At 38.6% G+C, this 85176-nt stretch carries 75 protein-coding genes and 4 tRNA genes; 33 read left to right on the top strand and 46 right to left on the bottom strand.

The window, feature by feature from the left end:
* Positions 1-74: 74 nt before the first annotated feature.
* From nrdI to malQ, 5 genes are all read right to left on the bottom strand, one after another.
* Entirely contained in the window at positions 75-530 is a 456-nt protein-coding gene (gene nrdI / locus NFR56_RS04845; protein ID WP_049516115.1) for a class Ib ribonucleoside-diphosphate reductase assembly flavoprotein NrdI, read from the bottom strand.
* A gap of 61 nt (positions 531-591) precedes the next feature.
* Positions 592-1107, bottom strand: a complete 516-nt coding sequence (locus NFR56_RS04850; RefSeq protein ID WP_070587705.1) for an ABC transporter permease — start codon at positions 1105-1107, stop codon at positions 592-594.
* Positions 1108-1534: 427 nt separating this feature from the next.
* Complete coding sequence (locus NFR56_RS04855; RefSeq protein ID WP_251457972.1) at positions 1535-4363, bottom strand: GbpC/Spa domain-containing protein; 2829 nt, start codon at positions 4361-4363, stop codon at positions 1535-1537.
* 485 nt (positions 4364-4848) lie between these two features.
* Positions 4849-7107: a glycogen/starch/alpha-glucan family phosphorylase gene (gene glgP / locus NFR56_RS04860; RefSeq protein WP_049471794.1), complete on the bottom strand. Its 2259-nt coding sequence runs from the start codon at positions 7105-7107 to the stop codon at positions 4849-4851.
* A 44-nt stretch (positions 7108-7151) separates the two neighbouring features.
* Complete coding sequence (gene malQ, locus NFR56_RS04865) at positions 7152-8681, bottom strand: 4-alpha-glucanotransferase (protein ID WP_251457975.1); 1530 nt, start codon at positions 8679-8681, stop codon at positions 7152-7154.
* A 449-nt stretch (positions 8682-9130) separates the two neighbouring features.
* Between malQ and NFR56_RS04870 the strand changes: the two genes are divergently transcribed.
* From NFR56_RS04870 to pulA, 6 genes are all read left to right on the top strand, one after another.
* Positions 9131-10387 carry an extracellular solute-binding protein gene (locus tag NFR56_RS04870; RefSeq protein ID WP_251457978.1) on the top strand — a complete coding sequence of 419 codons (1257 nt, stop codon included), beginning with the start codon at positions 9131-9133 and terminating at the stop codon, positions 10385-10387.
* A 127-nt stretch (positions 10388-10514) separates the two neighbouring features.
* Positions 10515-11810, top strand: coding sequence for a sugar ABC transporter permease (locus tag NFR56_RS04875; RefSeq protein WP_023919930.1), 1296 nt, complete (start codon positions 10515-10517; stop codon positions 11808-11810).
* A gap of 1 nt (position 11811) precedes the next feature.
* Entirely contained in the window at positions 11812-12654 is an 843-nt protein-coding gene (locus NFR56_RS04880) for a sugar ABC transporter permease (protein ID WP_021154117.1), read from the top strand.
* 144 nt (positions 12655-12798) lie between these two features.
* Positions 12799-13611, top strand: coding sequence for a DUF1189 family protein (locus tag NFR56_RS04885; RefSeq protein WP_021154118.1), 813 nt, complete (start codon positions 12799-12801; stop codon positions 13609-13611).
* Positions 13612-13622: 11 nt separating this feature from the next.
* On the top strand, positions 13623-14606 hold the full coding sequence (locus NFR56_RS04890) for a LacI family DNA-binding transcriptional regulator (RefSeq protein ID WP_251457981.1): 984 nt from the start codon (positions 13623-13625) through the stop codon (positions 14604-14606).
* Positions 14607-14614: 8 nt separating this feature from the next.
* Positions 14615-16690 carry a type I pullulanase gene (gene pulA, locus NFR56_RS04895; RefSeq protein WP_251457984.1) on the top strand — a complete coding sequence of 692 codons (2076 nt, stop codon included), beginning with the start codon at positions 14615-14617 and terminating at the stop codon, positions 16688-16690.
* Positions 16691-16718: 28 nt separating this feature from the next.
* Here the strand turns inward: pulA and NFR56_RS04900 are convergent, their stop codons facing one another.
* From NFR56_RS04900 to NFR56_RS04950, 11 genes are all read right to left on the bottom strand, one after another.
* Positions 16719-17660, bottom strand: coding sequence for a YitT family protein (locus tag NFR56_RS04900; RefSeq protein WP_003009152.1), 942 nt, complete (start codon positions 17658-17660; stop codon positions 16719-16721).
* 75 nt (positions 17661-17735) lie between these two features.
* On the bottom strand, positions 17736-19490 hold the full coding sequence (gene aspS, locus NFR56_RS04905) for an aspartate--tRNA ligase (protein ID WP_251457987.1): 1755 nt from the start codon (positions 19488-19490) through the stop codon (positions 17736-17738).
* Positions 19491-19587: 97 nt separating this feature from the next.
* Positions 19588-19812: a hypothetical protein gene (locus NFR56_RS04910; protein WP_021154124.1), complete on the bottom strand. Its 225-nt coding sequence runs from the start codon at positions 19810-19812 to the stop codon at positions 19588-19590.
* A gap of 251 nt (positions 19813-20063) precedes the next feature.
* On the bottom strand, positions 20064-21332 hold the full coding sequence (dltD, locus tag NFR56_RS04915) for a D-alanyl-lipoteichoic acid biosynthesis protein DltD (RefSeq protein WP_251457990.1): 1269 nt from the start codon (positions 21330-21332) through the stop codon (positions 20064-20066).
* Positions 21325-21564, bottom strand: coding sequence for a D-alanine--poly(phosphoribitol) ligase subunit DltC (gene dltC, locus NFR56_RS04920; protein WP_003002265.1), 240 nt, complete (start codon positions 21562-21564; stop codon positions 21325-21327). Before dltC ends, dltD begins: the two co-directional genes overlap by 8 nt.
* A 15-nt stretch (positions 21565-21579) precedes the next feature.
* Complete coding sequence (gene dltB, locus NFR56_RS04925) at positions 21580-22833, bottom strand: D-alanyl-lipoteichoic acid biosynthesis protein DltB (protein WP_031574727.1); 1254 nt, start codon at positions 22831-22833, stop codon at positions 21580-21582.
* Positions 22830-24380: a D-alanine--poly(phosphoribitol) ligase subunit DltA gene (dltA, locus tag NFR56_RS04930; protein WP_251457992.1), complete on the bottom strand. Its 1551-nt coding sequence runs from the start codon at positions 24378-24380 to the stop codon at positions 22830-22832. The genes dltB and dltA overlap by 4 nt, the downstream gene beginning before the upstream one ends.
* A gap of 18 nt (positions 24381-24398) precedes the next feature.
* Positions 24399-24527, bottom strand: a complete 129-nt coding sequence (locus tag NFR56_RS04935; protein ID WP_251457995.1) for a teichoic acid D-Ala incorporation-associated protein DltX — start codon at positions 24525-24527, stop codon at positions 24399-24401.
* 167 nt (positions 24528-24694) lie between these two features.
* Complete coding sequence (locus NFR56_RS04940) at positions 24695-25954, bottom strand: S41 family peptidase (RefSeq protein WP_251457999.1); 1260 nt, start codon at positions 25952-25954, stop codon at positions 24695-24697.
* 92 nt (positions 25955-26046) lie between these two features.
* Entirely contained in the window at positions 26047-26730 is a 684-nt protein-coding gene (locus tag NFR56_RS04945) for a DUF4956 domain-containing protein (RefSeq protein ID WP_251458002.1), read from the bottom strand.
* Positions 26723-27502, bottom strand: coding sequence for a polyphosphate polymerase domain-containing protein (locus NFR56_RS04950; RefSeq protein ID WP_251458005.1), 780 nt, complete (start codon positions 27500-27502; stop codon positions 26723-26725). The genes NFR56_RS04945 and NFR56_RS04950 overlap by 8 nt, the downstream gene beginning before the upstream one ends.
* A gap of 215 nt (positions 27503-27717) precedes the next feature.
* Between NFR56_RS04950 and NFR56_RS04955 the strand changes: the two genes are divergently transcribed.
* The gene (locus NFR56_RS04955) at positions 27718-28965 is read left to right on the top strand and encodes a carbohydrate-binding domain-containing protein (protein WP_251458008.1); all 1248 of its coding nucleotides are present in this window, start codon (positions 27718-27720) and stop codon (positions 28963-28965) included.
* 89 nt (positions 28966-29054) lie between these two features.
* Positions 29055-29738 carry a DUF4947 domain-containing protein gene (locus NFR56_RS04960; RefSeq protein ID WP_049495738.1) on the top strand — a complete coding sequence of 228 codons (684 nt, stop codon included), beginning with the start codon at positions 29055-29057 and terminating at the stop codon, positions 29736-29738.
* An 86-nt stretch (positions 29739-29824) separates the two neighbouring features.
* On the opposite strand, the gene NFR56_RS04965 is transcribed toward NFR56_RS04960, so the two are convergent.
* Positions 29825-32620 carry a YhgE/Pip domain-containing protein gene (locus NFR56_RS04965; protein ID WP_251458011.1) on the bottom strand — a complete coding sequence of 932 codons (2796 nt, stop codon included), beginning with the start codon at positions 32618-32620 and terminating at the stop codon, positions 29825-29827.
* Positions 32621-32754: 134 nt separating this feature from the next.
* On the opposite strand from NFR56_RS04965, the gene NFR56_RS04970 reads away from it, so the two are divergent.
* Positions 32755-33288: a TetR/AcrR family transcriptional regulator gene (locus tag NFR56_RS04970; RefSeq protein WP_003001962.1), complete on the top strand. Its 534-nt coding sequence runs from the start codon at positions 32755-32757 to the stop codon at positions 33286-33288.
* Between the two features lie 189 nt (positions 33289-33477).
* Here the strand turns inward: NFR56_RS04970 and rpsD are convergent, their stop codons facing one another.
* The 12 genes from rpsD to apf form a co-directional block, all read right to left on the bottom strand.
* Positions 33478-34089 carry a 30S ribosomal protein S4 gene (gene rpsD, locus NFR56_RS04975; RefSeq protein WP_003002210.1) on the bottom strand — a complete coding sequence of 204 codons (612 nt, stop codon included), beginning with the start codon at positions 34087-34089 and terminating at the stop codon, positions 33478-33480.
* Positions 34090-34294: 205 nt separating this feature from the next.
* On the bottom strand, positions 34295-35026 hold the full coding sequence (locus NFR56_RS04980; RefSeq protein WP_045760049.1) for an ABC transporter ATP-binding protein: 732 nt from the start codon (positions 35024-35026) through the stop codon (positions 34295-34297).
* Positions 35019-36014, bottom strand: a complete 996-nt coding sequence (locus NFR56_RS04985) for an ABC transporter substrate-binding protein (protein ID WP_045760050.1) — start codon at positions 36012-36014, stop codon at positions 35019-35021. The genes NFR56_RS04980 and NFR56_RS04985 overlap by 8 nt, the downstream gene beginning before the upstream one ends.
* Before the next feature lie 57 nt (positions 36015-36071).
* A complete protein-coding gene (locus NFR56_RS04990; RefSeq protein WP_003009181.1) occupies positions 36072-36830 on the bottom strand; it encodes an ABC transporter permease in 759 nt (252 codons plus the stop codon).
* A gap of 210 nt (positions 36831-37040) precedes the next feature.
* Positions 37041-37313, bottom strand: coding sequence for a Veg family protein (locus tag NFR56_RS04995; protein ID WP_003009183.1), 273 nt, complete (start codon positions 37311-37313; stop codon positions 37041-37043).
* 1 nt (position 37314) lies between these two features.
* Positions 37315-38673 carry a replicative DNA helicase gene (gene dnaB, locus NFR56_RS05000; RefSeq protein ID WP_014714093.1) on the bottom strand — a complete coding sequence of 453 codons (1359 nt, stop codon included), beginning with the start codon at positions 38671-38673 and terminating at the stop codon, positions 37315-37317.
* Between the two features lie 25 nt (positions 38674-38698).
* Positions 38699-39151, bottom strand: coding sequence for a 50S ribosomal protein L9 (gene rplI / locus NFR56_RS05005; RefSeq protein ID WP_003002156.1), 453 nt, complete (start codon positions 39149-39151; stop codon positions 38699-38701).
* Positions 39148-41124, bottom strand: coding sequence for a GGDEF domain-containing protein (locus NFR56_RS05010; protein WP_478444620.1), 1977 nt, complete (start codon positions 41122-41124; stop codon positions 39148-39150). The genes rplI and NFR56_RS05010 overlap by 4 nt, the downstream gene beginning before the upstream one ends.
* A 198-nt stretch (positions 41125-41322) precedes the next feature.
* Positions 41323-43233 carry a tRNA uridine-5-carboxymethylaminomethyl(34) synthesis enzyme MnmG gene (mnmG, locus tag NFR56_RS05015; protein ID WP_134974257.1) on the bottom strand — a complete coding sequence of 637 codons (1911 nt, stop codon included), beginning with the start codon at positions 43231-43233 and terminating at the stop codon, positions 41323-41325.
* Positions 43234-43243: 10 nt separating this feature from the next.
* Positions 43244-43699 carry an NUDIX hydrolase gene (locus tag NFR56_RS05020; RefSeq protein WP_134974256.1) on the bottom strand — a complete coding sequence of 152 codons (456 nt, stop codon included), beginning with the start codon at positions 43697-43699 and terminating at the stop codon, positions 43244-43246.
* A gap of 137 nt (positions 43700-43836) precedes the next feature.
* The gene (mnmA, locus tag NFR56_RS05025; RefSeq protein ID WP_134974255.1) at positions 43837-44958 is read right to left on the bottom strand and encodes a tRNA 2-thiouridine(34) synthase MnmA; all 1122 of its coding nucleotides are present in this window, start codon (positions 44956-44958) and stop codon (positions 43837-43839) included.
* Between the two features lie 204 nt (positions 44959-45162).
* A complete protein-coding gene (gene apf, locus NFR56_RS05030; protein WP_003009194.1) occupies positions 45163-45705 on the bottom strand; it encodes an aggregation-promoting factor in 543 nt (180 codons plus the stop codon).
* Between the two features lie 228 nt (positions 45706-45933).
* On the opposite strand from apf, the gene sdaAB reads away from it, so the two are divergent.
* The 3 genes from sdaAB to NFR56_RS05045 are packed head-to-tail and all read left to right on the top strand — an operon-like array spanning position 45934 to position 48118.
* Positions 45934-46605 (top strand): L-serine ammonia-lyase, iron-sulfur-dependent subunit beta, encoded by a 672-nt coding sequence (sdaAB, locus tag NFR56_RS05035; RefSeq protein WP_003002135.1) that lies wholly within the window; start codon positions 45934-45936, stop codon positions 46603-46605.
* Positions 46606-46614: 9 nt separating this feature from the next.
* Positions 46615-47487, top strand: coding sequence for an L-serine ammonia-lyase, iron-sulfur-dependent, subunit alpha (gene sdaAA / locus NFR56_RS05040; RefSeq protein ID WP_045760056.1), 873 nt, complete (start codon positions 46615-46617; stop codon positions 47485-47487).
* 1 nt (position 47488) lies between these two features.
* On the top strand, positions 47489-48118 hold the full coding sequence (locus NFR56_RS05045) for an HAD hydrolase-like protein (RefSeq protein ID WP_134974254.1): 630 nt from the start codon (positions 47489-47491) through the stop codon (positions 48116-48118).
* Positions 48119-48142: 24 nt separating this feature from the next.
* Here NFR56_RS05045 and NFR56_RS05050 read toward each other — a convergent pair whose 3' ends face one another.
* From NFR56_RS05050 to yfmF, 8 genes are all read right to left on the bottom strand, one after another.
* Complete coding sequence (locus tag NFR56_RS05050) at positions 48143-48793, bottom strand: LysM peptidoglycan-binding domain-containing protein (RefSeq protein WP_134974253.1); 651 nt, start codon at positions 48791-48793, stop codon at positions 48143-48145.
* A gap of 157 nt (positions 48794-48950) precedes the next feature.
* Complete coding sequence (locus NFR56_RS05055) at positions 48951-49748, bottom strand: energy-coupling factor transporter transmembrane component T family protein (RefSeq protein ID WP_134974252.1); 798 nt, start codon at positions 49746-49748, stop codon at positions 48951-48953.
* On the bottom strand, positions 49741-50583 hold the full coding sequence (locus tag NFR56_RS05060) for an energy-coupling factor transporter ATPase (RefSeq protein ID WP_134974251.1): 843 nt from the start codon (positions 50581-50583) through the stop codon (positions 49741-49743). The genes NFR56_RS05055 and NFR56_RS05060 overlap by 8 nt, the downstream gene beginning before the upstream one ends.
* Positions 50568-51392 carry an energy-coupling factor ABC transporter ATP-binding protein gene (locus tag NFR56_RS05065; RefSeq protein ID WP_134974250.1) on the bottom strand — a complete coding sequence of 275 codons (825 nt, stop codon included), beginning with the start codon at positions 51390-51392 and terminating at the stop codon, positions 50568-50570. The genes NFR56_RS05060 and NFR56_RS05065 overlap by 16 nt, the downstream gene beginning before the upstream one ends.
* On the bottom strand, positions 51393-51932 hold the full coding sequence (gene pgsA, locus NFR56_RS05070; RefSeq protein WP_003009208.1) for a CDP-diacylglycerol--glycerol-3-phosphate 3-phosphatidyltransferase: 540 nt from the start codon (positions 51930-51932) through the stop codon (positions 51393-51395).
* 31 nt (positions 51933-51963) lie between these two features.
* Positions 51964-52371: a helix-turn-helix domain-containing protein gene (locus NFR56_RS05075; RefSeq protein WP_023919990.1), complete on the bottom strand. Its 408-nt coding sequence runs from the start codon at positions 52369-52371 to the stop codon at positions 51964-51966.
* Between the two features lie 26 nt (positions 52372-52397).
* Positions 52398-53672, bottom strand: a complete 1275-nt coding sequence (gene yfmH / locus NFR56_RS05080; protein ID WP_134974249.1) for an EF-P 5-aminopentanol modification-associated protein YfmH — start codon at positions 53670-53672, stop codon at positions 52398-52400.
* An 8-nt stretch (positions 53673-53680) separates the two neighbouring features.
* Entirely contained in the window at positions 53681-54928 is a 1248-nt protein-coding gene (gene yfmF / locus NFR56_RS05085) for an EF-P 5-aminopentanol modification-associated protein YfmF (protein ID WP_134974295.1), read from the bottom strand.
* 155 nt (positions 54929-55083) lie between these two features.
* On the opposite strand from yfmF, the gene yaaA reads away from it, so the two are divergent.
* Positions 55084-55446, top strand: a complete 363-nt coding sequence (gene yaaA / locus NFR56_RS05090) for a S4 domain-containing protein YaaA (protein ID WP_134974248.1) — start codon at positions 55084-55086, stop codon at positions 55444-55446.
* Positions 55446-56540 (top strand): DNA replication/repair protein RecF, encoded by a 1095-nt coding sequence (recF, locus tag NFR56_RS05095; protein ID WP_049495794.1) that lies wholly within the window; start codon positions 55446-55448, stop codon positions 56538-56540. The genes yaaA and recF overlap by 1 nt, the downstream gene beginning before the upstream one ends.
* A 45-nt stretch (positions 56541-56585) precedes the next feature.
* Here recF and guaB read toward each other — a convergent pair whose 3' ends face one another.
* Together guaB and trpS are read right to left on the bottom strand one after the other, a co-directional pair.
* Complete coding sequence (gene guaB, locus NFR56_RS05100) at positions 56586-58067, bottom strand: IMP dehydrogenase (RefSeq protein WP_003009220.1); 1482 nt, start codon at positions 58065-58067, stop codon at positions 56586-56588.
* 142 nt (positions 58068-58209) lie between these two features.
* The gene (gene trpS, locus NFR56_RS05105; RefSeq protein WP_049486041.1) at positions 58210-59238 is read right to left on the bottom strand and encodes a tryptophan--tRNA ligase; all 1029 of its coding nucleotides are present in this window, start codon (positions 59236-59238) and stop codon (positions 58210-58212) included.
* A gap of 205 nt (positions 59239-59443) precedes the next feature.
* Here trpS and NFR56_RS05110 point away from each other — a divergent pair, with 205 nt between their 5' ends.
* Positions 59444-61069, top strand: a complete 1626-nt coding sequence (locus tag NFR56_RS05110; RefSeq protein WP_049486042.1) for an ATP-binding cassette domain-containing protein — start codon at positions 59444-59446, stop codon at positions 61067-61069.
* Between the two features lie 49 nt (positions 61070-61118).
* The gene (locus NFR56_RS05115; protein WP_134974247.1) at positions 61119-63686 is read left to right on the top strand and encodes a YfhO family protein; all 2568 of its coding nucleotides are present in this window, start codon (positions 61119-61121) and stop codon (positions 63684-63686) included.
* A 98-nt stretch (positions 63687-63784) separates the two neighbouring features.
* Here NFR56_RS05115 and NFR56_RS05120 read toward each other — a convergent pair.
* From NFR56_RS05120 to rlmH, 6 genes are all read right to left on the bottom strand, one after another.
* Positions 63785-63858: transfer RNA gene (locus NFR56_RS05120), tRNA-Asn, on the bottom strand.
* A gap of 8 nt (positions 63859-63866) precedes the next feature.
* A tRNA-Glu gene (locus NFR56_RS05125) sits at positions 63867-63938 on the bottom strand.
* A gap of 50 nt (positions 63939-63988) precedes the next feature.
* Entirely contained in the window at positions 63989-64747 is a 759-nt protein-coding gene (locus NFR56_RS05130) for a response regulator transcription factor (RefSeq protein WP_003009229.1), read from the bottom strand.
* Positions 64744-66084, bottom strand: coding sequence for a sensor histidine kinase (locus NFR56_RS05135; protein ID WP_049475057.1), 1341 nt, complete (start codon positions 66082-66084; stop codon positions 64744-64746). Before NFR56_RS05135 ends, NFR56_RS05130 begins: the two co-directional genes overlap by 4 nt.
* A 347-nt stretch (positions 66085-66431) precedes the next feature.
* Positions 66432-66505: transfer RNA gene (locus NFR56_RS05140), tRNA-Arg, on the bottom strand.
* 42 nt (positions 66506-66547) lie between these two features.
* Positions 66548-67027, bottom strand: a complete 480-nt coding sequence (gene rlmH, locus NFR56_RS05145; RefSeq protein WP_003009233.1) for a 23S rRNA (pseudouridine(1915)-N(3))-methyltransferase RlmH — start codon at positions 67025-67027, stop codon at positions 66548-66550.
* 204 nt (positions 67028-67231) lie between these two features.
* Between rlmH and htrA the strand changes: the two genes are divergently transcribed.
* The 5 genes from htrA (at position 67232) to NFR56_RS05170 (ending at position 72371) form a co-directional block, all read left to right on the top strand.
* On the top strand, positions 67232-68413 hold the full coding sequence (htrA, locus tag NFR56_RS05150) for a serine protease HtrA (RefSeq protein ID WP_134974857.1): 1182 nt from the start codon (positions 67232-67234) through the stop codon (positions 68411-68413).
* A 71-nt stretch (positions 68414-68484) separates the two neighbouring features.
* Positions 68485-69246, top strand: coding sequence for a ParB/RepB/Spo0J family partition protein (locus NFR56_RS05155; protein ID WP_134974856.1), 762 nt, complete (start codon positions 68485-68487; stop codon positions 69244-69246).
* A 266-nt stretch (positions 69247-69512) separates the two neighbouring features.
* Entirely contained in the window at positions 69513-70871 is a 1359-nt protein-coding gene (gene dnaA, locus NFR56_RS05160) for a chromosomal replication initiator protein DnaA (RefSeq protein ID WP_003009237.1), read from the top strand.
* A 159-nt stretch (positions 70872-71030) separates the two neighbouring features.
* Entirely contained in the window at positions 71031-72167 is a 1137-nt protein-coding gene (gene dnaN / locus NFR56_RS05165; protein WP_021154169.1) for a DNA polymerase III subunit beta, read from the top strand.
* A 12-nt stretch (positions 72168-72179) separates the two neighbouring features.
* Entirely contained in the window at positions 72180-72371 is a 192-nt protein-coding gene (locus NFR56_RS05170; RefSeq protein ID WP_003002008.1) for a DUF951 domain-containing protein, read from the top strand.
* 35 nt (positions 72372-72406) lie between these two features.
* Here NFR56_RS05170 and NFR56_RS05175 read toward each other — a convergent pair whose 3' ends face one another.
* Positions 72407-72904 carry a DUF1307 domain-containing protein gene (locus NFR56_RS05175; RefSeq protein ID WP_031574824.1) on the bottom strand — a complete coding sequence of 166 codons (498 nt, stop codon included), beginning with the start codon at positions 72902-72904 and terminating at the stop codon, positions 72407-72409.
* Between the two features lie 177 nt (positions 72905-73081).
* Between NFR56_RS05175 and ychF the strand changes: the two genes are divergently transcribed.
* The 12 genes from ychF (at position 73082) to NFR56_RS05235 (ending at position 85022) form a co-directional block, all read left to right on the top strand.
* On the top strand, positions 73082-74197 hold the full coding sequence (gene ychF / locus NFR56_RS05180; RefSeq protein ID WP_003010773.1) for a redox-regulated ATPase YchF: 1116 nt from the start codon (positions 73082-73084) through the stop codon (positions 74195-74197).
* A gap of 68 nt (positions 74198-74265) precedes the next feature.
* Positions 74266-74835: an aminoacyl-tRNA hydrolase gene (gene pth, locus NFR56_RS05185; RefSeq protein WP_003009246.1), complete on the top strand. Its 570-nt coding sequence runs from the start codon at positions 74266-74268 to the stop codon at positions 74833-74835.
* A gap of 4 nt (positions 74836-74839) precedes the next feature.
* Complete coding sequence (gene mfd / locus NFR56_RS05190; RefSeq protein WP_134974855.1) at positions 74840-78334, top strand: transcription-repair coupling factor; 3495 nt, start codon at positions 74840-74842, stop codon at positions 78332-78334.
* A gap of 68 nt (positions 78335-78402) precedes the next feature.
* Positions 78403-78669, top strand: a complete 267-nt coding sequence (locus NFR56_RS05195) for an RNA-binding S4 domain-containing protein (protein WP_003002258.1) — start codon at positions 78403-78405, stop codon at positions 78667-78669.
* Positions 78662-79030: an FtsB family cell division protein gene (locus NFR56_RS05200; protein WP_003009251.1), complete on the top strand. Its 369-nt coding sequence runs from the start codon at positions 78662-78664 to the stop codon at positions 79028-79030. Before NFR56_RS05195 ends, NFR56_RS05200 begins: the two co-directional genes overlap by 8 nt.
* A gap of 3 nt (positions 79031-79033) precedes the next feature.
* A complete protein-coding gene (locus tag NFR56_RS05205; protein WP_003009253.1) occupies positions 79034-79162 on the top strand; it encodes an SP_0009 family protein in 129 nt (42 codons plus the stop codon).
* Positions 79134-80420, top strand: a complete 1287-nt coding sequence (locus NFR56_RS05210) for a serine hydrolase (protein WP_031574830.1) — start codon at positions 79134-79136, stop codon at positions 80418-80420. The genes NFR56_RS05205 and NFR56_RS05210 overlap by 29 nt, the downstream gene beginning before the upstream one ends.
* On the top strand, positions 80420-81694 hold the full coding sequence (tilS, locus tag NFR56_RS05215; protein ID WP_134974854.1) for a tRNA lysidine(34) synthetase TilS: 1275 nt from the start codon (positions 80420-80422) through the stop codon (positions 81692-81694). The genes NFR56_RS05210 and tilS overlap by 1 nt, the downstream gene beginning before the upstream one ends.
* 4 nt (positions 81695-81698) lie before the next feature.
* Positions 81699-82241, top strand: coding sequence for a hypoxanthine phosphoribosyltransferase (gene hpt, locus NFR56_RS05220; protein WP_003018402.1), 543 nt, complete (start codon positions 81699-81701; stop codon positions 82239-82241).
* Positions 82242-82251: 10 nt separating this feature from the next.
* The gene (ftsH, locus tag NFR56_RS05225) at positions 82252-84225 is read left to right on the top strand and encodes an ATP-dependent zinc metalloprotease FtsH (protein ID WP_049473251.1); all 1974 of its coding nucleotides are present in this window, start codon (positions 82252-82254) and stop codon (positions 84223-84225) included.
* 91 nt (positions 84226-84316) lie between these two features.
* Positions 84317-84388 (top strand) — tRNA-Glu (locus tag NFR56_RS05230).
* Between the two features lie 154 nt (positions 84389-84542).
* A complete protein-coding gene (locus NFR56_RS05235) occupies positions 84543-85022 on the top strand; it encodes a sigma-70 family RNA polymerase sigma factor (RefSeq protein WP_049473250.1) in 480 nt (159 codons plus the stop codon).
* The last annotated feature ends 154 nt before the right edge of the window (positions 85023-85176 follow it).

The following is an 85176-nucleotide window of genomic DNA, read 5'->3' on the forward strand; positions in this document are numbered from 1 at the left end:
ACTCAACTGTGCGGAGGTGGGACGACGAAATCGAATTCTAACGAATTACCGATTTCTGTCCCACTCTCTTTATTTTAAAGATGATACAAATCTTCTACAATGGCGGCTACTTTTTTAATATCTCCCAACATCCCCCGCATTTCAAAATCGGCTAACATGGGGAAACCAAAGCGTTGGCTGTATTGCTTAGCGGTTAAACAATATTGATTGTTAAAATTCCGATTGCCTGATCCAACCACTCCTAAGCACTTGCTGGCATTGTCTCCATAAGCAATAAAATCCGCAACATCTGTCGTCAAAATTTCCACATCGCCATTGTCAACACCATTTCCACCCTCCAAATAGGTAGGCAAAAAAGTGATAAAAGGATTGGTCATTTCAAAGAAGGACTGGCCCTCTTTGACCATGTCTTTCACATGCACTTTCTCGATTTCAAGTCCGGGATGGGCTTCCAGCAAATAGTCACTTAAGCGGCGGACAAAACTCTCTGTATTCCCACTCAGACTAATATAAACAAAGGATACTTTCATCTTTTTTCTCCAATCAAGAAGCTCTCTTATCCTCTAAGAGAGCTCCATTCAAACTTATCTATTATGCCGTAGCTTGAGCTTTTCTCAAACGCAAGGTTTTATACAAAACAATTCCAAGGAAGAGAAGAGATAAAGCAGTCAAGAGCAACAAAGCAATGGACGAAGATGCTAGATATCGTTGACGAAGGGACGGGGTTGAAAAACTAGCCAATAGCGGACGCCCTGCAAAATAATTATAGCAAGAGAAGGCTTGACTTAATAAAATCTGCCCCATGTAAGTATAATGGGCTGTTAACAGATCCTGCTTCATAAAGAGGAAATAGAAAGTTGCCAGTAAGGCAATCAGAATCAGGGAAACAAATAAAAAGGTTAGTGGAGACTGATTGAGTTGGGCTGATTTCTCATAATATGTCACATAGTCCGCCTTGTCTTGAGCCGTTGTTAAACCAAGTTGTTTCGCAAAATCATCTGTCAGCTCAAAACTCTTTGAAGCTCCAAAGGTTGAGACAGCTGAAGTCAGGGTTCCAACCGTAGAGAAAAATAACAGGATGTAAAGATAGATAGGTTTCTTTTTCATACAAACTCCTTTTCATTTCTTACACCCTATTATATCGCGATACAGATAGAAAGGCAAGCGCCTCAAAACAGTGGAAGCACTTGCCTGATCACTGATACGTTCAAATGAAATTCATTTGGAAAATAATGTGTGCAAAAGATGAAAAAGACATCACAACTGTATCATTGGAATGATTAGAGATATAACGGAGTCCTATAAACTTTCATTCGAACACCACCAGTATACCTCATTCTCTTCTTCTTGTGTCATCCATTTCTATTCTGCTTCATTTCGACACGATTTGGTCTATAAAAGCCATTTCCTCTCCTTATCCAAAAACTATTCTGTTCTATTTCTCAACTATTTGGTCATCACTCCCATCAAAAAAGCCAGAAGGACTTGCCTTCTGACTTTCTTTATTTAGATGAATGGACGAAAGAACGAAGAATTAATCTTCTTTTTTCTTGCGTGCAAGACCCAATCCAAGCAATCCAGCCATCGCACCTGCAAGAACAGCTGCAGTTGAGCTTTCTGTACCTGTATTTGGAAGCGCAGGTGTTTGTGGTTGCGCAGGTTGTACAGGCTGTTCCGGAACTTCAGGAGTTGGTTCGGTTGGAACCTCTGGAGTTGGTGGAACGATTGGTGTAGGTGGAACAATTGGTGTTGGTGGGTTATATGGTGTTGGTGGAGTTGGAGGAACTGGCGTTGGTGGGGTTGGAATATCTGTTTCCGTTACCACTTTATTCTTATGCCATTTCACTTCAGCTTCCGGTTTCACCGGATTCGTATTTGGAACAACTTCAGGAGTCGGTGGGGTTGGCTCTGTTGGTGGAGTTGGTGATTTTGGTTCCTCCACATCGACCGTAATCACAGTGTAGTTAGGTGCTGTTGGCGGAGTTGGTGATTTAGGTTCTTCTGGTTTCGTTGGCTCTGCAGGTAGATTTTCCACTGTAATCGTTGGTGGAGTTGGAGCCTTTGGTTCTGTTGGTTTTGTTGGCTCTTTCGGTTCTTCTCCTGGCTCTTTAGGAAGACCTACATTTGAGTTGATGGCAAACCAATAAACCGTTGGTTGACCAGCCGCATTGGCACCATTAGCCGTAAAGACTAAGTGTCCATCTGACATCTTCAAGCCTGCTCCACCATAATAGAGGTATGGAGAAGATGGATTATCCCAACCTTCAAGAGTTGTTGAAGATTCACCGTTAAAGACAGAGCCATGTTCAATATATTGGTTATCTTTAAAGGAAGTCACTTCTTTAGTAGCAGCATCATAAGAAACACTTGAGTTTGGAATTGGAATAAATTTATTATTTCCAACATTTACAGACTCTTGGTGTTCCACGTTTTCAAATTTCTTCTTAGGCGTGAACGTAATTTGACCTGTAGTTGCATCTACTTTGTATGATCCGATAACATCATCCTTACCTTCAAAGGTAAATTCTTCTGTACCAATAGAATGAACACTTCCTGAACCCGAAGCATTTACAGTTAACGCATCCGTTACTTCTTCCTTCTCAGGTGTCGTACCAGGAACCCATTTACCTGTGTCATCTTTAACATAACCATATTTCTGAGTCACAATTTTGAGAGGGTTGTCTGCTGAAATGGAAACAGTTGCAGTACCAAAGTCTGCTTTTCCTGTTTTAACCTTCACTTCATTGTTTTCAATGCTCATGGATGAACCATCTGCATATGGATCCCAAGTTCCACGAACAGTGTTGCCATTTTTATCTTTGGCTTCTACTGTAAGGGCACGAGGTTTGTCTCCACTATCGACATAGGAAGCACCTGTCCAGTGGTTGAGCGAGTTCAAAGCGACAATGGCATTGCGTTGAGTCAAATCAAATTTATTGCCATCACCATCATAGAATTCAACATCGACAGCAACCTTAACAGGTTTGTCTTGGTCTGTTGAAGCACCCACTGTCATGGTTACCGTTGGATCTGCGTTGACTGCTGCAATCCCTTTGCCATCATTTGATGGAAGACTTAAAATCTCATAACGGTAAATCACACGTTTGATTGGATGCATATCCGTATTTTCACGCATGCTGGACTGATTCAAGTTATCATAAGTAACGACAAATTTATCGCCTTCTTTCACTTGAATGTACTCAGTTTCATTATTGGCCCAAGGACTAGTTGCTACAATATCTGAAGCTTCCAATTTATTAGAATCATATTGATGGACATTGCTTGTATTTAAACGAGCTTGAGCATCACGAGTAAGATAAGTGCTGATGCCGTCAATGGTGTGAGTTGCACCACCTTCACGTTGGAAGGTCAAATCTTGAACAGTTGAAACATTTTTAAGGTCAGCATACGCATTGTCTGTCATATATTTGTCGTATGCTTGTTTCGCGTCCGTATATTGTTTTTTGGCAACTTCGTATTCAGCTAATTTCTTTTGATAAGCAATATAATCATTTTCGTACTGTACTTTTTCTACATTGTATTTTGCAAGATCAGCTTCGTATTGAGCCTTAGCAGCATCTTCTTCTGCCTTCTTCGCTACCAATTGATCATAAGCTGCTTTATCTTTATCGTATTGCGCTTTCTTAGTTTGGTATTCTTGTAAATCTTTATCGTATTGCGCTTTCGCTGTATTGTAAACAGCCATTTCTGCTTCATACTTAGCTTTTGCTTCTGCATTGGCCTTATCTGCTGCTGCTTTTTCTGCTACTTTAGCATCGTAGGCTGCCTTTTTAGCATTGTACTCTTCTAAAGCTTTATCATAAGCTGCTTGTTGGGTTTTGTAGTCTTCTACTTGTTTCTTGTAAGCCGCTTCTGCTTCTGCATTTCTCTTTTCAATCAATGTGATTTCTTGAGATTTTGCTTCATACTCCGCTTTTGCCTTTTTGTAGTTATCAACTACTGTGTTGATTTCAGCTGTTTGAGCTTTATTATCTGCTTCTGCTGCTGCGATAGATGGTTGGACTTTTTCAGCTTCTTCTGTAACGGTCACACCTTCTGTAGCCGCATCAGCTTTTGCTTTTTCAAGTTCTGGTGATTCTACATAAGTCGTCGTAACTGTTTTATTTCCTTCTGTCACAGTTGTAGATGTCAACTTAGAACTTGTTGAAACAGCTGCATCGCTTGTTGCTGTATCCGTAGTAGTCGCTTCAGTTGCAGGCGCTGTTGCTTCATCTGCTTTCACTTCTGCTCCGTAGGTATTAACAGTAGCCAATCCAGCGATGGCCAATGAAACAACACCGACTGATAACTTACGAATTGAAAATTTTTCCTGCTTCGAAACATGTTCACGATAGCTTTTCATTTTCAAAACTCTCCTTTTTTGTTTAAAAAAATCTCACTGTAGAGGCAAAAATATGCTACTTCCAGTTAACTTCATTGTATCACAATCAACCATTTTTATATATTTGTCAATTTAATTTTTTATTTTACTTTAAATATATAACAACTTGAATCCCCAAACTTTCCTTGCCTTCCCCATCTTTAGTTGAAAATATATGCAAACGCCTGTGAAAAAATCCTTTATTTTCAAGGGTTTTTAAGACACTTTCTCTTTTTATAAATTTCACCGAAAGGCTTTTTAAAGGGAAGTATTTTTTTATACCAATAAATTAGATTTGAAGACTGAAATAAAAATTATGTAATTTTTTCCCTTTAGGGGTTGCAAAATTCAAAAAAACAACACTTTTTGCAGAGTGTCCATTCCCTAAACTAGCTCCATTTCTTCTCCCAAATGAGAAGTAATGAAAAAGACCAAGGTCTTATGGACCTTGGTCTAACAACTAATGATTAGTTTAAGTGCCAGATATCTTCATTGTACTGAGCGATCGTACGGTCAGATGAGAAGAATCCTGCTTTAGCAATGTTTACGATAACTTGATCCAACCATGCATCACGGTCTTCGTAATCAGCCAACATGCGTTCTTTGGTTACAATGTAGTCTTCCAAGTCAAGAAGAGTCATGAACCAGTCTTTGTTGATCAATTCCTTGTGAAGACGAGTCAAGCGTTCCTTGTTACCAACTGCAAGAACGGCATCGCTGATAATGAAGTCTACCAATGGTTTGATAGCTTCACGTTCATAGAAGTCCGCTGATTTGTATGCTGATTTCTCATATAGATCGATTACAGTTTCTGAATCTTCACCGAAGATGTAGATGTTGTCACGTCCAACCAATTCAGCGATTTCCACGTTGGCTCCATCCATCGTACCAAGTGTCAATGCACCATTCAACATGAATTTCATGTTACCAGTACCTGAAGCTTCTTTCGAAGCAAGAGAGATTTGCTCAGAAATATCGCTAGCTGGGATCAAGTAGCTTGCAGCAGTTACGTTGTAGTTTTCAACCATCACCACTTGCAAGTGTGGAGCTACTGCTGGATCGTTTGCAATCACTTCAGACAAGCAAAGGATCAAGTGGATGATATCTTGTGCAATGGTGTAGGCAGGAGCTGCTTTACCACCAAAGAGAACAGTGATTGGGCGAGCAGGGATATTTCCAGCTTTGATGTCCAAGTATTTGTGGATCACATACAAAGCGTTCATTTGTTGACGTTTGTATTCGTGGAGACGTTTGATTTGGGTATCAAAGATAGAGTTAGGATTGATTTCCACACCTTGATGGTCTTTCAAGAAACGAGCCAATTTCCGTTTGTTGTGAGACTTGATGTTTTCCAATTTTGCTTTGACTGCATCTTTATCTTCATAAGAAAGAAGGTCTTCCAATTTAGATGCGTCATGGTGCCAGTCACGTCCGAGGATATCATCCAAGTAGTGTGACAAGGTTGGGTTGGCATGCATGAGCCAACGACGGAATGTGATACCGTTTGTTTTGTTGTTGAATTTTTCAGGGTAAATGTCGTAGAAGGCTTTCAACTCAGAATTCTTCAAGATTTCTGTGTGAAGTGCTGCTACCCCGTTTACGCTAAATCCATAGTGGATATCCATGTGCGCCATGTGTACGCGATCATTCTCATCGATGATTTGAACAGCTGGATCTTTGTATTCAGCGCGAACACGGCGGTCCAATTCTTCAATGATTGGAACCAAGTGAGGAACCACTTCTTGCAAGAATTCAAGTGGCCATTTTTCAAGGGCTTCTGCAAGGATTGTGTGGTTAGTGTAAGCCGTCATGCTACGAACGATAGAGATGGCTTCATCCATTCCAATACCACGTTCTGTCAAAAGACGGATCAATTCAGGGATGACCATTGATGGGTGAGTATCGTTGATTTGGACAACAGCATAGTCAGCAAGGTCATGCAAGTTGCTTCCTTTTTCGATGGCTTCGTCGATGATCAATTGTGCACCGTTTGATACCATGAAGTATTGTTGGAAGATACGGAGCAATTCCCCTTGACGGTTACTATCATCTGGGTACAAGAAGAGGGTCAAGTTGCGAGCGATATCTGTCTTGTCAAAGTTAATACCATCTTCAATAATAGATGAATCAACTGAATCCAAGTCGAACAAACGCAAACGGTTCTTGGTTTCAATCTTGTAACCAGGGACATCGATATCATAAAGGGTAGAAGTCAATGTGAAGTGTGCAAATGGCACTTGGTAGCTACGGCTTGAACGAACGAGCCAGCTTTGGTCAGTCAACCATGCATTTGGAATCGTTTCTTGTTGGTTGTTTTTAAGGACTTGTTGGAACAAACCAAAGTGGTAGTTCAAACCAACCCCATCCCCTGTCAAACCAAGGCTTGAGATAGAGTCGATAAAGCAGGCTGCCAAACGTCCCAAACCACCGTTACCAAGTGATGGTTCCAATTCCACTTCTTCGACTTCGATCAAGTCTTTACCAGCATCTGACAATTCTTTTTTAACATCGTCGTAAAGACCCAAGTTGATCAAGTTGTTAGACAAGAGTTTACCGATCAAGAACTCAGCTGAGATGTAGTAAACTTTTTTCTTACCAGTATTTAATTTCTTTTGAGCGCTTGCTTGCTTCGTGTAATTTAGCAAGGCAATGTACAATTCTTCATTTGAACATTCAGCAATTGTTTTTTGATGATGATCAATCACATATTTTTGTAATGATTCCATGTTGGGAGTCTCCTTTGTTTCAACAATTTTAATAGGGGGAAAGATTATTTTTTTGCTTTCTTAACTTCTTTTTTCAAGTCTTTGTTTTCACGACGATAGATCGTAGTGAAATCAAGCAATTCTTGCTCGACAGCTGGAGTCAATTGATCCGCTGTCATTCGCCATGACCAGTTACCACCGAGAGTAGATGGGAAGTTCATCCGAGCTGAGCCATCTAACTCAAGCAAGTCTTGCATCGTAGCAATCGCCATGAAGCTGACGGAAGCAAAGACGGTGCGAAGCATCGCATGCGGTACAGATTCGTACTCTTTCCGGTTGGTATAACGAGCAAGATACTCACGAGTTGGATCGTCGATTTCATTGCGGTACCATCCAAGAACTGTGTTGTTATCATGTGTTCCAGTGTACATCACAGAGTTGTTTGGTGCCAAGTGAGGGCTATCGATACTTTCATCGTCAGGATTGAAGGCGAATTGAAGAATCTTCATTCCTGGGAAGCCAGTACGTTCGCGAAGCTCAATAACTTCATCCGTCATAAAGCCAAGGTCCTCAGCGATGATGTTCAAATCACCGAGCTCTTCCTTCACGGCTGCAAAGAGTTTGTAGCCAGGACCTTTGACCCATTTACCTGGTGCTGCAGTTTCAGAACCAGCAGGGATTTCCCAGTATGATTCGAAACCACGGAAGTGGTCGATCCGAACGATGTCATAGATCTTGAAGCTTTCACGCAAGCGTTCAATCCACCATTGGTAGCCATCTTTGTCCATTGCTTCCCAGTCATAGATTGGGTTCCCCCAAAGTTGACCAGTTGCTGAGAACTCATCTGGCGGGCATCCTGCAATGCAAGTTGCTTTTCCGTTTTCATCTGTTTTGAAGAGATGAGGATTAGCCCACATGTCACTTGAATCTTCCGCTACATAGATTGGCATATCTCCCACAATTTCAATGTGGTGGTCGTTGGCATAAGCTTTCAAGGCCAACCATTGTTGGAAGAAGAAGAATTGAGTTACACGATGGTAAGTCAATTGATCAGCCAATTCTTCACGGTAGTTAGCCAAAGCTTTTGGCTCACGCGCACGAATAGCTGCATCTGGCCACTCTGTCCAAGCTTTCAAATCAAAGTGTTCTTTAATAGCCATGTATTCTGCGAAGAGCTCCAACCAAGAAGCATTGGCTTCGCAAAAGGCTTGGAATTCTTTTTGATCACCTGATTTCAAGAAGTTCGCAACGGCTTTTTCAAGTAGCGGACGACGTTGTTCGAAAACCTTTGCATAATCCACTTGAGTAGGATCTTGACCAAAGTCCACTCCTTTAAGATCTGCTTCTGTCAACAAACCTTGCTCGATCAAAAGATCGAAATCAATAAAATGAGTGTTCCCAGCAAAAGCTGAGAAAGATTGGTATGGAGAATCTCCATAACTAGTTGTACCAAGCGGCAAGATTTGCCAGTAACGTTGCTTGGTCCGAACGAGGAAATCAACAAAATCATATGCTGATTGACCGAATGATCCGATCCCGTATTGTCCAGGAAGGGAAGAAATGTGCATCAAAACACCACTTTGACGTTTTTTCATGGGTTACCACCTTTTTTTATTTCTTTGAAGCCTGCGATTCGGTGCACGGTATGGGTATCGTTGCAGAGTCGTATCCAGCTCTCAAGCGGCTCTACTCTTTGTTAAAAATCGAACAGGCGCAACTCAGTTTACGCAATTTTTGCGAAAACGTTTGCGTACCATGTTATTATAAACTTTTTCCCTATTTTCTGCAAGGGATTTCTTAAAAACTTTTTTAACTTTTTTCAGAATGTCCTCACCCCCTTAGTGTATTCTTTCCTTTGGCTAATGTCAACAAATTTGATGCATTTTATAGAAGAAAGTTCGGAATTAAAATATTTTTAAAAAAATTGTTTAAAACTACTTGCAAACGTTTTCGCCTTGTGATATACTTAAGACGTTTTAGGAAAACGTTTGTCTAAAACGGTTTCTAATTATTATCTTTTTTTATTCTTTAGGAGGAATAAATCATGAAACGTACAATTTTACGTAGTGCTGCTGTACTTGGTACAGTTGGTTTTGCCGGCTTCTTACTTGCTGCTTGTAGCAATAACTCATCAGGTTCTTCTGAGGCAAGTAAAGAAATCAACGTCTATGTAGACAAAGGCTACAAATCTTATGTTGAAGAAGCTGCAAAAGCTTTTGAAAAAGAAAATGGCGTAAAAATTAACATCAAGACTGGTGATGCTCTTGGTGGATTGGATAACCTTTCTCTTGATAACCAATCTAAAAAAGCTCCAGACGTAATGATGGCTCCATACGACCGTGTAGGTGGTCTTGGTAGCGATGGTCAATTGGCTGAAGTGACATTAAACAAAGATAGCCATACAGATAAAACAACTGAAGCTCTTGTAACAAACGGTGGTAAAGTTTACGGTGCACCTGCTGTCATCGAAACATTGGTTCTCTACTATAACAAAGATCTTGTAAGCGAAGCTCCAAAAACATTTGGTGATCTTGAAAATCTTGCAAAAGATAGCAAGTACGACTTCGCTAGCGAACCTGGTAAAACAACTGCCTTCTTAGCTGACTGGACAAACTTCTACTACACTTACGGTTTACTTTCAGGTAACGGCGGTTATGTGTTTGGTAAAGACGGTACAGATCCTAAAGATATTGGATTGAACAACCAAGGTTCTATCGATGGTATCGAATATGCAAAAACTTGGTATGCTAAATGGCCAAAAGGTTTGCAAGATACAAAAGGTGCTGCTAACTTCATCCAAACACAATTCCAAGAAGGTAAAACAGCTGCTATCATCGATGGTCCTTGGAAAGCTGCTTCATTGAAAGAAGCTAAAGTAAACTACGGTGTCGCAACGATTCCAACTCTTCCAAACGGAAAACAATACTCTGCCTTTGGTGGTGGTAAAGCTTGGGTTATCCCTGCAGGTGCGAAAAACCTTGATGGCGCTCAAAAATTCATTGACTTCTTGACAAGTACTGACCAAGAAAAAGCTTTGTTTGACAAGACCAATGAAGTTCCTGCCAACACAGAAGCTCGTAAATATGCGGTTAGCAAAAACGATGAATTGACAACTGCCGTTGTTGATCAATTCAAGAATGCTCAACCAATGCCAAATATCTCAGAAATGAGTGCTGTTTGGGATCCAGCTGCTACTATGCTTTTCGATGCTGTAAGTGGTAAAAAATCTGCAAAAGCATCTGCTGACGATGCAGTGAAATTGATTAAAGAAACCATCGAACAAAAATTCGGTAGCAAATAAGACAGTTTTTAGGTGTGAGTAAGAGGTTGGAGACAAAGTCCCAACCTCTTATGTTCAATTTTCAAGCACAACTTACTGTCTGACTTGTCTTCTTGCTCTCTAGCAAGGACATTATAAGGAGATTTGAATGACTACAGAACAAAACCCTAAAAAGGCTATGTGGCTCTCTTTGATCCCGGGTCTTGGGCAAATTTATAACAAACAAAAAACCAAAGGCTATATTTTTCTTGCCGTAACCATTCTCTTTCTCGCCTATTTCCTAGGAATTGGAGCTGGAGAATTAGCGAAATTGGTTACACTTGGAACCGTCCGTGGACAAGATAATTCTCTCTTTATCTTGATTCGTGGCGCCTTCCACTTGATCATCACTGTTGTTTACTTCCTATTTTATGCCTTAAATATTAAGGATGCTGGAACAGTTGCTAAACGCATCAACAACGGGATTGCCGTTCCAAAAACCTTGAAAGAAATGGTTCAAGCCATCTATGAAAATGGCTTCCCATATTTATTGATTATTCCTTCATACATTGCTATGACATTTGCGATTATCTTCCCAGTTTTAGTAACTTTGATGATCGCCTTTACCAACTACGACTTCAAACATACCGCTCCAACAACCTTGCTTGATTGGATCGGGTTCCAAAACTTCACTAATATGTGGACCTTGAGTACCTTCCGCTCAGCCTTTACATCGGTTCTTGGCTGGACCTTGATTTGGGCCCTCGCAGCTTCTACTCTTCAAATCGTACTCGGTATCTTGACCGCTATTGTTGCAAACCAACCATTCGTAAAAGGAAAACGAATCTTTGGGGTTATCTTCTTGCTTCCTTGGGCTGTTCCAGCCTTCATCACTATCCTAACTTTCTCAAATATGTTTAACGATAGTGTCGGTGCTATCAATGCACAAGTTATCCCATTGTTTGCGAAGATCTTCCCATTCTTAGATGGCGTTTTGATTCCTTGGAAAACAGATCCTACCTGGACAAAAATTGCTTTGATTATGATGCAAGGTTGGCTCGGCTTCCCTTACATCTACGTCTTGACTTTAGGGATTCTTCAATCTATTCCAAACGATCTTTACGAAGCTGCTTATATTGATGGTGCCAACGGTTGGCAAAAATTCCGCAGCATCACTTTCCCAATGATTATGGCTGTTGCAGCTCCAACTTTGATCAGTCAATATACCTTCAACTTTAATAACTTCTCCATCATTTACTTGTTTAACGATGGGGGACCTGGTTCTGTCGGAGGAAACGCCGGATCTACAGATATCTTGATCTCATGGATCTACAAGTTGACAACCAATTCTTCTCCTCAATATTCAATGGCTGCAGCGGTAACCTTGATTATCTCTGTGATTGTGATCTCAATCTCTATGGTTGCCTTCAAGAAACTACATGCATTTGATATGGAGGATGTATAAAATGAAAAATTCAGTTCAATTTAAACGCCGCCTCAATCATTTCTTGACTTACCTGTACATGGTGGTTCTTTCAATCGTTATCATTTATCCATTGTTGATTACGGTTCTATCAGCCTTCAAATCAGGGAATGTCAGTGCCTTTACACTTGATTTTAGTGGCAATCTTAGTTTTGATAACTTCTCAAAACTTTTCTCTGAAACCCATTATGGCACTTGGTATATGAACACCTTGGTTATCGCCATTATCACCATGATTGTACAAACAAGTATCGTTACCTTCGCAGGTTACGCATACAGCCGTTACAATTTCTTGGCGCGTAAACAAAGTTTGGTCTTCTTCTTGATTATTCAAATGGTCCCAACCATGGCAGCCCTCACAGCCTTCTTCGTTATGGCTTTGATGCTGAATGCCTTGAACCAACCTTGGTTCTTGATCTTCCTTTATGTTGGTGGTGGTATTCCAATGAATGCCTGGTTGATGAAGGGATACTTTGATACTGTTCCAATTTCCCTCGATGAATCTGCGAAATTGGATGGAGCTGGACACTTCCGTCGCTTCTGGCAAATCGTCCTTCCTCTTGTTCGTCCAATGATTGCCGTTCAAGCACTTTGGGCTTTCATGGGGCCTTTCGGAGACTATATCTTGTCTAAATTCTTGCTTCGTGACGAAGTGAACTATACGGTAGCCGTTGGTCTTCAAACCTTTATCAGTGACCAAAAAAATCAAAAAATCGCCTTCTTTGCAGCCGGTGCTATTTTGATCGCGGTTCCAATCTGTATCTTATTCTTCTTCCTACAAAAGAACTTTGTTTCAGGCTTGACAGCTGGTGGAGATAAAGGATAAAATAGAATCTTATTTCAAGCACATTTTATTTTTAAGTTGAGGGTAGTATGGTGGATGCTTTACTACCCTTCGTTAAGAATAAAATCAATGCAAAGAGATTTCTCTTTGCATTTCTGATACTCTTATATTTAGAAAGGTCATCTTATGCCCTATCCTTTTAATTATTTCGCAAGTATCTTCAATTTCCGCTCTTCTTTTGCAAACCGCAAAAAACTGAGCTGGTTCCAAATGATTTTTACTTCTTTCTTTCTAATCTCTATCACACTATTACCTGTGGCTCTGCAAAATGCTCAACTCAAAACCTATCCTTTGACAACCTTTGTCAGCGATGTGTTTGATCCTTTATCAACAGACGTTATGAAAGATATCCAAGAACACGTCGTGATCAAAGACCAAGAGCTCACCTATACAGGGACTAACCCTGTACACAAGACTTCAAAAGGACAGGTTATCTTAGGCCAAGAGGCAAAGGCTAGTGAAGGCAAGGAGTTAACACTCCATTTTGATCGCAAACAATTGATTATCTCAAAAGAGAATAAAGAACTCGCTACAGTCTCATACCAGGCTATTAATCAAGAGAGCCTTCGGGATAAAAAAAGCTTCACTCAAGCTATCTCTAGCGATTGGTTTCGCGACAATCGACTCCCTGTCAGTCTCTTTCTCGTGATTTTCTCTGGCTTCTTATCGACAGTCAATTATTTGATTCTCATCGTAGGGGCATCTTTCTTCCTCTACTTGACACGAAAATCTCGACTCTTTTCACTACAAACTTTCAAGGAATGTTTCAATTGTATTCTGAATTGCTTGGGACTCCCTATTTTACTGAGTGTCTTCATCAGTTTACTATTCCATCAAGTATTTACTACGACGATCATGATCCAAAATGTCTTATTTGTACTCTATCTTGCTATGGTATTTTATAAGACCCACTTCCGTGATCCAGACTATCACCGCTAGGAGGTTTTCTCATGCGTGTTACCATCAAAGATGTGGCAAAACTCGCTGGCGTCGCGCCTTCAACTGTCACGCGCGTCATCCAAAACAAATCCACGATTAGTGATGAAACAAAAAAACGTGTCCGTGAGGCCATGGTCGAATTGGACTACCATCCCAATCTTAATGCTCGCAGCCTTGTCAGCCAATCTAGTCAAGTCATTGCTTTGGTCCTACCAATCGACAGTGACGTCTTCTACCAGAATCCTTTCTTCCCAACTGTTTTAAGAGGGATTACCCAGATCGCGTCAGACAATGATTATGCCATCCAAATCTGTACGGGGCAAAATGAAGAACGGCGGCTCGACAACCTCAAACAACTCATCTACGGAAATCGTGTAGATGGTTTGATTTTCCTTTATTCCAACCCGAATGATCCCCTCGTTGAATTTGCGATCAAAGACAAGTTCCCCTTCCTCATTCTCGGAAAGGCAGCTTCACCTTTTGTATCGCTAGTGGATAATGATAATATCAAGGCTGCATTTGATGCGACGGATTATTTCATTCAACAAAACTACCGAAAAATTGCTTTTATCGGGGGAAACAAAGAACTGTTCGTATCTCAAGACCGCTACCAAGGTTATAAAGAAGCCCTCCAAAAAGCAGGGATTCCTCTCGATGAAAAACTGGTTCATTTCTCATTTGGTTTTATGTTGGAAGACAATTCTTATCAAATGATGGAGAGCCTTCCCCTAGCAGAGTTAGATGCCATCATGACAACCGATATTCTCGTTGCTGAAGGGGTGCGCCAATACCTATTAGAACACCAGCTGACAATCCCGATTATTTCCTTTGATTCGATTAAGCCACGACTCGATATTGAAGCCTATATTGACATCAATGCAGTGGAACTCGGACGTGAGTCTGTTCGGACAATTCTACAAATTATCAAGGATCACAAAGAAGGAAAAACCGTTTGCTACCGTCAATTGATTGACCATACCATTACGAAACTCTAGGAGTCTTTATGTCTACATTTACTGCTTATTTAGATGACCAAGACCTCATTCGTATCCAAAAGGGAGAGGAGCATATCCTTCCTTTTTATTTGAAAACGAACCAAGGTCATCTTGCCTTAATCCCTGTCAAAACGTCAAGTGCAGCGACTGACACAGGAGACTATTTCTTAAGCCCTATTCCACTTGAACTCGGAGAAGAGTACACCATCTACGATGCTACTGGAAATTCTTCTATACTCCACTATCGAAACATCGTTCGCAAACCCATTTTCGATCAAACCTTCACCTATACTGGAGAAGATTTAGGAAGTTTTTACACACCAAATCAGACGCAATTTAAATTCTGGGCACCCATTTCGCAAGATGTGACCCTTCATATCGAAGATCAGGTCTATCCGATGAATCGTACAGAAAACGGTGTCTGGGAACTCGTGCTCAAAGGAGATTGGGAAGGAGCTGCCTACCACTATGAGTTTCGTGTCAATGGCCTAGAACGTCGAATTCACGATCCCTATGCTCTATCCTCTTTAGCGAACTCTGGAGATAGCTTGGTCATCGACCGGAAGAAGATCACACGTCCTATCACGCGTGCCACTCGTCAATTAGACCCGACAGAAGCACTCATCTACGAGATGAGTGTTCGTGATTTCTCTGTCCAAAAAGAGGCTGGCTTTAAACACCCGGGTAAGTTTAAAGGTTTGACAGAGTCGCCCCAACTCAATGGCCAGGTTCTTGGATTTGATTACCTTCAAAAACTGGGCATTACCCATGTACAGTTACTTCCTGTCTACGATTTCGGTAGTGTCGATGAAGAGGATCAATGGAAAGCCTACAACTGGGGCTATGATCCTGTTCAATACAATGTTCCAGAAGGAAGCTATGCGAGTGATCCTAACGATCCTTATGCGCGAATCCTAGAGCTCCAAGACACCATTGACACCTATCATCAGGCCAATCTGAGTGTCATCATGGATGTAGTCTACAATCACGTCTACCAGGCAGATGAGTACGCTTTTGAACAGATCGTTCCTGGTTATTTCTACCGCTATAATGCAGAGGGAGAGCGGACCAATGGAACCTTCTGCGGAAATGACGTGGCAAGTGAGCGCTCCATGGTGAGACACTATATCAAACAATCTCTCAAACAATGGGTTTCCCTCTACGGCTTTGATGGTTTCCGCTTTGACTTGATGGGAATCCTAGACATTCCAACTATGACAGAGATTGCAGAAGAACTCCGTGAAATCTATCCTAACATCTATCTCTATGGGGAAGGGTGGAAGATGGATACCGGCTTCTCTGAAGATCAGCTCGCTCACCAGTATAATGCGAAACGATTACCAGTCTTTGGCTTTTTCAGTGATAACTTCCGGGATACGATCAAGAGAACACTTGTAGCCGGTCACCGTCGTGAGAGTCAACATTCTGCGAATGATTTCGCTAACATTCTAACGGCGAATGTCGGGAAGCTAGGGCCTGCTCATTTCACCCAACCTCAACAAGCCATTCAGTACGTCGAATGCCACGACAATGCAACTGTTTTTGATTATTTCCAACTTGAAAAGGAAGAGATTCGTCTAGAAGATCGAAAAGCTCTCTCACGATTAGCTCTTCATTTAGTGTTACTAGCTCAAGGAGTGCCGTTTATCCATGCTGGTCAAGAATTTTATCGCACAAAAGGGCTCGAAGACAACACCTATAACTTGCCAGATAGTCTCAACCAATTGGACTGGACATCCCTTTCAAAATGCCAAGAAGAAATTGCTTTTCTTGAAGAATTGATTGCTTATCGGAAATCACAGTCACTCCTTCGTTTGAAAAAAGGGCAAGAGATTCGCGACTACTGTGATGTCAAATGGTTGTCTGATCATCATTTGATCTACACGATTGAGAAAGATCGTGAAAAAATAACGATTCTTGTCAATATCGGTGAGCAAGAACAGACCTATCAACATCTGAGTGATAGTCAGCTGTTATTTGCCTATCCTCATGCCAACCTAAAAACCCCTATTCCTAAAGGAAAGGAACTTTCTATTCCTGCCCATAGTTGGCTTCTTCTCCACGAAACTGAATCAACAAAATAAAGGTCACCACAATGTGGGACCTTTATTTTTATTCTTCTGTTTCCACAAAGCGTCCAATGATATGAACGTTTTCTGAAATGGTGATAAAAGCCTGAGGATCAGCTTTTTTCATAATATATTTGAATTCATTAAACTCTGCACGCGTAATAACTGTCAGCAGAACCGCTTTTTCCTGATGGTTATAGGTTCCTTCTGCATTGTGGATAATGGTTGCTCCGCGATGCAATTTTTTATGAATTTTTTCAATAATGGCATCTGGTTGGCTCGTTACGATCATTGCCTGCATCCGTTTTTGCTTGGTAAAGACAGCATCCGTTACTCGACTCGATACGAAGATGGTAATCATAGAGTAAAGAGCATACTTCCAACCAAAGGTCAGACCAGCAATCAACATGATGGTCCCATTGACCAAAAAGGAGATACTGCCGACATTCTTTCCTGTCCGTTTTCGAATCGTCAAACTAACAATATCCGTTCCTCCACTGGAAATGTTGTTCCGAAGAGCAAAACCAATCCCTGTTCCCATGACAACCCCACCAAATAGGGCATTCATGATCGGATCGTTGGTCAACGTAATCACTGGCACGAACTGAATAAAGAGGGAACTCATCGAAACAGTAATAAAGGTAAAGATGGTAAATTTATGGCCAATTTGATACCAAGCCACAATCATCAAAGGGATATTGATGGCATAAAAGGTCAAGGAAACGGGAATCGTAAAGCCAATAAAGCGTTGGCTCAGAACAGATAAAATCTGAGCTAGACCTGTTGCACCGCTGGAGTATACATGTCCTGGTTGAAAGAAGAAGTTGACGGCAATCGCTGATAGAAAACCATACAGCAAGGAAGCTGACACTTTTTCATCGTATTTCTCACGGGAGATGCTCTTCAGCACGCGCAATAATTTAATGTTATAAGCTAGTCGCCGCACATGATAGCGAAATAGCTTATGAAAGCGAATTTTTTTCATTTTCAATCCATCGATTAGAAGAAAAGGAAAATCTTAGAGCAACTGATTCCTAGACTCTCCCTTTTCTCTCTTGTCCTATTCTTGCTCTGCTACTTCTACTTGAAGATTTAACTCATCCAATTGCTTTTCAGAAACGACAGAAGGAGCTTGTGTCATTGGATCTGTCGCCTTGTTATTCTTAGGAAAGGCAATGACTTCCCGAATATTATCTTCACCTGCAAGAAGCATCACGAAGCGGTCCAAACCAATTGCCAATCCTCCATGTGGTGGGAAACCATAATCCATTGCTTCCAACAAGAAACCAAATTGTTCATTGGCAGCTTCTTTTGTAAATCCAAGCGCCTTAAACATCCGTTCTTGTAAATCTTTATGATTAATCCGTAGGCTTCCTCCACCTAATTCATAGCCATTTAAGACGATATCATAGGCAATTGCTCGAACTTTTGAAAGATCTCCTTCCAATTCATGCTCTGTTTCAGCTTGTGGGAGTGTAAATGGATGGTGAGCAGACATATAACGGCCTTCTTCTTCAGACCATTCAAACATTGGCCAATCCACTACCCAAAGGAAGTTGTATTGATTGTTGTCAATCAAGTCAAGCTCTTTCGCAAGACGAACACGCAAAGCACCAAGCGTTGCATTGGCTACTTCAAGAGTATCTGCTACAAAAAGAACTAGATCTTTGTCTTCTAACTGTAAAGCAGCTGTCAAGTCACTTGTCAAGTCTGTCAAGAACTTCGCAACAGGACCGTTCAAAGTACCCTCAGCATATTTCACCCAAGCAAGACCTTTTGCACCGTATTGCTTCGCAACTTCTGTCAATTTATCGATGTCTTTACGAGAGTAATGATCCGCTGCACCTTTGACAACAATCGCCTTAACTGCTGGAGCTTCTGAGAAGACTTTGAAGTCTACACCCTTGACAAGCTCTGTCAAGTCTTGGAGCAACATTTCAAAACGTGTATCTGGTTTATCTGAACCATACAAGGCCATAGCGTCATCATAATTCATCCGTGGGAATGGGAGTGTTACTTCAATTCCCTTGGTTTCTTTCATGACACGTGAAATCAAGCCTTCTGTGATATCCTGGATTTCTTGATCACTCAAGAAAGAAGTTTCCAAGTCGACTTGTGTAAACTCAGGTTGACGGTCTCCCCGTAAATCCTCATCACGGAAACACTTCACGATTTGATAATAGCGATCAAATCCAGCATTCATCAACAATTGTTTTGTAATTTGAGGACTTTGAGGAAGGGCATAGAAATGACCCTTATTGACACGGGAAGGAACCAAATAGTCACGTGCTCCTTCTGGAGTTGACTTAGAAAGAAACGGTGTTTCCACATCAATAAATTCTAATTCATCTAAGTAATTGCGAATCGAATGGGTTACTTTTGCACGGAGTTTGAGGTTTTCCAACATCTCAGGACGACGAAGATCTAAGTAGCGGTAACGAAGACGAGTATCATCATTGGCTTCAATACCGTCCTTGATTTCAAATGGTGTTGTTTTGGCAGTATTGAGAACCGTAATAGCTTCTACCTTGAGTTCTACTGCTCCTGTAGGCAAGTTTGGATTAGCTTGTTCACGAGCTTCCACAAGACCTGTCACTTCTACAACATATTCACTACGGATGCTTTCAGCTGTAGCCATCACTTCTGCACTAACTGTTTCTGGATTGATCACCAATTGCATGATCCCTTCGCGGTCGCGTAGATCGATAAAGATCAAACCACCCAAGTCACGACGACGGCTAACCCATCCTTTCAAGGTAATACGAGTTCCAATGTGTTCTTCACGAACACGTCCAGCATACATTGAACGTTTCATTTCTAATTAATCTCCAAACTAATATTCTTCCTTCTATTTTACCATAAAGACCAGCAGAAAGTGGCCTTTAGCTCAACTTTTTCAGTCACCAACTTCTTTAATTATCGTGGCTCTCTTCTTTCTTTTTGGGATCATCGTAGAGAGTGGGTGCTAGCACCTTCATTAAAGTCGCCGTCCCAAATCGCAAGACAGCTGCTGCTAGTCCAAAAATAGGGGATAGGTAGCGGAAAAAGAAATCTCCCCTAAGCACATAGGTCATGCCACCCACAATAAAAAAGATCACAATTCCCTGAACGATTGCGTAAAACCAAATTTTTTTCACACTATTCTCCTTTTCACAAACCAGCTGACTTATCCACTGTTTTTTATCACTTATCCACAAAAATGTGGATAACTTTCACCTTTTGCCCCCTCAAAAGAAGAAGCGTCGTCAGCATCAGGACTTGTTTTCATCCATTTACAAGCAAGTTTCCCACAACCTGTGGATAACTCTCTTGCTTATTTGTGACTTTCTCGTCACTTTCCTCACAAATCAAGGAGCCAGGATTTGATCCTGCCCCCTTTGATCAAGCATTATTTAAATTCGTCTGGTGTCCCTTTATATTGGGCCCAGTCTTTGCTGAAGAAGCGATCATTTAGATGGTAAGTTGGTGCTTTTTCAGCCTTTGTGACAAAGGGATTGACCGCTTTATCAAAGGCTAGCCAACCATTCCATCCCATATGAATCGTATCTTCCATAAAGTAAGGCTGATCACCATCTTTAGAAAAGTCTGCAATATTGGTGAATCCTTGACTTTCCAATTGGTAACGAATCTTTTGAACAGCCTGTTCATACTTTTCTTGGCTCAAGCCTGTGTATTTCATCCATTTGGCATTAACTGGAGGAATGACAAAGATAACATTGGTCCGAGATTTAGCAAACTGGTCTAGAACCAACTGCAAGTCATTGTACTCAGGAGATTGAACATAGGATTCGTTTTTTTGGAAACCTTTTAGTTTCTTCAACTTCATTTTTAAACGAGTATTGTAAAAATGATTGCTGATTCCAAGGTCGTTGTTATTGGTTTTGACTTTTGCTTCAGCCGTTGCAATTTCTTCCAATTTCTCATATGAGAATTGATCTGGTAAATCTTGTAGACGTTTTTTAACCTTCTGATCATAATTCCCATTTGTACGCGTTGCAAGATTACTAAACAAAGCATCTTCGCGTTGGACAAGGTGGGAAACAAACTGGTTCAAAGACTGATCAAATCCGGAAATTTTCTTTCCTTGAGAAATTTTCGTTACAACACTTTGAAAAGCGACGTTTGGATACTGTTGTAACAGACGCTTTGCAGCATACTGGGATGCAGCATCCTGTTTATGATTGGCAATAAAGCTATTTAACTGATCGCTATTAAAGAATTGTTGAAAGGCAGAGGAATCGTATCCCTTTTTGGTGAACCATTGCGGAGAAACTACATAAACAGCTGTATTGTCCTTGAGTTCTGGCAAAATCTGTTGCATCCCAAAATACTGGTTCAAAGAAGCCGCACCACGTTCTCCTAAAAAGTAGGGTCTGTAATTGCGGTCATATTTTTCAGCCAAAACTGCTGGATGCACCACATCAAAACGCAACCATTCACTTGAGCCGAAATAAGGAACAAATCGATGCTGTGGATCAGAAAGTGCTTCTTGCTTCTTTGTACGACTCTTGAAGCCTTCTGCATTCAGACTAACCGCAGCTTTTTTCTCTTCGGTATAGTTGTGCTTATGATTGATTGGATAAAAGAATAATAAAGCTGTTACCATGAGGAGCGCGCAAAATACGGGCCCTAAAATCAGCCACAAACGCTTAAGCATTCTGAAGCTCCGTTACACCTTCTACGATCTTGTTAGCAGTATTCCAATCATCGCGTCCAAATTCAGATACAGGAACACGGATGCCAAAGCGATTTTCCAATTCCACAATCAATTCGACTGTTCCCATACTATCAAGGACACCCGCATCAAAGAGATCCTCATCCATCATGTCTGAGACATCTTCCATAAACAATTCGTCAATAATTTCAATTACTTGTGATTTTACATCCATTTTTCTATTCTCCTTTTATTTCAATTTTGGAAACCATTGTTGATCCAAGAATCCTGAGAAAATCAGGAAGGACAGCATCACTGTGTTAAAGGTGATAAAGATCCCCAAAGCTTTGGTCCAACGATTGTCCGGTATAGGATCCAATCCTTTTGCTTTTCTTTCTTTATTGATGGTCTTTTTCTTACGAATCCAAGCATCATTGATAACCAGTCCAAGCCCATGGAAGAGCCCATAAGCGATGTAGTACCAGGTCACCCCGTGCCAGAAGCCCATGACCAACATATTGATAATATAGGCAACATTTGAGGTGGTAATTCGGCTCTTGAATACTTTATTGCGCATCAATACCATCACGAGACGCATAAAGACAAAATCACGGAACCAGAAAGACAAACTCATATGCCAACGATTCCAGAATTCCTTTAAGTCACGTGATTTAAAGGGACGATCAAAGTTGATTGGACTTTTAATTCCCATCAAATTTGAAGCTGCTAAAGCAAACATCGAATAGCCCGCAAAGTCAAAGAAGAGGTCAAAGCCATAAACATACATGACTCCCAGCGTTCCGATATTGAAGAATCCACCTTGAGACAAGGCATAGGTCTGCACATGTCCTAACAATAAGTGACCAAAAATATGAGCTAGGATAAATTTATAAAGGAAGCCATACATGATATACTTAACAGCTTGCTCCAACATATCCAATAATTCTTCACGCTCAGGAATAGCGTTATAATCCTCATTAAAACGCTTGAAACGATCAATCGGCCCACTTGAGAAGGTCGGCATAAAGAGCATAAAGCGTAAGAATTCCCAGAGTGTGAATTCTTTCAAGACACCATCTCGCATTTCGATGATCATTCCGACAGCCCGGAAGGTTAAATACGAAATCCCTAAAAATCCAAACAAGGATTGGTGCCCATTCTTGATTGCTGGCTCTACCTTCACAAAGATCAGAGGCAAGACAGACAAGAAGGAATGAAGATAGAAAATCCACTTATTGTCCGCTTTCTGACGATAAATCTTGTAGGAATACACAATCAAAATTTGCCAGACTACGTAAAAGAGCAAGGCATAAATTTGCTTGAGATTCGAACCTGTCAGCATCAAAATGATAAAGATCAGACTCACCAGTCCTTCATAGATCGGAAATCTCTTTTTGAAAAAGAGGCCCACAAAGATCGGCAAAAAAGCTAGAATGAGGTAGATAAAATAGATCGGTGTTCCATAGTGTTCTAAATGAGGGAGCTGTTTCAAAAACTCGATCATCGGTTGTTAACCTCGCTAATCAACCCTTTGATGTCGATTTTCCCGTTTGGTGTTAATGGCAGGCTGTCACGATAGAGGAATTTTGAAGGCATCATATAAGACATCATGATGTTTTCTAAATCTTCCTTAATGGCTTTCGTGATATCAATTTCGCGCTCAAATTGTTCTTTGACGCCCTCTTTTAAGATGACATAGGCCAAGAGATTTTGGACCTTGTGATCTTTATTATAACGCGGTACAGCGACTGCTGAGTCAATATACTTCGATTTGTTCAAGTTTTGAGAGACATCCTCTAGCTCGATACGATAACCGTTAAACTTGATTTGGAAGTCCATCCGTCCACCATAGAGAAGGAGACCTTCATCCGTCATGGTTCCGACATCTCCCGTATGGTAGGCTGGAAGGCCTTCAAATTCGAAGAAGGCTTCTGCTGTTTTCTCTGGATTATTCATATAACCTTTTGAAACGGCTGGGCCAGATACGATGATCTCCCCTTGCTCACCATTTGGCAATTTGTTTCCTGCCTCATCAATAATGAAGGTTGGAGAATCTTCTTTGGTATAACCAATTGGTAGACGTTTCAAAGTCGCTAACATCTCATCTGTTACGGCTACAGCCGAAAGAGCTACAGTTGCTTCTGTTGGCCCGTAAGCATTGATGATACGCGTATTTGGGAAACGCTCGCGCAATTTCTGAGCAGTCTTGACTGTCAACTCTTCCCCATCAAAGTAGAAATGGGTGATTCCTGGCATTTTTTCAGCATTGAAATCTTCAGACAACATAGCCATATCTGCGAAAGATGGTGTTGAAGTCCAGATAGCAATCGGAAGAGAAAAGATGGTCGCAAAGAGTTGTTTGAAGTCTTGAGTAATGGCTGATGGAAGAGCAAAAAGCGTTCCTCCAAGAGCCAAGGTCGGTGCCCAGTACATGACAGACAAGTCAAAGGAATAGGGCGGTTGCGCCAACATTTGCGGACGCTCTGGCGTTGCAAATTCCTTGTCCGTAATCATCCAGTTGGTAAAGCTGAGCAAGTTATCGTGCGAAATTTGCACCCCTTTTGGCTTCCCAGTTGTCCCTGAGGTAAAGATGATGTAGTAGTTATCATCCCCTTTGACCGGATGTTTCAAGTCATAGGCATGCTGAGCCGCATAAGCTTCACGCACTTGCTCCAAGGACATGATTGGAGCAGCTGGATTTTCCAATGGAAATTCATTGATAGCAATAATCAAGCTTGGCTCTGCTACTTCAACAATGGCAGACACGCGCTCCAAGGCAGAGTGGCTATCAATTGGGATATAAGCATGGCCAGATTTGGTCAAAGCCACAAAGGTTGCTAACATTTCATATTCTTGTCCACCAAAGACAACAACAGGTGACTTTTCAGGAAGTCCCATTTGGTCAATATGGGCAGCCAAGCTATCTGAATCAGCCTTCAATTGCCCATAGGTATGCTCCTCACCAAGGACATTGTAGACCGGATAGTCTGGTTGTAGTTGCGCATAACGTTCAATTGTCTCGATCATATCGTGAATAGGTTGGTTTGACACGGGTAGGAGTCTCCTTTTCTAAAATTCGTTGTAGATAAAGCCACCCTGACCTTGACCAAGGTAACTAAAGAAATAAAGTAGGGCTAGGAAAATGGCAAAATACAAGACCGTCTGCCCGATAAATTTATAAAGTGTTTGATGTTTCATAAGTTTCACTCTTCATTTTGATTATTACTCTCTATTTTACCATTTTTTATACCAAGTAAGCAATTTTAAACATAGTGAGAACCCTCTGGAAAACGTTATCATTTCAGACATTTATCCCTTCTAACCAAAGAATTTTTCTTCTTTACATTTTCTGATGAGAATTCTTTTTATTTTATGTTGCTCTGACGAATTAACTCCAGACACTTGTCCAGATCCACATCTCTTTCAAAATGGTCAGGACTCCAAGGAATCTCTATATCCGGTTCAACACCTTGATCCGTCATTCCTTTGCCTTGATCCAGGCTTAGACAGCGAGAAGTAGGAAACATCAATCGATAATCACCATAATCAACGGTACAACAATTGGAATAGTCTAAAATTCCGAGAGTTGGTCTACCTACCACCGTTACCTTCTTAAATTGCTTCATCATCTGGACAAAATTATCTCCAGAAGAAGCGCAGTAGATGTCTGATAAGACAAAGATCCGTTCGGGATAGTGGCCTCCTCTAACCTCTGGGAAGAATTCCTCGCTTTCTTGCTGATACGGTACATAGCCTTTCCCCCGATGGCAGAGCAATTCTTCTTTCATCTCTTCAAGCAGTTTAATGGTTTCAGGACTAATTTCTTCCTGTTGCAACCAGTCCTCAAAGTCTTTCAAGCGCAGGTCAACATTGCTCTCCGTATAGAGAATTTCCATGCCATCATCATCCCAGTCAAGCGAATCATAACCCTGATCCTTCTCTAAACCTAGATGTAATAGAGGGAAGTATAAAGAATCTGTCCCTCCGCCGTTCTGTCGGACATCAATGAGAAGGAACTTGACCTCCGTCATCATCGGTAAGCACTCTTGGTATACCCGACTAATAGCTCCCTCATCCATAAAGTTATCCAGACGAAGGTAAAGGATCTCATCGTCTAATCGTTTCCAAAAGATCTGATCTTGGATCGGCTCTCGACTGGGCGCTACTTCAATGATCTTTTCTACCCCTTTCCGGAGAAGAGTGACACTTCTTGACTGAGAGACCAAATCCGCCCATTCTCGGTAATGTCTTTCGGGGGTCTTACTGATAAAATAGTCCTTATGAAGAGACGCTACCTGCTCCAAATCACTTCCATCCAGACCTAGGATCTGGTCCCCTGCTTGGAGACCCGTATCTTCATTAGCTTCCTCAACATACAGTTTCTGTCCATTTATTCTCAAAAGGAACCCTTTTTGACTGGCCTTTTTATCTCGAAAGGAAACATGCCCGATCACCCCAAAACTAGCTAGGTAAGCCTTAACTTGATAGAGAAAGGCATCATCTGTCATATCATCTGTAATGTTTTCTCGAAAAGGCTCTGGATCGCATCCTTTTCGATCCTTGCTGGTAGATGAATCATGGGTCATAATAGAGACGACATCTTCAAAAATAGCAGTCTTTTTCATAAAGGATTCCTTCCATTTTTTAGAAACAGTATACCACTTTTTCTTAAAAAGTTCTTAAACCCCTAAAAAACTATCCTAAAGTAGGATAGCCGTTATAAATTCTTTCTTTTCTTCGCTTTCTTTGTCAGAGCGACATCACAATTTTCAATCTTGCTAATCAATAGATTGGCAAGGGCAAAATCATCGATGTTCGATTCCATATTTACCTCATAGTTCAAGGTCAGTTGTTCTCCAGCTTGGGCCGTTGTGACAGAAATAAAGTCAATTTCTGAACAACTTTTATCTAAAAACTGGCTGATTTGTTCTGCAACAGAATCTTGTTTTAAGACGGTAATGGTCAAATGACGGCGCCGTTGATGATCTGCCTTACTCTGTTTGTTCTCTAATACCAGCCACACTCCTAGTAAAGAAAGGGTTGATAAAATGGCCAATAAAAGATAGCCTGAACCCGCCGCTAGTCCTATAATCATAGCTAAGAAAATGGCAATCAACTCTCTAGAACCACTCGTAGCTGACCGGAAACGGATCAAACTAAAGGTCCCTGCCACTGCAATCGAGGTTCCCAAACTTCCATTGACCAAAAAAATCACTAAGGTCATCATACAAGGAAGCAAGGTCAAACTAATGACAAACTCTCGAGTGTAAAGTGTCCGGTATTTATAGGTCCAAGATAGGGCCATCCCTAGAAAGAGGCTGACCAAAAGGGCCAGCAACAAGCGCAAGGGATCCACCGTTGCTGTGGCATTATTAAAAATAGAATCAAATAGATTAGACATAGGCAGCACCTACCGTTTCTTGAACTGGTCTTGGGGCATAATCCAAGCCTTGTGATTTATGATAAGCACAGCTATATTTTGAAAATTTCTGTTTCACCAAACCATACTTCTCTAAAATATCCTTTAGCCATTTAGGTTCTTGGCCAGGAGCCTTAATTTCCATGATCACGAAGTCATCCTCTAGTAGAGGTTCTCCTTTCTTCCCATCAAAAAGGCTAACAGCCTGGTCTCGAAAGACTAAGTTTTGATCGATTGTCACGCGAATCTTTTGATAAGGATAACCCTGAATGGATTTCTTTTCTTTGAGAGACAAGCGATCGTAATAAATGATCATCCGTGGTTCCAATCGATGACCATAACGTTTGCGCAATCTCTGAATCTCTTGCACTAAGTCTGGATCTTGTATCTGATGATCTACTTTCCCATCTGTCATCAAGTTGATAATGGCTTGCGAAGTGGCGACTAGACGGAATTTATGGCCAATTCCTTCTTCATCTTTTGACTTCACCTCTAGAAATACTGGACTGTCTGCTTGAGGTTTTTCTATATAAGTCCGCATCCGAATTTTTTCACGGCGGTGTTGTTTGGCAAGAGCATCTTGAATGACATCAAAATTTTCCGTATCAAAATAAATGTTTGAAATGGTTGAGGTTGGGTAATCATCTTCTAAGACGTATTCTTTTAAGTCTTTGATCAAGTCCTTCACGTCATCTTTTGTGACGATATATTTTGTTTCGATTCGTTTGAAACTTGTCTCAATTGTTTTTTTCATGTTTCTTCTCCTTTAAGGGGGGATCTATTGTTTCTAAACTTCAGTAAGTATGAATACGACTTACGTGCTTTCTAGTTTAATGGGACTTTCTTAACTGGTCATTAAGCCAAACTTAAAGAAAACTAAAGTTAAGGTTCCTTTCAGAAAAACTTTAGGAAACTTTCAGCTAGCAACTTTAGACTAGGAGCATATCAATTGAACGAGAGGAAAAGCTCATGAAATCAAACAAATGGAAATTTTTATTAACGGGGGCCGTAACCCTCACCTTACTGACAGCTTGCACCCAGGCGTCATCACAATCAGCTACAAAAAGCAATACTGCACAAACAACCGCTACTTCTACTTCAAAAAATAAAACAAACAGTTCCAACTATTTTACAGATAAGGACAAGGACAGCTCTTATGATGAAAGCAAAGCATCTACTGTAAAACTATCTGGTTCGTCTGCAAGTGTATCAGGTGACGGCGTAGCTGTATCTGGATCAACTGTGACCATCTCAAAGGCTGGAACCTATGTCATCTCTGGTGAATCCGATGGGGTTCAAATCAAGGTCGAAGCGGGTGACTCAGACGATGTTCACATCGTCTTGAAAGGCGTTACCATGACCAACACCAACGCGCCAATTTCTGCTACGAAAGCAGGGCATGTCTACCTCACTCTAGCAGACGGCACGACCAATACCTTGTCTGATTCAAGTTCAAACAATGATGAAGATGCCGACGCAGTGATCTTCTCTAAAGGCGACCTCACCATCAATGGTTCAGGTACGCTCAACATTGACGCTAAGAAGAACAACGGTATCAAAGCCAATGACACTCTCCATATCACAGGTGGAACCTATAAGATCACGGCTGTAGGAGATGCCTTCAACGTCAATGACGAACTCAATATCACTGGTACGACCATGACCATCGATGCAGATGAAGATGCAGTCAAGGTAGATAATGATGAAGATACTTCGGTCGGAACCATGTATCTTTCAGATAACAAAATGACCATCACTGCAGGAGACGACGGAATCCATGCTTCTGGTGATCTGATCATCGATAGCGGAACCTACAAGGTAACAGAGTCTGTCGAAGGTCTCGAAGGAAAATCGATCACCATCAACGGTGGAGATATCACCATCTACGCAACTGATGACGGGGTCAATGCAGCCAATGCTAATGCCAACCAAGATGAAATTTTCTTCACCATGAATGGTGGAACACTCAACGTTGAAGTTGGCCAAGGCGATACCGATCCAATTGATTCGAATGGAAATATCACCGTTACCGGAGGAACCATTAAATTAACGGGTCAATCTGGATTCGACTTTGATGGTACTGCTACCTACACTGGCGGAGACATCTATATCAACGGTGAAAAACAAACGGAAATTGTCAACTCCATGCCTGGAGGCGGTGGTGCTCCCGGAGGTGGCGGACCTCAAGGCGGTGGACCTGGAGGCGGGCATCCATAATAACAAACAAAGGCAGGATTTCTTCCTGACCTTTTTTTGTTACCCTTTTTATGATAGAATAGAAAATCAATCAGCTTATCGAAAGGAACATGATGAAAAAACAAACACTCCCTCTTTTGTTCACACTCTTGCTGTCTCTTCTTTTTCTATCAGCCTGTGTGCCGGACCTTAAGATCAACTTTAAAAAAGTACCCACTGCTACCAGCTCAAAAAAGAAAACCTTTAAAAAAAGTAGCTCGAGTCGTTCTAGCCTCCCGAGTCGCTCAACCAGTTCAAATAGCTCAAGCAACTCCTCTAGCTCTCCCTCAACTACTACGGAAACCTCTTCTGACATCGTCACGACCGAAGGACTCCCTAAAAATGCTCAAGAAGCTCCAAAAGATAAGATTTATGCGACAGGGAACCTAAAAGTAGCCTACTCTAGAAATGACGATAAAATTTTTGCACAGACGCCGGATTATGAAGGATATACCACCGCTCTTGTCCAAACAATTCTTGGAAGTCCTGAAAAACAAATAACAGACCCTGCTTATATTGCCGAATCTTTTGAAAATACCGAATTAGAAAATATTAAAGGGCTCTACCACGAGGGAAAAATCACAGGGGAACAAGCTCACGCCTTTTTGATGGGAGCTGTCGATCTCAAACAAGCTTCTAAATTCGGAGTAAACTACACCATTTACACCTATAAAAACAACACTATCCAACTGGTCTTTGAAAACGACCAACTTCTCTATATTACTCCAAATCCTGATGTCGTCTTCTTTAAATAATTTACATTCTCGCTTAGACAAGCGAGAATTTTTGTTTCACATGAAACAAAAAACTCCCAACACATTCTGTTGGGAGTTCCCGAAGATTAGTCCTCTTCATATTGTTTTGGATTATAGAACCACATTCCTAGCCCTGCAAAAAGAGCAATAGTCATCAAAAGGAAGGCCACTTGATTTCCAATTTCTCCTGTCATCGAAATCGTTTGACGAAGACCAGAAACGGTATAGCTCATTGGCAAGAATGGATGAATGGCTTGGAAAAAGCCATTTGTCAAAGCAAGAGGATAGGTTCCTGCACTAGAAGCCAATTGCAAGAGCAAGAGGATCAAGGAAAGGAAAGCACCGATCTTTCTTTGCCATGTTGTCAAAGCAGTCACGATAGACATGAAGGCCACACTACCAATCACACAAAGGAAGAGAGTAGCCATCTCATGATTAGCTGATAAACCATTCAAGTGAACGGCACCATAGACCAAGACTCCTGCAATCACCGCAATCGTTCCGTTGACCTCAAAGCGAGATTTAAACCATGCCCAGCGACTTTCAGGATGACGACCGGATGGCAATTTTGCAAAGATCATATTGGTTGACAAGGCACAAACAAAGAGTGCTACAGAGATCATATAAGGAGCCATTCCGACACCATTCACCGGGACATTGTCACGGTCTGTTTTAGACAAAGTGACAGGATCTGCTAAGGTTTTTGCGTTTTCTTTTTCAGTTGTAGCAGCATTCAATTGTCCCTTAGCATCGTTTAATCCTTGACTCAAGGTTTGGTTTCCTGTTGCTAATTCACCTAAACCATTTGTCAATGTTTGGCCACCTGCTGCTAATTTGCCAGACCCATCTGAGATTTGATTTGCACCGTCGGCTAGTTTATCAGCTCCGGTCACCAGTTGACCTGATTTTTCTGTCAACTGATTGACACCAGTGACAAGTTTATTGACACCACCTGCCAACTCTGGAGTCTTGCTGTTCAATTGTCCTACACCGTCAGCTAATTTTCCAGCACCAGCAACCAATTCACCCGACTTACCTGTTAATTGGGTCGCTCCTGAAGCCAGTTGATTCATGCCTGATGTCAAGGCAGGCATCTTTCCATTTAACTCACCTAGACCAGAAGCTAATTGATTGCTTCCTGCAAGTAATTCTGATGATTTACTATCTAGTTGGCCAACACCTGCTGCTAACTGACTAGCCCCATTTGTTAAAGTACTGCTATTCGTCTGAAGTTGGGTTGCTCCATTAGCGATTTTATCGACACCAGCTGTATAAGCGCTGATCCCTTGACTGATGGTTTGACTAGCTGGCAACAATTGTCCACTAACTGCGGATTGGATCTTAGACAAGCCACTTGACAAGTCTGTCAAGGTAGAAGAAGCTGTCGGTAAAACTTGATTGGCTGCCGTTTGCAGTTGTGTCAAGCTATTTCCTGTATTCAAACTACCTTGGATCGTTTGAATCGTAGTCAAGATTCCTTGAGCCGCCGTTTCACTCGAGCTTGGGCTCGATGAGATTGCCGCATTGATTTCCGCTTGTTGGTCAGCTGTCATTGCTTGATAGGCTGCTGTCCCTTGCACACTTGCAAGGGCATTTGCACGATCCGCTTGGGCTGAAGCAAGGATTGATTGAGCTGAATTCGCAATACTCGTCAATCCAGACGAAAGTTGACTGGTATCTACTGTAGCATTTTGAATCGCTGCATTTAATTGGTTTAAACCTGCTGCCAATTGATTAATCTGAGCGGATTGACTTGTAGAAGCTTGTAGCTGGCTTGATAATGTTTGAATACCTGATTCTAATTGTGAAACCCCATTTCGAAGGGTAGCAGATTGACTACTTAATTGACCCGCTCCCTCTGATAAAGTAGCGACTCCATTTGTATAGGTTGCTAAACCATTTGAAAAGTTAGACAGGCCTGAATTCAATTGACGCACACCATTGATATAATTCCCAAGACCATCATTGAGGGTACCCATACCGCTGGTTAACTGACCAACTCCTGAGGCCAACTGAGGGGTTTGACTCGCCATTTGATTGAGACCATTTCCTAATCGATCCACTCCGGTAGCGTAAGCCATCAAGCCTGTATTAAAAGTACCAAACCCATTATTTAATTGATTGACGCCAGATACCAAGTTTGGAAGTTGACCAGCCATTTGATTGAGACCTTTTCCTAATTGACCAACACCATCTGTATAAGCCGCAAGACCCGTACGAAGAGTGGTTGCACCATCTGAAAATGCTAAGCTTGAACGAGCCAATGTATTCAAATTAGTAGACAGTGTTTGACCACCATCTTCCAATTTACTTGCACCATCTGCTAATTTAGCACTTCCATCTGCCGCTGTCCCCATACCAGTTTTAAGCGACCCCATTTTAGAAAATAAAGCTGTTGTATATGTATTGGTCACTTTTTCAGCCACTGACTGCTTCATTTTTGTCATCGCAGTATCGCTCATTTTTCCTGCAATAAAACTATGACCACTGGACGTTTGGTAATCAATGGTCATCTGTTCCGGATGATTGGTTAAGATGGAGCTAGCTTTTTTTGAAAGATCCTCAGGCAGGGTTACAATCATATAATAATCGCCATTTTTGAGACCATCTTTCGCAGCTTTCTCATCTACAAAATGAAAATCAAGTGAGTCATTGTCCTTCAAATTGGACACCATGTCTTTTCCGATTTCCATTTTTTGTCCATTATATGTAGCAGATTGATCCTTATTGACAACCGCTACAGGAAGATCCGAAACTTGGCCATATGGATCCCACATGGAAGATAGAAAAATAATATTATAAAGAGCTGGAATCAAAGCAACTCCAATCATGACAATGATAAATGTTGGCTTTTTAAGAATAGCCTTCCATTCTTTCATCATATTTTTTGTCTCCTTTTTATACACATTGTCTAAATTTCTGATATAATAGATTATACAGTTTCTAGAAATTTTCACAAGTAGAAAATCTTATTTTTTAGACACTGTGTACAATTTTGTGCAAAAAGGATTAACAGATGACTGAGAGCAATAAACGATTAAAAACAAAACGAAATATCGAGGAGGCGATGGTTCGACTACTCGAAAAGGAATCATTCGACCAAATCACAACGGTTGAGTTAGCACAAGAATCCGGCATTAGTCGCTCTAGCTTTTATACCCACTATCGAGACAAGTACGATATGATCGAGCGCTACCAACAAGCACTCTTTCACAAGCTTGAATATATCTTTGATAAACACCAAGATGACAAGCGCCAAGCGATTACAGAAGTGTTCGAATTTCTAACCAAGGAGCCACTCTTTGCGGTTCTTCTGACAGAGAATGGAACCAAGGAGATCCAAACCTTCTTACGACATAAATTACAGATTCTTCTGGTTGATAGTTTGCAAGAGCGCTATAGTCATAAATCATTAACAGATATTGAAAGAGTCTACAGTTCTGTCTATCTGACCAATGCTTTCTTCGGAGTCTGTCAGATGTGGGTTTCGCGCGGAAAAAAAGAAAGCCCTCAACAAATGGCTGAATTTTTAATGAAAATGTTACGGTAACAGTCTCTCCTGATCGATCTAGATCAGGAGTTTTTTTATTAGCAGATTTAGGTTTTAAGAAAACAAAAAACTTTCTCATTTAATGAAACAGCTTTAGAAAATTTGTAACTGAACAAACCCAGAAATCAACCCTTTAAGACAAAACAAAAAGCCCACTGTTGTAGGCTTTTTGCAAGTTTTTTCTTGAAATTAAAGCATTTTGTTGTAGAATTCAACGACAAGTGCTTCGTTGATTTCTGGGTTGATTTCATCGCGTTCTGGAAGGCGAGTCAATGAACCTTCAAGTTTGTCAGCATCGAATGATACAAATGCTGGACGTCCAACTGTAGCTTCAACAGCTTCAAGGATAGCTGGAACTTTAGCTGATTTTTCGCGAACTGAGATCACTTGACCTGGAGTTACACGGTATGAAGGGATATCAACACGTTTTCCGTCAACAAGGATGTGACCGTGGTTAACGAATTGACGAGCTTGACGACGAGTAGTCGCAAGTCCAAGACGGTAAACAACATTATCCAAACGACGTTCCAAAAGAAGCATGAAGTTGAAACCGACAGTTCCTTCTTTAACTTTAGTAGCTTGTACGAACAAGTTACGGAATTGTTTTTCACCAAGTCCGTAAGAGAAACGAAGTTTTTGTTTTTCAGCTAATTGCAAACCGTATTCTGACAATTTTGAACGGTTGTTTGGTCCGTGTTGACCTGGTACGTAGTTACGACGTGCCAATTCTTTACCTGTACCTGTAAGTGACAAGCCAAGACGGCGAGATTGTTTCCAAGATGGTCCTGTATAACGTGACATTTAAAATGTCCTCCTATAAAAATAATTTTTGTAGGAAATAACGTTTTAGACAAACCTGATTCGTTCAGAAAGCCTTCGCCCAAACAGCAAAGGTTACTTTTCTAGCTGACTTCCTGTTGACGAGCTTCATTTTGTCCTGCTGTCATTTCGCACAAATTCTATTCTATCACGGAATAGAAACTTTGTAAAGTCCTTCAAAACAATTTCAATGAAATTCAGCTAACAATTCTATGATTCGTTTTTTATATTGCAATTGTTGCCAGTCCCTATCCGTTGCTGGATCCCATTTTAAAGGAAGATCTGCAATAATTTCACCGGGATTATGATTCAAGATATAGACCCGGTCACTCAATGTCAAAGCTTCTTCGATACTATGAGTGATCACTAGAGTGGTGAGACCAAGACGTTCCTTACTTTCTAGATACCAGTGATAAAGATCCTGCCTTGTCAATTCATCTAAGGCACTAAAAGCTTCATCTAATAGGAAGACAGAATGACCCAGAAGATAGGTTCTCAATAGCGCCACCCGTTGCCGCATCCCCCCACTCAGCGCATTGGGATAAAGGTTGGCGATACTTCCTAATTTAAATTCATCTAACAATTTTAGAGCTGTAGATGTCGCCTCTTCCTTAGGAATCTTTTTTAATTGAAGGGGAAGAATAATATTTCCCAATACTGTCTTATGTTCCAACAAAAGATCTTTTTGTAGCATATAGCTGACTTTCCCAAAGGAGATCGGGGCATTATCTACTTCTATTGCGCCCTTTTGTATGGGAAGGATCCCAGCAATTAAATTAAACAAGGTTGATTTCCCTACCCCACTCGGACCTAGAATAGAGACGATTTCTCCTTTTTGCACTTCTAGTGATACATTATTTAAAACTGCTTTTTCTCCAAAAGAGAAACTTACATCTTTTACTGTTAAAATATCAGTCACCTACCAATTCATTTGTGAAACCTTTGTCTTCTAAGTCATTTGAAACCAATCCTTGCTCTTTTGCCCAAGCATAAAAAGCATTCCACCGCTTAGGATCAAACTGCCCCCACTTGTCCTTGTCTGAAGCATATTGACTAGAAAGATATTTTTGGGAAGCGAGTACAAAATCACGCTGGTTAGCTAAGGCAGGGGCCTGTTTAATCAAGATATCCGCTGCTTCTTCTGGATGCTCTATAGCATATTGGTAGCCTTTTTTCACCGCTTGAATGAATTTTTTTGCTTCCTCTTTATGAGACTTCAAATAGTCATTGTTAGCAATAATAACAGGCGAATAGTAGTCAAATGCAGGAACAAAATCTTTCATATAGAAGAAATTGGTCTTCATTCCCTTTTGCTCAGCCAAAATTCCATCCCAACCGTGATAAATCCAAGCAGCATCAAAGACCTTATTTTCAATCGGAGTAATGGAATTTGAATCACTATTTGGAACCAATTTTACTTGATTAAAATCAGCCCCTTCTTTTTTCATCATCGATTTGATCATTTCCAACTCAATCGGATCATTCCAGGTACCATACTTCTTACCCACCAAATCTTTTGGACTTGTGATCGCTGCATCTTTTCTTGAAATAATCCCTGACGTATTGTGTTCGACGATAGCTGCAACAGCGGTAATACCCGCACCTTTATCCAATTTCTTGGCCATAGAATCTTGGAAATAAATACCAAATGGAGCTTTCCCATTGATAATCAAATCAGAACTACTGTCTTCCGGCGGAAGTTTTATATCTACATCCAGTCCTGCATCTTTAAAATACCCTTTTTCCTTTGCTACATAGAGACCCGTATGATTGGTATTCGGGGTCCAATCTAGAATAAAATCAATCTTTTTCAAACCACTTGACGATTGCTTGACAGAATTTTGACAAGCACTCAAGAAAACAAATCCCAATATTATTGAGAAAAATAAACCTATTGACTTTTTCATTAGCTATACCTCTTTTACATTTTTGTCAATTTAATTTTTACACCATTTACAAGTTTGTCAATCCTTTTTCCATTTTAGAATGGTTCGTTCTAATTGGTCAACGAGAAACATACCGAGTAAACTAATAGCAGAAATTAATACAATGATCGCAAACATCGTATCATACTGAAATAACTTCTTCGATTGGATCATATAGACCCCCAATCCATCAAAACCTCCTAACCATTCTGAAACGACTGTACTGATAAAAGCATAGGAAACGCTCACACGTAAACCTGCAAAAAAATAAGGAAGCGCTGCAGGAATTTTATAATGGACTAAAGTCTGAAAGCGATTGGCTTGCATAATCTGAAACAATCTCAGAATATCTTGATCGCAATGCCGAAAACCATCTAACAGACTGACTACGATGGGAAATACCACCGTAATAATGATCAAAACTAGTTTTGGAAGCATACCATAACCAAACCAAAGAACCAGGATGGGGGCCAAGGCAATCGTCGGAATGGTTTGAATAACAACCATAAAAGGATAGACCAGATCATTCACCCATTGAAAACTATCCATGAGAATCGCAAAGCCAGCAGCAAGAAGAACCCCTATAACAAGTCCGATCAAGGCAACTTGAAGGGTAGACAAACTGTGATGAATCAGGAGAGCTCGATCTCGTACAAAGGCATTCCCAATTTCAAGTGGCGTTGGTAATACAAATTTGGGGAGGATATTTAAAAATCCTGCTAACTGCCATAAGACAAGAAGGCTGCTAAAACCTGCAAATCCTATCAACTGTTTTGAATATCTTTTTACAAGAGACATCGTAACCTCCTTTCTCACAAATAAAAAACGCCTCCAAAATAGGAGACGGATTGCACAAGGTCACTCATAACGAAAAATACATTTCATTTGTTTCCTACGCTGGCATTACCCAGATCAGGTGCGGTCGAAGCTTACACTTCCTCTCAGACTGTACACAGACTCCCATATGTATTTATTATAATAACTGATTTAGACGATAAAAGCAAGAAATTAATCCAAATAACGAATTAAATTTTTCTCTGTTAAAATATCTGAATAGGTGTAAGACTCCACGTATGTATTGGCCGGTTCACCTGGTAAGCTATTGTCGTTCGTATACTCGATAATAAATAAAGAAGGATAGACCTCAATCAAGCGTCCAAATTTATTTTTTTGACGTTTCCGTCCATTTTCAAGCGTCATTTCAACCACTTGTCCTTCATGGGCCTTGATTTCTTCTTTAATTTTTTTCATTTTTGCAACATCTGTAAATGCATCACTCATCTTATTGATCCTCTCTCTTTGAAATGCTTGAGAATTTATTGTATTCCTTTTGGAATATTAATTCGACTGTCCCACGCGCACCTGAACGGTTTTTCTCTATAATCACTTCAACCGTATTATTGGGCATTCCATCTTCTTCCTCTTCACCAGCTCGATCATAATAATCATCACGGTACAAGAAAGCAACAATATCCGCATCCTGCTCAATCGATCCAGATTCACGAATATCAGAAAGAACAGGACGTTTGTCTTGGCGCTGTTCCACACCACGTGATAGCTGACTCAAAGCAATAACGGGAACTTTTAGTTCCTTAGCCAAAATCTTTAACTGACGAGAAATTTCTGAAACTTCCTGTTGACGGTTTTCTCTTCCAGTCCCTGTAATCAGCTGCAGGTAGTCAATCAGAATAAGACCGAGATTCCCTGTTTCCTGCGCTAATTTTCTTGCTCTCGAACGAATCTCAGTGATCCGAATTCCCGGAGTATCATCGATGTAAATACTCGCATTGGCCAAATTTCCTTGAGCAATGGCATATTTCCGCCACTCTTCATCCGTCAATTGACCTGTACGAATCGAATGGGATTCAATCAAACCTTCAGCTGCTAACATCCGGTCAACCAAACTTTCAGCACCCATTTCTAATGAGAAAATAGCCACTGTCTTATCCAACTTTGTCCCGATATTTTGAGCAATATTTAGAGCAAAGGCTGTTTTCCCTACTGCAGGACGAGCCGCTAAAATAATCAACTCTTCCTCATGTAGCCCTGTCGTCATATGGTCCAAATCGCGATAGCCTGTCGCAATACCCGTAATATCAGAGGTTTGAAGCGAGCGGGCTTCCAAGCTACCAAAATTTATATTCAAGATGTCTCGAATATTTTTAAATCCACTACGATTTGCGTTTTCACTAACATCAATCAGAGCTTTTTCAGCACCCGCAATGATTTCATCTGAAGGACTTGCACCATCATAAGCTTGATTAATACTTTCCGTTAATCGAGAGATCAATCGACGTAAGACAGCTTTTTCGGCAACAATTTTCGCGTAATACTCCGCGTTAGCTGAAGTTGGTACCGAATTAATGACTTCTACCAAATAGGAGAGACCACCAATATTTTGGAGATCCCCCTGACTATCTAAAATATTTCGAACAGTCGTCGCATCAATCGCATCCCCGCGGTCAGCTAGATCGATCATGGCTTTAAAAATCAAACGGTGCGAGTACTTAAAGAAATCGCCAGGCTCGATATATTCACGAACAAAGACCAATTTCCCCTCATCAATAAAGATGGCTCCCAACACTGATTGCTCCGCTTGGATATCCTGAGGTTGTGTTCGTAATTCCTCTATCTCAGCCATAAAAAAACCTTTCTATCGATCGTGTTTACCCTTCGTTTACACGAATATTAATCACACCTGTAACATCTTGATAAATTTTTACAGGGACGTCAATCAAACCTGTTGAACGAATTGGAGAGGAAACTTGGATATGACGTTTATCAATTTTAATGCCAAATTGTTTCTCAAGCTCTTCTGCAATCTTTTTATTGGTAATAGAGCCGAAAGTACGGCCATCTGGCCCAATTTTTTCCGTGAATTGAACAACAGTTGCTTCTTCTTCTAATTTTGCTTTAATCTTTTGCGCTTCTGCTAACAATTCAGCATGCGCTTTTTCTTCTGACTTTTGCTTTCCACGAAGCTCACCGATTGCTTGGGCATTGGCTTCTTTCGCAAGATTTTTCTTGATCAAAAAGTTTTGTGCATAACCAGTAGGCACTTCTTTAATTTCGCCTTTTTTACCTTTACCTTTTACATCCGCTAAGAAAATAACTTTCATTCTACATTCTCCTTTTCAATAGTTACTTCGTTTTCAATAGTCTCAATCAGTTGTTGACGAATACTCATCAAATCTTGACCCTCAATTTGAGAGGCTGCCGAATTGAAATGACCTCCTCCGCCAAGCTGTTCCATGATACGCTGTACATTGACTTTGCTTCGACTTCGTGCAGAAATCGAGACAGTCCCACTTTGATTGCAAGCAATGACAAAGGTTGCTTCCACCTCAGACATGGCTAGCATACTATCAGCTGCTTTACTAATAGTTACTGAATCATAGGCTTTAGTCGTATTGGCACAAGCTACGATGATATGTGGCAAAATCTTTTCACCAGTCAAGATCAGTTCGTTCACTTCGCGGTACTCATCAAACTGAATCGCAGAGATCTCCTGGATGGTTACACTATCACTACCTCTTGAACGAAGGTAACTCGCCACATCAAAGGTCCGACTCGTAACACGTGCGGAGAAGTTCTTAGTATCCAGCATAATCCCAGCCATCAAGACACTAGCTTGAATCTTCGTTAACCGATTTTTCTTCGACTTCTGGAACTGAATCAGTTCACTAACCAATTCGCTCGCACTACTTGCTCCACTTTCAATATAGGTGATCAGAACATTTTCAGGGAAATCATCATCCCGACGGTGATGGTCAATGACAATAATCTGTTTAAATTCCTGATAAAACTCTTTTGAAAGAGTCAAGGCTGTCTTAGAATGGTCCACCATAATTAACAAAGAGCGATCCGTCACCATTTGCATGGCTTCCTCTAGGGGAAGGATTTTCGTCACCTGCTCTTCTTCTAGTTTCGCAATTGCTCTTGAAATATCACTAGCCATTGCATGCGGGTCATAGACCACATAAGAGGAAGCCAAAATATTGCTAGAGAAAAACTGCATCCCCACAGACGCTCCTAAAGCGTCCATATCCAAGTTTCTATGCCCAACAATGAAAACTTGATCAACGGATTTAATTTTATCCGAAATAGCTGTCATCATAGCGCGTGTGCGAGTCCGAGTCCGCTTCACAGCCGAAGCTGTTCCACCACCAAAGAAAATAGGGTTTTTCTGTTCATCATTTTCTTTGACTACTGCTTGATCCCCACCACGAACTTCCGCAAGGTTTAGGTTCAAGAGAGCCACTTTACCAATCTCATCATGCTCCCCGTCACCATACGAGAATCCCATACTTAAGGTAATAGGTAGCTCACGATTTTTAGCTTCTTCACGGAATTGATCGATGACAGAAAATTTTGATTCCATCAACTGTTCTAAGACCGTGTAGTCTGTATACAAATAGAAACGATCCATCCCCACACGTCTGTAAAACATATGGTAATGAGCTGTAAACTCTTCTACAAAGTTGGCAATAAAACTATTGATATTGCTAATATCAGAGTCTGAAATGACATCTTCTAGATCATCATAGTTATCAACAGAAATAATACCGATAACGGGACGAGTTGTCACCAATCCCACAGTTGCTTCATACTCACTTGAAACATCAAAAAAGTAAACAACACTAGACATCTGATCAAAGTAAACAGAATATTTCTTATCGGCTACAGTGACATAATGACCTTTATCCTCAAACAGAGTATTGAGTAACTTTTTCAAGGATTCAACATCAAAGTCCCCATCATCTGTTGAAAAAATCAATTCAGCATAAGGGTTGAACCACTCTACTTCATTTGTCTCTTCATTAATTTTGATAACTCCAACAGGCATTTTATCAAGGAGGGATGCTAATCCGCTTTCTGCCTGATGGTTAACGTATTGTATTTGTTCTAATTCATCTAACTCTGAAATTTGTAACTGGTATTCAAATAAAGCAATCAATCCAGCTAAGACTAAAAAAATTGCAATGAGAGTTACATAGCCTTTGCCAAAGATTCTTAAAAAAATTGCTAAAATTGCAAATGAAATAAAACCAATTAACACATAATGGATGAACGATAAACGAAATTTTTTCATCATAAACCTCTTCTCGGAATTATACCATAAATAGAGGTAAAAAGCGAGGTTTCTCTCTATATTACAGAGAAGATCGACCTGTAAAAAGCTCTTCCTCCGCTTCACTACTTTGTAAACAATGTTTACAACTGTGTAAATATTAACAACAGATTTCAATCCATAAAATTGAGGCTGAAACATCATCTCTGCCCCATTTTATTAGTGGTTTGCTTTGTTTTTGGAGATACTCCGAGATTTACCTTCCAAGTAAACCATTAAAATAGAGATATCCGCTGGATTGACACCTGAGATACGACTTGCTTGACCAATCGTTTCTGGATTAATTAATTTAAATTTTTGACGAGCTTCGGTTGCGATGGAGTCAATATCATCCCAGTCAATATTCGCAGGAATTCGTTTTTCTTCCATACGCTTCATTTTTTCGACTTGGTCCATTGCTTTTGAAATATAGCCTTCATATTTAATTTCAGTTTCAATCAATTCAATGATTTTATCATCCAGTTCTTCAGCTGCAGGACCAATAAATTCTACCACATCTTGGTAAGAGACTTCTGGTCGTCGCAAGAATTCTTTAGCAGTGACAGCATCTGTCAATGGTTTAAAGCCCATTGCAGCAACCTTCTCATTGGTTTCCTTTATAGGCTTTAACTTAATGCTATCCAAACGCTTCATCTCGTTTTCAAACTGATACTTCTTAGTTTCGAAACGTTGCCAACGTTCATCATCTACCAATCCAATTGCTCGTCCCATTTCTGTCAAGCGCATATCGGCATTATCATGACGCAAAATCAGACGGTATTCTGCACGGCTTGTTAACAAGCGATATGGTTCGATCGTTCCCTTTGTTACCAAATCATCGATCATGACCCCAATATAACCATCACTGCGTTTCAAAATGAGTTCTGGTTTTCCTTGGATTTTTAGAGCCGCATTGATCCCTGCAATAATCCCTTGACCAGCGGCCTCCTCATAGCCAGACGTTCCATTGGTTTGGCCAGCTGTAAAGAGACCTGAAATTTTCTTAGTTTCCAAAGTTGCGCGCAATTGATGAGGCAAAACCATATCATACTCAATTGCATAACCCGTTCGCATCATTTCTGCCTTCTCAAGTCCCTTAATAGAATGGACGAGATCCCGTTGAACATCCTCTGGTAAACTCGTTGACAGCCCTTGAACATAGACTTCTTCTGTATTTCGTCCCTCAGGTTCTAAAAATAGTTGATGACGCTCTTTGTCAGCAAAACGGACAATTTTATCCTCAATGGACGGACAATAGCGAGGACCTACTCCCTTTACAACCCCTGTAAACATAGGTGCCCGGTGTAAATTATTTTGGATAATCTCATGGCTATGCCCATTCGTATAAGTTAACCAACAAGGAACCTGATCCTTTACATAATCTTCATCACGCGATGTATAAGAAAAATGATTTGGAGCTTCATCTCCGGGTTGAATTTCCGTTTCGTCATAATTAATTGACGACGCCTTTACACGAGGTGGCGTCCCTGTTTTGAAACGTCCAATTTCTAATCCTAGCTCTTTGAGATTATCGGCCAAATTGATAGAAGCTAGACTATGATTAGGTCCTGACGAATACTTGAGATCTCCAATGATAATTTCTCCGCGTAAAGCTGTCCCAGTAGTGACAATAACAGCCTTTGCTCCATATTCTTGGTGAGTTGCAGTCCTTACACCAACAACCTTACCATTCTCCACCAAAATCTCATCAATCATAGTTTGGCGAAGAGTTAAATTTTCTTGATTTTCAACCGTTTTCCGCATTTCTTTTGAGTAAAGTTCTTTGTCTGCTTGAGCCCGAAGTGCACGAACCGCAGGACCTTTACCAGTATTGAGCATTTTCATTTGGATGTAGGTCTTGTCGATGTTCTTCGCCATTTCTCCACCGAGGGCATCGACTTCACGCACGACAATCCCCTTAGCAGAACCACCAATAGAGGGATTACAAGGCATAAAAGCCAGCATTTCAATGTTAATAGTCGCAAGTAAGACCTTACAACCCATACGGCTAGCAGCTAGAGAGGCTTCTACTCCCGCATGCCCCGCACCGATTACAATGATATCGTATTCTTCTATAAAGTTATAATTCATTCTATTTCTCCTATTTTTCAAGATGGATGTGTCGTAATTTTCCGTCCCAGTCTGGTAGGGCTGATTTTAAAAAAGCCGGTTTCAGGTCAACAGTATGTAAATCATCTAAAGCAATCCAACGACAAGGTAATTGCTTTGTATCTTCCTGCATGACCAAAGGTGCATCTTCCAGCAAGTCCACCAAATAATGAAATTCAATGTTATGGTACTGGATTCCAGCTTGTTCAAAGTGATTTTCAACCACGAAAGCTAACGGACCTACTGTAGATGTAACACCAAGTTCCTCTTTGACTTCACGAACTACCGCATCCTCTGTAGTTTCATTGACTTGAATAGCACCTCCGATTGTATAACAGCCGTCCTCATCTTCTATGACGAACAAGCGATTATCTTTTACAATCAAAGCAGTCGCCCTCACACCAAAAACAGTAGAACCTATTTTCGTTCGAAAATCCTGTTGCCTCATTTTACTTCCTTTCGAAATCACACAAAAATAGTCAAAACTCTGAGAAGTGCAGGACAAAAAAGCCTGCAACATCCATGAGCTTTGACCATCATTTCTATTGCTTTTATTATTGTAGCAAATTGAGAAAATTTGTCAATTTAAATATACTGACAAACTTTTCCATCCCGATAAGCATTGTCAATCAAGCCACCGCCTAGACACTCTTCACCGTCGTAAAAAACAACAGCTTGTCCTGGTGTAATGGCTCGTTGAGGTTCTGCAAAAACCACTTCTGCCTTGTCACCTTTAACGTGTACAGTTACCTTAGAATCTGGTTGACGATAGCGGAACTTAGCTGTACACTCTAATATAAACTCTTCTGGCATATCTCGTGTAAAGTGAACTTGACTAGCCTGTAAACTTGTTGATATCAATGCTTCATGATAAAAGCCTTGCCCGACATAAAGAATATTTTGACTGAGGTCTTTACCAACTACAAACCATGGAGCATTGTCTCCACCTTGTTGGCCACCAATTCCAAGCCCACCCCGTTGACCGATTGTGTAATACATCAAACCAGCATGTTCGCCCATATCTCGTCCATCGATGGTCATCATTCGACCTGGTTGGGCAGGAAGGTAGTTCCCTAGAAACTCTTTGAAATTCTTTTCTCCGATAAAGCAAATTCCAGTTGAGTCTTTCTTTTTAGCTGTTGCCAATCCAGCTTCTTCAGCTAGACGGCGAACCTCAGGCTTTTCCAAATGTCCCAATGGGAACATGGTTTTTTGAAGTTGTTCTTGTGACAGTTGGCTTAAGAAATAAGTTTGGTCCTTCCCGTTGTCAACGCCACGTAACATATGAACAATGCCATCCTCATCACGCGCCACGCGCGCATAGTGCCCTGTCGCTACATAATCGGCACCGAGTGTCATAGCATAATCTAGAAAGGCCTTAAATTTGATTTCCTTATTACACATGACATCCGGATTTGGTGTTCGACCAGCTCGGTATTCAGCAAGGAAATATTCAAAGACACGATCCCAGTATTCTTTCTCAAAGTTGACAGAATAGTAAGGAATGCCAATTTGGTCTGCAACCGCTGCTACATCTTTGTAATCTTCTGTAGCTGTACAGACGCCATTTTCGTCTGTGTCGTCCCAGTTTTTCATGAAGATGCCGATGACATCGTAACCCTGTTGCTTTAATAATAAAGCTGTTACAGATGAATCCACACCACCACTCATACCAACAACAACACGTGTTTTCGAGTTATCACTCATAGATTTCTCCCATCTTTTCGTTTCTCACGATTGAAGGTCGTGGTTTGCTTCAACGATTGAAGGTCGTTTTGAGCAGTTACCATTTTAACACGCTTTATATTAGAAAACAAGCATCTTACTATTCTTTTTGTTGATCAGGATCGATGGGTTTACAAGTCTGTAAATATAAAAAGAGTCCTATTCAAGAACTCTTTTTAAACGAATTTAATACCAGCCATTTGCCAACCAGAAATTTTTAGCTGCTGACCATGATCCATAACGGTTGACAACATATTGATTGGCCACTTTTTCTTGGTTTGCAGGTGATAAATCACCATTCAAATAAGTGATAGTCAATTGGTAACGACCATAATATTGGCCATTTTGTGCTGTATAACTACCACTTGACTCTTTTTGGGCAATCCATTCCTTAGCAGCTGCATCTTCCGCACTCAAGCCATCTGAAGCAGAGACAGTAGTTGTTGCTTGTGTAGTATCAGTTTTACTAGCAGGAGCTTGCTCCGTGGTTTTCTGCGTTGTATTTGCATCTTCAATCTCAAGAACTTGACCAACTGAGATGAGATTCACGTTACTAATCTTATTTTTCTTAGCAATTGCATCAACCGTTGTGTTCTTCTCTTTAGCAATAGCTGATAAAGTATCACCTGATTTTACAGTATAAGAATCTGCATTCGCTACAATTGGAAGGAAAAGTCCTGCAAGTAAACTAAGTCCAATAATTCGTTTCATCATTTGTTTTTTATTCATTATTATGTACTCCTTTATTGGTATACCTCTATACTACACAAGAAATATTTCATATTTATTGAAATAATGTGTCAAATATTTCAGTCAGATGTTAGAAATACTAAAAATCCAGGATAATATAAATGCTTTAAGCCCCCTTTAAGATTTCTCAGATATTTCGGGAAAAATAGGAGAAATCATCAGCCATATCTGATATAATGAAGTAAAGTGATCACAAAGGAGCAGAGCATGAACTCTTTAAAATTCCAATCAGTTTTTGATATTATTGGACCTGTGATGATCGGCCCATCCAGTAGTCACACTGCAGGTGCTGTTCGAATTGGTAAAATTGTTTCTTCTATCTTTGGAGAGGAACCAAAAGAAGTTGAGTTCCAATTATTTAATTCCTTCGCCAAAACCTATCGTGGTCATGGAACAGATTTAGCCTTAGTAGCGGGCATCTTAGGAATGGACACAGATGATCCTAGAATCCCAGATAGTCTAAAAATTGCACATGAACGAGGCATTCGGATTGTTTGGTCTATTCAAAAAGAAAGCAATGCTCCTCACCCAAACACAACGACTATTACTGTTAAAAATGATCATAAAACGATTTCTGTCACTGGAATCTCAATTGGTGGTGGGAACATACAGGTTACTGAGTTAAATGGCTTTGCTATCTCGCTAAATATGAATACTCCAACCATTATCATTGTTCACCAGGACGTCCCCGGAATGATCGCTCATGTGACAGAAGCTCTTTCTCGCTATGATATTAATATTGCACAAATGAATGTAACACGGGAAAAAGCTGGAGAAAAAGCGATTATGATTATAGAAGTTGACTCAAGGAGTTGTGAAGCAGCGATCGAAGATATCCGTAAAATTCCTCATCTTCATAATGTCAACTTTTTCAAATAAGGAGTTCATATGTTTTATTCAATTGTAGACCTCGTAGAACAAGCAAGCACGCAATACCAAGGAAACGTCGCAGAGTTAATGATTGCAACTGAATTTGAACTAACTGGTCGTGAACGAGAAGAAGTCCTACGATTAATGACCCGTAATTTAGAAGTGATGATTGATTCTGTAAAGTTAGGGTTAAATGAAAACCACTCTCGTAGTGGGTTAACTGGTGGGGATGCCGCAAAATTAGATCGCTATATCAAATCAGGGAAAACGTTATCTGACTTGACCGTCCTAACCGCAGCGAAGAATGCTATTGCTGTCAACGAACACAATGCTAAAATGGGACTGGTCTGTGCAACACCCACTGCAGGATCTGCTGGCTGCCTTCCCGCAGTTCTCACTGCTGCAACTCAAAAATTAGGGTTAAACCGTCAGCAACAATTAGATTTTCTACTGACAGCTGGAGCTTTTGGTTTAGTGATCGCAAATAATGCTTCTATTTCAGGTGCAGAAGGTGGTTGTCAAGCAGAAGTTGGCTCTGCTTCAGCTATGAGTGCGGCGGCATTGACACTAGCTGCTGGGGGAACTCCTTATCAAGCGAGTCAGGCAGTCTGTTTTGTCATCAAAAACATGCTTGGGCTCATTTGTGATCCAGTAGCAGGACTCGTGGAAGTTCCATGTGTCAAACGAAACGCAATGGGAGCCAGCTATGCCTTCATTGCTGCTGATATGGCCTTAGCAGGTATTGAATCAAAAATACCTGTTGATGAAGTGATTGACGCCATGTACCAAGTTGGATCTAGTCTTCCGACTGCCTTTAGAGAAACAGCTGAAGGAGGATTGGCAGCAACACCAACCGGACGTAGATTACAAAAAGAGATATTTGGAGAATAGCATGCAAGCCTTGTTTTTTGATTTAGATGGAACATTAGTTGACAGTTCCAAGGGAATTACAGAGAGTTTTCAACATACATTCGATACTTTGAAGGTTCCTCAACCCGATCTCAAAACCATCCATAGTTTTATGGGACCACCTTTGATTTCTAGTTTTGAAGCTACTCTTCCTGAAGCTTTGGTAGATCAAGCCGTAACTATCTATCGCCAGTATTATCATGAAAAAGGTCAATACAAATCAACTCTGTTTCCTCAGATAGTAGAAGCTTTGAAAGCTTTACAAGACGAAAACATTCCTCTTTATGTAACTACTTCAAAACATGAACCAGTTGCTTTACAGATGTGTCAAGATTTAGATATCGCTAAATACTTTAAAGGAATTTATGGATCAAATTCAGATCGTATCCACAAAGCCGATGTCATTCGATACGCCTTGTCAATCAATGACCTTCCAAAAGAGGAGACAGTGATTATTGGAGACACAAAATTTGACCTCATTGGAGGTCAAACAGTTGGCATAAAAACCATGGCCGTCACTTGGGGATTTGGAGGTCTTGAAGAGCTACTTCTTTACTCACCAGATTTTATTTGTCACTCTCCACTTGACATTCTTGAGACATTAAAAAAATAGGTTTACAAATTGTAAACCTATTTTTTAATAACCCCAAGCTGATAAACCTTGTGAGCTATATGCATTGTATGCAGCCTGGATTTGATCATCAACTGTTGCAGTTGAACCCCAACCTGGCATTGTTTGGAACAAACCACTGGCACCAGAAGCATTTGCTGCATTTACTTGACCATTTGATTCACGGGCAATAATTGCTTCCCAAGTAGAAGCAGGTACACCAGTCATTTCAGCCATACGAGCAGCTGCATAAGATCCTTGTTCTCCAGCAGTATTCCCATTTGATAGAACAATTCCACCATTTGTTGATTGTGCAGAAGTCACTGCAGCATTTGCTGCATAAGTTGTTTGTTTTTGAGCAGTTTGTGCTGTTGCAGTCGCTGTAGGTGAACTTTCAGCAGGTTTTGCTTGCTCTTGTGGAGCAACTTTATCAATCATAGATTTTGAACGCTCACCTAACTCAATAATTTGTCCTGCATAGATCAAATCTTCATTGGTCAGATTGTTAGATGCAATAATATTTTCTACTGAAGTGTTATTTTCTAGTGCAATTTTTGATAGAGTATCTCCAGACTTCACTTCGTAAGTTTCAGCATTCACTGTAGCAATACCAGAAATGAAAAGCGATGCTGCTGAAAGTAGGGAAGTGACTGTCCATTGGAACTTTTTACTGTTCATGAATTCTATTCTCCTTTCGAACATAATTCTATCATACACACAAAATGTTACAGTTTATTGTAGAATATATTACAAATGTTACAAGAATATGTGAATTTAATGTAAAAAGCGCTTTGTATAGCGCTTTTTCCTTATTTTTGAACCAATACAACTAGCTCTATCCATTTTTTAGATAAAAAACTATCAACATGAGACACAGAATAAAAAGCAATGCCAGGCTATCTTTTACTCCCCACTGCAGAGTCCGATAGCGTGTTCGTCCCTCACCGCCTTTGTACCCTCTCGCTTCCATCGCAATTGCTAATGCATCTGCGCGTTTAAAACTTGAGGCAAACAAAGGAATGAGGATTGGAATAAAGGAACGGATCCTTTTTAATAGATTTCCTTCACCAAAATCAACACCACGCGCCCTTTGCGCATTCATGATTCGATTCGTATCATCTACTAAGGTTGGAACAAAGCGCAAACTCATAGATAGCATTAACCCAATCTCATGGGCCGGAACCTTAATAATTTTTAGTGGTGTGAGGATCTTTTCAACAGCATCTGCTAAACTCAATGGTGTCGTCGTCACGGTTAAAATCGTCGAATAAAAAATGATTAAAATAAATCTACAAAATATGATGGCGGCTTGCATCAATCCTTGGTCGGTTAATTTAAAAAACCACCATTGATACAAAATAGTTCCTTGAGAGGTCGCAAATAATTGAAAAATAGTTGTAAAAGCAATGATAAAAATCATTGATTTTAAGCCTTTAATATAAAAACTAACCGAAATCCTCGTTAGATACATTAAAACAAAAATAAAACCAAAGAGAAGAACATTTGTCTGGATATTATTTGCCCAAAACAGAAGAAATATGAATAAAAACATTGAGAGCAACTTCCCACGAGGATCTAGTTGGTGGATAATGGAGTTTCCAGGAATATACCTTCCTAAAATCATATTATTCATGAAGTAACAGCTCCTTTAGTTCCTCAATTTTGATTGGTAGTCTGTCCAGAGGAAGTCCTCTTCGTTTCAATTGAAGAGCAAAATTCGTAATTTGTGGGACTCCTAATTGAAGTTTTTGTAAATACTCAACCTGTTGAAACACTTCCCTTGGGGATCCGTTTAGGACAAGTTTTCCCGCTTCTAAAGCAAATACGGTATCAGCAAAATTTGCTACATCATCCATCGTATGAGTTACCAGAACTAGGGTCATCCCATTTTTATGTAATGTCTCAAACAGCGCCATCAATTCCTTTCTTCCAGCAGGATCTAGCCCTGCTGTCGGCTCGTCCAATACTAAAATCTCTGGTTCGATAGCTAAAATACCCGCGATCGCAACGCGTCTCATCTGTCCACCAGATAGTTCAAATGGACTTTTATCATAGATAGACTCATCTAAACCAACGATCGCTAATTTTTCTTTGGCTATTTCCTCCGCTTTGTCCTTAGGTACCCCAAAATTCTGTGGTCCAAAGGCTACATCAGCTAGAACGGTTTCCGCAAATAGCTGACTTTCTGGAAATTGAAAAACCAAACCGACTTTTTTTCTCAGGTACTTCATTTCTTTTGGCTCAGAATGATTATCTAAAACAAAATCTTCAAATTGAATCGTTCCTTTAGTCGGACGCAGTAAACCATTTAGTAATTGCAACAAAGTAGACTTGCCACTACCAGTATGCCCGATGATGGCTGTATAAGATCCATTTTTTATTTCCAAACTAATATCAGAAAGCGCCTGCCCTTCAAAAGGACTTCCCTCTTGATAAGTATAATAGACATTCTTTAAAGAGATTCCCATAGTTGGTCTAATAACTCACTTTCTGTTAGATAATCCTGTTTTAGCGGAAAATGCGAGCTGAGAGATTCTTGAACCTGCTTACTAAAAGGCTTATCTAGTCCAATCTCATTAAGGTCATTTCTTGAAAACAATTCCCGCGGCGTCATAGAAGACTCTAGTTTTCCCTTTTGAAACACGAGTGTTCGATCACTTAAGGCAATTTCGGTTAAATCATGGGTAATGGAGATAATTGTTAATTGAAATTTTTTTTGAAGTTCTCTCATTACCGCCATTAGATCCTCTCTACCTTCTGGATCCAACATACTAGTTGCTTCATCAAGGATAATAATAGTTGGTCTCAAGGCGATAATACCTGCTATGGCCACCCGTTGCTTTTGACCACCTGACAAACGAGATGGTTCGCGATCTTTAAACTCCAGCATACCAACTTGCTCAATAGCCTTCTCCACACGTTGAAGCATTTCTTCCCGTGGAATTCCTTGATTTTCTAAACCAAAGGCAACATCATCTTCTACTGTCGCACCAACAAATTGGTTGTCAGGGTTCTGAAATACAATCCCAATTTTACTACGGATTTCCCATATGGTTTCACGAGTCAGTTGTTTTCCATCAACGTAAATCTCACCAGACTCAGCTTCCAAAAGGCCATCAATCAGGCGTACAACTGTAGATTTGCCACTACCATTGTGTCCAACAATCGAAAGCCACTCTCCTTGTTTCACGTGAAACGAAACCGTGTCAATTTGATACTCTTCTACTGTGTTATCGTATCGAAAGGATACATTTTTTAGCTCAATCATCTGTTTCATTTATTTAAATGTGTCTTTAAAGAGATAGCTACTTCCCTTAAAGTAGTCGTAACCAGAATAAATTGTGAAAATCAATGCAATATAAAGCAACACTTGCCCTGGAAGAGTCCAATGGCAAAGCAAAAAGATAATGGCAAACATTTGGCTAAAGGTTTTAATTTTTCCAGGCATAGCTGCAGCAAGAACTGTACCACCTGTCTCAACAAGTAGAAGACGCAAACCAGTAACAGCTAACTCACGACAAATGATAACGGCTGCAATCCAAGCAGGAACCATTTTTAATTCAATCATCATGATAAAGGCTGACATGACCAATAATTTATCTGCCATTGGATCGGCAAATTTACCAAAATTACTAACTACATTCCATTTTCGTGCAAGAAAGCCATCTAAATAATCTGTAATACTAGCAATCGCAAAAATAACTGCCGCTACAATATGTCCTAAGTAAGAATGACTTAAACTTAAAATAGCAATAAAAATAGGAATCATCACAACCCGAATTAATGTCAATGCATTAGGAATATTTTCTTTTTTCATACTTCCTCCAAAAAATATACTATCTTTACATCTATTTTACAGATGCTGTAAACTCATAAAAATATACGATATAAATCACAAAGCCAAGGATGACAAAACTAACTAGTAGATAATACAGGATTGGTAACCAGCTCGCTTTCTGTCTTAATTTTCTTGAATGAAGCTCTTCGTCATCTACAAGTATTTCTTCATCAAATAACAATTCTTTTCCTTCACGAAAAGCTGTCAATAGGATGGACTCATCTAATCCCAAAGCCCATGCTAACTTTTTAAGATAGATCTGAGCGTAAAAGGGACTCGGTAATAGATCAAACTCATCGTTTTCCAACGCTTCTATATAAGGAATTTCAATGGCTGTCTTATTTGACACATCCTGTAAACTTAAGTGTAAATTTACTCTTGACAGTCTTAACACTTGACCAATCGTTCTCTTCTTCATGTTTTCCCTTCTTGATACATTGTTTACTACTTTTGAAAAATCATATAGTCAACCATCTCAGCCTGGTCGATGAACTGACGCCCTAATTTGATGATATCTTGTAAACTAATACCTTGTAAAATCTTTGGAAGATCATAAGAAGTGCTACCGTCTGAAAAATATTCAAACTGAGTGGCACTATACTCAAGCGAATTTAAACCTTGTAAGAAATCACCAAACATTTCGCTTTTAATCGTATCCAAATGTTCCTGATTCACATCTGGATCCTTCTCAAATTGTTTGATCGCTGACCTAAATTGATGAGATAAGGACACCGGTTCTTGAGTATCCATTGTCAAAATAACGAAATGAAATAATTCCTCAACCTCGACTTCAAGTGTCAATGAGTTGTCAATCTTCCCAGCTTCATATAAACTTTGAAACCGTTGCGAAGTCCAACCAAACATCATCGAAAACAGTAATTTCAACATCAATTTATAACGAAATTTTTCCTCTTCCTTAATGATATCATTTCCTCGAATTCCAATTGCCAACTTAGGAGTAGCAACTTCCATTCTACAAGATTGATTCAATCTTACTTCATTTTTTTCTACAGGAAAACGTTCTAACTCCACAGATGGATGAAGAGGAACTAGATCATATTCCTTTACTACTTGCAATACTTCATCAACATCAAAGTTTCCAATCACTAATAAGTGCATTTGAGAGGGATGATAGAATAGATCAAAGTTTTCACGGAGATTATCTATTGTAATGTCAGAGATAGACTCCCTAGTCCCAGCAATATCATCTGCTAACGGTGTTCCAGGATATAAATTTTCTAAAGCACCAAAAAATAATCGATAGTCTGGACTATCTTGGTACATTCCAATTTCTTGTTGAATGATTTCTCTTTCCTTAGATACAGATTTTTCTGTAAAGGAAGCCTTTGAAACCATCTCCAATAACAATTGAATATTCTCAGGGACTTTTGAAGTTGTTGAGAAAAGATAACTTGTCTTTGTAAAGCTTGTAAAGGCGTTACTTTCCGATCCTAAATGAACGAATTTTTTTAAATAATCTTGACCATTTTCATCTTCAAATACTTTGTGTTCTAGGAAATGAGCAATTCCTGCAGGATATTGCCTTTCATCACCATTCACTAGAATTCGTGTATCCACTGAGCCAAACTTAGTTGTGATTATTCCATAGGTTTCATAATAATCTTCTTTGGGAATTAAATGAATAGTCAACCCATTTGACAAGCGTGTAAAGTAAACTTGCTCACCAACTGATTCATAATATTTTTCTTTAATTTTCAATCTTTACACTACTTTCCTTCCATAAAATAAACAGACTGTAAATTAATTGTTTTTGCCACTTCAATAATTTCTTCTCTACTAACCTTATCGATGGACTCTAACCACTCTTCTAAAGAAAGGACTTTCTTTCCTAGGATCGTTTTCAGATATTCCCTTTCAATCAAGGTATTTTGCCGATCCTGTGCTAATAAGGTCGTATTCACCAACATTTCTTTTGTCAATTGAAGCTCTGACTCTGTAAACTTGCCTCGTTTTAAATCATTCAACTGTCGCATAATCAAGGTCATTACTTTCGTACGAGATTCCTTATCAATACCTGCAAAAACTCTCATGAAGCCTGTAAAAATATCAAAATGGCTTGAGATAGTATAAGCAAGGCCTTCTTTCTCACGTATTATTTGAAAAAGTCTCGAATGCGAGAAAGCTCCCAGCATCCCATTTAATACAACTAGAGGGATATGGAGAGATTCCCCATACTGGGTAGAAAAATGATAACCTAATTCTAAAATAGATTGTTGGTTTTGTTTTTGCTCTAACTTTTCTCTTACAACATTTGTAAAAGGTTGTTGATAGGTGACAGACAAATTGTTATCACGTGGCTTGAATTCAAACTGGTTCACTCGATCCACAATAGCGACCTCATTAAAGTCACCTATGAAAAAGAAGTCAATGTTATCTAATTGGAGCATCTGATGAAACTGTTCAAGAGAACTTTGAGCTGTTTCTTGTCTCACTAAATCAACTTTCCCCAATCTTGACATCCCGATTGTTTCGTCTTCAAAAAACAGTTGATTCAATTGCCCATGTGCATAATAATAAGGCTCTTCAATTTCCGACTCCAAATCGGAAATCGTATTTTTCTTTTCAACATCAAATGTATCACTGTCAAAGTGATCTTCTACTACCAAAGGTGAAAAGAAGATAGTTTCTATAATGTCCAAAACCTCATCAGTAAGAACATTTTTCTTGCTCAAAAAGTCATCGCGCACAAAGGAAATATTCAAATCAACATAATGAACACGCCCCCTCTTAGAGACTGAGGTGGACAATTCTACCCCGTATAGACTCGCTAATTTTTCACGGAATAATTGTGAAGTTGGATATTTTTGATTTGCAGTTTCCATCATACAGGCTGCCAAAACACGCGCAGCCACGGTATTTTCATCTAATGGCGATGAAAAACGGACCTTAATTTTATTGGTTTTAAATTTTTTTGATTGAAGAAAGTGAAGATTCACGCCCTTTACTAATTCCATTTTCATCCTCGTTCTACTCAATAGTAACTTTCATTATAACACGAAATCACACTAAAATCCTAATTCAAACTGTGAAAAAGCTTCTCAAATCACTCAACATTCTCTACCCTAGATAAACTAAAAATATGGTATAATAACACGCAAAGAGGTGAACTATGAATTACAAATTATTTGATGACTTTATTACATTGCAAGCAATCTTAAAAGAACTCGGTATTATACAGAGTGGTGGTGCAATCAAAGCCTTTCTTCAAGAAAAAGAAGTCTTTGTTAATGGTGAATTAGAACAACGGAGAGGTCGTAAACTTCGTGTCAACGATCAAATTAACATTCCTGAACTGAGCATGACTATCACCATTCTTGAACCTTCTCAAGAGGAAATAGAAGAGCATCTTAAAGAGAAGGAAGAAAAGGAACGTGTTGCTAAACTTGTCAAGCAACTCAATCAACAACAAAAGAAACAACCGACAAAGACTAACAAAAAAGAAAAAGCAATTCGCTTTCCTGGTATCTCGTAATGTGGTTAAAACACTTATCCATTCAACATTTTCGTAATTATCAAGAACTTGAAGTCGAGTTTCATCCTGGATTAAATATTTTCCTAGGTCAAAATGCTCAAGGAAAGACCAATATTCTCGAATCAATTTATTTTCTAGCTTTAACCAGAAGTCATCGAACACGAAATGATAGAGATCTCATCTATTTTGAATCCACAGATTTCAAAGTTTCTGGTCAATTACAAAGAGAAACTGGTCCCCTTCCATTAGAAATTTCCTTGACACCAAAAGGTCGGATAACTAAGGTTAATCATTTGAAACAAGCCAAATTATCGAACTATATTGGCCATATGAATGTTGTCCTTTTCGCACCTGAAGATTTGCAACTGATCAAAGGATCACCTGCAGGGCGCCGAAAGTTTATTGACATTGAATTAGGTCAGATGAAACCTCTCTATTTATCCGACTTATCTCAATACAACCATGTACTGAAACAAAGAAATAGTTATCTAAAAAATTCGGAAAAAATTGATGCTACATTTTTGGAGGTCTTAGATTCACAACTAGCTAGTTTTGGAAGTCGCGTCATTCATCATCGGCTTGAGTTTATTAAGAAATTAGAAGCTAAAGCAAAAGAAAAACACACTCGACTTTCTGACAACAAAGAAGACCTATCGATTCAATATCAGTCAACTGTTTTTTCTGAAGAAGGAAATGATATAGAAGAGCAGTTTCTCTCTATGTTGGAAAAAAACCGTCAGAAGGATATTTTTAGGAAAACAACAAGTATTGGGCCTCACAGGGATGATTTGGCATTTTTTATCAATAATATGAATGCTACCTTTGGTAGTCAAGGCCAGCATCGAAGTGTTGTTCTCTCTCTAAAATTAGCAGAAATTGAATTAATGGAAGAAATCACAAGAGAAAAGCCGATTTTACTACTTGACGATGTCATGAGCGAACTTGACAATTATCGTCAACTTCAACTACTTGAAACCATCTCTAATAATATTCAAACATTTATTACAACGACCACTCTCGATCATTTAAAAGAACTACCTGAAGAGTTGAAAATTTTCACTGTTCAAGCCGGTCATATCAAAACAGCATCTTGACAATACTGTCAAGATGCTGTTATTTTTGTTTACAAATGTGTAAATTTATTGTGCCGAGTAGTTAGGAGCCTCGTTTGTAATTTGCACATCATGAGGATGGCTTTCTTTCAATCCGGCACCGCTCATTTCGACAAATTGTGCATGATCATGTAAATCTTGAATGGTTGCTGCACCAACATAACCCATACCTGAACGGATACCACCGATCATTTGGAAGACCATATCTGCTACAGAACCTTTATAAGCAACGCGTCCTTCAATTCCTTCAGGGACCAATTTATTGGCTTCATTGACAGATCCTTGGAAGTAACGGTCGCTAGAACCTTTCTTCATTGCTGCAATAGATCCCATACCACGGTATGTTTTAAATTTACGACCTTGGAAGATTTCTGTTTCACCTGGTGCTTCATCTGTACCTGCAAGCATTGAGCCAAGCATAACTGCGTTTCCACCAGCTGCTAGTGCTTTGACAATATCTCCTGAATACTTGATACCACCATCAGCAATGATCGTTTTTCCATATTCACGAGCTACAGCGGCTGCGTCATAAATAGCAGTCACTTGAGGAACACCAACCCCTGCAACAACACGAGTTGTACAGATTGATCCTGGACCAATTCCGACCTTAACTACGTCTACCCCTGCATCAAATAATGCACGAGCACCTTCAGCGGTTGCAATATTTCCTGCAATCAAGGTACGATCTGGGAAGTGGGCACGAATTTCTGCAATCTTACGAAGAACACCCGCAGAATGTCCATGAGCAGTATCGATGACAATGGCGTCTGCACCAGCTTCAAAAAGAGCTTCTGCACGTTCAAAAGTATCTGAAGTAACCCCTACGGCACCAGCTACAAGCAAACGACCAAATTCATCCTTAGCCGCATTTGGGAACTCAATAACTTTTTCAATATCTTTGATTGTAATCAAGCCAGAAAGACGACCATTTTCATCTACCAATGGTAATTTTTCAATACGGTGCTCTTGTAGAATGCGTTCAGCTGTTTCCAAATCAGTTCCAACCGGTGCAGTCACCAAATTTTCACTCGTCATATGATTTGAAATGGGTTGATTGTAATCAGAAATAAAACGCAAATCCCGGTTTGTAAGGATACCAACTAATTTACGATTTTCAAGTGTTTCAACAACAGGAACACCACTGATTCGGTATCGTCCCATCAACTCATCTGCTTCTGCAATTGTATGAGACGGAGTCAAATAGAACGGATCAATGATAACCCCATTTTCAGAACGTTTTACTTTGCGTACTTCATCTGCCTGTTGCTCAATTGACATGTTTTTATGGATCACACCAAGTCCACCCGCACGTGCCATAGCAATTGCCATTTGACTTTCAGTCACCGTATCCATAGCAGCAGTAATGATTGGGATATTCAAGCGTAAATTACTTGCTAATTGTGTACTTAAATCTGCATCATTAGGCAATACGTGACTTTCTGCTGGAATCAAAAGCACGTCATCGAATGTAAACCCTTTTTTTAAAAACTTTGTGTCCCAATTAGACATTAGCTGGATCCTCTTTTCTTTTTATTTGAGCAAGGCTCGAATTTTTATTGTTAATATCATACCATTCTATGGCAATTTGTCAATCATTTATTGGTAAATTATCAATGAACAGTAAGAAATGTTCGCTTTTAATGAAGTCGTTTTATTTTTTAAAATAGGTAATTCCCATCGCAGATTTTACTTCATCCAGTGTTTGAGCTGCTACATTTCGAGCGCGCTCACTTCCTTTTTCAAGAATAGAGTAGACCTCACCCATATCCTTTGCAAACTCAAGTCGTCTTTCACGAATTGGTCTTAATTCACGATCTAAAATTTCTAAAAGATATCGTTTGGTCTTTACATCACCAAGTCCACCACGTTGATAATGTTCTTTCATTTCTGCAATTTCAGCTACATCTTCTGGACGGCCAAATACATCCAGGTAATGAAATACCATATTGCCTTCGATTTTTCCTGGATCCTCTACTTTAATATGATCAGGATCAGTATACATGCTCATCACTTTTTTCTTTAAAGTATCTGCATCATCAGCTAGGTAAATGCCATTATTCAACGATTTAGACATTTTAGCATTTCCGTCTAAACCAGGTAAGCGCCCTGCTGCTTCGTTTTCAGGATAAATCCCTTCCGGTTCCACCAAAGTATCTGTGTTGTAAGCATGATTAAAGGAACGAACAATCTCACGAGTTTGCTCAATCATTGGCTTTTGATCATTTCCTACTGGAACAAAATTTGCTTTAAAAGCTGTGATATCGGCTGCTTGTGAAATAGGGTATACCAAAAATCCTGTTGGAATACTCTCACCAAAACCTTTTTGAGAAATCTCGGTTTTTACAGTTGGGTTTCTTTCAAGTCGCGCCAAAGATACTAGATTCATGTAATACATGGTCAATTCCGCTAATTCAGGAATCTGACTTTGAATGAAAATCGTAACTTTTTCAGGATCTAGTCCAGCTGCCAGATAATCCAAAGCAACATTACCAATAGATTCTACAATCGTTTTTGGATCTTTTGCATGGTCTGTCAAAGCTTGCTGGTCTGCTAGGAAAACAAACATATTATACTCGTCTTTATTTTGCAACAAGACGCGATTTTTTAAAGAACCAACATAGTGGCCGATATGGAGTTTTCCTGTCGGTCTATCTCCTGTCAGAATGATGGGTTTTGTCATACTCTTCTCCTTAATCGTTATCCCTATCATTATAGCACTTTCTAGTTGAAAATGTTAGTCTATCCTCTATGTTTGTAAGGAATTATCACTTTACTAAACTGTCAATTTCGTTTACATCATTGTAAAAACAAATTGACAGTAAAAAAGTTGAATTTTCCCCTATTTTCTAGTAAAATGAAGACATTATAGAAAGAGGAGAAAATCATTGCTTACAGTATCAGACGTCTCACTACGTTTTAGTGATCGAAAATTGTTTGACGATGTCAATATCAACTTTACAGAAGGAAATACATACGGTCTCATCGGTGCCAACGGTGCTGGAAAGTCAACCTTTTTAAAAATTTTAGCTGGAGATATTGAACCAACAACTGGTCATATTTCTCTTGGCCCTGATGAACGTTTGTCTGTTTTGCGTCAAAATCACTTTGACTACGAAGACGAGCGGGTCATCGATGTTGTCATTATGGGAAATGAAAAGCTCTACAACATTATGAAAGAAAAAGATGCTATCTACATGAAAGAAGATTTCTCTGATGAAGATGGTGTCCGTGCAGCTGAACTGGAAGGTGAATTTGCCGAACTTGGTGGATGGGAAGCAGAAAGTGAAGCATCTCAATTGCTTCAAAATCTAAATATTTCAGAAGACCTTCATTATCAAACTATGAGCGAGTTAGCCAATGGGGATAAAGTGAAAGTTCTCTTAGCTAAAGCCCTTTTTGGTAAACCAGATGTCCTTCTTTTGGACGAGCCGACCAATGGATTGGATATTCAATCCATTACCTGGTTAGAAGATTTTCTGATTGATTTTGAAAATACGGTTATCGTTGTATCCCATGACCGCCACTTTTTGAACAAAGTCTGCACCCATATGGCGGATCTCGACTTTGGAAAAATTAAACTTTACGTCGGAAACTATGATTTCTGGAAAGAATCTTCTGAACTTGCAGCAAAATTACAAGCAGATAGAAACGCAAAAGCTGAAGAAAAAATTAAACAATTACAAGAGTTTGTCGCACGTTTCTCAGCCAACGCTTCAAAATCAAAACAAGCAACTTCGCGTAAAAAAATGCTTGACAAGATTGAACTTGAAGAAATTGTTCCATCTAGTCGGAAGTACCCATTTATCAACTTTAAGGCAGAACGAGAAATTGGTAACGATCTCTTGACAGTTGAAAATCTTTCTGTCAAGATTGATGGAGAAACCATCCTTGACAATATCAGCTTTATCTTACGTCCTGGTGACAAAACCGCGCTTATCGGACAGAACGATATTCAAACAACCGCTTTAATCCGTGCATTGATGGATGATATTGAATATGAAGGAACTGTCAAGTGGGGAGTTACAACTAGTCGATCATATCTACCAAAAGACAACAGTCGTGATTTTGCAGGTGGTGAAAGTATTCTTGATTGGCTTCGTCAATTTGCAAGTAAAGAAGAAGATGACAATACTTTCCTTCGTGGTTTCTTAGGACGTATGCTCTTTTCGGGTGACGAAGTTAACAAGTCTGTCAACGTCTTGTCAGGGGGAGAAAAAGTTCGTGTCATGTTGTCTAAATTGATGCTCCTCAAGTCAAATGTTCTTGTACTGGATGATCCAACCAATCATTTGGATTTGGAGTCTATCTCAAGTTTGAATGATGGATTGAAGAATTTTAAAGAATCGATTATCTTTGCCAGCCATGACCACGAATTCATTCAAACACTCGCCAACCATATTATCGTTCTTTCAAAAAACGGCGTAATCGATCGTATTGATGAAACCTATGATGAGTTTCTTGAAAATGAAGAAGTTCAAGCAAAAGTGAAAGAACTTTGGAGCCAATCATAAAAATAAAGAGCCCTGAAATAATGATTTCAGGCTCTTTCAGTAGAAATATATGAATAAAACAAAGCTAAAAACATTCCTTTTTATAGTATCTTCTTTCCTGATTCCAGCTATCATGATGTTCTTTATTTACCTCTCACAAGGAATCTACTGGAACAGTGATACATCCCCCTTATTAGGAGATGGTTATCATCAGTATGTCATTTTTGATACCACACTTCGAAATATTTTACATGGGACAGATAGCCTATTTTACAGTTTTCAAAGTGGATTAGGCATTAATTTCTATGCACTCAGTAGCTATTATCTAGGAAGTTTCTTTTCTCCTCTTGTCTACTTCTTTAATGCACAATCCATGCCGGATGCTGTTTACCTCATCACTCTTCTTAAATTTGGAGCTATTGGCTTAAGCACTTATATTAGTTTACATGGAATGTTTTCTAAAATTCCTAGATTCCTGGTTCTTACCCTTTCAACCTCATTTGCTCTTATGAGCTTTGCTATCAGCCAAATTGAAATCAAAACTTGGCTAGATGTTTTTATCCTAGCACCATTAATTCTTTATGGATTTAAAAAACTCATTTACAATAAGGGAGAGATTCTCTACTTTATCAGCTTAACCAGCTTGTTTATCCAAAATTATTATTTTGGGTTTATGATGTCTATTTTTCTTATTTTATGGTACTTGACACAACTGTCATGGGACATCAAAGAAATTGGAAAACGCTTCTTTCATTTTGTGATTGTATCTCTTTTATCAGTTATAACAAGCCTTGTGATGTTATATCCAACCTTCTTAGATTTACGCACTCATGGAGAAAGTTTTTCAAAGGTTGACAGTATCTTTACAGAAAAAAGTTGGTATCTTGACGTATTTGCAAAAAATTTCATTGGAAGTTTTGACACTACTAAATATGGATCAATTCCAATGATCTACGTGGGATTATTTCCACTTCTATTAGCGATCACCTTTTTCTTTGTAAAGTCGATCAAGTTTCACGTGAAACTTTCTTACTTTATACTCTTGACCATTCTTATTTTGAGTTTTCGTTTTCAATTATTAGATCTCCTTTGGCAAGGTATGCACGCGCCAAATATGTTTCTTCATCGATACTCTTGGATCTTTTCTTTGACGATTATTCTGATGGCAGGAGAAGTACTAAATCGAATAGAGGAGATCACTTGGATTCGTTTTAGTCTTGCTAATTTCCTCCTTATTCTAGGATTTGTAGCAACTGTCCTTTACAGCAGTCACTATAAATTTTTAGATGCAGTCAATTTCATTGTTACTTTTGAATTTTTAATTGCTTTCTATTTGGTCTGTTTAGGATTTATCCTAAAAAAGATACCGCCTAGACTTTTCTATCTTTCGATCCTTTTTTTCTCCATTTTTGAATTATCGGTGAATAGTTATTATCAAATGGAAGGAATAGCGAATGAATGGGTATTTGCTTCTCGATCATCCTACGAACGAGACTTAAAAGCCATCCAATCCTTAATAAGAGAGAAGACAGACTCTAATTATCGGACTGAGATTCTACAGCCGCAAACGGGCAATGATAGCATGAAGTATGGTTATAATGGAATTTCTCAATTTTCATCTGTACGAAATACGGATGCTAGCTCGACATTGGACAAACTTGGATTTAAATCTGAAGGAACCAACCTCAATCTTCGATACCAAAACAATTCTATTTTAATGGATAGTCTATTTGGTGTTCGCTATAATTTAAGCCAACAACCTGTTCAAAAATTTGGATTTAAAGAGATTGCAATCAAAAATGGAGTCTCACTTTCAGAAAACGAATATGCCTTACCAATCGCCTTTCTGTCAGCAAAACCTTATAAAAATACTTCCTTTACGAATTTGACACTGGATAATCAGACACGATTCATCCATCAAATCACGGATGAAAAATATAAATTTTATAAGAAATTAAATATTCTCTCGCCTACTTCACAAAATACTACATCTTCGTTGCAAACTGCAAAAATTGAAGAAGATAGTCATCTTTCCTACGCAAGTATTCAATATGAAGTAAGGGTTCCTGCTCATAGTCAACTGTATGTCAATGTTCCAAATTTACAATTTTCAAACGATGATCGAAAAGATATTGAAATCAGCTACAATGGACAGACCCAACGCTATACCATTGATAATGCCTTTCCATTCTTTTCGATTGGCCATTTTGACACAGAGGAAACAGTTACTATTCGTATGAGTTTTCCAGAAAATTCGACAGTCTCTTTTGATACACCAGAATTTTTTGCTCTGGATCTTGACCAATACACACAAGCTATCGCTAGCATTCGTCAGCAAGAAGTTGCTATTCACAAAAAGAAAAACAAATTGGTAGCAGCCTATAACGCAAATAGAGACACTACCCTTATTTTTACACTCCCTTATGATAAAGGCTGGTCAGCTAAACAAAATGGAAATCCTATCCAAATTCATCGCATCCAGAAAGGATTGATGGGAGTTCGTGTTTCAAAAGGATCCGGAACAGTCACCTTAACATTTGTTCCCCAAGGCTTCATTGAAGGACTCATTGCCTTTTTCGTTGGAATCATTCTCTTTTTCCTCTACGAATGGAGACAAATAAAAAGACGAAAAAGCTAAGGAATCTAACCATTGTTCACTTATAAATAAAAGGCTAGGATAGTCATTATCCTAGCCTTTTTCAAAACAAAAAAACACCCAAATGGGTGCTGTACTAGCTCCGCCAGTAGGACTCGAACCTACGACATCATGATTAACAGTCATGCGCTACTACCAACTGAGCTATGGCGGAATGAGATATAGTCCGTACGGGATTCGAACCCGTGTTACCGCCGTGAAAAGGCGGTGTCTTAACCCCTTGACCAACGGACCATATATTCATTAACAGAACATATCCCATTATATCAAAATTTAACTAATTGTCAAGCACTAAATTCTAAATTTTGCTCTTCAATTAATTTTTTGGCACGTTTGATATTGCTTCTTGAGATTGGACAAGAATAGCCTTCTTTCAACAGTAGCTGTTTCTTTTTCTTATCCATTCCAATGATCATACTTCTATTCACGATAAAAGATTGATGGGGACTGAAATATCTCTCCTCCACATCTTTCTCCAAGACATCTGATAAACTTCCCGCAATTTCTTTTTGAAAATTTTTCCCAACTAAGTTTAATTTATAAGCAGAACCAACCGTTTCAATATAAAGAATATCCTTAAATGGAATTTTTATCTTTTTATCCTTAAAGTCATACTCAAAATAATCTGTCAAATCATCATTTCCAATTTGAATAGTTGTTAGGTACTCAATACACTCCTTGATTTTTAATCTAAATAAATCTTCATTCAAATTTTTATCAATAAAATCTAAGGCAGATACTTTATAACGATAGGTAATCGAAGCGAATTCTGATTTTGTAGTAATAAAAACAATAATGGCATAAGGATTTGCTTCTCGTATTTTTTGAGCAATTTCCAGCCCACAATACTCATTGTCTTGGATATGAATATCTAGAAAATATAATTGGTGGATATCCGAATGTTGGATATAATTTTCAAATTCCGAAATTTTACCGGTAGAAATCACTTCAAGTTTAATTTCTAATTCCTTAGCAATTTCTGCAATATGTTTTTCTACCCGTATCTGTTGAGAGAGCTCATCTTCTAATAAAAAAATCTTCATTCTTGTTCGTATCCTCCAATCTTCAAAACTTGTAAAAAACGATTTCCTTGCAATTCCGTTTCTAAAAACATCGTTCCATAATTTGCTAAGATTTTTCTCACATTATTTAATCCTAGTCCTCTATTTTCTCCTTTTGTCGAATAGCCTTCTTCATATATTTTTCTAATATCAAAAGTGATTTCATTTGTTGTATTATGAATCACTAAGTAAACAATTTTTGAAATAGAGAAAATAGCAATATGAACTTTCTTTTCTTCTGCTTCTTTTGAAGCTTCCAAAGCGTTTGTCACTAGAATCCCAACGATTCTCACGATATCTAATAAATCAACTGGTAGTTGCTCGATTGGTTCACTCGTTTCAAAGGTCATTTCTACCCCAGCATCTCTTGCATCCAACCAACCTCGAATCAAAATACTTCGTAAAGCAGAATCTTTGATATTGACCAAGTTGAATCCTGATAATGCTTCTGTATTGATCTCTTTATAACCTTTTTCCAATACTTCTCTATGGATTCTCTGTATTTCTGGAATATTTTCTTCCTCAATAGCTAATGACATAGAAATAACTAAATTTCCCAAATCATGACGAAATCCCCTAACAATAGAATAGAGACTTTGAATTTCAGCCATATACCGACTCATTTGTTGCTCAGAAAATTCTTTATACTCCAGTTCTAAATTTTTACGATACTGATCTCGCTCGATTTTCATATGGAATAAGCTGACTACAAAAGAGAAAAAACAAATCGTTGCCAACATACTCCCAAAATTTTTAAATTGCGCTTGTTCACTAATCCATAAAGCAAAATTAATCACTACAAATATAGCAAAATAGACACAGATGAGTTTCTTTAAATATTTTTCAAATTCTTGCTCATAAAAAGGAGTGAAATCAAATTCAAATAAGTCAATTAACTTCAAAATGATTCCTAAAGAAAGCAAACGAATACACATATTGTAGACAATCGAGTAAGCTGCTACAACAGCATCTCCCAACACTGAAGAGACAATTATCGTCAGAAAAGTTGCTGTTCCTTCAACCGCTAAATAAGTAAAAAAAGAATAAAAAATGGCGCACAAGCGATTCGTCCGATTGGCATAATGATAATAAGGATATAAATAAACCGGCCATAAGAGCATATTTAAATCAGAGAGTCGAATATTTGAAAATAAAGTCACATCTAAAAATACTAAGAGACTTTCAAAAAGAAGAACAAAGGTGCTCAGAAGAAAGATAAATGCAAATTGATGTTCCTGATAGATTTTTTCGTCCACTAATGCAAACGTCAGAACAATGATCCCTCCCAAGAGAAAAGACAAGATTAATGACTGAATCACACAAACTCTCCCACTTTGTTTTTTCTATTTTATTATACTCTAGTATTATTATAAAAAAATAAAATTTTATATACAAAAAATTATAATATAAAATAGCCTAAAATTAAAGGGAATAGGTAAAATTGTAATTTTTTTAATGTTTTTGTTACATGAATGAAAACTATTTTACACAATTTATATAATCTACACTTTGCACTATATAGGGATTATTAGTCCTTTTTTAAAATATTCCTAATAAATCATTTCATTACTATTTGTCTATAGTGAAGTATACAAAAATTAATAGATAATGAAAATTTATACATTTTTACATAAAAAAAGATGCAGCAAAAGCTGCATCTTTCATTTGATCCCAGCAGGATTCGAACCTGCGACCGTTCGCTTAGAAGGCGAATGCTCTATCCAGCTGAGCTATGAGACCGAACTTACTTCATTTTAGCAGAAAAAGGAAGGAGCGTCAAGGTTATTTATGGTAAGGACTCCCCTGTTGAATCATGAAAGCACGATAGATTTGTTCCACCAACACTAATTTCATCAACTGATGAGGAAGAGTTAATTGACCAAAGCTCATTAATAGATTTCCTCTTTTTTTCACTTCAGGAGACAGACCAAGACTGCCTCCAATAACAAAAGTAAGGTTTGAGTAACCAGATGTCATAATCTGGTCAATCGTTTGACTAAATTTCTCTGAAGGAAATTGTTTTCCTTCGATGGCTAATACAATCACATATTCCTTATCTGAAATCTTAGAGAGAATTCGTTCCCCCTCTTTTTCAAGGATTTGTTGATTTTCGAGTTGACTGGCACGATCTGGAGTTTTTTCATCAACTAACTCAACCTGTTCTACTTTTGCAAATCGACCAAGCCTTTTAATATACTCCGCGATCCCATCTTTTAAGTATTTTTCTTTTAATTTTCCAACGGTTATCAATTTAATTTTCATTCCCCTATTGTAGCATAATTCTTCAATTCCACAAATAATCCACAGCTATAGAAAGGAAATCTATTCTATTAAGTCCTTTTTAAAGCCATTTCTCAACTTAATTCTACAACTTATCCACAATTTGTGGATAAGTTTAGTTATTTAAGATATAATTAAGAAAGTTTTTCTATACTTTAGACAATTTTATATCCTTAGGAGGAAAATATGAAATCTTCATCTAATTTACTGAAAAAACTTGGAAACATAACCCTCATTTTCGTTGTAGGTTTTCTAGGTGGGATTCTTGGAACCTTTTTAACCTTACAAACCTCTCATTCTTCTACTTCAAATACTGAAAGTAAGCAAGTACACTCAACCACTGTTAAAACAGCTTATAAAAATACAACCTCAACTAGTGAGGCCGTAGATAAGGTGAAAAATGCTGTAGTTTCTGTGATTACTTATTCTGATTCTTCGAATCAAGGGTTATTTGAAAAAGAAGAAAACTCTGACTCACAAATTTCTAGTGAAGGTTCTGGGGTCATTTATAAAAAAGAAGGAAAATATGCCTACCTTGTTACCAATACCCATGTAATCAATGGTGCTAAAAAAGTAGATATTCTTTTAGCAGATGGGAATAAAGTCCCCGGAGAAGTAGTTGGGTCAGATGTCTATTCTGATATTGCAGTCGTTCGCATTAGTGCGGATAAAGCAAAGGCAGTAGCTGAATTCGGAGATTCAAACCAATTAACGGTCGGTGAGACTGCAATTGCAATTGGTAGCCCTCTTGGAACAGATTATGCTAATTCTGTTACCCAAGGGATTATTTCTAGCCAAGGTCGCAATGTGAATTTGAAAGCTGATAATGGACAAAATATCTCTACACGCGCCTTACAAACAGACGCAGCCATCAACCCAGGGAACTCTGGAGGGCCATTAATCAATATTCAAGGACAAGTCATTGGGATTACCTCAAGTAAAATTTCAAATAATGGACAAACTTCAGTAGAAGGAATGGGATTTGCTATTCCTGCAAATGATGTTGTCAATATTATCAAACAGCTAGAAGAAAAAGGAAAAGTAGTTCGACCAGCTCTTGGAATCCAAATGATGGATTTATCCAACCTTTCAACTTCTGATTTAAGCCAATTAAAACTTCCTGAAAAAATCTCTGGAGGAGTACTGGTTCGTTCAACACTTGAAAATATGCCTGCTTCAGATAAATTGCAACGCTATGATGTCATCACAAAGATCGATGATACAGATATCGAGTCAACTGCAGATTTACAATCCACCCTCTATTCTCACCAAATCAACGATACGATCAAAGTCACATTCTATCGTGATGGAAAACAACAAACAACTTCTATCAAGTTGACAAAATCAACTGAGGATCTGAGCGATTAACTTTCACTTTCTTGACATACTTGTAAACACACCTTTACGAATTTGTAAAGGTGTGTTATTCTATTCATAAGATGGAAAAATTAGAAAAAATAGCGGTAAAGGACATTCGAACCAATCCTTTCCAACCAAGAAAAGTATTTGATCAAGAAAAATTAGAAGAACTGGCTCAGTCAATCAAAGAAAATGGCTTAATTCAACCCATTATTGTCAGAAAATCTCCAATAATTGGTTTTGAATTGCTTGCAGGTGAAAGACGTTTTAGAGCTTCAAAAATTGCTGGATTAGAGCTTGTTCCTGCGATTATTAAAGAGTTAACGGATCAAGAAATGATGCGACAAGCCATTATTGAAAATCTTCAACGAGAAGATCTCAATCCAATTGAAGAAGCTATCTCCTACCAGAAGCTCGTTGATCATGGCTATAAGCACGACCAAATCGCTCAATTTATGGGGAAATCTAGACCCTATATCAGCAATATGCTTCGCTTGTTACATCTAGCCCCCTCTGTTCAAGAAGCAGTCATTCAAAATGATATTTCTTCGGCTCACGCGCGTGTTCTTGTTCCTCTTGATGAGGAAGAGCAGCGCTTTTGGTTGGAGCGAATCAAACAGGATCATTTAAATGTTCGAACATTAGAAAGCAAGATCAGTTCAAAAAGAAAACAGAAAAATAAAAAAGCAAAAGAAAGCTTCCTACTAGAAGAGGAACAACAATTGAAAAAAATATTAGGAACAGATGTGACGATACACTCCTCTTCTCAAAATAAAGGAACTATCCAAATTTCTTTTTCCAGTCTTGATGAATACCAACGAATTATCAACAGCCTTAAATAAGGCTGTTATTTTTATTTTTTGTATTGACAAGCTTTTCCACCATAAAAATTTTTTGTAAATAGCAGAAAATAAGGATATTCTCTAGTTATCCCCACTTTGTGGATAACTTTTAAAAACAATGTGAATTTTAATCCACAACTTGTGGAAAAGTTTAAAACTATAATTTAATTTCATGAAATTTAGCCTGTGGAAAACTATTTTTGTTTGTGGTAGAATAGGAATACGTATGATTTGATACAATTCAAGAAAAGGAGGAAAGTCTGATAGTGTCACAAGAAGAGCAATTTTGGTCTCGTTTTTTAGAATTAGCCCAATTACAACTAAAAGATAGTGCCTATGATTTTTTTGTCGCCGATTCAAAATTAGTCAAAATCGATGGAGAAACGGCTACCATTTATCTTGATGGGAATTATAAAGAATTATTTTGGGAAACAAATCTAAAAAATGCTTTGATCACAGCCAGCTTTGAAGTCTACAATACAGATTTGAAGTTCCATTTCGTTTTTGAAGATACCGAAGAAATTCCTAGTAGTCATAGCAGTGAGAATAGGAGATTATCTTCAGGTAGCTTAACAACCGAACCGTTGCCTAAAATTGATACAGGCCTGAAATCAAAGTACACCTTTGATAATTTTGTGCAAGGGGATGGAAATATTTGGGCGAAAGCAGCAGCGCTTGCAGTTTCTGAAAATCTTGCAACAACTTACAACCCTCTCTTTATCTATGGTGGACCAGGACTTGGAAAGACTCACCTATTGAACGCAATTGGAAATCAAATCCTAGAAAATATTCCAAATGCACGGGTTAAGTATGTTCCAGCAGAAACCTTTATTAATGAATTTTTAGAACACCTTCGATTAGGAGAAATGAAGACGTTCAAGAATACCTATCGAAGTCTTGATCTCTTACTGATCGATGATATCCAGTCACTCGGCGGGAAAAAAGTCACGACTCAAGAGGAATTCTTTAATACATTTAATGCCCTCCATAGCGACAACAAACAGATTGTTCTAACAAGCGATCGAAGTCCGGATCATTTAGATAGTCTTGAAGAGCGGCTGGTTACTCGTTTCAAATGGGGACTAACGCAAAATATAACACCACCTGATTTTGAAACTCGGATTGCCATCTTACGGAATAAAATTGAAGATCTAGACTATATTTTTCCTAATGACACACTGGAATATCTAGCAGGTCAGTTTGATTCAAATGTCCGAGACTTAGAAGGTGCCTTAAATGATATTTCTTTAATGGCGAAGGTGAAAAAACTAAAAGAAATTACGATCGATGTTGCTGCTGAAGCTATTCGAGCTCGTAAAAACGATAATAGCAAGACGCTTGTCATCCCCATTGAAAAAATTCAGGAAGCAGTTGGAGCCTTTTATGGAGTCAGTGTAAAAGAAATCAAAGGTTCTCGAAGGGTTCAAAATATTGTCCTAGCACGACAAGTAGCTATGTATCTTTCAAGAGAGATGACGGACAACTCACTTCCTAGAATCGGAAAAGAATTCGGTGGGAAAGACCACACGACTGTCATTCATGCCTATGAAAAAATTAAAAGTATGGTCGACACAGATGATAATCTACGACTCGAAATTCAAAGTATCAAGAAAAAGTTAAATTAATCTGTGGATAACTTCCTCTTAACTTCTAGGGGTTATACACAATTTTTAAACAAGTAACTTTTCAAGTCATAGACAGGATTCTGAGAGTTTTCCACAACTTTCACACAACCTACTATTACTATTAACTTACTAATCATAAAATAAATAAAAGGAATGACCATGATAAATTTCTCTATTAACAAAACTTTATTTTTACAAGCACTAAATACTACCAAAAGAGCGATCAGTTCAAAAAATGCTATCCCAATCCTTTCCACGATTAAAATTGATGTCACTCCAGAAGGAGTTGCCTTATCTGGATCAAATGGCCAAATTTCAATTGAAAACTTTATTTCTATCAAAGATGAAAATGCTGGTTTATTGGTGACCTCTCCAGGTTCTATTTTATTAGAAGCAACTTTCTTTATTAATGTGGTTTCAAGTTTACCAGATGTTACTTTAGATTTTAAAGAGATTGAACAAAAACAGGTTCTCTTAACAAGTGGTAAATCAGAAATTACACTTAAAGGAAAAGATGCAGATCAATATCCACGTATTCAAGAAATTGCTGCAAGTAATCCATTAGTTTTAGAAACAAAATTATTAAAACAATTAATTAATGAAACGGCATTTGCAGCAAGTGTACAAGAAAGTCGGCCAATTTTGACAGGTGTTCACTTTGTTCTATCGGATAATAAAGAGCTAAAAACAGTAGCAACAGACTCTCACCGTATGAGTCAAAAAGTGATTACACTGGAGAAAAATGGAGACAACTTTGATGTTGTCATCCCAAGTCGCTCTCTTCGTGAATTCACCTCTGTCTTTTCTGATGATATTGAAACAGTTGAAGTTTTCTTTGCTAACAATCAAATCCTATTTAGAAGTGAACACATTAGTTTTTATACCCGTTTGCTAGAAGGAAATTATCCTGATACAGACCGTCTCATTCCAACAGAATTCAATACAGAGGCAACCTTCAATGTGGCCAACCTTCGATTTGCAATGGAGCGTGCTCGTCTTCTTTCAAATGCGACTCAAAACGGAACGGTTAAATTAGAGTTCAAAAATGGAGTGGTTTCTTCTCACGTTCATTCACCAGAAGTTGGGCGAGTAAATGAAGAGATCGATACGAGCGCCGTTTCAGGAGAGGATTTGTCTATTAGCTTTAATCCAACTTATTTGATTGAAGCGCTCAAAGCTATTGACAGTGAACAAGTTGTTATTCGTTTTATTTCTTCTGTTAGACCGTTTACATTGGTTCCAGAAGGAAATGAACAAGGGTTCATTCAATTGATTACGCCAGTTCGCACAAATTAACAAAGGTGAATCATGTATACGTTAGGTGATTTTGTAGAAATGAAAAAGCCTCACGCTTGTGTGATTAAAGAAACAGGCAAGAAGGCAAATCGTTGGGAAATTACGCGACTTGGTGCAGACATAAAAATCAAGTGTAGCAATTGTGATCATGTGGTCATGATGAGTCGCCATGATTTTGAACAGAAAATGAAGAAAGTACTATAAAAGGTTCAGTCACTTATGTGACCGAACCTTTTCGATTATTTTAATTCTTCAAATTTTCCATTTTTAACTTCTTTGAAACCACCCTGTTTCATCATATCAAAAGTTGATTTGAAGCTGATATAGTCGACTTTTTTATCTTTTTGTGTCGTTACTAATTTCTTTTCAATTAGCTGATCTAAGTCTGCCTTTTCATAATTTAGTGTTGTTTTTTCAACCATATAATCATCTTTGTATTCAGCAGAATGTGTGAATCCTTTGACATCCTTGTATTCTTCATCATATTTATCGATCATTTCCTTTAATTGATCTTTCGTAACTCCCGCTTCTTTGTAATAAATAGTAGTGGTGGTTTGGTTACTGATCGCTTTATCACCTTTATGTTCTAGTGTAATACGAACATCTGTTTTCTTTTCTTGGTTGATTGCCTGAAGATAGGATTTTTGAACAGATTGTTGTCCACAAGCTCCAAGAAGAAAGAGAGTAAAGATAGCGATTAAAGAAAGAAAAATAGATTTCCATGTTTGTTTTTTCATCTGAAAAACTCCTTTGTTCATTGTTAAATATAGTATACCATTTTTATCTTTTTAGAACGTTACAGTTTGATGAAAAAATCTAGTTTCAAAGGTGATGAAATATTTCATTTTTCATCACTTGTCTTTTGAATTATGTTATAATAAAAGAGATTGAAATTTGAACGGAGAAAAAGAAAAATGGCATTAACAGCAGGTATCGTTGGCTTACCAAATGTTGGTAAATCAACCCTATTTAACGCAATTACAAAAGCAGGAGCAGAGGCCGCAAACTATCCCTTTGCAACCATTGATCCAAACGTTGGGATGGTAGAAGTTCCAGATGAACGCCTCCAAAAATTGACGGAAATGATTACTCCTAAGAAGACAGTTCCGACTACTTTTGAATTTACAGATATTGCGGGGATTGTGAAAGGGGCTTCTAAGGGAGAAGGACTTGGTAATAAATTCTTGGCCAATATCCGTGAAGTAGATGCCATTGTTCATGTGGTACGTGCTTTTGATGATGAAAATGTCATGCGGGAGCAAGGTCGTGAAGATGCCTTTGTTGATCCACTGGCAGATATTGATACCATCAATTTAGAATTAATTTTAGCCGACTTAGAGTCTGTCAATAAACGCTATGCGCGTGTAGAAAAAATCGCTCGTACACAAAAAGATAAGGATTCTGTTGCGGAATTTAATGTTCTACAAAAAATCAAACCAGTTCTTGAAGATGGTAAATCGGCTCGGACCATTGAATTCACTGAGGAAGAACAAAAAGTGGTGAAAGGACTTTTCCTTTTGACTACCAAACCAGTTCTTTATGTAGCCAATGTGGATGAAGATGTTGTTGCAGATCCAGATTCTATCGAGTATGTGAAGCAAATTCGTGACTTTGCGGCAACAGAGAACGCGGAAGTCGTGGTGATTTCTGCGCGTGCTGAGGAAGAAATTTCTGAGCTAGATGATGCAGATAAACAAGAATTTTTAGAGGCGATTGGCCTAACAGAGTCTGGAGTTGATAAACTCACGCGTGCAGCTTACCACTTGTTGGGACTTGGCACTTATTTCACAGCTGGTGAAAAAGAAGTGCGTGCTTGGACCTTCAAACGTGGCATGAAAGCTCCTCAAGCAGCTGGAATCATCCACTCTGATTTTGAAAAAGGATTTATTCGTGCCGTGACCATGTCCTATGATGATTTGGTCAAATACGGTTCTGAAAAGGCTGTAAAAGAAGCGGGACGCTTGCGCGAAGAAGGAAAAGAATATGTTGTCCAAGATGGGGACATCATGGAATTTCGTTTTAATGTATAAGAGAGTTAAAAAAATGTAAAGGTTGGAAAAAATATTTCCAACCCTTTTAGTGTTTTGAAAGGAAAGAGATGACGAAATTAATTGTTGGATTGGGAAATCCGGGTGATAAGTATTTTGAAACCAAACACAATGTAGGCTTTATGTTAGTTGATCAAATGGCAAAGTCTTTAAATCTTACTTTCTCCCATGATAAGATTTTTCAAGCTGATATCGCCTCAACATTTTTAAATGGAGAAAAGGTCTATTTTGTAAAGCCGACCACTTTCATGAATGAGAGTGGAAAAGCAGTCCATGCCCTTCTGACTTATTATGGTCTGGATATTGAAGATCTTTTGGTTATTTACGATGATTTAGATATGGAAGTTGGCAAGATTCGTCTTCGAGCTAAAGGATCAGCTGGAGGTCATAACGGAATCAAATCGATTATCAATCATATTGGAACTCAGACTTTTTATCGAATTAAGATTGGAATTGGAAGACCTAAGCAGGGCATGTCAGTTGTTCATCATGTCTTAGGGAAATTTGATAAAGACGATTACATCACTATTCTACAAACAATTGATCGAGTAGAAGAAGCGGTTAACGATTACTTGGTAGAAGAAAATTTTGAAAGAAGCATGCAGAAATACAACGGGTAAGTAGATGAATGTAATTGATTTAGTGAGTCAAAACTCCAACCTTCTATCCTGGCAACAAGGTTTTCAAAAAAATAATAGGGAATTGATCTTAGGATTGTCTGCGACCACAAAGGCTATTGTAATGGCTTCAGCCTTTGATTCTATTGAAAAAGCAGTCCTCATTACTTCCAGTTATAACGAAGCAGAACGATTGGCCAGTGATTTTATTGCCCTACTTGGAGAAGAGAAAGTCCATACATTTTTGGGAGATGATAATCCTTTAGCAGAATTTGTTTTTGCTTCACAAGAAAGGCAATTTGCACGATTAGAGGCTTTGAACTTTTTATGTCAAGAAGATCGTCAAGGCATCCTTGTGACCAATGTGAGTGGTATAAAACTACTATTACCTTCTCCTAAAGTTTTTGCATCTAGCATTTTTCAATTGAAGGTTGGTCAAGAAATAGACTTAACTACTTTGAGTGAAACATTACAGAAGATTGGCTATCAAAAGGTAAGCCAAGTTTTGCAACAGGGAGAGTTTAGTCTACGAGGAGATATTTTAGATATCTTTGAGATCGACCAACTCCAACCCTATCGGATTGAATTTTTTGGGGATGAGATTGATGGGATCCGAATCTTTGACCCCGAAAGCCAGCGTTCTGTTGAAAATGTTGAAGAAGTTCAACTGAAAGCAGTGAGTGATCTATTATTGCAAGAGGAAGATTTCATCCGTGGTCAGAAGCAAATCGAACAATTGCAAGAACAGAGTGCAAATGAAGAATTTAAATCTTATCTAGCAGAAATTCTGGGAGATATTTCTCAAAGGAAACTCCATCCGGATCTTAGAAAATTTATTAGTTTCTTTTACGAGAAGCAATATACCCTATTCGATTATCTCCCTAAACATACTCCAGTCTTTCTGGATGATTATCAAAAAATAGCAGATCAAATAGCGAGATTTGAACTAGATACAGCTAATCTCTTGACGGAAGATTTACATAAAAATAGAGCTTCTTCTCGCCAAGTGTATTTTGCAGACACCAGTACAACATTACGAAAATATACGCCTGCAACTTATTTTTCAAACTTTCAAAAAGGATTGGGAAATCTGAAGTTTGATCATTTGTATCAATTCAATCAATATCCCATGCAGGAGTTTTTTGGACAATTTGATTTACTAAAAGAGGAAATTGAACGGTATCGAAAATCAAACTATACTGTTATTGTCCAAGCAACTTCTCATCACAATCTTCAACAGCTCCATAAAAATTTAGAAGAGTATGGGATTCGATTAGATTATATTGATGGGGATACGATCATTCCTCAAGCTAGTCAATTAGTCGTTGGAGGATTAGCTCACGGTTTTCAATTTGTTGATGAAAAAATTGTCTACATTACAGAATCAGAGATTTATCAGAAAAAGATCAAACGAAAGATTCGTAGGCAAAATATTTCCAATGCAGAACGCCTAAAAAATTATAATGAATTGGAAAAAGGGGACTATGTTGTTCACCAAGTTCATGGTATTGGTCAATTTTTGGGAATTGAAACGATTGAAATTTCGGGTGTCCATCGTGATTATGTTTCAATTCAATATCAAAATGGAGATCGCATCTCGATTCCTGTCGATCAGATTCAGATGTTGTCCAAATACGTTGCAAGTGATGGAAAAACGCCAAAAATTAACAAGTTAAATGATGGGCGTTTCCAAAAAACGAAGCAAAAGGTTCAGACCCAGGTGGAGGACATTGCGGATGATTTGATAAAACTTTATGCGGAGCGTAGTCAATTAGAAGGCTTTGCCTATTCCAAAGATGATGAAAACCAAGAGGCTTTTGAACAAGATTTTCCATATATTGAAACAGATGATCAATTACGTTCCATTGAAGAAATCAAAAAAGATATGGAATCGAATCGTCCGATGGATCGATTGCTGGTTGGAGACGTCGGTTTTGGAAAAACAGAGGTCGCTATGCGAGCAGCCTTTAAGGCAGTAAATGATCATAAACAAGTAGCAGTGCTGGTTCCTACCACGGTTCTTGCCCAACAACATTATGCCAATTTTAAGGAGCGTTTTGAATCTTTTGCAGTAGAGGTTGCTGTTTTAAGCCGTTTCCAGAGTAAGGCAGAGCAGAAAGAAACGCTTGAAAAGTTGAAAAAAGGACGAGTGGATATTATTATTGGAACTCACCGGCTCTTGTCCAAAGATGTTGTTTTTTCAGACTTAGGCTTAATCGTGATCGATGAAGAACAACGTTTTGGAGTGAAGCACAAAGAAACCTTGAAAGAATTGAAAAAAAAGGTGGATGTGCTTACCTTGACAGCTACCCCTATACCTCGAACTCTTCATATGTCTATGCTAGGAATTCGAGATTTGTCTGTCATCGAAACACCTCCGACCAATCGGTATCCTGTGCAAACTTTTGTACTAGAGACTAATCCAACCATTATTCGAGATGCTGTGTTGCGGGAGATGGATCGTGGAGGACAGGCCTATTATCTTTACAATAAGGTAGATACAATTGAACAAAAGGTGTCTGAATTAAAAGAGTTGATTCCAGAAGCTTCGATTGGCTTTGTTCATGGTCAGATGAGTGAAGTTCGCCTGGAAAATACCCTGTTGGATTTCATTAATGGCGAATACGATGTCTTAGTGACGACAACCATTATTGAGACAGGTGTGGATATTCCAAATGCCAATACACTCTTTATTGAAAATGCGGATCATATGGGACTTTCAACTCTTTATCAACTAAGAGGTCGTGTGGGACGAAGCAACCGAATTGCTTATGCTTATTTGATGTATCGTCCAGACAAATCTCTTACAGAAGTGTCTGAAAAACGTTTAGAAGCTATTAAAGGTTTTACTGAGTTGGGGTCTGGATTTAAAATTGCTATGCGAGATTTATCGATCCGTGGAGCAGGGAATATCCTTGGAGCTTCTCAATCTGGTTTCATCGATTCAGTTGGTTTTGAAATGTATTCTCAATTGTTAGAAGAAGCTATTGCTAAGAAACAAGGCCAAGAGCATCGCAGGCAAAAGAGTAATGCAGAGTTGAACCTTCAAATAGATGCGTATTTACCTAATGAATATATTTCAGATCAACGTCAAAAAATTGAAATTTACAAACAAATTCGTGAAATGAATTCTGCGACGGACTATGAATATTTGCAAGATGAATTGATCGATCGTTTTGGAGAATACCCAGATGTTGTGGCCTACCTACTAGAAATTGGTTTAGTGAAAGCTTACTTGGATCAAGTATTTGTCCGTCTTGTTGAGAGAAAACAACAAAAAGTGACAGTGAAATTTGAACCTATTGCCAAACAACTGTTTTTAACACAGGATTATTTCAAAGCTCTGTCCATGACACAGTTAAAGGCACAGATTGCAGAAGAAAAGGGATTGATTGAAGTGATCTTCGATATTCGAAATAAGAAAGATTTTGAAATTTTAGAAGCTCTGAAGCAATTTGGTAAAACCTTATTGGAAATTAAACAAGAAAAAGAAGAGGACTAGCAGTTCTTAGCTCATTTTTCGCATTTTATGTATAAAAAATGATACAATACTATGTTAGAGGTGACAGTATGAGATTAGATAAATATTTAAAAGTTTCTCGCATTATTAAGCGTCGTCCTGTTGCAAAGGAAGTTGCAGATAAAGGGCGAATCAAAGTCAATGGAGTATTAGCCAAAAGTTCAACGGATTTGAAAGTGAATGATCAAATTGAAGTTCGTTTTGGAAATAAAGTATTGACGGTTAAAGTCTTGGAAATGTTGGATAGTACAAAAAAAGAAGATGCATCCAAAATGTACGAAATAATTAGTGAAACAAGGATAGAAGAAGATGCCTAAAAATATCGTTCAAATGAACAATAAATATATCAAAGACGAAAGTCAGCGAAAACGTTTTTTAGAAGAAGAAAGAAAAAAACGCAATCGTTTTCTAGGGCTCGTTTTGATATTGGTCATGTTACTGTTTATTCTTCCAACTTATAATTTAGCCCAGAGCTATCAATCGCTACAAGATAAAAAAGAACAATACAAACAGTTGGAAAAAGAGTATAAAGAAACAAGTGAACAAAAAGAATACCAACAAGACATCGCTAAAAAATTAAAAGACGATGATTATGCAACAAAATATGCACGCGCTAAGTATTCTTTTTCAAAAGATGGTGAATATGTTTATACCATCCCAGATTTACTCCCCCAATAACCGATGGAAAATATCTTACAAACAGTTAAACAATTTCTTGAATTTTCGGATGAAAAATTAGAGGAATTAAAAAAGAAAAACCAAATGATTAAACTTCAAAAGGATGAAAAGGAAAGGAATACAGGTGTCTAAACGATTTCTGCTCCTATTGTTAGTTCCAATTTTATTTATTGGGTCTCAAGCAGCGAGTGTCGAGCAGTCTGAGTCTTCTCAGACAATAGCTCATCCATCAGAACTTTATTTTTCTTCAATTCCAGCGAACCCTAATATCTATCGCAAAATTTCTGTTTTTTCTGATCCTCAGTTGAAAAAAGCAAAAGGAGAAATTCTTCCCAACACACCGTTTACAATCGAACAACTCTTTGTAAATGATGAAGGGAAAGCTGTATTTAAAATAGCAGATAAAGGATATGTATTAGCAGATTCTTCTGTCATTTTTTCTGATGTTGTACAAGAAACACAAGAAAAAAAACAAGACATGTGGCTAAAACCTGGTTTTAAAGTGTATGACCGACCCTTAATAAATGGTGCAAAAGAAAAAAATACACCTCTTTCTCCTTATACAAAAGTGACAGTCTTACGTACAGCTAAGACTTTACGAGATGAGTTTGTGGAGATTGAAGGTCAGGGCTGGGTGAACAAGGCATTCGTTACTGAAAAAGATAATCGAATGGAAAAAGTTCAGGACTTGTTAAATAGTAAATACAATTCTCCTTCATATGGAATCTATGTAAAACAATTAGAGACTGGAAATACTGCTGGAATCAATCCGCAAAAAGAAATGTATTCTGCCAGTGTAACGAAATTACCATACTTGTACTACGTCCAAGAACAGCTCAATAAAAAAGCCATTTCTCCAACTACAACCTACAAATATATTCCAGAAGTCAATGATTTCAAAGGAGGCTATGAACCAGAAGGAAGTGGTAGTCTTTCAAAAACACCAGATGGAAAAGAATATAGTGTTCAAGAGTTGATAGATAAGATTGCAAAAGAATCAGATAATGTTGGACATAATATATTGAATTATTATGTCACTCATCAATCAGATCAAGATTTCCAAAAAACATTGGATAAAATTGCAAAGAAACATTGGGATGTTGAAAAAAGAGAAGCATCCGCTGAAATGGCTGGCAATGTCATGGAGGCTGTCTATCAACAAAATGGCCCTATTATTGATGCGCTCTCCTCTACAAAATATGATAATCAACGGATTGCGCGTGACCTTCCAGTAAAAGTTGCTCATAAAATTGGAGATGCCTATGATTTTAGACATGATGTTGCGATTGTATACACAAATTCACCCTATGTAATAGCCATTTTTACAGATCATTCGAATTATGATACGATTTCCAACATTTCAAAAGATATCTATGAGGTATTGAAATAATGGAAAAGCGATTTTTAGAGTTTTGTGAAAAACAAGATCTATTTACTCCCCATCGTCGTGTTTTGGTTGCCTTATCTGGTGGATTGGATTCAATGAATCTGTATGAACTTTTATATAAGAATAAAGAACGATTGAAAATCCATCTGGTACTCGCTCATGTCAATCATGGACAAAGACCAGAATCGGATTTAGAAGAAAGTGAACTTCGAACGCTAGCTGATAGGCGAGAAACACGTATCCATGTGGCTCACTATTCGGGTGATTTTACAGAAGCAAAAGCTCGTACCTTTCGTTATGATTTTTTTAAACAGATTATGGAGAAAGAGGATTGCACCGCTTTAGTAACAGGTCATCATGCAAACGATCAAGCTGAAACAACTTTCATGCGCTTGATACGAGGAACAAAATTACGCCATTTAAGTGGCATTCCTGTACGCCAACCATTTGGCAAGGGTGAGCTAATCCGTCCTTTGTTAACTTTTACCAAAGATGAGTTGATGAAAATCCCTCACTTTGAAGATAGTAGCAATGACTCACAGGACTATTTTCGAAATCGTGTACGCCATCAATACCTTCCAGAATTTGAAAAAGAAAATCCCCAAATGCAAGTAAGTCTTCGTTATTTAGCAGAGGAAGTTACTCATTGGCACCAAGCACTGAAAGAATTGACTAGCGAGTTAAGCATTCAAGATTTAGCTTCTTTTAGAACGTATTCTCATTCTGTACAATCATTCTTATTAGAAGAGTATTTGGCACAATTCCCAGATTTGCAACTTGGTAGGGTACAGTTTCAAGAATTATTAAATTTACTGCGAAAAAAAAGAAATTGCATTCATTATTTAAAGTCGAATTATGAACTACATCAAGAATATGATTTCTTTGAAATACAAAAAATCAGTCAAAAGTCGGATGACCAACCCCTCCCATTTTTGTTAGAATTTGGGAATATCTTTGAAATTGCAAATTATAAACTATCTTTTGGACAACCATTAGTAGGGGAAAATGTAGAAATTCTTTCTGTTTCACGCGAAACTCCCATCTTAATTAGAGGGAGAAAGGAAGGAGATCAGCTGCTTGTTAATGGCCACCATCAAAAATTAAGACGGTGGTTTATCAACCATAAAATTCCAATTTCGCTTCGGCAAAAAGCTCTCATTATAGAACAGAATCATAATATTCTTTCTGTAGTGGGATTGGTAACGAGTGATTTGAGTAAGCCCTCAAAAAGTGGTATAATGAAAGATAGTCTTTATATTCAAAAAATAGATAGGTAAAAACATGTTAGAAAAAGATATAAAAAAAGTATTGGTTTCACATGATGAAATTGTAGAAGCAGCAAAGAAATTGGGTGAAACCCTAACAAAAGAGTACCAAGGAAAAAATCCAATTTTTGTTGGAATTTTGAAAGGCTCTGTTCCATTTATGGCAGAGTTGATCAACCACGTGGATACACATATTGAATTGGATTTTATGCTGGTTTCAAGTTATCATGGTGGTACGGCAAGCTCAGGTATTATTAATATTATCAAGGATATCGACCAAGATATTACTGGTAGAGATATTTTATTTGTAGAAGATATTATCGATACAGGTAAAACTCTCAAGAGTCTAAAAGAACTCTTTGAAGAAAGAAATGCAGCATCTGTAAAGATTGCTACCTTACTGGATAAACCTGAAGGCCGTTTGGTTGAGATTGAAGCAGATTACACCTGCTTTACGATTCCAAATGAGTTTGTTGTAGGATATGGTTTAGACTATGATGAAAATTATCGTAACCTACCCTATGTTGGTGTATTAAAAGAGGAAGTGTACTCAAAATAGAGGAGACTAGATGAATAACAGAAAAAATAACGGTTTTGTCCGAAATCCATTTCTGTATTTGTTGATTATTGTAGCGGCTGTGACAGGATTCCAGTACTTTTTTGCGGGTAATGGGGTTGGTCAAAGTCAGCAAATCAACTACACAGAATTGGTCAAAGAAATTAAAAATGATAATGTAAAAACAATCAGTTACCAACCAAATGGTAGTGTGATTGAAATTGCAGGTACCTATAATAAAGCAAAAGAATCAAAAGAAGATACAGGAATTCAATTTTTTACCCCAAGTGTTCAAAAAGTATCTCGCTTTACTAGTGTCATCCTTCCATCTGATATCACTGTCAATGAATTACAAAAATTAGCAGCTGACCACAAAGCAGAAATCACCATTAAGCGTGAGAGCTCAAGTGGCATGTGGATAACAATTCTCACTTCAATTGTTCCATTTGTTATTGTCATGTTCTTCTTCTTCTCAATGATGAACCAAGGCGGTGGCGGAGGTGCCAGAGGTGCCATGAACTTTGGTCGTAATAAAGCCCGCGCTGCTAATAAAGAAGATATTAAAGTTCGTTTTTCAGATGTAGCAGGAGCTGAAGAAGAAAAACAAGAACTTGTTGAAGTTGTTGAATTTTTAAAAGATCCAAAACGCTTTACTAAATTGGGTGCAAGAATCCCAGCAGGTGTGCTTCTTGAAGGCCCTCCCGGAACTGGTAAAACCCTTTTAGCAAAAGCAGTAGCTGGTGAAGCTGGAGTGCCATTCTTCAGTATCTCTGGTTCTGACTTCGTTGAAATGTTTGTCGGAGTCGGTGCTAGCCGGGTTCGTTCACTTTTTGAAGATGCTAAAAAAGCAGCACCAGCCATTATCTTTATCGATGAAATTGATGCTGTTGGGCGCCAGCGTGGTGTAGGTCTTGGTGGTGGAAATGATGAACGTGAACAAACCCTTAACCAGCTCTTGATTGAGATGGATGGTTTTGAAGGCAACGAAGGAATCATTGTTATCGCAGCAACTAACCGTTCTGATGTCCTTGACCCTGCCCTTCTTCGTCCTGGCCGTTTTGACCGTAAAGTATTGGTTGGACGTCCAGATGTGAAAGGTCGTGAGGCAATTCTTCGTGTTCATGCTAAGAATAAGCCACTTGCTCAAGATGTGGACTTGAAATTAGTTGCTCAACAAACACCAGGATTTGTCGGTGCTGATCTCGAAAATGTTTTGAACGAAGCAGCCTTGGTTGCAGCTCGTCGAAATAAAAAAGTAATTGATGCTGCTGATATCGATGAAGCAGAAGATCGTGTTATTGCAGGTCCATCTAAGAAAGATCGGACGATTTCACAAAAAGAACGTGAAATGGTTGCTTATCACGAAGCTGGTCATACAATCGTTGGTTTGGTCTTATCAAATGCTCGTGTAGTTCATAAAGTTACGATTGTTCCACGTGGTCGTGCAGGCGGTTACATGATTGCCCTTCCTAAAGAAGATCAAATGTTACTTTCTAAAGAAGATATGAAAGAACAATTAGCTGGGCTCATGGGAGGACGTGTTGCCGAAGAAATTATTTTCAATTCGCAAACAACGGGTGCTTCAAATGACTTTGAACAAGCTACCCAAATGGCGCGTGCAATGGTGACAGAATATGGTATGAGTGAAAAACTTGGACCGGTCCAATATGAAGGAAATCATGCAATGTTTGGTGCTCAAAGCCCACAAAAAATGATTTCAGAACGAACAGCTTACGAAATTGATGAAGAAGTTCGTAGTCTGTTGAATGAAGCCCGTAATAAAGCGGCAGAAATTATTCAAGGAAATAGAGAAACGCATAAACTAATTGCGGAAGCTCTATTAAAATATGAAACCTTGGATAGTGTTCAAATTAAATCATTATATGAAACAGGAAAAATGCCTGAAAATTCAGAGCATGAATTAGAAGAAGAAGCAAAACCTCTATCATATGATGAGATTAAGTCAAAATTAGAAGAAAATAACTAATTCAAAAGAAGGAAAATATTTCCTTCTTTTTTTATTAAAAAAGTGTTGACAGAGTAAAAATATTCTGTATAATAGAATATGTTGTAAAAATGGTCCGTTGGTCAAGGGGTTAAGACACCGCCTTTTCACGGCGGTAACACGGGTTCGAATCCCGTACGGACTATCGATGAACTGTCACCAAGTGGCAGTTTTTTTGTGTATTTGGACAAAATAATTAAAAATAATAACCAAATAGTTAAAAAAACGTGCAGAATAGAAAAAAAGTCCAATGTGCTTCTTTATTTTTATAAAATACAGATAAAAGTAAAGGAGAGCTTATGGAATTTAATAAAATGTATCAAAAAGTAAAATATATCGTAAGAAAATGTGAAAAAGAATATTATATTCAATTATGGGAAAAGGATGATTGGGAACAAGAAGGACAGCTAACACTCTTTGAACTTTATCAAAAAAATCCTGAAATTGAAACAAATGAAGAATTACTTTATACATATTTTAAAACAAAATTTAGAAATCATATTAAAGATAAAATAAGACAACAGGAAAGTGATAAGAGAAAAATAAATAGACTTCCATATATTGAAATTGGAGAAATTAGTCACAGAATTTCATCAAGAAAAATATATTTAGATGAGCTGGTTGTTCTGAGAGATGCATTAAAACGTTTTAAAGAAAAATTAACAGTAAAAGAAAAAGAACAATATGAAGCATTACTAGCAAACAGAAGATGTCTAGGAAAAACAAAAATGAAAAAGAAATTAGAGAACTATCTGAAGGATTTTAAAAATACAATTTAAGAACTGAAAGTTGACAGTGTATAAATGAACTTTCAAAAAAATAAAAAATTTTGGAAAAAAGTATTGACAGTAAGGTAAGGTCATGATATACTAATATAGTTGTCGCGCGAGAGCGACAAAGACCTTTGAAAACTGAACAAGACGAACCAATGTG

It is taken from the genome of Streptococcus caecimuris (assembly GCF_943193075.1).
GTDB lineage: Bacteria > Bacillota > Bacilli > Lactobacillales > Streptococcaceae > Streptococcus > Streptococcus caecimuris.

Coding starts and splice junctions, on each gene's coding strand:
- aspS (WP_251457987.1), bottom strand. CDS start 19,490: ATGAAACGTTCAATGTATGCTGGACGTGTTCGTGAAGAACACATTGGA.
- NFR56_RS05020 (WP_134974256.1), bottom strand. CDS start 43,699: ATGAGGCAACAGGATTTTCGAACGAAAATAGGTTCTACTGTTTTTGGT.
- dnaB (WP_014714093.1), bottom strand. CDS start 38,673: ATGGCTGAGATAGAGGAATTACGAACACAACCTCAGGATATCCAAGCG.
- NFR56_RS05170 (WP_003002008.1), top strand. CDS start 72,180: ATGTATACGTTAGGTGATTTTGTAGAAATGAAAAAGCCTCACGCTTGT.
- apf (WP_003009194.1), bottom strand. CDS start 45,705: ATGAATAAAAAACAAATGATGAAACGAATTATTGGACTTAGTTTACTT.
- yaaA (WP_134974248.1), top strand. CDS start 55,084: ATGAATTACAAATTATTTGATGACTTTATTACATTGCAAGCAATCTTA.
- NFR56_RS05055 (WP_134974252.1), bottom strand. CDS start 49,748: ATGAATAATATGATTTTAGGAAGGTATATTCCTGGAAACTCCATTATC.
- NFR56_RS05060 (WP_134974251.1), bottom strand. CDS start 50,583: ATGGGAATCTCTTTAAAGAATGTCTATTATACTTATCAAGAGGGAAGT.
- mnmG (WP_134974257.1), bottom strand. CDS start 43,233: ATGAATTATAACTTTATAGAAGAATACGATATCATTGTAATCGGTGCG.
- NFR56_RS05010 (WP_478444620.1), bottom strand. CDS start 41,124: ATGAAAAAATTTCGTTTATCGTTCATCCATTATGTGTTAATTGGTTTT.
- NFR56_RS04885 (WP_021154118.1), top strand. CDS start 12,799: ATGCCCTATCCTTTTAATTATTTCGCAAGTATCTTCAATTTCCGCTCT.
- dltB (WP_031574727.1), bottom strand. CDS start 22,833: ATGATCGAGTTTTTGAAACAGCTCCCTCATTTAGAACACTATGGAACA.
- ftsH (WP_049473251.1), top strand. CDS start 82,252: ATGAATAACAGAAAAAATAACGGTTTTGTCCGAAATCCATTTCTGTAT.
- ychF (WP_003010773.1), top strand. CDS start 73,082: ATGGCATTAACAGCAGGTATCGTTGGCTTACCAAATGTTGGTAAATCA.
- guaB (WP_003009220.1), bottom strand. CDS start 58,067: ATGTCTAATTGGGACACAAAGTTTTTAAAAAAAGGGTTTACATTCGAT.
- mfd (WP_134974855.1), top strand. CDS start 74,840: ATGAATGTAATTGATTTAGTGAGTCAAAACTCCAACCTTCTATCCTGG.
- htrA (WP_134974857.1), top strand. CDS start 67,232: ATGAAATCTTCATCTAATTTACTGAAAAAACTTGGAAACATAACCCTC.
- NFR56_RS04985 (WP_045760050.1), bottom strand. CDS start 36,014: ATGAAAAAGTCAATAGGTTTATTTTTCTCAATAATATTGGGATTTGTT.
- tilS (WP_134974854.1), top strand. CDS start 80,420: ATGGAAAAGCGATTTTTAGAGTTTTGTGAAAAACAAGATCTATTTACT.
- dltD (WP_251457990.1), bottom strand. CDS start 21,332: ATGCTTAAGCGTTTGTGGCTGATTTTAGGGCCCGTATTTTGCGCGCTC.
- NFR56_RS04890 (WP_251457981.1), top strand. CDS start 13,623: ATGCGTGTTACCATCAAAGATGTGGCAAAACTCGCTGGCGTCGCGCCT.
- NFR56_RS05075 (WP_023919990.1), bottom strand. CDS start 52,371: ATGAAGAAGAGAACGATTGGTCAAGTGTTAAGACTGTCAAGAGTAAAT.
- NFR56_RS04955 (WP_251458008.1), top strand. CDS start 27,718: ATGAAATCAAACAAATGGAAATTTTTATTAACGGGGGCCGTAACCCTC.
- NFR56_RS04935 (WP_251457995.1), bottom strand. CDS start 24,527: ATGAAACATCAAACACTTTATAAATTTATCGGGCAGACGGTCTTGTAT.
- pgsA (WP_003009208.1), bottom strand. CDS start 51,932: ATGAAAAAAGAAAATATTCCTAATGCATTGACATTAATTCGGGTTGTG.
- NFR56_RS04900 (WP_003009152.1), bottom strand. CDS start 17,660: ATGAAAAAAATTCGCTTTCATAAGCTATTTCGCTATCATGTGCGGCGA.
- hpt (WP_003018402.1), top strand. CDS start 81,699: ATGTTAGAAAAAGATATAAAAAAAGTATTGGTTTCACATGATGAAATT.
- trpS (WP_049486041.1), bottom strand. CDS start 59,238: ATGACAAAACCCATCATTCTGACAGGAGATAGACCGACAGGAAAACTC.
- NFR56_RS04990 (WP_003009181.1), bottom strand. CDS start 36,830: ATGTCTCTTGTAAAAAGATATTCAAAACAGTTGATAGGATTTGCAGGT.
- mnmA (WP_134974255.1), bottom strand. CDS start 44,958: ATGAGTGATAACTCGAAAACACGTGTTGTTGTTGGTATGAGTGGTGGT.
- dnaN (WP_021154169.1), top strand. CDS start 71,031: ATGATAAATTTCTCTATTAACAAAACTTTATTTTTACAAGCACTAAAT.
- recF (WP_049495794.1), top strand. CDS start 55,446: ATGTGGTTAAAACACTTATCCATTCAACATTTTCGTAATTATCAAGAA.
- yfmF (WP_134974295.1), bottom strand. CDS start 54,928: ATGGAATTAGTAAAGGGCGTGAATCTTCACTTTCTTCAATCAAAAAAA.
- rpsD (WP_003002210.1), bottom strand. CDS start 34,089: ATGTCACGTTATACAGGACCATCTTGGAAACAATCTCGCCGTCTTGGC.
- rplI (WP_003002156.1), bottom strand. CDS start 39,151: ATGAAAGTTATTTTCTTAGCGGATGTAAAAGGTAAAGGTAAAAAAGGC.
- NFR56_RS05065 (WP_134974250.1), bottom strand. CDS start 51,392: ATGAAACAGATGATTGAGCTAAAAAATGTATCCTTTCGATACGATAAC.
- NFR56_RS04965 (WP_251458011.1), bottom strand. CDS start 32,620: ATGATGAAAGAATGGAAGGCTATTCTTAAAAAGCCAACATTTATCATT.
- dltC (WP_003002265.1), bottom strand. CDS start 21,564: ATGGATGTAAAATCACAAGTAATTGAAATTATTGACGAATTGTTTATG.
- NFR56_RS04940 (WP_251457999.1), bottom strand. CDS start 25,954: ATGAAAAAGACTGCTATTTTTGAAGATGTCGTCTCTATTATGACCCAT.
- NFR56_RS05195 (WP_003002258.1), top strand. CDS start 78,403: ATGAGATTAGATAAATATTTAAAAGTTTCTCGCATTATTAAGCGTCGT.
- glgP (WP_049471794.1), bottom strand. CDS start 7,107: ATGGAATCATTACAAAAATATGTGATTGATCATCATCAAAAAACAATT.
- NFR56_RS04995 (WP_003009183.1), bottom strand. CDS start 37,313: ATGAGTGATGCATTTACAGATGTTGCAAAAATGAAAAAAATTAAAGAA.
- sdaAB (WP_003002135.1), top strand. CDS start 45,934: ATGAACTCTTTAAAATTCCAATCAGTTTTTGATATTATTGGACCTGTG.
- NFR56_RS04945 (WP_251458002.1), bottom strand. CDS start 26,730: ATGTCTAATCTATTTGATTCTATTTTTAATAATGCCACAGCAACGGTG.
- pth (WP_003009246.1), top strand. CDS start 74,266: ATGACGAAATTAATTGTTGGATTGGGAAATCCGGGTGATAAGTATTTT.
- NFR56_RS05045 (WP_134974254.1), top strand. CDS start 47,489: ATGCAAGCCTTGTTTTTTGATTTAGATGGAACATTAGTTGACAGTTCC.
- NFR56_RS04875 (WP_023919930.1), top strand. CDS start 10,515: ATGACTACAGAACAAAACCCTAAAAAGGCTATGTGGCTCTCTTTGATC.
- NFR56_RS04880 (WP_021154117.1), top strand. CDS start 11,812: ATGAAAAATTCAGTTCAATTTAAACGCCGCCTCAATCATTTCTTGACT.
- malQ (WP_251457975.1), bottom strand. CDS start 8,681: ATGAAAAAACGTCAAAGTGGTGTTTTGATGCACATTTCTTCCCTTCCT.
- sdaAA (WP_045760056.1), top strand. CDS start 46,615: ATGTTTTATTCAATTGTAGACCTCGTAGAACAAGCAAGCACGCAATAC.
- NFR56_RS05235 (WP_049473250.1), top strand. CDS start 84,543: ATGGAATTTAATAAAATGTATCAAAAAGTAAAATATATCGTAAGAAAA.
- NFR56_RS04870 (WP_251457978.1), top strand. CDS start 9,131: ATGAAACGTACAATTTTACGTAGTGCTGCTGTACTTGGTACAGTTGGT.
- NFR56_RS05050 (WP_134974253.1), bottom strand. CDS start 48,793: ATGAACAGTAAAAAGTTCCAATGGACAGTCACTTCCCTACTTTCAGCA.
- NFR56_RS05205 (WP_003009253.1), top strand. CDS start 79,034: ATGGAAAATATCTTACAAACAGTTAAACAATTTCTTGAATTTTCGGAT.
- NFR56_RS05115 (WP_134974247.1), top strand. CDS start 61,119: ATGAATAAAACAAAGCTAAAAACATTCCTTTTTATAGTATCTTCTTTC.
- NFR56_RS05175 (WP_031574824.1), bottom strand. CDS start 72,904: ATGAAAAAACAAACATGGAAATCTATTTTTCTTTCTTTAATCGCTATC.
- nrdI (WP_049516115.1), bottom strand. CDS start 530: ATGAAAGTATCCTTTGTTTATATTAGTCTGAGTGGGAATACAGAGAGT.
- rlmH (WP_003009233.1), bottom strand. CDS start 67,027: ATGAAAATTAAATTGATAACCGTTGGAAAATTAAAAGAAAAATACTTA.
- pulA (WP_251457984.1), top strand. CDS start 14,615: ATGTCTACATTTACTGCTTATTTAGATGACCAAGACCTCATTCGTATC.
- NFR56_RS05200 (WP_003009251.1), top strand. CDS start 78,662: ATGCCTAAAAATATCGTTCAAATGAACAATAAATATATCAAAGACGAA.
- NFR56_RS05130 (WP_003009229.1), bottom strand. CDS start 64,747: ATGAAGATTTTTTTATTAGAAGATGAGCTCTCTCAACAGATACGGGTA.
- NFR56_RS04970 (WP_003001962.1), top strand. CDS start 32,755: ATGACTGAGAGCAATAAACGATTAAAAACAAAACGAAATATCGAGGAG.
- NFR56_RS04950 (WP_251458005.1), bottom strand. CDS start 27,502: ATGAAAAAAACAATTGAGACAAGTTTCAAACGAATCGAAACAAAATAT.
- NFR56_RS04850 (WP_070587705.1), bottom strand. CDS start 1,107: ATGAAAAAGAAACCTATCTATCTTTACATCCTGTTATTTTTCTCTACG.
- NFR56_RS04960 (WP_049495738.1), top strand. CDS start 29,055: ATGATGAAAAAACAAACACTCCCTCTTTTGTTCACACTCTTGCTGTCT.
- NFR56_RS04855 (WP_251457972.1), bottom strand. CDS start 4,363: ATGAAAAGCTATCGTGAACATGTTTCGAAGCAGGAAAAATTTTCAATT.
- NFR56_RS05155 (WP_134974856.1), top strand. CDS start 68,485: ATGGAAAAATTAGAAAAAATAGCGGTAAAGGACATTCGAACCAATCCT.
- NFR56_RS05210 (WP_031574830.1), top strand. CDS start 79,134: ATGAAAAGGAAAGGAATACAGGTGTCTAAACGATTTCTGCTCCTATTG.